Origin of the sequence: Janthinobacterium sp. SUN073 (assembly GCF_030397665.1) — a bacterium.
Taxonomy (GTDB): domain Bacteria; phylum Pseudomonadota; class Gammaproteobacteria; order Burkholderiales; family Burkholderiaceae_D; genus Janthinobacterium.
Genome location: NZ_JAPUBT010000005.1, coordinates 57,672 through 173,014, shown reverse-complemented (window position 1 = coordinate 173,014; position 115,343 = coordinate 57,672). Strand labels below are relative to the sequence as shown.

The 115,343-nt window shown below is 61.5% G+C and carries 98 protein-coding genes, 1 tRNA gene and 2 pseudogenes (2 of these 101 cut by a window edge); 57 read left to right on the top strand and 44 right to left on the bottom strand.

The features are described from left to right. The 12 genes from O0882_RS15785 to O0882_RS15730 all read left to right on the top strand — a co-directional run. A protein-coding gene (locus O0882_RS15785; protein WP_289949429.1) for a tape measure protein crosses the window boundary here: on the top strand, window positions 1–1,452 show its final stretch. The gene continues 3,129 nt to the left of window position 1, outside the view; only the last 1,452 of its 4,581 coding nucleotides appear in the window; its start codon lies off the left edge, out of view; it ends in the stop codon at window positions 1,450–1,452. Further along, entirely contained in the window at window positions 1,449–2,918 is a 1,470-nt protein-coding gene (locus O0882_RS15780; protein WP_289949427.1) for a hypothetical protein, read from the top strand. Before O0882_RS15785 ends, O0882_RS15780 begins: the two co-directional genes overlap by 4 nt. Continuing rightward, a complete protein-coding gene (locus tag O0882_RS15775) occupies window positions 2,915–4,474 on the top strand; it encodes a hypothetical protein (RefSeq protein ID WP_289949426.1) in 1,560 nt (519 codons plus the stop codon). The genes O0882_RS15780 and O0882_RS15775 overlap by 4 nt, the downstream gene beginning before the upstream one ends. Continuing rightward, entirely contained in the window at window positions 4,474–4,758 is a 285-nt protein-coding gene (locus tag O0882_RS15770; protein WP_289949424.1) for a hypothetical protein, read from the top strand. Before O0882_RS15775 ends, O0882_RS15770 begins: the two co-directional genes overlap by 1 nt. Continuing rightward, complete coding sequence (locus tag O0882_RS15765) at window positions 4,755–5,468, top strand: hypothetical protein (RefSeq protein ID WP_289949422.1); 714 nt, start codon at window positions 4,755–4,757, stop codon at window positions 5,466–5,468. The genes O0882_RS15770 and O0882_RS15765 overlap by 4 nt, the downstream gene beginning before the upstream one ends. Window positions 5,469–5,475: 7 nt before the next feature. Further along, window positions 5,476–6,306, top strand: coding sequence for a hypothetical protein (locus O0882_RS15760; RefSeq protein WP_289949420.1), 831 nt, complete (start codon window positions 5,476–5,478; stop codon window positions 6,304–6,306). Continuing rightward, window positions 6,306–8,156, top strand: a complete 1,851-nt coding sequence (locus O0882_RS15755; RefSeq protein ID WP_289949418.1) for a hypothetical protein — start codon at window positions 6,306–6,308, stop codon at window positions 8,154–8,156. The genes O0882_RS15760 and O0882_RS15755 overlap by 1 nt, the downstream gene beginning before the upstream one ends. A 65-nt stretch (window positions 8,157–8,221) precedes the next feature. After that, entirely contained in the window at window positions 8,222–8,650 is a 429-nt protein-coding gene (locus tag O0882_RS15750; protein ID WP_289949417.1) for a hypothetical protein, read from the top strand. Window positions 8,651–8,664: 14 nt separating this feature from the next. Next, on the top strand, window positions 8,665–9,162 hold the full coding sequence (locus tag O0882_RS15745) for a glycoside hydrolase family 19 protein (RefSeq protein ID WP_289949414.1): 498 nt from the start codon (window positions 8,665–8,667) through the stop codon (window positions 9,160–9,162). Next, the gene (locus tag O0882_RS15740; protein ID WP_289949412.1) at window positions 9,159–9,509 is read left to right on the top strand and encodes a hypothetical protein; all 351 of its coding nucleotides are present in this window, start codon (window positions 9,159–9,161) and stop codon (window positions 9,507–9,509) included. The genes O0882_RS15745 and O0882_RS15740 overlap by 4 nt, the downstream gene beginning before the upstream one ends. Then, complete coding sequence (locus tag O0882_RS15735) at window positions 9,506–9,829, top strand: hypothetical protein (RefSeq protein ID WP_289949411.1); 324 nt, start codon at window positions 9,506–9,508, stop codon at window positions 9,827–9,829. The genes O0882_RS15740 and O0882_RS15735 overlap by 4 nt, the downstream gene beginning before the upstream one ends. A gap of 736 nt (window positions 9,830–10,565) precedes the next feature. Beyond that, window positions 10,566–12,065, top strand: a complete 1,500-nt coding sequence (locus tag O0882_RS15730; RefSeq protein ID WP_289949408.1) for a nucleobase:cation symporter-2 family protein — start codon at window positions 10,566–10,568, stop codon at window positions 12,063–12,065. Window positions 12,066–12,107: 42 nt separating this feature from the next. On the opposite strand, the gene O0882_RS15725 is transcribed toward O0882_RS15730, so the two are convergent. The 5 genes and pseudogenes from O0882_RS15725 to O0882_RS15705 all read right to left on the bottom strand — a co-directional run bounded on the left by O0882_RS15725 (window position 12,108) and on the right by O0882_RS15705 (window position 20,479). Further along, window positions 12,108–17,150: a diguanylate cyclase gene (locus tag O0882_RS15725; RefSeq protein ID WP_289949406.1), complete on the bottom strand. Its 5,043-nt coding sequence runs from the start codon at window positions 17,148–17,150 to the stop codon at window positions 12,108–12,110. 186 nt (window positions 17,151–17,336) lie between these two features. Further along, window positions 17,337–17,744, bottom strand: coding sequence for a hypothetical protein (locus O0882_RS15720; RefSeq protein WP_289949405.1), 408 nt, complete (start codon window positions 17,742–17,744; stop codon window positions 17,337–17,339). A 319-nt stretch (window positions 17,745–18,063) separates the two neighbouring features. Further along, window positions 18,064–18,360: a hypothetical protein gene (locus O0882_RS15715; RefSeq protein WP_289949403.1), complete on the bottom strand. Its 297-nt coding sequence runs from the start codon at window positions 18,358–18,360 to the stop codon at window positions 18,064–18,066. Window positions 18,361–18,460: 100 nt separating this feature from the next. Further along, window positions 18,461–18,628 (bottom strand): annotated as a pseudogene (locus tag O0882_RS15710) (phospholipase domain-containing protein); the annotation flags it as partial. A 345-nt stretch (window positions 18,629–18,973) separates the two neighbouring features. Then, window positions 18,974–20,479 (bottom strand): glycosyltransferase family 39 protein, encoded by a 1,506-nt coding sequence (locus O0882_RS15705; protein WP_289949400.1) that lies wholly within the window; start codon window positions 20,477–20,479, stop codon window positions 18,974–18,976. Window positions 20,480–21,082: 603 nt separating this feature from the next. Between O0882_RS15705 and O0882_RS15700 the strand changes: the two genes are divergently transcribed. Next, window positions 21,083–21,496, top strand: coding sequence for a hypothetical protein (locus tag O0882_RS15700; protein ID WP_289949398.1), 414 nt, complete (start codon window positions 21,083–21,085; stop codon window positions 21,494–21,496). 504 nt (window positions 21,497–22,000) lie between these two features. On the opposite strand, the gene O0882_RS15695 is transcribed toward O0882_RS15700, so the two are convergent. From O0882_RS15695 to O0882_RS15645, 13 genes and pseudogenes are all read right to left on the bottom strand, one after another. Beyond that, window positions 22,001–22,339, bottom strand: coding sequence for a DUF6572 domain-containing protein (locus O0882_RS15695; protein WP_289949396.1), 339 nt, complete (start codon window positions 22,337–22,339; stop codon window positions 22,001–22,003). Between the two features lie 711 nt (window positions 22,340–23,050). Beyond that, window positions 23,051–24,250 (bottom strand): alpha/beta hydrolase-fold protein, encoded by a 1,200-nt coding sequence (locus tag O0882_RS15690; RefSeq protein WP_289949395.1) that lies wholly within the window; start codon window positions 24,248–24,250, stop codon window positions 23,051–23,053. A 165-nt stretch (window positions 24,251–24,415) separates the two neighbouring features. Further along, the gene (locus O0882_RS15685; protein ID WP_289949393.1) at window positions 24,416–24,901 is read right to left on the bottom strand and encodes a MarR family transcriptional regulator; all 486 of its coding nucleotides are present in this window, start codon (window positions 24,899–24,901) and stop codon (window positions 24,416–24,418) included. Beyond that, entirely contained in the window at window positions 24,894–26,225 is a 1,332-nt protein-coding gene (locus O0882_RS15680; protein ID WP_289949392.1) for a S41 family peptidase, read from the bottom strand. The genes O0882_RS15685 and O0882_RS15680 overlap by 8 nt, the downstream gene beginning before the upstream one ends. A 597-nt stretch (window positions 26,226–26,822) precedes the next feature. Further along, entirely contained in the window at window positions 26,823–27,272 is a 450-nt protein-coding gene (locus O0882_RS15675) for a GNAT family N-acetyltransferase (RefSeq protein WP_289949388.1), read from the bottom strand. After that, window positions 27,262–27,483 (bottom strand): hypothetical protein, encoded by a 222-nt coding sequence (locus O0882_RS15670; protein WP_289949386.1) that lies wholly within the window; start codon window positions 27,481–27,483, stop codon window positions 27,262–27,264. The genes O0882_RS15675 and O0882_RS15670 overlap by 11 nt, the downstream gene beginning before the upstream one ends. A gap of 5 nt (window positions 27,484–27,488) precedes the next feature. After that, window positions 27,489–28,088, bottom strand: a complete 600-nt coding sequence (locus O0882_RS29120) for a DNA-primase RepB domain-containing protein (protein ID WP_354670275.1) — start codon at window positions 28,086–28,088, stop codon at window positions 27,489–27,491. After that, window positions 28,085–28,435: a hypothetical protein gene (locus tag O0882_RS29115; RefSeq protein ID WP_354670274.1), complete on the bottom strand. Its 351-nt coding sequence runs from the start codon at window positions 28,433–28,435 to the stop codon at window positions 28,085–28,087. Before O0882_RS29115 ends, O0882_RS29120 begins: the two co-directional genes overlap by 4 nt. A 172-nt stretch (window positions 28,436–28,607) precedes the next feature. Next, window positions 28,608–29,327: pseudogene (locus tag O0882_RS29110) on the bottom strand (relaxase/mobilization nuclease domain-containing protein); the annotation flags it as partial. Beyond that, window positions 29,317–29,709, bottom strand: coding sequence for a plasmid mobilization relaxosome protein MobC (mobC, locus tag O0882_RS15660; RefSeq protein WP_289949382.1), 393 nt, complete (start codon window positions 29,707–29,709; stop codon window positions 29,317–29,319). The pseudogene O0882_RS29110 and the gene mobC, both read right to left, overlap by 11 nt. Before the next feature lie 295 nt (window positions 29,710–30,004). Continuing rightward, a complete protein-coding gene (locus tag O0882_RS15655) occupies window positions 30,005–31,213 on the bottom strand; it encodes an integrase arm-type DNA-binding domain-containing protein (RefSeq protein WP_289949380.1) in 1,209 nt (402 codons plus the stop codon). Window positions 31,214–31,386: 173 nt separating this feature from the next. Beyond that, window positions 31,387–31,473 (bottom strand) — tRNA-Leu (locus O0882_RS15650). A gap of 102 nt (window positions 31,474–31,575) precedes the next feature. Further along, window positions 31,576–33,858 carry a TonB-dependent receptor gene (locus O0882_RS15645; protein ID WP_289949837.1) on the bottom strand — a complete coding sequence of 761 codons (2,283 nt, stop codon included), beginning with the start codon at window positions 33,856–33,858 and terminating at the stop codon, window positions 31,576–31,578. A gap of 496 nt (window positions 33,859–34,354) precedes the next feature. Between O0882_RS15645 and O0882_RS15640 the strand changes: the two genes are divergently transcribed. Further along, complete coding sequence (locus tag O0882_RS15640; protein WP_289949378.1) at window positions 34,355–35,725, top strand: HD domain-containing protein; 1,371 nt, start codon at window positions 34,355–34,357, stop codon at window positions 35,723–35,725. Between the two features lie 32 nt (window positions 35,726–35,757). On the opposite strand, the gene O0882_RS15635 is transcribed toward O0882_RS15640, so the two are convergent. From O0882_RS15635 to O0882_RS15620, 4 genes are all read right to left on the bottom strand, one after another. Further along, entirely contained in the window at window positions 35,758–37,488 is a 1,731-nt protein-coding gene (locus O0882_RS15635) for a methyl-accepting chemotaxis protein (protein WP_289949376.1), read from the bottom strand. A 344-nt stretch (window positions 37,489–37,832) separates the two neighbouring features. Continuing rightward, a complete protein-coding gene (locus O0882_RS15630; RefSeq protein ID WP_099763360.1) occupies window positions 37,833–38,045 on the bottom strand; it encodes a hypothetical protein in 213 nt (70 codons plus the stop codon). Window positions 38,046–38,123: 78 nt separating this feature from the next. Next, window positions 38,124–38,627 (bottom strand): DUF2939 domain-containing protein, encoded by a 504-nt coding sequence (locus O0882_RS15625; protein WP_289949372.1) that lies wholly within the window; start codon window positions 38,625–38,627, stop codon window positions 38,124–38,126. A 125-nt stretch (window positions 38,628–38,752) separates the two neighbouring features. Then, a complete protein-coding gene (locus tag O0882_RS15620; protein ID WP_289949371.1) occupies window positions 38,753–39,199 on the bottom strand; it encodes a DUF2939 domain-containing protein in 447 nt (148 codons plus the stop codon). A gap of 112 nt (window positions 39,200–39,311) precedes the next feature. Here O0882_RS15620 and O0882_RS15615 point away from each other — a divergent pair, with 112 nt between their 5' ends. Together O0882_RS15615 and O0882_RS15610 are read left to right on the top strand one after the other, a co-directional pair. After that, the gene (locus tag O0882_RS15615) at window positions 39,312–40,151 is read left to right on the top strand and encodes a hypothetical protein (RefSeq protein WP_289949370.1); all 840 of its coding nucleotides are present in this window, start codon (window positions 39,312–39,314) and stop codon (window positions 40,149–40,151) included. A 15-nt stretch (window positions 40,152–40,166) separates the two neighbouring features. Then, on the top strand, window positions 40,167–42,386 hold the full coding sequence (locus tag O0882_RS15610) for a penicillin acylase family protein (RefSeq protein ID WP_289949369.1): 2,220 nt from the start codon (window positions 40,167–40,169) through the stop codon (window positions 42,384–42,386). A 12-nt stretch (window positions 42,387–42,398) separates the two neighbouring features. On the opposite strand, the gene O0882_RS15605 is transcribed toward O0882_RS15610, so the two are convergent. Both O0882_RS15605 and O0882_RS15600 read right to left on the bottom strand, forming a co-directional pair. Further along, a complete protein-coding gene (locus O0882_RS15605; protein WP_289949368.1) occupies window positions 42,399–43,580 on the bottom strand; it encodes a PLP-dependent aspartate aminotransferase family protein in 1,182 nt (393 codons plus the stop codon). Beyond that, complete coding sequence (locus tag O0882_RS15600; protein ID WP_289949835.1) at window positions 43,577–44,956, bottom strand: cystathionine beta-synthase; 1,380 nt, start codon at window positions 44,954–44,956, stop codon at window positions 43,577–43,579. Before O0882_RS15600 ends, O0882_RS15605 begins: the two co-directional genes overlap by 4 nt. A 301-nt stretch (window positions 44,957–45,257) precedes the next feature. On the opposite strand from O0882_RS15600, the gene O0882_RS15595 reads away from it, so the two are divergent. Then, window positions 45,258–45,806, top strand: a complete 549-nt coding sequence (locus O0882_RS15595; protein ID WP_034755172.1) for a thymidine kinase — start codon at window positions 45,258–45,260, stop codon at window positions 45,804–45,806. A 210-nt stretch (window positions 45,807–46,016) separates the two neighbouring features. Beyond that, window positions 46,017–47,813 carry a CHC2 zinc finger domain-containing protein gene (locus tag O0882_RS15590; RefSeq protein WP_289949367.1) on the top strand — a complete coding sequence of 599 codons (1,797 nt, stop codon included), beginning with the start codon at window positions 46,017–46,019 and terminating at the stop codon, window positions 47,811–47,813. Between the two features lie 4 nt (window positions 47,814–47,817). Here O0882_RS15590 and O0882_RS15585 read toward each other — a convergent pair whose 3' ends face one another. Both O0882_RS15585 and O0882_RS15580 read right to left on the bottom strand, forming a co-directional pair. Next, entirely contained in the window at window positions 47,818–48,090 is a 273-nt protein-coding gene (locus tag O0882_RS15585) for a DUF2007 domain-containing protein (RefSeq protein WP_289949365.1), read from the bottom strand. Window positions 48,091–48,141: 51 nt separating this feature from the next. After that, the gene (locus tag O0882_RS15580) at window positions 48,142–50,112 is read right to left on the bottom strand and encodes a Cache 3/Cache 2 fusion domain-containing protein (protein WP_289949363.1); all 1,971 of its coding nucleotides are present in this window, start codon (window positions 50,110–50,112) and stop codon (window positions 48,142–48,144) included. A gap of 520 nt (window positions 50,113–50,632) precedes the next feature. On the opposite strand from O0882_RS15580, the gene O0882_RS15575 reads away from it, so the two are divergent. Next, entirely contained in the window at window positions 50,633–52,900 is a 2,268-nt protein-coding gene (locus tag O0882_RS15575) for a carboxy terminal-processing peptidase (protein ID WP_289949362.1), read from the top strand. A gap of 199 nt (window positions 52,901–53,099) precedes the next feature. Here the strand turns inward: O0882_RS15575 and O0882_RS15570 are convergent, their stop codons facing one another. Continuing rightward, window positions 53,100–54,026 carry a LysR family transcriptional regulator gene (locus O0882_RS15570; RefSeq protein ID WP_289949360.1) on the bottom strand — a complete coding sequence of 309 codons (927 nt, stop codon included), beginning with the start codon at window positions 54,024–54,026 and terminating at the stop codon, window positions 53,100–53,102. A gap of 114 nt (window positions 54,027–54,140) precedes the next feature. Here O0882_RS15570 and O0882_RS15565 point away from each other — a divergent pair, with 114 nt between their 5' ends. Further along, a complete protein-coding gene (locus O0882_RS15565) occupies window positions 54,141–55,355 on the top strand; it encodes an MFS transporter (RefSeq protein WP_289949359.1) in 1,215 nt (404 codons plus the stop codon). A 163-nt stretch (window positions 55,356–55,518) separates the two neighbouring features. Here O0882_RS15565 and O0882_RS15560 read toward each other — a convergent pair whose 3' ends face one another. After that, entirely contained in the window at window positions 55,519–56,172 is a 654-nt protein-coding gene (locus O0882_RS15560; RefSeq protein ID WP_289949834.1) for a pentapeptide repeat-containing protein, read from the bottom strand. 340 nt (window positions 56,173–56,512) lie between these two features. On the opposite strand from O0882_RS15560, the gene alaC reads away from it, so the two are divergent. The 10 genes from alaC to O0882_RS15510 all read left to right on the top strand — a co-directional run bounded on the left by alaC (window position 56,513) and on the right by O0882_RS15510 (window position 68,949). Continuing rightward, window positions 56,513–57,730 carry an alanine transaminase gene (alaC, locus tag O0882_RS15555; protein WP_289949358.1) on the top strand — a complete coding sequence of 406 codons (1,218 nt, stop codon included), beginning with the start codon at window positions 56,513–56,515 and terminating at the stop codon, window positions 57,728–57,730. Between the two features lie 264 nt (window positions 57,731–57,994). Then, window positions 57,995–58,897, top strand: coding sequence for an HNH endonuclease (locus O0882_RS15550; RefSeq protein ID WP_289949357.1), 903 nt, complete (start codon window positions 57,995–57,997; stop codon window positions 58,895–58,897). Window positions 58,898–59,284: 387 nt separating this feature from the next. Then, window positions 59,285–61,573 carry a 5-methyltetrahydropteroyltriglutamate--homocysteine S-methyltransferase gene (metE, locus tag O0882_RS15545; protein WP_289949355.1) on the top strand — a complete coding sequence of 763 codons (2,289 nt, stop codon included), beginning with the start codon at window positions 59,285–59,287 and terminating at the stop codon, window positions 61,571–61,573. Between the two features lie 212 nt (window positions 61,574–61,785). Next, entirely contained in the window at window positions 61,786–62,280 is a 495-nt protein-coding gene (locus tag O0882_RS15540; RefSeq protein ID WP_289949353.1) for a hypothetical protein, read from the top strand. A gap of 244 nt (window positions 62,281–62,524) precedes the next feature. After that, the gene (locus O0882_RS15535) at window positions 62,525–64,114 is read left to right on the top strand and encodes a TrkA C-terminal domain-containing protein (protein WP_071076735.1); all 1,590 of its coding nucleotides are present in this window, start codon (window positions 62,525–62,527) and stop codon (window positions 64,112–64,114) included. A gap of 369 nt (window positions 64,115–64,483) precedes the next feature. Further along, on the top strand, window positions 64,484–65,281 hold the full coding sequence (locus O0882_RS15530; RefSeq protein WP_289949351.1) for an ankyrin repeat domain-containing protein: 798 nt from the start codon (window positions 64,484–64,486) through the stop codon (window positions 65,279–65,281). Window positions 65,282–65,663: 382 nt separating this feature from the next. Next, complete coding sequence (locus O0882_RS15525) at window positions 65,664–66,854, top strand: acyl-CoA dehydrogenase family protein (RefSeq protein WP_289949349.1); 1,191 nt, start codon at window positions 65,664–65,666, stop codon at window positions 66,852–66,854. A 16-nt stretch (window positions 66,855–66,870) separates the two neighbouring features. Further along, window positions 66,871–68,016, top strand: coding sequence for an acyl-CoA dehydrogenase family protein (locus O0882_RS15520; protein ID WP_289949348.1), 1,146 nt, complete (start codon window positions 66,871–66,873; stop codon window positions 68,014–68,016). Further along, window positions 68,013–68,501 (top strand): MaoC family dehydratase, encoded by a 489-nt coding sequence (locus tag O0882_RS15515; protein WP_289949346.1) that lies wholly within the window; start codon window positions 68,013–68,015, stop codon window positions 68,499–68,501. Before O0882_RS15520 ends, O0882_RS15515 begins: the two co-directional genes overlap by 4 nt. Beyond that, entirely contained in the window at window positions 68,494–68,949 is a 456-nt protein-coding gene (locus tag O0882_RS15510; protein ID WP_289949344.1) for a MaoC family dehydratase, read from the top strand. The genes O0882_RS15515 and O0882_RS15510 overlap by 8 nt, the downstream gene beginning before the upstream one ends. Here O0882_RS15510 and O0882_RS15505 read toward each other — a convergent pair whose 3' ends face one another. The 3 genes from O0882_RS15505 to O0882_RS15495 all read right to left on the bottom strand — a co-directional run bounded on the left by O0882_RS15505 (window position 68,950) and on the right by O0882_RS15495 (window position 74,969). Then, window positions 68,950–69,873 carry a diguanylate cyclase gene (locus O0882_RS15505; protein ID WP_289949342.1) on the bottom strand — a complete coding sequence of 308 codons (924 nt, stop codon included), beginning with the start codon at window positions 69,871–69,873 and terminating at the stop codon, window positions 68,950–68,952. After that, a complete protein-coding gene (locus O0882_RS15500; RefSeq protein WP_289949340.1) occupies window positions 69,870–74,372 on the bottom strand; it encodes a PAS domain-containing protein in 4,503 nt (1,500 codons plus the stop codon). Before O0882_RS15500 ends, O0882_RS15505 begins: the two co-directional genes overlap by 4 nt. 231 nt (window positions 74,373–74,603) lie before the next feature. Next, window positions 74,604–74,969: a NirD/YgiW/YdeI family stress tolerance protein gene (locus tag O0882_RS15495; RefSeq protein ID WP_219136549.1), complete on the bottom strand. Its 366-nt coding sequence runs from the start codon at window positions 74,967–74,969 to the stop codon at window positions 74,604–74,606. A gap of 282 nt (window positions 74,970–75,251) precedes the next feature. Between O0882_RS15495 and O0882_RS15490 the strand changes: the two genes are divergently transcribed. From O0882_RS15490 to O0882_RS15400, 19 genes are all read left to right on the top strand, one after another. Next, entirely contained in the window at window positions 75,252–76,955 is a 1,704-nt protein-coding gene (locus tag O0882_RS15490; protein WP_099763383.1) for a GspE/PulE family protein, read from the top strand. 1 nt (window position 76,956) lies between these two features. Further along, on the top strand, window positions 76,957–78,189 hold the full coding sequence (locus O0882_RS15485) for a type II secretion system F family protein (RefSeq protein WP_289949336.1): 1,233 nt from the start codon (window positions 76,957–76,959) through the stop codon (window positions 78,187–78,189). A gap of 26 nt (window positions 78,190–78,215) precedes the next feature. Next, window positions 78,216–78,740 carry a type II secretion system protein gene (locus O0882_RS15480; protein WP_289949334.1) on the top strand — a complete coding sequence of 175 codons (525 nt, stop codon included), beginning with the start codon at window positions 78,216–78,218 and terminating at the stop codon, window positions 78,738–78,740. 58 nt (window positions 78,741–78,798) lie between these two features. Continuing rightward, window positions 78,799–79,278, top strand: a complete 480-nt coding sequence (locus tag O0882_RS15475; RefSeq protein WP_289949332.1) for a type II secretion system protein — start codon at window positions 78,799–78,801, stop codon at window positions 79,276–79,278. Between the two features lie 120 nt (window positions 79,279–79,398). Beyond that, window positions 79,399–79,977, top strand: a complete 579-nt coding sequence (locus tag O0882_RS15470) for a prepilin-type N-terminal cleavage/methylation domain-containing protein (protein ID WP_289949330.1) — start codon at window positions 79,399–79,401, stop codon at window positions 79,975–79,977. Continuing rightward, entirely contained in the window at window positions 79,964–80,593 is a 630-nt protein-coding gene (locus O0882_RS15465; protein ID WP_289949328.1) for a hypothetical protein, read from the top strand. Before O0882_RS15470 ends, O0882_RS15465 begins: the two co-directional genes overlap by 14 nt. Next, window positions 80,590–81,477 (top strand): prepilin-type N-terminal cleavage/methylation domain-containing protein, encoded by an 888-nt coding sequence (locus O0882_RS15460; RefSeq protein ID WP_289949327.1) that lies wholly within the window; start codon window positions 80,590–80,592, stop codon window positions 81,475–81,477. The genes O0882_RS15465 and O0882_RS15460 overlap by 4 nt, the downstream gene beginning before the upstream one ends. Next, entirely contained in the window at window positions 81,474–81,923 is a 450-nt protein-coding gene (locus O0882_RS15455; RefSeq protein ID WP_289949325.1) for an agglutinin biogenesis protein MshP, read from the top strand. Before O0882_RS15460 ends, O0882_RS15455 begins: the two co-directional genes overlap by 4 nt. Before the next feature lie 23 nt (window positions 81,924–81,946). Beyond that, window positions 81,947–85,666, top strand: coding sequence for a LamG domain-containing protein (locus tag O0882_RS15450; RefSeq protein WP_289949322.1), 3,720 nt, complete (start codon window positions 81,947–81,949; stop codon window positions 85,664–85,666). Window positions 85,667–85,834: 168 nt separating this feature from the next. Next, window positions 85,835–86,779, top strand: coding sequence for an agglutinin biogenesis protein MshI (locus O0882_RS15445; RefSeq protein WP_289949320.1), 945 nt, complete (start codon window positions 85,835–85,837; stop codon window positions 86,777–86,779). After that, window positions 86,776–87,477 (top strand): MSHA biogenesis protein MshA, encoded by a 702-nt coding sequence (locus O0882_RS15440; protein WP_289949317.1) that lies wholly within the window; start codon window positions 86,776–86,778, stop codon window positions 87,475–87,477. The genes O0882_RS15445 and O0882_RS15440 overlap by 4 nt, the downstream gene beginning before the upstream one ends. Beyond that, a complete protein-coding gene (locus O0882_RS15435; protein ID WP_289949316.1) occupies window positions 87,474–88,196 on the top strand; it encodes a hypothetical protein in 723 nt (240 codons plus the stop codon). Before O0882_RS15440 ends, O0882_RS15435 begins: the two co-directional genes overlap by 4 nt. Continuing rightward, on the top strand, window positions 88,181–88,579 hold the full coding sequence (locus tag O0882_RS15430) for an MSHA biogenesis protein MshK (RefSeq protein WP_289949315.1): 399 nt from the start codon (window positions 88,181–88,183) through the stop codon (window positions 88,577–88,579). The genes O0882_RS15435 and O0882_RS15430 overlap by 16 nt, the downstream gene beginning before the upstream one ends. A 13-nt stretch (window positions 88,580–88,592) precedes the next feature. Next, window positions 88,593–90,371, top strand: a complete 1,779-nt coding sequence (gene mshL, locus O0882_RS15425) for a pilus (MSHA type) biogenesis protein MshL (RefSeq protein WP_289949832.1) — start codon at window positions 88,593–88,595, stop codon at window positions 90,369–90,371. Continuing rightward, window positions 90,372–91,277, top strand: coding sequence for an AAA family ATPase (locus O0882_RS15420; protein ID WP_289949314.1), 906 nt, complete (start codon window positions 90,372–90,374; stop codon window positions 91,275–91,277). 17 nt (window positions 91,278–91,294) lie between these two features. Next, complete coding sequence (locus O0882_RS15415) at window positions 91,295–92,380, top strand: tetratricopeptide repeat protein (RefSeq protein WP_289949313.1); 1,086 nt, start codon at window positions 91,295–91,297, stop codon at window positions 92,378–92,380. A gap of 26 nt (window positions 92,381–92,406) precedes the next feature. Then, entirely contained in the window at window positions 92,407–93,309 is a 903-nt protein-coding gene (locus O0882_RS15410; RefSeq protein WP_289949311.1) for an alpha/beta hydrolase-fold protein, read from the top strand. 142 nt (window positions 93,310–93,451) lie between these two features. Next, a complete protein-coding gene (locus O0882_RS15405) occupies window positions 93,452–94,552 on the top strand; it encodes an AAA family ATPase (RefSeq protein ID WP_289949309.1) in 1,101 nt (366 codons plus the stop codon). Then, entirely contained in the window at window positions 94,549–95,199 is a 651-nt protein-coding gene (locus O0882_RS15400) for a DUF4276 family protein (RefSeq protein WP_289949308.1), read from the top strand. The genes O0882_RS15405 and O0882_RS15400 overlap by 4 nt, the downstream gene beginning before the upstream one ends. A 50-nt stretch (window positions 95,200–95,249) precedes the next feature. Here O0882_RS15400 and O0882_RS15395 read toward each other — a convergent pair whose 3' ends face one another. From O0882_RS15395 to O0882_RS15385, 3 genes are all read right to left on the bottom strand, one after another. After that, window positions 95,250–96,353 carry an HD domain-containing phosphohydrolase gene (locus O0882_RS15395; RefSeq protein ID WP_289949305.1) on the bottom strand — a complete coding sequence of 368 codons (1,104 nt, stop codon included), beginning with the start codon at window positions 96,351–96,353 and terminating at the stop codon, window positions 95,250–95,252. A gap of 47 nt (window positions 96,354–96,400) precedes the next feature. Next, a complete protein-coding gene (locus O0882_RS15390; protein ID WP_289949303.1) occupies window positions 96,401–97,579 on the bottom strand; it encodes a pyridoxal phosphate-dependent aminotransferase in 1,179 nt (392 codons plus the stop codon). Window positions 97,580–97,662: 83 nt separating this feature from the next. Continuing rightward, window positions 97,663–98,097, bottom strand: a complete 435-nt coding sequence (locus O0882_RS15385) for a putative toxin-antitoxin system toxin component, PIN family (protein WP_289949301.1) — start codon at window positions 98,095–98,097, stop codon at window positions 97,663–97,665. 30 nt (window positions 98,098–98,127) lie between these two features. Between O0882_RS15385 and yaaA the strand changes: the two genes are divergently transcribed. Beyond that, the gene (yaaA, locus tag O0882_RS15380) at window positions 98,128–98,898 is read left to right on the top strand and encodes a peroxide stress protein YaaA (RefSeq protein ID WP_289949299.1); all 771 of its coding nucleotides are present in this window, start codon (window positions 98,128–98,130) and stop codon (window positions 98,896–98,898) included. A 123-nt stretch (window positions 98,899–99,021) separates the two neighbouring features. On the opposite strand, the gene O0882_RS15375 is transcribed toward yaaA, so the two are convergent. Then, window positions 99,022–99,825, bottom strand: coding sequence for an outer membrane protein assembly factor BamD (locus O0882_RS15375; RefSeq protein WP_289949295.1), 804 nt, complete (start codon window positions 99,823–99,825; stop codon window positions 99,022–99,024). Window positions 99,826–99,914: 89 nt separating this feature from the next. Between O0882_RS15375 and O0882_RS15370 the strand changes: the two genes are divergently transcribed. Both O0882_RS15370 and pgeF read left to right on the top strand, forming a co-directional pair. Then, window positions 99,915–100,940: an RluA family pseudouridine synthase gene (locus tag O0882_RS15370; protein WP_071076764.1), complete on the top strand. Its 1,026-nt coding sequence runs from the start codon at window positions 99,915–99,917 to the stop codon at window positions 100,938–100,940. Beyond that, the gene (pgeF, locus tag O0882_RS15365; protein ID WP_289949292.1) at window positions 100,940–101,725 is read left to right on the top strand and encodes a peptidoglycan editing factor PgeF; all 786 of its coding nucleotides are present in this window, start codon (window positions 100,940–100,942) and stop codon (window positions 101,723–101,725) included. The genes O0882_RS15370 and pgeF overlap by 1 nt, the downstream gene beginning before the upstream one ends. 16 nt (window positions 101,726–101,741) lie before the next feature. Here the strand turns inward: pgeF and O0882_RS15360 are convergent, their stop codons facing one another. Beyond that, window positions 101,742–101,975 carry a hypothetical protein gene (locus tag O0882_RS15360; protein WP_232730639.1) on the bottom strand — a complete coding sequence of 78 codons (234 nt, stop codon included), beginning with the start codon at window positions 101,973–101,975 and terminating at the stop codon, window positions 101,742–101,744. A gap of 105 nt (window positions 101,976–102,080) precedes the next feature. Between O0882_RS15360 and phaC the strand changes: the two genes are divergently transcribed. Next, entirely contained in the window at window positions 102,081–103,796 is a 1,716-nt protein-coding gene (gene phaC / locus O0882_RS15355; protein WP_289949288.1) for a class I poly(R)-hydroxyalkanoic acid synthase, read from the top strand. Window positions 103,797–104,021: 225 nt separating this feature from the next. Further along, window positions 104,022–104,585, top strand: coding sequence for a polyhydroxyalkanoate synthesis repressor PhaR (phaR, locus tag O0882_RS15350; protein ID WP_071076767.1), 564 nt, complete (start codon window positions 104,022–104,024; stop codon window positions 104,583–104,585). 91 nt (window positions 104,586–104,676) lie between these two features. On the opposite strand, the gene O0882_RS15345 is transcribed toward phaR, so the two are convergent. Continuing rightward, window positions 104,677–106,272: a hypothetical protein gene (locus tag O0882_RS15345; RefSeq protein WP_289949285.1), complete on the bottom strand. Its 1,596-nt coding sequence runs from the start codon at window positions 106,270–106,272 to the stop codon at window positions 104,677–104,679. A 310-nt stretch (window positions 106,273–106,582) separates the two neighbouring features. On the opposite strand from O0882_RS15345, the gene rimO reads away from it, so the two are divergent. Continuing rightward, window positions 106,583–107,938 carry a 30S ribosomal protein S12 methylthiotransferase RimO gene (gene rimO / locus O0882_RS15340; RefSeq protein WP_289949831.1) on the top strand — a complete coding sequence of 452 codons (1,356 nt, stop codon included), beginning with the start codon at window positions 106,583–106,585 and terminating at the stop codon, window positions 107,936–107,938. A gap of 96 nt (window positions 107,939–108,034) precedes the next feature. Beyond that, complete coding sequence (locus O0882_RS15335; protein WP_289949283.1) at window positions 108,035–109,201, top strand: cystathionine beta-lyase; 1,167 nt, start codon at window positions 108,035–108,037, stop codon at window positions 109,199–109,201. A 36-nt stretch (window positions 109,202–109,237) separates the two neighbouring features. On the opposite strand, the gene O0882_RS15330 is transcribed toward O0882_RS15335, so the two are convergent. Beyond that, window positions 109,238–109,600 carry a hypothetical protein gene (locus O0882_RS15330; protein ID WP_289949281.1) on the bottom strand — a complete coding sequence of 121 codons (363 nt, stop codon included), beginning with the start codon at window positions 109,598–109,600 and terminating at the stop codon, window positions 109,238–109,240. A gap of 92 nt (window positions 109,601–109,692) precedes the next feature. Between O0882_RS15330 and O0882_RS15325 the strand changes: the two genes are divergently transcribed. Then, complete coding sequence (locus tag O0882_RS15325) at window positions 109,693–111,558, top strand: serine hydrolase domain-containing protein (RefSeq protein ID WP_289949278.1); 1,866 nt, start codon at window positions 109,693–109,695, stop codon at window positions 111,556–111,558. A 4-nt stretch (window positions 111,559–111,562) separates the two neighbouring features. On the opposite strand, the gene O0882_RS15320 is transcribed toward O0882_RS15325, so the two are convergent. The 6 genes from O0882_RS15320 to mfd all read right to left on the bottom strand — a co-directional run. Next, window positions 111,563–111,829, bottom strand: coding sequence for a hypothetical protein (locus O0882_RS15320; RefSeq protein ID WP_289949276.1), 267 nt, complete (start codon window positions 111,827–111,829; stop codon window positions 111,563–111,565). After that, a complete protein-coding gene (locus O0882_RS15315) occupies window positions 111,826–112,680 on the bottom strand; it encodes a DUF692 family multinuclear iron-containing protein (protein WP_289949274.1) in 855 nt (284 codons plus the stop codon). Before O0882_RS15315 ends, O0882_RS15320 begins: the two co-directional genes overlap by 4 nt. Next, window positions 112,670–113,572: a TIGR04222 domain-containing membrane protein gene (locus tag O0882_RS15310; protein WP_289949272.1), complete on the bottom strand. Its 903-nt coding sequence runs from the start codon at window positions 113,570–113,572 to the stop codon at window positions 112,670–112,672. Before O0882_RS15310 ends, O0882_RS15315 begins: the two co-directional genes overlap by 11 nt. After that, entirely contained in the window at window positions 113,569–114,297 is a 729-nt protein-coding gene (locus tag O0882_RS15305; RefSeq protein ID WP_289949270.1) for a nucleotidyltransferase domain-containing protein, read from the bottom strand. Before O0882_RS15305 ends, O0882_RS15310 begins: the two co-directional genes overlap by 4 nt. 98 nt (window positions 114,298–114,395) lie before the next feature. Further along, on the bottom strand, window positions 114,396–115,238 hold the full coding sequence (gene serB / locus O0882_RS15300) for a phosphoserine phosphatase SerB (RefSeq protein ID WP_289949829.1): 843 nt from the start codon (window positions 115,236–115,238) through the stop codon (window positions 114,396–114,398). 55 nt (window positions 115,239–115,293) lie between these two features. Further along, window positions 115,294–115,343: the final stretch of a transcription-repair coupling factor gene (gene mfd, locus O0882_RS15295; protein ID WP_289949268.1), read on the bottom strand. Its footprint extends 3,394 nt past the window's final position; 50 of the gene's 3,444 nt are visible here — the last part of the coding sequence; its start codon lies off the right edge, out of view — the gene reads right to left on this strand; its stop codon occupies window positions 115,294–115,296.

Here is a 115,343-nt window from a genome sequence, read left to right as displayed (position 1 = left end):
GCAAAGGAACTGGTGCCATCGCTGTCGCAACTGAGCATGAAAGGTGAATCGGCGAGCGCTGCGCTGCAGCGCCTGGCAGGCCACTACGCTGTTGTCGATGCCGTGCTGGCTACCATGGGCAGCACCTCGCAGCAGGTATTCGGCGCCGTTGGCGTGGCGTCCCTGGCGGCACGCGAGCAGTTGGTCAAGGCCGCTGGCGGGGTGGAAGCACTGGGTAATCGGACTGCATTCTTTGCCGAAAACTACCTGACCGAAGCCGAGCGCCTAGCGCCCGTGCAAAAACACGTGACGGAACAGATGGCGGCCCTGGGCTATGCCAGCGTGACGACACGCGCGCAGTTCAAGGACACGGTATTGCAACTGGTTAATTCCGGGGCTTTGGCCACCAAGACGGGCGCCGAGCAATATGCGGGTCTGATGGCATTGGCCGATGCGTTTGCGAAGACGCATGCGGCGACGGAAGACCTGAGCAAATTGGAGCAGGGTATTGCCCACGAGCGCAAGGGCATCCAGGAAAAGCTAGACCAGATGACGATGACTTCGGCGCAATTGCGTGCCAGGGAGCGTACTGCGGTCGATGCCACTAACCTGGCCCTGTACGACCAGTTGCAGGCGCGGCAGGATATTGCCAGTGCCTATGCAACGGAGTCTTCTGCCCTCAAGTCCACCATCGACCACCTGAAGTCGTTTGGCGACGGCATCCGCTCGTTCAAGGATTCCCTGTTGCTGGGCAGCCTGTCGACCTTGACGCCGATGCAGAAGATGGTCGAGGCGCAACGTCAGTATGAAGATACGCTAGCCAAGGCGAAGACGGGCGATGCGGCGGCGCAGTCGGCGCTGACAGGTACTGCCACGGCGTATCTGACGGCCAGTCAGGTCGTGAACGCTGCAAGCGCGAGCTATGCCGCCGATGCGGCCAGGGTCCAGTCCGAGCTGGCGGCACTGGCGGCGATCACGGGCACACAGTTGAACGATGCGCAGAAGCAGCTGACGGCACTCGATACGCAAGTGGGGCAGTTGATAAACCTGAACAAGACGGCGGTTGGTATCGAGCAGGCGGTCGATGCGCTGGGTGCTGCGTTGCGGGCAGGCGGGCAGACTGATGTCACGGGTGGCATGCGCTTTGCGCCTGCTGCCGGCATGTCTGTGGCCGCCTCTTTCGGAGAAGCAGTGGTGGAAGCGCCGGCCGTCTTCGACCCCGTGCGCTATTCGTCGGCAGCGAACGTCGGCTCCGACGTACTGGTGGCCGAAATCCGCGGCCTGCGCGAAGACAACCAGGCCATGCGCGTGGAACTGGAAGGCTTGCGTGCCGACCAGCGGGCGCAAACGGGGGCCACCATCCAGGCCACCTTTGAATCGAACGCCAACGCCGCCAGGACGGTGGTCGATGGCGTGGACAAATCGTCCAGGGCATCCGCCTGGGCCAACTCAGTGAAAGGAGAATACGCATGACCGCTGCCCAATTTCAGGAGTGGCTGCAAAGCCCGTCGGCCATCCGCATGGTGCTGATCGAGGCGCAAGTGAATGTGGCCGGCAGCGAAGTGACGCGGTACATCGCTTCGCGGCCCTACGTTACCGGACCGGCTGAGGTGCCGGCGAATACCGGCTACCAGCCGCTGGCCAAGGGCGGCCTGGCCTTCACGGAACAGGTCAGCCTGTCCGGCGAGGCGGGGCTGTCGGGCGGCGATATTGAACTCGATAACGCCGATGGCGTTCTGGATGGTTGGTTGGGCGATGTATGGATGAACCGGCCGATCAAAGCCTGGGCAGGCGATCCCTCCTGGCCGCGCGCCGACTTCCAGCTGGTCTTCGACGGCATCATTGCCGACGTGGCCAGTGCGGGGCGCGAGTCGGTCAACCTGGTGCTGCGCGACAAGCTGCAGCGCTTGAATACACCCATCACCGAGGTCAAGCTGGGGGGGACGACGCCGAACAAGGACGCCATCCTACCGATACCGTTCGGCGAATGCCACAACGTCACGCCGCTGCTGACCAACCCGGCCACCTTGGAGTACGGTTTTCTCGGCGCGGTGGAATCGACGTTCGAAGTGCGCACGAACGGCAAGCCGATTGCCGTGGCCTTGAATGACCAAGCGGGCCGCTTCAACCTGACGACTGACCCGTTTTCCACCACGATCACGGCCAGCGTGCAGGGCGACAAGGGTGGTGGCTATGCGCCGCGCATCGCGCCGCTGGTGCAGCGCATCGCCACGGCGTACGGCAAGGCCGCCGACCGCTTCACGCTGGCCGACCTGGACCTGGCCAATCTGGCCGCCTTCGATGCGGCCCACCCGCAACTGGTGGGCCTGTACGTTGCGGACCGGACGAACCAGGCGCAAGCCATCCAGCAACTGGCGGCCAGCGTGGGCGCCCAGGCGCTGATGTCGCGCACCGGCCAGCTGCGCCTGGTGCAGATCGCGTTGCCTGCCGCCGGCGTGCCGGTGGCGGTCGGTCCGGAGCAGATGCGCGAACGCTCGCTGCGTCCCGCGCAGCGCCTGCCGGTAACGGCCGCCGTGAAGATCGGCTTCGACCGGAACTGGACGCTGCAGGCTGGCCTGACGACCAGCATTTCGCCTGCGCATGCGGATTTGTACGCCACGGAATGGCTGACGGAAACGGTGGTCGACGCGGCGGTGCGCACGCGTTACCGCCTGTCCGACGACCCGGTGCAGATCGATACGTGCCTGAAGACGCGGGCCGATGCCCGCGTGGAAGCGCAGAGGCGCCTGGCCTTGAGCAAGGTGCCGCGCACCATTTACGAATTTGATGGAGAACCCGAGATGATGATGCTGGAACTGGGGCAGCCCGTAACCCTGCGCGCTGAACGCTTTGGCTTGCAGGATGGCGTGCCGGGCGTGGTGGTACTGCTGTCGCGCTTCTGGCTGACGGGCAGAGTGACGGTGGGGGTGCTGGCATGAGCGCGATTATCGGGGAGCGCGATAAGCTGCTGCAGGCGACGGCGGAGCGTTTCAGCACGACGGCAGATGGCAAGGCGATCCTGATGTCCGCCAGCACGCCCGTCTTTCGCGTCAATAGCGCGGGTGCCGGCGCACCCGGCTCGATCGCCATCACCGCCAAGCCGGTCAATGTGGTGGGCGATATCGTCTTTTCCGTATCCGCCGGTACGGCGTTGCGGGTCAACGGCAACGTGGCCACCATCGATTTTGCCGGCATGACTACCGATACGGCCCTGGTGCAGGCACGCATCCGTGAATTCGGCGTCGATTACCTAGCCAATTACATGGTCAGCAAGGTCTTCGACGGCGCCGCCGGCGAGACGGGCCTGGCGGGATTGAACACGGGCCAGGCCTTCGCCTACAAGCGCGCGGCTGCGGCGCCTGATGATTCGCCGGGCGACGTAATTTTTACCTTTGCCACGGCCAGCATCACGACGCCGGCCGGTAACGACCTGGTGAATGGCTGGTCAAAGAATGTCCCGGCAGGCTCGGCGCCCTTGTACGTGCGTGTGGCCGCTGCCAGCTCACGCAATGCCACGGATAATATTGTCGCCAATGAGTGGGCGGGGGCAGTGCAGCTGGCCAAGGACGGCACCGATGGCTTGAACGTGGCGCCCGTGCGCATCTACCAGCGCGGCGCGACCAATATCGCACCTGCGCTGCCGACGGCCACGTGCACGTTCACCTTTGCCACGGGCGGGCTGACGGGCCTGAACAACGGCTGGTCGGCCCAGGTGCCGGCAACGGGCGGCGCCTATCTGTTCACCTCGGGCGCCACGGCCGCGTCGCGCGGCGCCACCGATGACATTCCGGCCAGTGAATGGTCGGCCGCTGCGCGCCTGGCGGCCGATGGCGCCACCGGCCAGCGCGGTACGGTGACGGTGACGGCACCCGGCCATTCGACCTGGTCGGATGTATCGGCCGTGTATGAGTTGGGCCACGCCGGCTACGGTGCGCCGATCAACCGCGACGTGGTGACCTTGTACGACACCATGCATGCGGTGACGAAGTTCTATGTTGATGGCGCCTGGGTGGTGCTGGGCACGGTGTTGAATGGCAATCTGCTGGTTGACGGGACGGTTGCGGCGAAGGCGCTGGCCGTGGATAAGCTGTCGGCCATCACTGCTGATCTCGGCAAAGTTACTGCCGGCGATATTTACAGCGCGACTATTCATGGCGGCGCAGGATATCCGACAGGCACGTACGGCTGGCCGTCAAATGATGGCAATGGGTTTCATCTGAGCCAGGGCGGCCTGCTGATGGGAAATTACCATCTTGGAAAATATGCTCGCTTTGACCCGGATGGAGATATCGACACGCCTCAATTCACCAGCTTGCAGGGAATTGCAACGTTTTCTGGCACTCTTTCTGGAGCAAGGGGTTCTTTTACCCTGATTCGTAGCCCAGCGCGGCTCGCATCAGGCAGCGCAGCCGGCTATGACTTGACTGGCACCGGCCTGTACTTTTATGACGGCGTGCATGAACAGCCCTACATCGAGCTGGGGGAATATCTCTGATGGCCAGCGGCTTAAAAATTCGGCGTGCTGGCGTGGTCGTGTTCGATTCGTGGTTGGCGGCCGGCGGTGTCTGCATGGGCATTTTTTCAATTCCGCTTGAGGGCTGGACGATTACGTTTCCAGGCGCAGGGATTGGCCGCACGCCAATAGTGATCTATGGCGATTCGTTTCAGGTTTCCCCCTATACCTACGATGAGGATCTGGGCTACCCCCGATTTGTTTTTCGTGGCGGCGTCTCGTGGCCGACCGATTGGCGACCCAGCGTGGGAATCTATTTGAAATGACGAAACAACTCAAAATTCGCAACCAGCACGGCGAACTGGTCATCGACAGCAATACCTATGGCACGCACTGCATTGGCCGCGCGACGTTCGTTTCTCTACAGCAGCCGTACAGTTCTGGCGGCGGCATGGTATCTGGCTTCTCCACGTATCAGTTCAGCGGCTTCCGCGGAATCCTTTGGGTGATCGATCTGCCTGTCGACCGGCGTGTGGGCGTCATCAAAACCAGCTATGTAAACGGTGTTCACACGCTAACCGTATATTGCGGCGCGAACGCCGATGAGAACGGTGGTTTTGACCAGCAGGAACCAGTCACTATCTGGGCGTTTGCCACCATCACGGAAAAAGTGGCGGCACGTGGCCTGTTGTTGAGGCATAGCGTCACCAACGCAGTGACGCACGATTTCGGCACGCCCACCCTGACGTTCCCTCTGGCGCTGGGTGGACTGGAGAATAGTGTGGTGGTCAGTTCAGTGGGGCGCCCGGTAGCACTTGGCGCCAGCCCGTTTTACGAAATGAACTATGTGGGGACCGGCGGGCAATACACCATGACTGCATCCCGGCGATTTTTAGTACGCAGGTCGAACGGAGTAATTGCGTACGCCCCAGCGCTCATGCTGCGCTCAGGCCTGATGAGCGGCACCTTGCCGCCCGATACCGTGTATTCCGAACCAAGTCCATTTTTTGTTCTCGACGGCACCAATTTGCCATAGGATCTACATGTCAAATCTCCGCATCATCTACGACAACGCCGCCGACCGCGCGGCGCTCGCCGCATCCAGTCAGGCCGGTACGCTGGGCCCGGCCAACCTGCAGCGCGAACGCAAGTCAGCGGTGCTGCGCTCCGTCGGTACGGCGCTGGCGATCACGGCCACCTGGCCCACGCCCGAGATCATCGGCGGCGTGGCGCTGCCATTTTGCAACCTGACGCCCATGGCGACGATCCGCGTGCGCGGCTACGTCGAGCCAGGCGACGCCGCGCCTGATTTCGATACGGGCGTTGTACCAGCATGCGAATACGCGGCGCTGGGCATGTGGGACTGGGGCGCGCTGCCGCTGGGCGTAAACGCCTTCAGCTACGGCGGCGGCACGTATGCGCGCTGCTGGCTCCAGATGCGTAGCGTCAAAAAGCTGGTGATTGACCTGGCCGACCCGGACAACCCGGCAGGCTACATCGAGGCGGCGCGCCTGGTGACCGGCCCTTACTGGAGTCCTGAGCAAAACGCCTCGTATGGCGCTGGCGTCACGTCGGTCGACACCAGCATGCAGTATCGCAACGGCGCCGGCGGGCAAACCGTCGGACGCGGTGCGCTGTATCGCAAGCTGTCGCTCGCATTGGATCACATGACGCCGCTGGACCGGGCCGAGCTGTGGCGCATTGTGCGCGGCAACGGCCTGTCTCGCCCGCTGCTGATCAGCCTGTATCCAGAGAGCGACGACGGCGAACTTGAGCAGGCGCACCAGGTGTACGGCCGCATCGCCAGCAATTCCGCCATCACCACCCCGTATTACCAGGCATATGCCACCAACATCGAAATCGAGGAAATGTAATGGGCGACTTTTTTTACTATGGCCAGAAAGATATGATCCGGCGCCTGAATGAACTGGCCGGGCGCGGCGCCGTGGTGGCGTCGTATATGCCAGCCGTGGGGCGGTCGCCGCTTGGCGGGCCGAATGGCTACATGAATCCGGCGTGGCTTGACCCAAGCCTGACTATCTACACCGACACGCCTTTAGCAGTAAAAGCTGTTGGTAAATTTGGATATACATTTTTGCATGGGGGACAAGCCCAACTTCTTTATAAAATAGCAACATTGCCACAGCAAAATCAAGGCTCTTACGCCTCTCTGCGCATCGATGCGTTGCTTGGTGGATGGATCGCGGACTCACTTACGACAATGACCGTAAATATGGGGAATCGTGGCGCTTTCTCCGTAGATTGGTCTGCTAGCGTAGGCACACCCACCGATGTTAGATTCGTTGTTTTCCAAGAAGCAGATGGTAGTCATTCTGTGTACCTGATGTTCACTAACTCAGTGTTTGCCCAAGCGTCGTTCAACTTGCAAGGTATGGGCTGTCAATCTTATGCTTCCCCTGTCGCTGCTAATTCTGTAAGCGGGACTGCGGTATGGGACAGTGGGGCGAACCCTGGCGATAGTACTTATAAGGCGCCCCGATCTGTCGGTATGTCACCGAGCACACCACAAGGTACAAGCTTTAATTCCGTCGTGCATGTGCGCCCCAAAGATGGAAATAGTTCTGCCATCTCTTTTCTTGGGAGTGGGACAGCACAAAATACTTTGACTCCAGGCCAAGAAAACGAGGTATTGCGGCTTGGTATTGGCGGTATTAATAGTCTTGCACATCCGGGTGGTTTTGGTTTTATGGCTACCTCTGGGACGGGTTCACTGTTTAAAGAGGGCTTTGGTTTAACTCTTCGAGCATACGATAAAGGCTCTAACGCGTGGACTGGCAGTTTGTTACGCATTAACGGCAGTGGTATGGTGTTTACCCCGTGGCTTAAAGCAGGCACTACTGATACAAACCTCAGGCATGACATTCGCAAAGCAGGTGTACAGGCAACAGAGATTTTTCAAGTTGGGCGCGAAGGCTCCGCTGCTCCCTGCTTTGGAGTTAATGGCTCCGATGGCCTTGGCGGATGGAATACCGCTGCCTCAGTACTGTACGTTGGCAAAAATGGCACAACTTTACGCAGTATTGGTGTTCCCGGCACGGTCAATACAATGGGCAACGATTATGCCGAATACATTTTCAAAAGCCTGCGCTGCGGCGTTGTCGCCGCCGGCCAAATAATTGGCATCACCGCGGATAACCAGATCACCGACAAGTGGGTCGATGCCGTCATGTTCTCGATCAAATCGACCGCGCCCTCATTTGTCGGTGGCGATTCCTGGGCCAACGATATAGGGTCGCGCCCATCGCCCCAGGCAGGGCCAGCGCCGACGCTGCCCCTGCGCCGCGAAGACGTGGTCACGCAACAGCCAGTTCCCGGCACCAACCCGCCCGAATTCGAGGACGTGGTAACCGAACCCGGCGACACCGATGACGAGTGGGCAGAAAAGCAGGCCGCCTACACTACCGCGCTGGCCGCCCACAACATCGCCGTGCAGCAGGACGCCGAGGCCATGGCCGCCTTCGACGCGGCGCTGGAAGTCGAGCGCCAGAAGGTTGACCGCATCGCCATCGCCGGCCGTGTGCCGGTCAACGTGCTGGGTGCCCAGCCAGGCGACTACATCGTGCCGGTGCAGGACGGCGCCGGCATCAAGGGCATTGCCGTGCACGAGGATGACCTTGATATGAAGCTGTACCTGCGCGCGGTCGGCCGCGTGATTTCGATTGAACCGGACGGCCGGGCCTATGTGATGGTCAAGGTCGTGTAGAAAACAGCATTCCCCACAAACCCGCTTCGGCGGGTTTTTTCATTTCCACCACATGAAAGGCAACCATGGCCCTCGAAACCACCGCCGCTGGCGGCGCACTGATCAAACTGTTTGGCATGCCGGTGCTGGCCGGCGCCGCCGCCACGTCGCTGGGCTTCATGTTCATGTGGCCGCAATCCACGAAGGAGGCATTCATCCGTTTTTGTTCCAGCATTATCATTTCCACCTTTCTCGGTCCCGTACTCGTGGCCGCCGTGCTGTCGTGGTGGCCCAGCCTGTTTGACAGCGCGAAGACCGTGGCTGGCCTGTATGGCGGCGATCCGGCCACGGGTTTTTTGTTCATCGCCGCGCCACTGATGGTGGCGGCCGGCTTGCCCGCCTGGTGGGTGCTAGGCGCCTGCGTGCGCTGGTTCGACAAGCGGCGCGGCAAGGATATTGGTGAACTGGCAGCCGATGCGGCCGCTGCCGTCAAGGATGTGCGGGGCATGCTGTGACAGGCGCGCAATTGATGCAGATCATGCCGTTGGCCGGCCGCCGCACTACGCTGTTCCTGGCGCCACTGAATGCGGCGATGGCTGAGTTCGGCATCGATACACCGCTGCGCCAGGCGGCGTTCCTGGCGCAGGTGGGCCACGAATCGGGACAGTTGCGCCATGTGCGCGAGCTGGCCAGCGGCGCTGCCTATGAAGGACGCGCCGACTTGGGCAATGTGGTCGCCGGCGATGGCGTGCGTTTCAAAGGACGCGGCTTGCTGCAGGTGACAGGGCGCGCCAATTATGCGGCATGCGGTGTGGCGCTGGGTCTGGACTTGCTGGCGGCGCCGCAGTTGCTGGAACAGGCGGCTGTCGCTTGCCGCTCGGCGGGCTGGTTCTGGCAATCGCGCGGCTTGAACCGCTGGGCCGATGCGGGCGACCAGGAAAGGGTGACGCGCCGCATTAACGGTGGCGTGAATGGCCTGGCCGAGCGCCTGGCCCTGTACCAGGTGGCGCGCAAGGTGCTGGCATGAAGCCGCCGTTGAGCATCCTGGCCATGCTGCTGTTGCTGGGTGCGGCCGTGTTTTGCGCCCAGCGCTGGGGACGCGAAGCTGGCCGGGCCAGCTGTGCGGCACAAGAGCTGGAGGTGCAAGGCGTATTGCGGCGCCAGAACCAGGCGCTGAATGCGCTGCGGGAAGAGGGCGTACGACGCTCGGCGCGGGCCGGGCAGGCTCTGGCCACAGCGCAGGTCGGGCAGGCTGAGGCACAGGCGGCAGCGGCGCGCATCCTGGCATTGCAACCCGCAGGCGATGCGTGCCGCGCGGCCGAGGCGCTGATCGCCCGTGAAACGGCAGGAAGCGCCGCTGGCGGGGCGCCATGAGCACGACAATGACGAGTGCGCCGGCGCCGCTGCGGGTCTGGGTCTGCTTGCGGGCTTGCTCACTGACCTGTTCACTGACCTGCCTGCTGGTTTGTCTGCTGGGGGGCTGCGCGGCAGGCGGATCCAGGCTGGAAGCCACGGCGGAAAGGCTGCCCATTGCCGTGCCCTGTATCGCCGTTCGCCCTGCGGCGCCACTCTTGCCAGCCGTGCCGCAGCACGGCATTTTTGCGCAAGTACAAGCCTTGCTGGCGCGCGAGCAATTGCGTACGGCCTATGTGCGGCAGCTGGAAGCGCTGATGGATGGCTGTGCCGGCAGCTAAGAGCCTATCCCAGTAGGGAGCGTCTTCTGCTGGCAGCGCATCAGGAGCGCGGACAAGGCGTGAGGAGGACGCGTGGCGAGCCACGCAACGACGATCAACGCAGTCCCCGCTTCTGAGGGGCGCCAGCAGGGGATGTATTCATCTACTGAGATAGGCTCTAAGTAACCCCCAATAAATTATTGTGATTTCTGACTTCCATAACCGGCGCTCTGCGGTGTTGCCCGCTGCTAGCAGTGCTCGCACTGCGTCGCAGCGGGCGCCTTGCAGAGCATCCGGTTCTGTTCGTCATAAATTCACAATAATTTCCTGAGGATTACTTAGCGCAGAGCGCTGCATAGCGACCGCCTTGTTGGCGGCCAGTGTACAGTTGGCTTGCGGCTGGCTTGTGCCGCGCATGCTCCCTTGGCCGCGAGCGCCCGGTGGCGTTTCCTCATGCCCGGTCCTGAAGTCGCTTCCCATGCTGCCTTCTGGTGCGGCCGCGTGGTGGTGCGCCAGAAAACAGTGCGCCGCAGCGTGTCGGGCGCCCGATTTTAATGAACGCGATGGTAGTTCGGCACAATTCCTGTATACAATCGTCGCTGGCACGAAGCGTGCATGGCATACCTTGGTCATCCCATCCAAGGAGCTTCGCATGCCTCATCCACCGCCAGTGTGTTCCTGTCGTCCCGTTTCTCTCTTGCTTTTCCCTTTCACCTGCACCCATCCGGGCCGCGGTAACCCAGGAAATGGAGCGTAAATGGCCTCTCCCCGCTTGAAATCCATCCACCGCAGCGCTCCGGGCAGCACGCCTGCCGCGCCATCGCCCGTCGATGAAATCCTGCCAGCCGGCAAACTGTTCACCCTGGGTTTGCAGCATGTGCTCGTCATGTATGCGGGTGCCATCGCCGTGCCGCTGATCGTCGGCCGTGCCCTCAAGCTGCCGCCCGAGCAGGTGGCGGCATTGATCAGTGCCGACCTGTTCTGCTGCGGCCTGGTGACCCTGATCCAGTCCCTGGGGATAGGCAAGTACTTCGGCATTCGCCTGCCCGTGATGATGGGCGTGACCTTTGCCGCCGTCAGTCCCATGCTGGCCATGGCGAACAACCCGGCCCTGGGCATCAGCGGCATCTTTGGCGCCGTGATCGGCGCCGGCGTGGTTTCCATGCTGATCGCGCCCTTCATCAGCCGCCTGCTGGCCCTGTTTCCGCCCGTGGTCACCGGCAGCATCATCGCCGTGATCGGCGTGTCGCTGATGCGCGTGGGCGTGAACTGGGCCATGGGCGGGCCGCCCGCCATGGCGCAAATTGCCGATCCCGCCTTCCTCAAGATGGCCGCTGCCGCCACGGCGGCCGGCTTGCCTGCGCCGCTTGGCCCCGTGCCGCTGATCGCCAATCCCGGCTACGGCGCGCTGGATAACATGGGCATCGCTTTCTTCGTGCTGGCCGTCATCTTGCTGGTGGCCAAGTATGGCCGGGGATTCCTGTCGAATATCGCGGTATTGATTGGCATCATCGCCGGCACGGCCTTGTCGTTTGCCTTGGGCAAGGCCGATTTTGCCAAGGTGGCCAGCGCCAAGGCCTTTGCCATCGTCACGCCGTTCCAGTTCGGCATGCCGACCTTCGACGTGGTCGCCATCGTGACCATGAGCCTGGTGATGATCGTCGTCATGATCGAATCGCTGGGCATGTTTTTGGCGCTGGGCGAAATGACGGACAAGCGCATCACGCAGGCCGACATCAGCCGCGGCTTGCGCGTCGATGGCCTGGGCACCCTGATCGGCGGCATCTTCAATACCTTCCCATACACCTCGTTCTCGCAAAACGTGGGCCTGGTGGGGGTGACGGGCGTGCGCAGCCGCTGGGTCTGCGTAGCGGCCGGCATCATCCTGCTGGTCATGGGCGTGATCCCGAAGATCGCGCAAACGGCCGAGTCCGTGCCGGCGTTCGTGCTGGGCGGGGCAGGGCTGGTGATGTTCGGCATGGTGGCCGCCACCGGCATCCGCATCCTGGCCGGCGTCGACTACAAGAGCAACCGCAACAACCTGTTCATCGTGGCCCTGGCTATCGGCTTCGGCATGCTGCCGCTGGTGGCGGAACAGTACGCGCAGCACATGCCGAAGGCCCTGTCGCCGTTGCTGCACAGCGGCATCTTGCTGGCCGCGATCGTTGCCGTGCTGCTCAATCTGTTCTTCAACGGCCTGGCTTCAAGCGAAAAAGCGAGGGAGCAGGCGCGCGAAAATAGTCACGGCAGCGATTGAGGCGCCGCCGGCGCTGTGAACGCGGCGCGCAGCGCATGCTGGTCAGCCAGGCGGCAGCACCCTGAGCACCACGCAATTGCGTCCCGCATCCTTGGCGTGGTATAGCGCGGCGTCGGCCAGGCGCAACAGGGCGTCGGGATCGGCGGCGCCCGGTGGCGACTGGACCGCGATGCCGACGCTGATCGTCACCTGTGCTGTATCCGCACTCGCATGGGGGATGGCCAGCTCTTCGATGGCACGCCGCAGCGCGTCGCCGATCTGGCGCGCCTCGTCCGCGCCCGTGTTCGGCAGCACGATCGAAAACTCTTCGCCGCCATAGCGCGCCGTCAGGTCGCCCGCGCGCCGCATGCCGGCCGCCAGCGCATGCGCGACCCGGACCAGGCATGCGTCGCCGGCCTGGTGGCCGTGACGGTCGTTGAAGCGCTTGAAGTAATCGACATCGAGCATGATGACGGCAAGCGGCTGGCCGACGCGCGTGGCACGCGCACATTCGGCACGCAACACGTCGTCGAAATGACGCCGGTTCGACAGCCCCGTCAGGCCGTCGGTGATGGACAGGGTTGCCAGCTTGCGGTTGGCGTCTTCCAGCTGTTCCGTGCGTTCGGCAACGCGCCGCTCCAGGCTGTCGTGCAGCCTGGCGCTGGAGATCGAGATCATCGCCTGTACACCGAGCATGCGCAGGAACGCGACGCGTTCTTCCGTGAACGAGGCTTCTGCCAGCCGGTTCTCGAAGTACAGGATGCCGCCGATCTGGCCGCCGTGCCGTATCGGCAGGCACATGACGGCACGCGGCAGGTGCAACTGCACGTACGGGTCGGCGGCGAAGCGCGAGACGCCCGTGATGCTGTCTTCGATCACCTCGGCGCCAGTGCGAATGACGTAGCGCAGCAGCGACAGCGGGAACTGCGGGTCGCTGGCGGCGTTCAGGTCGAGCCGCCGCGCTTGCAGGACGGTGATGCCATCGCCATCGATGTTGGCCTCCAGCTGGTAGCTGCCTTCGGATAGCAGCAGCAGGCGCGCCACTTGCCCGCCAGCGTTTTCGCATACGATGGAAATGAGGCGTGTCAGCACGTTGCGCAGGCCCACTTCGTTCGACAGGATCTGTGCCGCTTTCAGCAGCGACACCAGGTCGAGCGCGGAACTGCCGTGCGTGTGGGAGACCGAATGCCGCTGTGTGCTGCGGCCATCCATCCTTGACAGCAGCGCAGCGTGACGCGCCCGCAGTTGCGTCACCTTGCCCTCCGCACCCCACTGGCCGTAGTGTGCGATGGCGTCCTGGATGAAGACGCCGGCCACGCGCGCGTGGCCCTGCTCGGACCAGCATTCGCCGCACAGCTCATTGCCCAGCGCTTGCACATTGACGTAGCCTGCCAGGCCGGCGGCGTCGATCGCCTGCCGGTAATGGCGCGTGGCCAGCTGCAGATCTTCCCGGTAGCGTGCCATCTCGGCCATCACCAGCAGATGTTTGGCCGCGCTATTGTCCGAGCCTTGCCTGGCCCACTCGGTGAGGCTCGCCTGCAGTGCGTCGATCAGGCTCAGCACAGCGCCCGCATCGGGTCGCGCCGGGTCGCGCCGCAAGGCGCGCAGCCATATCAGCGCGACGTAGAAGCTCGACTCGGCAACCTTGGCCTGGCCGCGCATGATCTGGGTGACGATGCCGAGCTGGCCGGCCAGCAGCTCGGCGTCGGCGCCGTCGAACAGGTAGGCGTTGCGGATCTTGCCTTGCAAATAGTAGGCGCGGTACAGCTGCGAATCGCCATACTGTTCGAGGAAACGCGCCTCGCTGAAGGTCGCATCATCGTAGCTGTCGTGACGGGGTAGCAGGCCCATCAGGCATTTGATCGGCTGGACCGCGGCGGCGACGCAGCAATCGGCCATCGCCTGCTGGCCGTTGGCGCGCATCAGCGCCAGGTCGTGCTCGATGTCTTGCATCAGGTGCGGCAGATAGTCGCCGAGGATCATCCGCTCGGTGGCGCGCACGGCTGCCACCACGCCGACCTGCACGAAATCGGCGATTTCCAGTGCCCAGCCAAAGGCTTCTTCGTACAGGGCATCGGAGCTGCGCAGGGGCTGCGTCCAGTGGCTGATGAGCGCACCGAACATCAGGCCCGTGAGTGTGCGCGTCTGCAGATTGGCACGCCGCCTGGCCAGCGCCATCGCCATCGCGCCGAAGTCGTAGCCGCGCGCCACGTCGCCGCCGTACAGCGCCAGCATCATCGCGTAGCCGACATAGGCGACGGCGCTGAAATCGCTATTCCCCCGTTGCATGGACAGCCGCGTCATCGACACCACCATCAGCGCGCTGAGATCCTGCTGGCCGGCGTAATAGCTGGCCATCCACAGGCCCTGCATCATCTGCATCGCGGCCACCGCGTCCGGCGCGCACATTTCGCCGGCCGCCAGCAAGGTGTCGGGCGCCCGCGCACCATGCAGGCGTCCGATATTGGCAAGGATGTCGCCGAAGCGCGCCTTCATGTGCGCGACATCGTGCGGAATGGCGATGTTCAACTGCGCCAGGCCTTCGCGCTGCACGGCGATGGCGTCGAGCAGGCGGCCCTGCAATTGATACTGGTGCGCCTGGATGGCAATGCAGCGTACCTGCAGCAGCGGGCGCAAGGTGCGGGCGCGCAGCAGCGGATAGATCGCCTCGGCGGCATCGAACTGCCCGCACAGGTAAGCCGCTTCGGCCGCGCCCAGCTGCAGGTCGAGCCAGAGGTCGGCGTGGATGCTACATGCCTCTGCGGGCAGCAGGCCCAGACCAATTCGCATGTGCTCCAGCGTGGCCTGGAACGCGGCCGAGCGCCGTGCCTTGCCGCCGGCCTGCAGATTGAGCGCCGCCAGCTGCACGCGCTCATCTGCATCGTCGAGCAGCGCACGGCCGGCGTTGAGCTGTTCGACGATCTCGAACAGTGTCTCGTCCTGCTGCTCCGGCGTGGCATGCCGCAGCAGCAGGCGGCCGATGCGAAGATGGTTGGCCGCGCGGGTAGCGGCGTCGGCGACCAGGTAGGCTGCCTGCTGCACCCGGTCGTGCAGGAAGCGGTAATGGACGCCGCTGTGGCCGGAGCGGGTATCGCCATTGACGTATTTATAGCGTTCGTCGAGCGGCTGGACCAGTCCTGCATGCAGCGCCGGCCACAAGGTTTGCTGCGTGTGCCGGGGCGAGCGGTCCACTGCCAGTGCAAGCGTGTCGAGCGTGAAGCGGTTGCCGCTGGAGGCGGCCAGTTGCAGCAGGTGCTGCGTTGCCGTGGGCAGGCGGTGGATTTTCTCCAGCAGCACATCGACCACGTTGTCGGTATATTTGACCTGTTGTATCGCGCGCAGGTCCCAGTCCCAGCAATCGCCTGCGGCCCGGTAGCGCAGATGGCCCGTCTCATTGAGCGAAGCGAGGAACTGGTTGAGGAAAAATGGATTGCCGGCCGTCTTGTTGTAGCAAATGCGGGTCAGTGGCGCGCAGTCAGGTGCCGCCATGCGCACGGTAGCCGCTACCATTTGCGCAACCTGCGGCTCGCTCAGGGGGCTCAATAACAGCGTGGACAGGCGCACCTCGCGTGCGAGCAGCTTGTCGCGCAGCGCGATGAGGGGGTGCGCGGCGCTCACTTCGTTGTCGCGGTACGCGCCGATGAACAGCAGGCAGCACTTGTCGCAGGAGAGCATGAGCAGCTCGATCATCCGCAGCGTGGCCGCATCGGCCCATTGCAGGTCGTCCAGGAACAGCACCAGCGGATGCCCGGCGCAGGCGAAGACTTCGACGAAGCGGGGGAACAGGCGGTCCAGGCGCAGCTGGGCCTGTGCCGGCGCCGACGCGGGCAAGGCGTCGGTGGGGCCGACGATCAACGCCAGTTGGGGAATCAGTTCGACCAGCACGCCCATGCCATCGCCCAGGGCGCCGTGCAGTTTTCCGGACCACTGCCGCAGCGTTTCCTCGGGCTGGCCCAGCAGTTGGCGCACCAGCCCCTGGAAGGCCTGGATCAGCGAGGCATAGGGTACGTCGCGCTGGAGCTGGTCAAACTTGCCGGACAGGAAACAGCCGCGCTGGGCGACGATCGGTTTCTGCACTTCGTTGACGACCGCCGACTTGCCGATGCCTGAATGGCCGGCCAGCAGCAGCATCTCGCAGCGACCCGCGGCACTGCGTTCAAACGCCGCCAGCAGGATGGCGATGGCATCCTCTCGTCCATGCAGCGTCTGCGGCACCAGGAAGCGGCCATTGTGGTCGGACAGCTTGAGCGCCTGCGCCGGCTTGTCCGCGCGGCATGCTTCGAGGTCGCTGCGCAGGCCTTGCAAGCTCTGATAGCGCTGATCGGCATTTTTTTCCAGCAGCCGCTGGATGATCGGCAGCAGCTGGCCAGGCAAGTTGGCGAGTGCCGGGTGCGACCAGTCGGGACTGCGGGCAATGTGGCAATGCACGAGTTCCATCGCGTCGCCTGCCTCGAATGGCGCCTGGCCGGTCAGCAGTTCGTACATGGTGGCGCCGAGCGCATAGAAATCGGCGCGCCAGTCGACCCGTCGATTCATGCGCCCCGTCTGTTCCGGCGCCATGTAACGCAAGGTGCCTTCCAGGGCCTGGAGATTGACAATGCCATGGCTTTCGTATGGCAGTTCACAGGCGATGCCGAAATCGGTCAGCTGCAGCAGACGCCGATCGGCGTTCCACACCAGATTGGAGGGATTGATGTCCTTGTGGATCACGCCATGACGATGGACCTCTTCCAGCGCCGCGCACAGTTGCAGCGCGATGTCGAAAAAATCGTCCAGCGCCAACGCAGGCTGCGCCGGCGTCCTGCGCGCCGCCAGCTGCGTGCGCAACACCTGGTCGAGCGCCTGGCCGCCGCTATCTTCCTGCAGCATCGTCCAGCACCCGCCGTGCAACTGCAGCGCCAGCGGATGCACTACGCCAGGATGGCGGCAGCGGCGCGCGATCGCATACTCGCGCTTGAATTGCGCCAGTTGCTGAAAGGAAGGAAACTGCTGATTGGGCTTCTTGACGATCAGCGCAGTGCCATCAGCGGCCCTGGCGCGATACACCCGCGAGCGGTCACCGCTGTGCAGCTGTTTGATGATCTCATGGTCGAAAAGGGAGCTCATGGGCTGGGCTAGCGGTACACAGACGGTTGCGGGAGCCTTGAGGCGCACATTTCGAAGTCTTACTTCGTTGCAAGTATTATATCAGCAGGAAGTCGCGGCGAAGCGAGAGGAGCGAAGGTTGGTGTTGCAAAAATGTCGGCGATGCCGGGAGCATGCGTGCTTTGGTTCGCTGTGGCCGCACGCGGCCTACTGGTAAATAGTCAGGTATTTCGCGGGAATGTCGAGCGGGTGGAGCATGCCCGCTAAAGCCAGGTCAATCAACAGGGCGACCACCAGGCCGACTCCCGCCGGAATGCCCATGGCGAGCCTGCGCACCATGGGCGAGCGCGTTTTGACTTGCCAATATGCGGCACAGCCCAGGTGCATGAATAGGGCATGCACTGCGAGGAAATAATACGGCGCAAAGAATAAGGCATATGGCATCCGTACAAAACCGGCTGCGGCATAGTAAAAATTGGTGTCGAGCTTGAGTGCGGTGCGGCCAAACAGGACCGCACTGACATGAAAAAGCAGGAACAGGGCCAGGTAGATCCCTGAGCCGGCCTGCAGCCACGCCACGAACCCGGAGCGTTCTTTCCATCTCCGCAGCGCCATCCATATTCCGCTGCCACATTGAAACAGCACGCACGCCAACAGCACCGATCCGCTGTTGCCGCCAGCCACCGGTGAAAGGGCGGGCCCGGTGACGCGATCGTTTCTGGTCCGCGCACGCAGCTATGCAATGGGATGGAGCCGAAGTAGGGCTGATTGCCGCCGCGCGTGCAAACGTCTGCACACCCATTCGCTGACTTTGCGGCGGCTCAGTTTTGCGCGTGCTGTATGCGCATACTGTATTCATGAAGCATGTCATGCAAGTTTGGGTATCCAGGCTGCTGCGGCTGACGCCAAGTTTCTTGTGAAATAGCTAGCGCAGCTACAAGCTGCGAACAAAAGCGCTCAATGAAGATTTCCAGCTGGCGGAGTTGATTTTTTCAAAGTAAAGCTTCGATAATTTTGGCTTTTCTTCAACATACAAGATATCGGACAGCTGCTCTGTTCTTCGACCGAGAAAGTCAAACAAATAAAAAGTCAGTACAGTATTTTTGTGTGTCCTGCGATTGATTATTTCCCAAGTTATCTGGTCGTCATTCGCTTGAAAAACATCGCTGCTGTTAATTTTTGGCAATAACTCCCAACCTGCCTGTTCTAGAGCTTCTTTCAATTCAATCATGCGTGTCTTGCTCACTATAAAGCCTCTCATAATTATGTAGGTGGTATGGTGCCGCCATGCTCGCTCTCCCTGTCATCTGGCTGGCTTTGCTGCTTACCTACAGGCGGTACGAACCCCCATCGAACACCAGGACCCAGCTGCCCTCCAGCGTTTTTCCGGCCTCTACGACATAGCGCCGCGGGATACGGTCCAGATGCAACTCGTCATACACGTGAAACACCGCGCCAGCCTGGTTGACACTGTCGTTGGCAAATACCAGTGTCACTTTTTTGTGCCGGCGTCGGCGAGAGCCGTTACATGTCAGAGTTCCCGAGGGGCTGACAATCGGACAAAAGCTTAACAGTTCGTGCTTCAAATTAGGGCGAATTTCACGCCCCCATTTCTATAAAAACTGAGGTCGTGTCCAAATGTCAGACCTAGGCCCTGCTGCGCAGCTACCTGAAAATCTATAACCACAACATTCTCCAGCGCGCCTTGGAAAATGCAACACCGATTCAGGCGGTGAAAAAATGGCAGGGGAATAAGCCGGATTTATTCATTAAACGCATCTGTAACCAGGCGGGTCTTGATAGATATGCTTTGTTATGAGCCGAAAAACGTACTGTGTGTACAGTCACTGCGGTAAAAGGTAGGCGACACCGAAATGATGGAACCGTTTCCCTTTCACAGTCAACGCGGGCTGAACAATTGCATCTGGAAATCTGGCGGCAAGATACTGAGGCAGCGCGCTGCCTTCCTCTTGCATGTTCCACACGATGACAGCCCCTGCTTGTTTGAGGTCATTAAGTTTTACCCAAGGGCTTACATGGAGATCGGCATGAGAGAATACGACAGATGGCCGGTCTTTTGCATAAAATGCGACATTTCCAGCATTCCAGGTATTCCCAATCACATATTTCAATGGTCGCTCCGTCATTGTGTACCACCTGTTATTGATAGCGCTACCAAAACTTTCGCCGGGAAAATTGACGGCCTGTTCATTTCCGGTAATGTCAGTTCCATAAATTTTCTCAACAATAAAGAAAGAAGAAGGAAATATCAGTAGTACAATCCAAGAACGGATGAAGTGACGAAAACGTTTTTGCGTCAAGATGGGCTGAAAAAGAAGAACGATAAAAATCCCCGTAAAAAACCACAGCGGTGCACCCCACATGGCCCTCAATGGACGTTGTGCTAGCAAAGATAGCAACAAGGAAAAAATAGCGGGTCCTAGAGCTAAAACAGCAATATAGCAAAAGTCAAAGTCGTGCCATCGCGCCCTTAGCCAAACACGAGATGACCGCCATCGCCACAAAAATGATGCCACTACCAGCATGGGTAAGAGTGCTAAAAACTGCGCGCCGATGAATGAAAAGTACTCTTTTATAAAAGTAAATGCATGTGGAATTTCAGGCGCTCTATCCCCGACATATTTTATCGAAATGAAATCGCTTTTAATGATCCAGTATAAATGTGGAAGAAATACCAGTGTGGATGTCAGCATAAGCAACCACGGTCCTTTTGAGTGCAGGCGCCGCCGCGAGGCTGGATGAGCAACAACAAATAGCGCGATGGGTATGATATATGCACCCATGGAATAGCGCGACAATAAACCTAAGCCGGAAACCAATCCTGCAAGAATCCAGTGCCTCAGCTTATCATCCTGGATCGCCTTATGTAGCAACCAACCAAATAGGGCGGAAAATGGCATTTGTAACACGATGTCATTCAATTCCAAAACCGGAAGATTGATATAATAAATGCCTTCCAACAGCAAAGCACCGACCAATGCCTGCATTTCAGTGGCAACCCGCCGCCCCAACTGCCACACGGCAAAGAAAACTGTAACAACGCACAATTGTCCAGCAAGATAGCTTATCCATAGCCCTCTATTTGACCAAGATGTGAGAGTTTGTATGACCCACGGAAATAATGGTGGATCTTTCTCATAGCCAAGTTGCCACTCTTTCCCCCAGGCTAAACCCTCGGCCATGTCGAGTGCAATATTGCTTTGAAATAACAATGGCAATATCATCCAGATGATCACATGTATCAGAACGGCAATTGAGAAAATTTTCTTTAGTGTGGAGGGACTGGTTTCGTGCAGTGATTCCGACGTGGTGATGGCTTCTAATTTCATGTTCTCTATATTTTTCAGGTACTGTCCAGCGCGTCATTAATGCATCACGCCTATCGGCAACTGTCATGGCTTGCATGAGGGGGGCGCATGCGCTGGCGAGAAATGCGTCAGCGATTGACTTTAGCGATGCAACATGGAGAATCTATGGAGTTTGGATGAATAGTTCTTGAAGCCGCCCCATTTAGGTAGCAGATTCAGTACTGAAAAATGATCCAGCCGGTGGCCAAGTACAGGATGAAGCTGCGCAAGCAGGCCATTCATCAAGGCGCATGTGGCTTCGGCATGATCGTGGCATCTCGCGCGTCGGACCTGGCTACACCAGCATGTAGGTCCGCAATTCGGCATTTGGAGTTCTAATTAGTCTTGGGGCGATGGATTTGACGATGACGAAATACACCATTGAGTAGAAAGAGCACACGCTCAGCCAGATGAACGCGCCGTAAACAAGCCTGTGGCCGAAGTGGCACAGCTCACCGGTGTGCCGGAATCCACGCTGTGCGCAAGCAGGCGCGCGAGCAAGGCCGCGCGGTGCCCGGCGATTGACAAAACTCCGAGCAATGGTGTTCCGCCGACAAGTTCGCGGGGGCGCTGGAGACTGTCCCTTTGAACGAGGCTGAATTGGTGTCCTACTGCCGTCGCAAGGGATTGCTGGTGGAACAGCTGGAACGTTGGCGCAGTGAAGTCCACACGGCCTTGTCGGCTGGACTGAACCGAACTGTTGGCCAGTTTGATATCTTTGATTTTCTGGCCGCCAATGCCCACTTCGCCGATGGCGTTGAGGCGCAACCTTTCCCCGCGCTCGCCGCGCTTGTGGATGGAGACTTCTTCCAGATACCGCTCGAATGCGTCGCCGCAGCTTTTCCCGACGATGATGCCACTGTCGGCGCCGCGCCGGATTTCGGTTTCGCGTTCCGACGCCCAGGCCACAGCCTCGGCCTTGGTGCTGAATGTTTTAGATTCGCGTGTGCCTCGGATGGCGATTTATGCCCGCCAGGCGCCAACCCGCTTCCTGAATGAAGCCATGCGTTCCTCTCGTTGCGGCACAATCATGGCGTAAATCTGGCGTAATCGCTACGGGTTTTTGTCGGCTTTAATCTGGATTAAGGCAAATGCCGGGACGTAAAAAAATCCACTGACCCGTTGATTATATTGGGGTTAATGGCTTTTTTGATGTTTCCAAATTCTGTGCGCTGAGTGCGGAGCCGGGGATCGAAAACTGCTATGAGAATTCAGCGAATATCCAAAAATACCATCATAAATACCATCATTGGAGAAAAAGTTCTTCGTTACCATTCCATTCGGAGCGGTTGCTGGTGACTTCAGACAAGTAGTCTAGTACAAAAAACGTCAAATGTTAGTGGTCACGATGAAGTTTTTTGACTTTGTATTTTCGTCCCAGCAAGCATCGGCAGCGAGGGAACGCTTTCTTGAAAAGCATGGCCGAAAATTGCTGCGATTTTTTTGAGGCGGCGGCCTTTCTATTGCGGTGTCCGCTTACGCCCCAAAGCGGACGTTTGGCATCTAGGCCAAAGTACCGGCGTAGAGCGTATTCCACCGCAACGAAATCGCCAGTTCCTCGGATACAACCTTGGCCTTGTACAGAAAGTCTAATGCAGTGGTCGGTAACGGATAACGGCTAACAAGGTCAATACAAAGGGACTTGCCTGCTGAAGAAGGATACGTGTCGTAAATTTGGCCACTCTCGACAAATCCAAAGTAAGAGTTGAGTTTGCCTTGCAGCGCGAGCAAATGACTACGTTCATCGGACCAATCCCACGAGTCGATAATCGACAGTACAACGTAGTCCGATTCCGTTTCAATACCAACAGCGTCCACTGCATTTAAATTCTCAAGCCCCATGCTTCCTACTTTCTTTTTTAAACACGTCATAGCCTATATATACGCCTATATCTACGTCCGCAACTGGCCGGTTCCGGTCATTGCCATCCGCCTCCAATTAAGCCTGGATAGCGTGGTTTATTTAGCGGAAGTAATTGCCGAAAATATACTTGTTAGCTTGCGCGCTGCCACTCTCCAAGTTCTTCGGGTATCCCTAGTGTCGAAAGATCGATGCCTGATGAGTGACTGAGCGTATGGCCTCCAGCAAGGTCTTCGGCTGCCTGTTCAGGGGCGTGGTAGCTGCCAAGGCTTTCGTCGCCGAAGACAGCATGAAACCTGTGTTTTCCCGAGTCGTAGATAATTCGTGCCGTCCCTCTCTGCGTTCTAAAGCTATAGATAGTTCGCATATGCACTCCCTATTCTGGTGATCGAATGTGAGATGTCGCTGACCACTAAGCGAATATCTCGTGCTCATGCATTTTATCCATATAGTAGCGCAGAAATCTCACTAAAAATTGCCATTGGAGTAAGTATGGTCGCACTTGATACTTCTATTTGAAGCAATGTGTGTGAGATAAATTGGCCACTGGGAATCACAACTATTTGCGTTCCTGTTGTTTGCCCTAAGCGTACTCGCCCAACTGCCTTTGATCGTCCGCTGCTGGCCGAAGTCGGCCACGTTACTCTGCCAACCCCAGGTCAACGTTGTTGGGGTCATGCCGCCTTAAACGATTATTTCCCGCTCAGCAGCGCGCCGAGCTTGTCCCGAGTTTCCTTCATGTCACCCAGGCTCAGCCCTTTCCTGAAGCTTTCAACGGCTTTTGGCTTGTCGCCCATGGCGGAATATAGATCGCCCAGGCAATCGTAGGTATTGGGATCGTTCGGATAGTATTGCTCCAGCTGCTGGAAAAAGTAGGCGGCTCGCTCATATTGTTTGCGATTCAAGAAGGCATATCCGTTCTTGACCAGCTCAGCACTGTTCGGTTGGATGCGATAGCCCATCTTTTTCGCCAGCGCCTGATAATGCGCGGTGTGGCGCTGTACCACGTCAAAGCCGGGATTGTCTACCTGGCTTCTATAGAATTTCAAGCGGTAGTTATCGAAAATGAATCGCAAGGCATCATACTCCGCCTGTAGCGTCAGGGAACTGTGTGAATCGTACGGATAATACTGTTGCCCCAGGCGCAAAGCCGTACCTTTGTGTTTGGCAAAATCATCGATCAGTTCGAGATTGGCCCGAATCAGCTCGGTGTCGCTGCTTTTATCCTTGCGCACCTGCTGGAGACTGGGTTTGGTTTCCAGATGATTGGCCATGGCAATGAATAGGGTCTTGCCTTCGTAGGACGGCTGGCCCAGCACGTTTTTTGCCTCTTTGACAACATTATGTTTGTTCCACCAGAGCGCGCCTTCCAGCGAGATATAGCTGTTAAACAGCTGCGGACGATGCACCAGAGTATGCACCACAGTCAAACCGCCCACGGAATGCCCAACAAATGTGCGATACGGTGCACTACGGAACTTCGCGTCAATATGGGGGATCAGCTCTTTCTCTATATAGTCGAGAAATTGCTCCCCCTTGCCTTCGGAGTCCGGAAATTCCATATCCTTGCCGAAGGTAAGCTCCGCCAGCCTGTCGTCCTGCAGGATGCCAACGACAATCATCTTGGGCATCAGGTTTTCGCCGCTCAGGTGTTCGATCACCGCTACCAGTGCTTGAAATTGATCCTTCCCATCCAGCACATAAATCACCGGATAACGTTCGGCGCCATCGGCCTTGTAGCCTTCGGGTAGATGAACCCATATCGTGCGCTCGGCCTTCAGGATGGCGGAGGGAATCGTTTGGGTAAAACCGATCGTCAAAGGACGAGGTTCTTGTGTGTTGCCGGTACAGGAAAAGAACAGTAGTGCAATGGACAGCAGTATTTTCTTCATCGGGTTCCACGGGATTGGATAGAAAGGATGTTCGCGCGGCAACCAATTGAAGCAAATAAACATGAAGCGCAAAGATTTACTAAGTTTGCCTTATTTGCACTAGTCTTGCAATGTGTCTTGCGCTCGCCAATGTCGGCTTCTGGCCGCAAGTGGACACCGTCTCCGTTAGACCGGGGAACTTATGCGTTTGTCCAGCGGCCTCTCGTTGAGCGCATCTGCAGCCCGATCCACGAATTGCCTAACGTCCCCCACCTCGGCAAACAACCCGGCATAGGCCGCCCGAATCAGCACCGTGCACTGCTCGAATTTCGCAAGCTGCGACAAGCCTTCATCCGTGGGCATAAATATCCGTCGCCGGGCATCATTGTCATCGTTCCGATACCGTATGAGGCCCAGACGGAGCAGTTTTGGTATCTTTTGCATGACCAGCTGGTGCGAATGTCCGAGTTCGCGCGCCAGATCCGAGGCGGAGGCCGTGCCGAGCGTTGCCAGAACAGTCATCAGCGAACACGAACGAACCGGGATGACGATCCCCATCGTATCGAAGACAGTCTTGGATTGCTCAGCGATCAGGACGCTCAGCCGTTCAACAGCGCGGCCGAGATACACGGCGTCATCGATCGCGGCCGGGTGATGTGTCTCTTTAGTCAAGGCGCTTGTACCTCTGGATGCTGCCGTCCTTGTTCACGCGTTCCAGCGCCGTCACTTTTCCGCCGGAAACATACAAGCGGTATCGAAAATCTGACACGCCTTCCACCGCGAATAGGTCGGGACTGATCGGCTCAAGCGCGACCCGAAACCGATCGCGCCAGATATAGTAGAGCGTGCCATTGTCCAGGATGATCTGGCGGCCTTCATATTTTCCGGCGGCTTTCGTCAACATCCTGGCATCGACGTGCGGGCGCTCGATAGCTGCCGTCAAGCTCGGGAGCAGCCAGGCAAGTTCGGTTCGCCTGGTGTCATCGGTCTTCGCCAGATTTTCAAGCGCCAGCTTGTGCGCCAGAGGAAGCGCGCGAATAGAGGGGCTTGGGATGTCAGGTTGCACGCCGGCACCTTCGAAATCGCCATGGTCCACGGGATCCCGGATCTGGCCGATCGGCACTTGCACGAAAAAATCGTCGTTGAGCGGCTTACGTGCAACCGGATGTGCCCCACCGGCTGTCCGCTCCCCGATCAGTGTCGCTCGCCCGAGCTTTTTCATCGCATAGGAAAACCATTCTGCGGAAGAAAACGACGTGGAGCCGGTCAGGATATAGACCGGCTTGTCCACCATGCGCTTGCCCGGCAGGCCCGGCAGCACCCATTGCCCGCGCTGGATACGCTTGCCATCCTCATTGTAATCGTAGTCGAAGAGCAGCTGGTCTTTCTCGCTGGAGAAGAAATAGCTCGCTAGAAATTGCGCCATTTCCAGATGTCCGCCATTGTTATAGCGTAAATCGATGATAACGGCATCCGTATTGCCGACGAAGCGCATAACGGACGCCGCCGTATCATAGGCAAGTTCCGGATCGGCAAAATAGCTGAATCGTATATAACCGATATTTCCCTTCAGGCGAGCGACCTCATCGAAACCGAAATTGATCTCCTCCAACTTGCTCAATTCTTCTTTTCGTATCTTGGCCTTGAGCGCCGGGTTGGCCTTCGCCTTGAATTCCGCGATCCATTGGGGGTCGGCACCCACCAGGAAATGCAGGTCGCCACTGACTTTGATGAGATCGTCGGTCAGCTTGCTCGCAAACTCTGCCTTCGTGGTCGCCGAGTCATAATCTCCCTTTTTCAGACGTTCCTGGAGCACTGGCGCAATTTTTCGTGCGATGTCCGGAAACGCGTAGTTCGTATTCAAGGTGCTGTCGAGGGAGGCGATGATCGCGTCCTTTTCGTCTCGTGAGATGCCTGGTACCTCGGCAAAAGCACCCGATGCGCAAATTATGGACAGCGCCGACAGCGTTTGAAGTAGACATGAGTGATAGCGCATTCTAATGTTTCCCTCGGTGAGGTTTGATCGTACAATATATTGCGCAATATGTTGTAGAAAAAATTTAGATAACATCGATTATGGGAACAAACAACATCAGCTTCCGTCCAATACAGCCCGCCGTGAAGGGATAAGATGAGTGAGCTAAGCGCGACCACGACCGCGACCGGCTGCCAACCGCCGCGATACACGACTACTATTCAAGGTTCGCCCGGGAAGGCTACGTGTTCGTCAAGGTCTGCTTTTGGCCGGCTGCCGTCGTTGGCGGACGCAGCCCCAAAGCAGCCGTTCACATTTGGTGTATCCATTCCACTTGACCGTCAAGAAGTGTGACCCAAACTCGTACATCTGGAGGATCGACAACTGCCACCGTGGGGTCCGTTACTGCTGGAACGACGTAAATCGCCTCCCACCTGCTCGGCTCTTTGCTGCCAATCCGGCCAGGAAGGATGTACTCAATGGCATTTGACGACAAATATTTCTCAGCAATCCTGAGACACAGGTCTTCGGTCATCGCGTTCCTTGGAAATTATCGAATGGCCGCTCCTGGCCGGCTGCTGTCGTTGGCAGGTTCCACCCCAAAGCGGCTATTGCAAGCTATACCAAGATTTTAACGAAACGCAGGCGTTTTTCTTGGTAGCCGTTACGCTCATAAAACAGATGCGCTCGGGTACGAGCACTGCTGCTGGACAATTCAAGCTGTGAACAACCATGCTGCAACGCAAACCCTTCCGCAGCAATTAATAAGCTTGCTCCGACGCCTGAACTCCTGCGTTCGTCGTCCACTACCAACGCGGATAGTAGAGCCCAGGTGCCTCGAACATGTAACGGCTTTATGGTATGCACTACCGCAACTCCGACAACATTTCTGCCATCCTGCGCTACAAATACCTCGCCCGACGAACTTTGACGTAGTTCATGTAAGTATCTTTCGACTTGCTCGACTTCGTTTGCATATCCTAGTTGTGCCAATAGCTCGACAATACGTTCCAGGTCGTCGGTTGCAGCTTTACGAATGTTCATTTTGGGTATAGGTTCAAACAGCATTTTTCAAGAATTGTACTTCCTCCTCTGGCCGCTTACCGTCGTTACTAATTGAATCAGCCACCGGCAGGCGCCCCCAAGAATAGCAAATAGCCGAAAAGAAAACCACACGCATTATCACGCCCGAGAAAATGGCTTTCCCATGCGCCAAACGTTCGCCGCCATGCCGAAATGCAATTTGGAAAGCTGCTGCTGAGGGCACCAGCACCGGCATGCCGATTATCTGGCGCGCCCGCTTGAGCGTTTCCGGGCTGCGCCCTGCGGCACGGCCAGCCTGGGCGGTAGCGGTTGGGCCGGTAGGTGTTCCATGCGCTCCAGGCAGGGCGCTGCGGCGGTTGCCACTGTTCCGCTCGATGCCTGCAGCAGCGCATAGCGTGCCGCTTGTCCTTCGGCCATGCCCGGCGCGTGGCAGGTCAATCCGGCCAGCGCGCCAAATTCGGCGACCGTGATGGCGCTGCCGCTGCGGCAAAGGTCGTCCGCCAGGCGGGATGCCGCCTGGCCGCGCAAGGCGTCGGCGACTGGCTGCCTGGACAGTTTGATCCAGGCCTGGAAGCGGCCGCGCCGCACCTCCACCACGGCGGCGCTCTGCCAGCCGCGCGCGTCCAGGCGCTGCAAGTCTGCCTCTTGCAGGCCGTCGAGCAGCAGCAGGCCATGCGGGCCTGCGGGCCGCAGGGTGACGTCGTAGCCGCGCGCATTCATGCGCTTGAGCCAGGCCAGGCTGCGCAGCAGTTCCGGCCCGCTCCACTGCCGCATCTCTTCTTTGCCGTCCCTTGCCTGCACCAGTCTGACGATGAACTGCGCGCAGCCCAGTGCCGTCATTTGCCCGCGCACGGCTTCCAGGCTGCGGTCGCGGGCCGGATCAGCGCGGCCAGCTGCTGCGCGTCCAGCACGTTCTGCAGCCTGGGGGCAGGTGCCAGACAGAGCCACAATGCGCTGGCGAGCAGCCCCGTCATCATGCCCACCAGCGTGGCCAGCAGGTACTGGCGCTGCGACCGCGTACGGCTGCTGCAGTCGATTGCCTGGGCGCTCTCGCGCGCCGCCTGTTCCGCGCTGCGCCAGGCGCTCGTCGCCGCCTCGATCTGGCGCCGGAACTGTTCCCCCTGGCGCGTGCCGTCGAGGCCCAGCTGCTGCATGGTCTGGCGCGTCTCGTCCGTCAGGGCCGCCATCGCCTGCGCCAGCGGCTCCAGGGTCGCCGCCAGCTCCTCGGCGCTGGCCAGCTTCGCCTGGTGCAGCTGCGCCATGTTGCACGCCAGCGCGTCCAGTTGCGCCGTGTTCTCGGCAGTGGCCAACTGCCGCAAGGTCTCGCTCTTTGTCATAGTGGACTCCTCGTTTCGCCAATCCCATGGGACTGTATCCGCGTCCCAGGTCGCTGCCCTTCATCAGCACGCCATCGAGGCGGTGGGACAGGCCCGCCAGGGTGCTGTCATGGCGCTGCGTCACCGGCACCAGGGCCACGCCCGCCGCTGCCAGGTGCTGCATGAAAGCGGTGAAACTGGCGCAGCCGGTAATGGCGGCGTCGCACAGCTGCTGCAGCCGTTGCCGCGTCGAGGCGATGCCGGTGCGCAGGCCTGCCTCGATCTCGCCCCGGCTCGCCGCGCGGCGCGGCGCCTCGACGGAGGGGCGCAGCTGCTGCAGGCCGAAGTCGCGTTCGACGGCGCGCATGATGCTTTCCTGGCGCCGGTAGTCGTGGCTGTCGCTGGTCACGCCGCCATCGCAGCGGACGCGGTTGACCAGCAGGTGCACGTGCTCATGCCGGGTGTCGGCATGGCGCGTCAGCAGGTACTGGTTGTCGTCCAGGCCCATGCCCGCCAGATAGCGGCCCGCGATCTGCGTCCACTGGGCATCGGACAGCTGCTCTCCCGGCGCGGCCGACAGCGATACGTGCAGCACCGCCTTGCCCAGGCCTGGGCGCAGCTTGCGCACGGCGCCGAATTCCTGCGCCAGTTCGCGCGGCGTGCGGCCGGTCATGTTGGTGTCGATCACGCGCGCCTGCTCCTTGCCCAGGTCATACGCCAGCACGCCGCGAAAGCCGCGTCCCTTGATGGCCTTAGCGATCATCGTCCTGCTCCTTCACGCCCAGCAGTGCCAGCCGCAGGCGGCGCGTTTCCGCGATCAGCCGCTGCAGCGGGGCGTCGGCCACGGCGACGCGGCCGCCCTCGTTGGCGAGATGGGTCAACTGATTCAGGTTGGACGCCAGGCGGGCCAGTTCCACGTAGTGTTCGCGGTTGATGGCGGCGACGGGCGGCGCGGGCAAGGCGCGCGCCAGCGCTGCGGCGCGCAGCCATTGCGCGGGACGCATCTGCATGCGGGCGGCGCGTTCCAGCAGCGCCGCATGTTCGGCGGCCGAGACGCGCACGCCGATGGTGGCGCCGCGCACGGCGGCCGGGTCGCCTTTCGGGCGGCCGCCTTGTCGCTTGCGTGGCGTGGTCTTTGCGTGCATCGATGCTCCTGGCGTGGTGGGCGAGCGCAGCGAGGATGGCCCCGCAGGGCAAGCCGGTTTGAGCGAAGCGAAAACATGGCTTGCTCCTCGCCAGCCCACGCGCCCGCGGCTTCCCGGTCCTTAATGTAGGCGCGTGCCCGCCGCTTTCCTTACGCGATATCAAACAGCGCGGGCGCTGTCGCGAAACAGGACGAAGGCGGATGCGGGTGGACGGGCGCCTTGTCGCCCATCGTGGCGCGGCACCTGTTCCGGCCAGCGCCGCCGCTGGTTTTCTTTCTCCAGGCGGGCGTCGCCGTCAGGCTGGCGGCGTGGCGACGCCGTCGCGCAGGGCGTCGAGATAGTCGGCCCAGCGCTGCATCATGGCGCGGCGCGCAGGCAGGTGCGCCGTGCGGTTGTAGGCGCGCCCGTTCGGGTCGATGACGCTGTGCGCCAGCTGGTGCTCGATCAGGTCCACACGCTCTTGCAGCACTTCGTCGAGGATGGTGCGGGCCATGGCGCGGAAACCATGGCCGGTCATGACTTCCTTGGCATAGCCGAGGGAACGCAGCGCCGCATTGATGGTGTTTTCGCTCATGCAGCGCTGGCCGCCGCGCAGGCCGGGAAACACGTAGCGGCCTTCGCCGGTGACAGGCTGCAGCGCGCGCAGGATCGCCACGGCCTGTGTCGGCAGCGGCACCAGGTGTTCGAGCTGCATTTTCATTTTCCTGGCCGGGATGCGCCACTCGGCGGCATCGAGATGGATTTCGCTCCATTCGGCGGCGCGCAGTTCGCCGGGACGCACGAACAGCATGGGCGCCAGTTTCAGCGCCGCCACCGCCGTGACGTGGCCATGGTAGCCGTGGATGGCGCGCAGCAGCGGCGCGACATCGCCCGGTTCCGTCAGTGCCGGATAGTGCGTTCTCGGCACCGGCGTCAATGCGCCTTTCAGGTCCGCCGTGACGTCGCGCTCGACGAGATCCATCGCCACGCCGAAGCGCAGCACCTGGCCGCACAGCTGCTTGATGCGGTGCGCCGAATCGATCGCGCCGCGCGCCTCGACGCGCTGCACCACGCGCAGCACGTCGCGCGGGCGGATGGTGTTGAGCGGCATCTTGCCCAGATACGGGATGACGTCGCCTTCGAGCCAGTTGCCGACTTTCTTTTGCGTGCTGGCGCTGCCGTTGCGCTGGATGGTGAGCAGCCACTGGCGCGCCAGCTTGTCGAAGGTATTCAAGGCGGCGCTGCGCTGCTCGGCCTTCTGCGCGCGCTTGACGGCGTTCGGGTCGATCCCTTCGGCCAGCGCCTTGCGCGCGTCTTCGGCCTTGCGCCGCGCCTGGGTCAGGCTCACGCGGGGGTAGACGCCCAGGGCCAAGGTCTTTTGCTTGCCAGCATGGCGGTAATTCATGCGCCAGTACTTGCCCGTACGGGTGACCAGCAGGTACATGCCGTACAGGTCGGGATACTTGTCGCCGCTGGGCGTGCCCTGGTAGACGGCATGGCGGATAAACAGATCGGACAGTGGCATGGCGCACTCCCTGATGGTATTTTTTTAGAGAAAATCCTAAATCCAGCAAAAAGTACCAACAAAGTTCATCACTTTTAATGTACGCCTATGGACGCGAATGGACAACAAAAAACCCGCTCTCCTATGACGGAGGCGGGTTTTTGGACGTTCTTGGATTTTTACGGCTGAGTTCTTGGTGCCCGGAGCCGGAATCGAACCGGCACGCCCTTACAGGCGGGAGATTTTAAGTCTCCAGTGTCTACCAGTTTCACCATCCGGGCAGCGCGGCGAGATTCTAGCACAGGTGATGCGCATCACGCCATCTTGTGCCTGAGCCAGGCTGTCCGGTTTGCGCCGGACAGCCTGGTTTTATCTACCCGCCATCAGAAAGTCGCCTTGAACTGCACCCCATACGTGCGCGGCTCGTTGACGATGCCGGTCAGGTTGTTGAATTCGATGGCGCCCAGTGCCTGGACCTGGTTGGTGATGTTGCGGCCGTACGCCGAGAGTTCGTAGCGGTCCCATTTGTAGCCGACGCGCAAGCCGCCTTCGAGCAATTCCTTGGCCTTGTATTCCTTCGCTTCGTACAGGAAGAAGTTGTAGCTGGTGCGGTAGGCCCAGTCCGTGTAGGCGTAGAACTCGCCATTGGCGAGGGGGATGCTGTATTTCAAGGTGAAGTTGGTTTGCCATTCGGGCGCGCGCGGCAGCGGGTTGCCGTCGATGTAGGCCGTGCCCACGAAGGGGCCGACGGGGTCGGTGACGGTGCAGCCGCTGGCCGGGGTGTTCTGGGCGTTGCCGCAGCTTTGCACGTACAGTTTTTTGTCCTGGATTTCCGTGTGGTTGTAGCTGCCGCCCAGGGTCATGCTGAGCGAGTCGCTGAGATTCGCCTGGAAGTCCAGCTCCACGCCCTGGCCGGTGGCCTTCTCGGCATTGAGCAGGCGGTTCATGTTGACCACGCCGCTGCCGGCTGTCAGTTGTTTGTCTTTCACGCGGTACTGGAACACGGCCAGGCTCAGGCGGGCGCGCTTGTCGAACAGGTCTTGCTTGATGCCTGCTTCCACTGACAGCACTTTTTCCGCGCCGGCCTGCGAGGGGCGGTCCGCCAGGCCGTTCAGGCGGCCCTGCATCGATGGTGCGCGGTAGCCGGTGGCGATGCGCGCATAGGCGTTCGTTTCCGGCGTCAGCACATAGGTGCCGCTCAGGTCCCAGCTGACGTTGTGCGAGGTGTCATGCAGGTTGAACGGGCCGGCCGTGGTCGCTTCCACGCGCTTGGCCGAGAAATCCTTCTTGTCGCTCGTGTAGCGCAGGCCGGCGCGCAGTTTCAGGGCGTCCGAGACCGTGTAGTTGAGCGAGCCGAAGGCCGCGTACGACTTCGAGCTCTGGTTTTGCGTGGCGTAGGCGCTGTTTTGCGGATTGCCGGGTGCCAGGCTGTCAAAGCTGATGCTGTCGATCTGGATATCTTCCTTGAAGTAGAACAGGCCGCCTATCCATTGCAGCGGGCCCTTTGCGCTCGATTCGGCGCGGAATTCCTGTGAAATCTGCTTGTGGTTGGGAATCACGTCGGCCGTTTCCACGACGAAGGGGATGAAGCCGGGGCCCATCGGCGGCGCGTACACGGCGCCATAGCCGCCGTCGACGTCGGCGCGGCTGAAGAAATCGAGTTTTTCGTAGCCGGTGATGGAATGCAGGGTGATGCCAGGCAAGTCCCATTTCAGGCGCATGCTGCCACCCTTGGTTTTCAGGTGCTGGCGGTTGATGCCATCGGTAGGGTAGGAGCCATAATCGAAATTGTCGACCAGGTCGTTGGTGCCCTGTTTCAGGATGTTGGCGCGAAACAGCGTCGCCGTGCCATCGAGGTTGCGCGCGTGCACATTGAACAGGGCGGTGAAGTCGCGTGTGGGCTTGACCAGCACTTGCAGGCGGGCGGCGCTGTCTTCATAGCCTTCGAAGTCGCGCGTGCCGGTGGGACGCGGGTTATGCACGCGGTCGCCGCGGCGCTGCGTCTGGCCGGAAAAGCGCAGGGCCACGGTGTCGCTGACGGGCACGTTGAAGGCGCCTTCCAGGTTCTTCATGCCATCCTTGCCGAAGCCGCCGCTCAGGTAGCCTTCCGTCTTGAAAACGGGCTTGGCGGAATCGAACTTGATCACGCCGGCCGGCGAGTTGCGTCCGAACAAGGTGCCTTGCGGGCCGCGCAGCACCTCGACCTGGTCCACGTCAAACACGGGAAAACCTTTCAGCATGGCGTTTTCCTGCACCACGTCGTCCATCACCAGGCCCACTGGCTGCGAGGCGTTCAGGTCGAAGTCGGTGTTGCCCAGGCCGCGAATGTAGAAGCGGGGAAAGGTGCGGCCGTAATCCGATTCGACCGAGACGCTGGGCGAGCGGCTGTTGAGGAAGCGGATATCGGCGCCGCCGGCCGTCAGGGTGTCGAGCTTGTCGCCTTTCAAGGTGGCGATGGACATGGGCACGTCCTTGATGTTTTCCGCGCGCCGCTGGGCCGTCACGATCACCGTTTCCAGCTGGCCAGGGCCGGCCTGTGCCGCTGGTGCGGCCGGCGCCGGGACGCTGTCCTGCGCCATTGCCTGCAGGGGAAAGGCGGCGGTGATCGCCAGGGCAATCAGGGTGTGGCGGATGGTGCTGGCGTGTGTGCTGGCATGCGGTGTCATCATGAAACGGCTCCTGTCGGTCAATGTTGTTCGTAAGGTCCAGGCAGGCGCAAGTCCGCTAGACGAAAAATCATGCTAGCACGGAAAGTTTTGGTATTCATGCCATTTTCCAGGCAAGACTATTTATATGCGTTTCGACTCAATACGTGAATAAAATCGTATTTGTCGTCAATATCTGGCGGGTGCATAGTGGGGTGCCGACAGGCTTGTGCCAGCGCAAAGGACGGCTTGGCCACCGAAATTTTTCCCTGCGCCAGCGCAAACATGCCGACGCCCTGGCGTGTATACGGCCGGTGTGCAGTGCGGAAAATACGACAGTTCCCCTTTTTCTTTGTGCCATGCGATGTTGTTGTGTTGCCACATCATGGGATGGCATCTTGCCTGCCAACTGCTGGGCGCGGCGCATGCACAAACAATGATGTCGCCACAAGGTAGTTACAGGCAAGATCTCGCGTAGAATATAATTTATTGCAAATTAGAAACTTATATTTCTACCATGTTAATGCTATCCGCAAGTGCGCCGCCCGTTGACGGCATCCGGCTTTCCGAACTGATCGCCGCCCTGAGCCAGGCCCTGGACATCACGGAGGGACAGCCAGAAGGCCATTGCATTCGCTGTTGCTGGATCGGCATGCACGTGGGACGCGAACTGGGCATGGCGGATGAAGACCTGTGGAATCTGTATTACACGCTGCTCCTCAAGGACCTGGGCTGCAGCAGCAATGCAGCGCGCATCTGCGAGCTCTACCTGACGGACGATCTGGCTTTCAAACAAGGCTTCAAGACGGTGGGCGACAGCCTGCCGCAAGTACTCAAATTCGTCCTCAAGCACACGGGACTGAAGGCGGGCCTGGCCGAGCGCTTCCGCGCCGTGATGACGATCTTGCGCGACGGCGCGCACATCGCGCAGGAGCTGATCGCCACGCGCTGCCAGCGCGGCGCCAACATTGCGCGCCTGCTGCGCTTTCCGGAATCCGTGGCACAGGGCATCTACAGCCTCGACGAACACTACAATGGCCAGGGCAAGCCCGACAAACTGGCAGGGCAGGCGATTCCCCTGTTTTCGCGCATTGCCCTGCTGGCACAGGTGATCGACGTGTTTCATACGGCCGATGGGGCGCGCGCCGCCCATGCCGAGGTGCGCCAGCGCGCGGGCAGCTGGTTTGACCCGCAACTGGTGCTGGCGTTCGAACGGGTGGCGCAGTCGGCCGCCTTCTGGTCGATGTTGCGGTCGCAGGACATTACGGCCGCCGTGGCGGCGCTGGAGCCGGCCAACCGTTGCGTGCCGGTGGACGAGGATTATCTCGACGACATCGCTGCCGCGTTCGGTCAGGTGGTCGATTCGAAAAGCCCGTACACGAGCGGGCACAGCGCTCGGGTAGCCTTGTATGCGGACATGATCGCCGAAACCTTGGGCGTGACGCCGGAGCGGCGTCGCTGGCTCAAGCGGGGTGCTTTGCTGCATGACGTCGGGAAACTTGGCGTCAGCAATAGCGTGCTGGACAAGGCCGGCAAACTCGATGCGGATGAGTGGCTGGCCGTGCAGCAGCACGCACACTATACGGAAACGATTTTGTCACGCATTGATGCGTTTGCCGAACTGGCTGTCGTGGCAGCTGCGCACCATGAGCGGCTCGATGGCAAGGGCTATCCGCGCGGCTTGACGGCCGACGACATCAGCCTGGAAACGCGCATCATCACCACGGCAGATATTTTCGACGCCATCACGGCCGACCGGCCATATCGGGGGCCAATTCCCATTCCGAAAGCGCTCGAGATCATGGCCGAGACCGTGGGCACAGCCATCGACGCGCAGTGTTTTGCCGCCTTGAAAGTGGCGCTGGCCGGCTTGCCCGATCTCGCGTAGCCGCAGAACGGGTGCCTGACGGCGTGATCTGCTTAAAACTCTTCCCAATCGCCGGCCGTCACGGCTTCCACTTGCGCCGCACGGGGTTTTGCCGGCGTGGCCTGGCGCTTGACGGTGCTGCTGGCCGCCGTCGGTACCAGGCGCAGCGGCTTGTGACTGGCGCGTGCAGGTGCCGTCGTGCGTGCGGGGGCCGCCACATGGCTGTCATGCGTCTTGAAGATGCTCACGGTTTGCACCAGGTGGCTGGCCTGGTCGCGCAGCGATTCGGCGGCCGCCGCCGCTTCTTCCACCAGCGACGCGTTTTGTTGCGTGACGCTATCCATCTGGCTCACCGCCTGATTGATCTGCTCGATACCGGCGGACTGTTCCTGGCTGGCCATCGTGATTTCAGCGATGATGTTGCTGACGCGGGCGACGCTGGCGACCACCTCGGACATCGTCGTGCCCGCCTGCGCCGCCAGCCTGGAGCCCGCATCGACACGGCTGACGGAATCGTCGATCAGCGCCTTGATTTCCTTGGCCGCGCTGGCGCTGCGCTGGGCCAGGCCGCGCACTTCGGTCGCCACGACGGCGAAGCCGCGGCCCTGTTCGCCGGCCCGCGCCGCTTCCACGGCGGCATTCAGGGCCAGGATATTGGTCTGGAAGGCGATGCCGTCGATGACGCTGATGATGTCGACAATCTTGCGCGACGATTCGCTGATCAGGTCCATCGTGCCCATCACTTGCCCCACCACGGCGCCGCCCTTGCTGGCGACGTCCGATGCGGTCGTGGCCAGCACATTGGCTTCGCGGGCATTGTCCGCATTCTTGCGCACGGTGCTGGTGAGCTCTTCCATCGAGGAAGCGGTTTCTTCCAGTGAACTGGCTTGTTGTTCCGTGCGCATGGAAAGATCGTTATTACCGGTGGAAATCTCCGCGGCGGCAAGGGACACCGTGTCGGAATCCTGGCGGACGGATGAGACTACCGAGGTCAGCGACACTTGCATGCGTTGCAGCGCCGACAGCACGCTGGCCGTATCGTTCGCTGCGACGCTGAGTTTTCCTGTCAGGTCGCCGCTGGCGAGCAAGCTGACGGCGTCGCACAGCTGGCGCGGTTCGGCGCCCAGCGCCTTGAGCAAGTGACGCGTGATGAGCCAGCCCGCCAGGGCCGCCAGCACGATGGACAGCAAGCTGGTGCCGATGAGGATATTCCGGTTGCTGATATAGCGTTCGTTATCTTCCTGCAGGATGATGGCGGAGCGCTGGTCCGTCAGTGCGAAATATTCATTGCTGGCGGCAACGAGGGCGGCCAGCAGCGGACGGCATTCCTCGTTCATCTTGACGATGGCTTGCTCGTTTTTCTTTTGCAGCGCCAGGTCCACGATGGCCAGCGCCACGGGAGCATAGCGTTTTTCGATGCTGTCGATCTTGTTGATGATGACGCGCACCTCGTCCGATACACCGGGCTTCTGTGCCAGCTCCAGCAGGCGCTGCATGTTCTTGACGACATCGGCGTGCGCCTGCAAGACGTGTTGGCGTTCGGTTTCCAGGTCTTCCGGCTTGGTGACGAGCACCAGGTTCCTGGCCGCCACGGCACGCATGTCGATCGCGTCACGCACGCGGTGCGCCGTATTGGCGCGCGCCATGATGCCGTTGACATACTGCTCAAAGCCCGTGTTAAAGGTAGAAAAACTCCGCACGGACAGGATCGAGATGCCGATGAGGAAAAAGACCAGCAGGCCAAAAGCCAGAGTGAGCTGGGTGCGTACGGTGAATTTATCCATGATGTCTCTCCCAAGATACGTGATAAAGATTAGAAAGGGTGCTTGCGCGGAACGGGTGGCAGGCGCTTGCCTGGCAGCGTGTCGCGCCCTACGCAGGGCTTCTCTATCCAGAACACGGATTCGTGGTGTGAGGATCGTGCTATGTAAAAACCGATTTCAATAATAAAATTCGGTATTTGTTTTATTTGTTGAAATCATTGTGGCACACAAATTTTCGTAAATCAATCAGATTTTGCGTGCCAAAAAACAACTATCTAGCATGGATGGCCAATGCCGGGGGCACTGGCCGGCGAGACGGTCAAGCGGCCAAGGGCTTGAAGGTCGTTGGCCCTGGCGGTCCGTGATCAGATGGGAAACGCGCCCGCGCCCGATACATTCAGGCAGGCGACCTTGTCGCTGGAAAAATACTTGATTTGTCCCAGACCGATGGCGTAGCAGCCATCGCTGAGCGGGGAAATGGGGCCGGTGAGTTTTTCGCCGCTGACCAGGGTCACCACCCAGGGCGTGGTGGCCGGTTTGCCCGCGTGGGCCAGGGCGTGTTGTACCAGGTCTGACATGCTGCCTCCGTTGGAAATCAAAACCCGATGATAGCAGTGTCGAACAGCTGCTGTATGCCGATACGCCGGGCCCGCGCCTTACGCGTCGGCCAGCAGATTCTTGGGCAGCGCCACCGACACCAGTTTCCAGCGCCACAGGCCGTCGCGCGTCAGGGTCAGCTCGCCGATATGGCTTTTGCTGTGGGCGCGCTGCACCACGACCTTATCCCAGGATATGTAGCGCAGCTTGTAGTCGGGTTTGGCATTGCGCTTGCGGCCGCTGATGTCGCTGACCTTGGCGATCGGCTTTTCGTAGCGGTCATTGAGCTTCATCAAGGCGACGATGCCTTCAGGCATCAGCATGGTATCGAGCAAGGGATCGATGACGTCGGCGCTGATGTCGTCGGCCACCTCCGGCGCCGAGAACAGGGCATGCAGTTGCTGCCCCAGGCTGCCGCGCAGCTGTGCCAGGTCGATTTGCGCAGCCAGGGCCTGGGTATCCTCGTCCATGGTTGCCGCGCGGATCTTGTTCATGGTGAAATACGGGCTGCCATAGAAGGCGCCGGCCAGCGCGACCAGTGCCACTAGAGCGAGAAGCAACATTCTTTTCATCGTGCAATCTCTCGGATGCCTGGCGACCCGGTGCGCCTGAAGTGTTGGCATTCTACATAATATTTCCCAAAATCAATATGACGGTTTAGGTAAGTGTTGTTTTAGATCAAGTTTCGTCAGAGTAATTCCGGCGGCAAGGTAATATCCGTCAGTTTCCAATCCCAGATGCCATGCCGGCGCAGCAAAAACTGGCTGGCGGCGGGGCCGGCGCCGCTGCGCCGCAGCACCACTTCGTTCCACGAGCGGTACGCCATGCCGAAGTCATGGCGCTTGCCATCCGCCCCTTGCTTGCCGTGCAGGATCAGTACCGTGATGCCGGGAGGCGAGACGATGGTGTCGAGCATTTCCTTGAAGTCCTCCTCGTTCGCCGTTTCGCCGGCCACCCGCAACTGGCGCGCCACGCTGGCGCGCACGGCGGGCAAGTCCGCCTGCTGCGCGAGGTTTTCCAGGCGCACGGATTTCGCCGCGATGCTGATGCGGTACATGGCGATGTAGGGGCTGACCCAGGTGAAGCCGATGGCGGCGACGCTAAAAATGATCGCGGTGGCGTACTTTCTTTTCATGGTCCGTGTTTTTGTATGAGCTGTGCCGCCGTGATTTTACCCGGCCAGGGGCGGTGGATGGTGTAGCATTCGTGCCGGCGCGGACCATCGCGCCGCATTATTGAGGACAACCATGAATATCACTATCAATCAGGTGCTGCAGTCGTATATCGACCCGCTCACCGCCAGCGAGTACGCGGCGCTTGAGCGCAGCCTGCTGGCCGAAGGCTGCCGCGACGCGCTGGTGCTGTGGAACGACGTGCTGATCGACGGGCATAACCGCTACGCCATCTGCCGCCAGCACGGCATCGAATTCAAGACCATCCAGAACACCAGCTTTACCTCGCTCGACGACGTCATGCTGTGGATGATCGACAATCACCTGGCGCGCCGCAGCGTATCGGACTTCCAGCGCGGCGTGCTGGCCTTGCGCAAGAAAGAAATCGTCGCCGCGCGCAGCCCTGCGCCCGTCAGCGCGGCTGATGCGCCGGACGGCGAAAACGCGCCGAAACCCCCCATGAGCACGCGCGAAGAGGTGGCCAAGGCGGCGCGCCTGAGCAGCAACCAGATCAGCCAGATCGAAAAAATCCAGAAGGCGGCGTCGCCGGAGCTGGTGGAAGCGGTCCGCTCGGGCACGATCTCGATCAATGCGGCGGCCACCGTGGCGTCCCTGCCGCCGGAAGAGCAGGTGGCAGCCGTCGCCGGCGGTAAAAAACTGCTGCGCCAGGCGGCCAAGGAAATCCGCGAACAGCGCGCCGCCACGCGCACGCCGCGCGAGCCGAAAGCGCCTCACGTGTCGCAGGATACGCCGGAAACGGGCAACGAACCATGGGCCGAGAATGCAGCCCAGGCACCGTCCGAAACGGAACGCTTGCGCGGCGAGATCGCCAGCCTGAAACAGAAGGTGGCGCAGTTGCAGGCGGAAAATGTGGAACTCAATCAGCGCATTGCCGCCCTGATCGACGCATCCTGACTATTGGAGTAGTGCATGCCAGCTCGCCGTGCCCTGTTCGCCGCCATCGTCTGCGGCGCCGTTGCCGCTCCCCCGGTGCTGGCGGCGCCCGCCGTATCTGTCACGGACATGGCCCGCTGGCAGGCGCAGGCCGCCAACGTCAGCATCGCGCGCGACACCTGGGGCATTCCCCATGTGACGGGCAAGAGCGATGCGGATGCCGTCTTTGGCTTGATGTATGCGCAAGCCGAGGATGATTTTCCCCGCGTGGAATTGAACTACATCAATGCCATGGGGCGGCTGGCGGAGGTGGAGGGCGAACGGGAACTGTACCGCGACCTGCGCATGAAGCTTTTCATTAATCCGCTTGAGCTGCAGGCGCAGTACGGCGCCAGCCCGCCGTGGCTGCGCAAATTGATGGACGCCTTTGCCGATGGTCTCAATTTTTACCTGGCCACGCACCCGCAGGTGAAACCAAAGCTGATCGCGCATTTTGAGCCGTGGATGGCCTTGAGTTTCAGCGAGGGCAGCATCGGCGGTGATATCGAGTCCGTCAACCTGGCGCAGCTCGAAGCGTTTTATGGGCAGCAAGCCATGCCAGCCGCCGTGGCGCTGGCCAGCATCGATGCCGGGTTGGCGTCCGGCTTGGACCCCGAACCGAGCGGTTCGAACGGCTTCGCCATTGCGCCCGCCATCACGAAAAATGGCCATGCGCTCTTGATGATCAACCCGCACACCTCGTTCTACTTCCGTCCCGAAGTGCAGGTCACCAGCGGCGAAGGATTGAACGCATACGGCGCCGTTACCTGGGGCCAGTTCTTCGTCTACCAGGGTTTCAACGAGCGCCTGGGCTGGATGCATACTTCGGGCGGCGGCGACGTCATCGATGAATACCTGGAAAGCATCGTCGACCGTGATGGTGTATGGTTCTACCGCTATGACGGCGCGCTGCGCCCCTTGAAAACCGTGCCGATTACCGTGCCATATAAACTGGCGAGTGGCGCCATGGGCTCGAAAACCATCATCGTCTACTACAGCCACCATGGTCCCATCGTGCGCGCACAGGATGGGCGCTGGGTGGCCGTGCGCCTGATGCACTCGCCCATGAAGGCGCTCATGCAATCGTACACGCGCACCAAGGCGCGCGACTATGCGGCCTTCTACAAGACGATGGAACTGCGCACGAATTCGTCGAACAATACGGTATATGCGGATGCGGACGGCAATATCGCCTATTTTCACGGCAATTTCATCCCCGTGCGCGATCCGCGCTTCAACTGGAAGCAGCCCGTCGACGGCAGCGACCCGGCCACGGAATGGCAAGGGTTGCACACGGTGGCGCAAACCATCACCCTGTTCAATCCGAAGAATGGCTGGATACAGAATACGAACAACTGGCCGTATTCGGCGGCAGGCGCGAACAGCTCGCGCCAGCAGGACTATCCGGCCTATATGTCCGTGTATGGCGAGAACGCGCGTGGCCTGCATGCCGTCAAGGTCTTCCAGAATAAAACGGCTTTCACGCTCGACAGCCTGATCGCCGCGTCCTACGACAGCGAACTGACGGCCTTTGAAACCTTGCTGCCGCCGCTGTTCGCGGCCTGGGACGCGCTGCCGGCCGGCGATGCACACAAGCTGGCGCTGGCCGACAAGGTGGCCTTGTTGCGGTCCTGGAACTGGCGCTATGCGCTCGACTCCACAGCGACCTCGCTGGCCGTGTTCTGGGGCCAGGAACTGGCCGAACTGGTTGGAAAGCAGGCACGCGAGCAGGGCGTGCCGGTGGTCGACTTCATGGCGACGGAGGAGGTCACGGCGCAGCAGCGCCTGGCCGCGCTGGCGACGGCGGCGAATAAACTGCAGCGCGATTTCGGCCACTGGCAAACGCCGTGGGGCGAAATCAACCGCTACCAGCGCCTGACGGGCGACATCGTGCAGCCGTTCGACGATGCGCAGCCCAGCTTGCCCGTGCCTTATGCGTCGGGCAACTGGGGCGCGCTGGCCGCGTATGGCCAGAGCGGCAAGAGCACCACGAAACGCATCTATGGCGAGCGTGGCAACAGCTTTGTGGCGGCGGTGGAATTCGGCCCGCGCATCAGGGCGAAAAGCATCCTCGCCGGCGGCCAGAGCGGCGATCCGCAGTCGCCGCACTTCCGGGACCAGGCGGCCATGTATGCGCGCGGGGAATTCAAGGAGGTGCTGTTTTATCCCGAGCAGGTGGAACAGCACCTGGAGCGCAGGTACCACCCCGGAAAATAGCAGCCGAGCGTATCAAATCGCATCAAGCGCCGTGCGCAGGTCATGGCGCAAATCCTCGATATCCTCGATGCCCACCGACAGGCGGATCAAGCCGTCGCCGATGCCCAGCTTGGCCCGCTGTTCGGGCGGGATGCTGGCGTGCGTCATCAGGGCAGGGTGCTCGATCAGGCTTTCCACGCCGCCCAGGCTTTCGGCCAGGGCGAACACCTCGCAGCGCTCCAGGAAGCGGCGCGCGCCGGCCAGGTCCGTATCGAGGTCGATCGAGATGATGCCGCCGAAGCCATCCATCTGGCGCTGCGCCAGCGCGTGTTGCGGGTGCGAGGCCAGGCCCGGATAAAACACGGTTTTCACGTCCTTTTGCTGTTCCAGCCACTGCGCCAGGGCCAGCGCGCTTTCGCAATGGCGCTGCATGCGGATGGCCAGCGTCTTGATGCCGCGTAAGGCCAAAAAGCTGTCGAACGGCCCGGCAATCGCGCCCACCGAGTTTTGCAAGAAGCCCAGCTGCTCGCGCCATTCGGCCTGGCGTGCTTCCGCGCCGACGATGGCGATGCCGCCGATGATGTCCGAGTGGCCGTTCAGATACTTGGTGGTCGAGTGGACGACGATATCGAAGCCGTGCTCCAGGGGGCGCTGCACCAGCGGGCTGGCAAAGGTATTGTCGGCCACGGCGATGATGCCCCGTGCGCGGCAGATGTCGGCGATCGCGCGCAGGTCGGCCAGTTTCAGCATCGGGTTGGTGGGTGTTTCCACCCACACCATCTTCGTTTCCGGGCGCAGCGCGGCCAGCAGGTTTTCCGGATTGGTCAAATCGACATACGTGAATTCGTGGCCGGCCGAGCGGCGGCGCACGCGCTCAAATAAACGATAGGTACCGCCGTACATGTCGTCGCCGGCGACGATGTGGCTGCCCGCATCGAGCAATTCCAGCACGGACGAGATGGCGGCCAGGCCCGAGGCGAACGCGAAGGCCGCGCTGCCGCCTTCCAGGTCGGCCACGCAGCGCTCCAGCGCCCAGCGCGTGGGATTGTGCGAGCGGCCGTAATCGAGGCCCTTGTGCACGCCGGGACTCTCTTGCACGAAGGTGGAGGTGGCGTAAATGGGCGGCATGATGGCGCCCGTCGACGGGTCGGGCGACTGGCCGGCGTGGATGACCCTCGTGGCGAGGTGGCTCTTGCGGGTGGTTTCTTGGCTCAAGATAGTGTCCTGCGTAAGTGGTTGAGAAGGTCGAAGCGGGTGATCAGGCCATAGAAGGCGTCAGCGTCCGCGACGACGGCCGTCAAGCCCCGGTCCAGGGTGGCGCGCAGGGCGGGTAAACCGCTTGATGGCGCCAGGGTTTCGATCTGCGTCGTCATGGTGGCGCCCACCAGGCCGGCGAAATGGGCGGCGTCGCCGGAAACGTGCAGCAGCAAGTCCGATTCATCGAGGATGCCGACCAGCTGGCCGTTATCGATGACGGGCAGCTGCGCCAGGTCGCTGGCACGCATGCGGTTGAAGGCGGTGAGCAGGGTGTCGCCCGGCGCCACGCTGACGACGTCGCCCTCGTCGTAGCGGCGTCCGATCAGGTCGCGCAAGTCGCCCGAGAGCGCCCGCTGCAACAGACCCTGGTCGCGCATCCAGCCGTCGTTGTAGACTTTGGATAAATAACGCGTCCCCGTGTCGCACACGAACGTGACGACGCGCTTCGGCGTGGTCTGTTCGCGGCAGTATTTGAGCGCGGCGGCCAGCAGGGTGCCGGTCGACGAGCCCCCTAAAATGCCTTCGGCGCGCAGCAGGGCGCGCGCGGAATCAAAACTTTCCTGGTCCGTGATGGTGTAGGCTTTAGTGACGCTGTCCATGTCGGCGATAGCCGGAATAAAATCTTCGCCGATGCCTTCGACGGCCCACGAGCCGCTCGTGTCCGACACTTTGCCCGTATCGATGTATTCGGTGAGAATGGAGCCTTGCGGGTCGGCCAGCACGAATTCCAGCTTCGGCTGCGCCTTGCGGAAGTAGCGCGTCAGGCCCGTCAGGGTGCCGGACGAGCCGACGCCGACGACGATGGCGTCCACGTCATGCCCGCTTTGCTCCCAGATTTCGGGCGCCGTCGTCGTTTCGTGGGCCAGGGGATTGGCGGGATTGTTGAACTGGTCGGCGAAGAAGGCGCCCGGCAGGTCGCGCGCCAGGCGTGCCGCGTAATCCTGGTAGTACTCGGGATGGCCCTTGCCCACGTCCGAGCGCGTGGTGTGCACTTCCGCGCCCAGGGCTTTCAGGTGCAGCACTTTTTCCGTCGACATCTTGTCGGGCACGACTAAAATCACGCGGTAGCCCTTGATGCGGCCCACCAGGGCCAGGCCGATGCCGGTATTGCCGGCCGTCGCCTCGACGATGGTGCCGCCCGGCTGCAGGCGGCCGTCCGCTTCGGCCGCTTCGATGATGGACAGGCCGATGCGGTCCTTGATGGAACCGCCGGGATTTTGCGATTCCAGTTTCAGGAACAGCTGGCACAGGCCCGTGTCGAGCCTGGTGACTTCGACCAGTGGAGTATTGCCGATCAGCGTGTATAGCGCTGGCGGCTGGGATGGGGATGGCATTCGATCATTCATGGTGGCTCCTGTCAGAGAAACAGCCGCTCAGGATTGTGTCCCGAGCAGCCTTCCGTGCCGCGCAGTGTAGGCGGGTGGACGAGTGCGGCGAACGAATGTTTATATGCTTGCATATGCGCCCTGCGCATATAGTCGGCAAGGTGCGCGATGCGAGTATGCGCCGTTTTTTGTCCCCTTGCCGCGCCAAAGGCAGGACTATTAAGCTGCCGCAAGTCCTTCATTGCGATTTATAATCACGCCTCGAAAAGATACTAAATAGTATTGAAATTACTCAGACAGGCAGGCGGCAGTGGCAAAACTTTATTTCCGGTATTCCGCGATGAACGCGGGCAAGTCGACGGCCTTGTTGCAAGTCGCGCACAACTATGAAGAGCAGGGCCAGCAGGTGCGCCTGTACACGGCCGCCATCGACAGCCGCTACGGCGTAGGCCGGGTCACCTCGCGCTTGGGCCCGCAGCGCCAGGTCGATATCTTCCATGCCGACACGAATTTCCTCGACGATATTCCCCAGGTCGCCTGTTTGCTGGTCGATGAGGCGCAATTTCTCAGCACTGCCCAGGTGCAGCAACTGCACCAGCTGGCGCAAGTGAAGGGCGTGCCCGTCATCTGTTACGGCTTGCGCACGGATTTCAAGGGCGAACCGTTCCCCGGCTCGGCCTACCTGCTGGCGCTGGCCGACGATATCGAAGAGTTGAAGAATATTTGTACTTGCGGCAAGAAGGCCACGATGAACATCCGCGTGGATGAACAGGGCCGCCGCATCAAGGAAGGTGAGCAGATCAGTATTGGCGGTAACGAGAGCTACCGCCAGGCCTGCGGGCGCTGTTTCTATTCCTGATTCTATTTCGCCACTGCCCTCTTGCAGGCGGAAATAATGCTAATTACCCTGGCGGCATCGGTGCCAGATGCCTTGCCATCTATCAGGGTATCCCGCAGCTTGGCGATCATCGGCGTTACTCGCTACAGTTTTCCCAAGGGATGTAAGAACTTGTTTGATATTTCAATGTCAAAGTGCCTGTGATCTGGAGCATACGTATTTCAATTTCCCATGATTCCAAAAGTTTACATTGAAAAATTGCTGGCAGCAGCTGATATTGTCGGGATCATTGGTGCGGAGGTCAAGCTGACCAGAACGGGATCCAATTATCATGGCATATGTCCCTTTCATGGCACAGATCATCCTGAAGATGGCGGGGTTCGTCCAAAGAGTTTTAAGGTTTCGCGCGAGAAGAACACCTATCATTGCTTTGTCTGCAATGCGCATGGCTCAGTGATCAATTTTTTTATTCAGCATCGGGGCATTGGCTTTCCTGTCGCAGTGGAGATGCTTGCGGCGTTAGTGGGAGCAGAACCACCTCCTTGCGCAGCGGATCAGGCTGTTATGAAAGCGAAGCGCGAAGCTGTGGCTGAATCGCTGCAGATTGCACTTGATTATTACCAAAGATCGCTGCGTACTTCCCCTGAGGCAATCGCCATGCTTAAAAAAGCTGGAATATCAGGTAAAACCGCTGCGCGGTTCAAAATTGGTTTTGCCCCGGATGGCTGGCAAAACCTTGAAGGGGTGTTCAAAGACCGGTATGAAGAATGCTGCACGGCGGCCGGCCTTGCCGTCGTCAGTAAACACGGCGGAAAAGTGTATGACCGTCTGCGTAACCGGGTGATTTTCCCCACCATGAACGCGCGGGATATTGTGCTAGGTCTGGCTGGACTGGCATTGGCATTTCAGGTGCCAGAGTATTTGCGAACCACAAGCCCGAACAAGAGCAGTAAAAAAGGTGTAAAGGAAAAGTCAGGCACGCTGCATCTGCATGAGGCCAAGGAGAGCATGTTCGGACTCAGCCAAGCGAACAGCAGCATGCATGCCAAGAGGTTTGTGGTTCTTGTGCAAGACTGCATGGATGTGCTGCGTCTGCATGAAGGTGGTATTCAGAATGTTGTGTCATCAGCTGAGGCTGGCAAGCTTAAGCCTGAAAATATAGCACGTCTCTTCCGGCGCACGCCTTGTATTGTTTGTTGCTTCCCTAGCACAAAACGTGGTGCCAATATGGCGTGGAATACGATGAAGATAGTCCTGCCAATGTTGACGGATGCAGTTCAGGTACGTTTTGCTATCCTGCCAGATGAGCAAAGCCCAGGGGACTTGTTGCAAATGGAGGATGGTCGCGAATTGTTCCAGCTGATGCTGAATTCTGCCTTGCCGCTATCGGAATTTTTTCTGCAGGGACTTGCCTCAAAATATCGACTGGATGATCTTGAAGGGAAGGCCAAGCTGTTAAGTGACGCTGATGCGCTTTTAGCGACAATGAGCGCGCCAAAGACGAAGGCACTCCTTGATGAAGCAGTGCGCGAACTTGTCGCTGATCAACTCGAATTGCTGGATTCTGTTGATGAGCATGATCAGTGGCTGAAGAGTGTGATTGCTGCGGCCGGGACAGAGGTGTTGATCGTTTCACCATGGATCACCAATGCGGGCATAAGACGATTTGATCTTTGCGGAATTATCGCCGCAGCGGTAGCACGGGGTGTCCGGATTAGAGTATTTACCGACATCGAATTCAGCCGGGAACGTCGGCGTCTTTATGCATCGGGAGAACGTTCCGATGATGGTGCGGAAGCAGCACTTTTGGCCGCTGGCGCACAACTTCATTTCGTCAATCGTATTCACGGTAAAATCGTTGTTGTTGATACCACAGCGTTATGCATAGGCTCTTTCAACTGGCTCAGCGCAGCCAAGGCTGGTCCTTATCAACGACACGAAGTTTCTGTGGTACACAGAAAAGGCAATATCGCTTTGAGAAAGACCAAGCTGCTGGCCACCATGCAATCACGAGCTTCAGATAGTTAGCCTCTTACTCCACTGCCGGCACTCCCACGTCCGCATCATCCGCCAGCGCCAGATCGCCCCGCTCGAAGGCGGCGAGGATTTCATTGGCGCGCGCCACATCGTGCTCGCGCACCATGACGCGGGCGCCGCCGATGGCGGCCGCCAGCAGCATGTCGGCCTGCATGTGCTGGTCGTCCGTCAGCAGCACATCGATGCCGGCCGCTGCCAGGCAGCCGCGGATGACGTGCGCGTCCGTGGGGATCATCAGCCGGGCTATTAAAACGTAGTCGTCGTGCATGCTCTCTCCTGGCAAGGTGGATTCGTCCCCATCTTAGCACCCCGCATGACCTTACAGCTTGAACACGCCTACCACCTGGTTCAGCTCCTGCGCCTGCTCCTGCAGGGCGTCGGCGGCCGCGGCCGCTTCTTCCACCAGGGCCGCGTTCTGCTGGGTTACCTGGTCCATCTGGGCGATGGCCTGGTTGACTTGCTCGATGCCGCTGCGCTGCTCGTCGCTGGCCTGGGCGATTTCGGCCATGATGGTGCTCACTTGCCGCACACTGGCCACCACCGTGTCCATGGTGGCGCTGGCCTGGCTCACTTGCGCGTGGCCCAGATCCACCGTGCCGGCGGACGCCTGGATCAGATCCTTGATGTCTTTCGCGGCGGCCGTCGAGCGCTGCGCCAGGGTGCGCACCTCGGTGGCGACGACGGCGAAGCCCCGTCCCTGTTCGCCGGCCCTGGCCGCTTCCACGGCCGCGTTCAATGCCAGTATGTTGGTCTGGAAGGCGATGCCGTCGATGACGCCGATGATGTCGGCGATCTTGTTTGAGGAGCTGCGGATGGCGTCCATGGTGCTGGCCACTTGCGCCACGGCCGCGCCGCCTTCGGCTGCCAGGGTCGACGAATCGCGCGCCAGCCGGCTTGCCTGCTGCGCGTGATCGACGTTCTGGCGCACGGTGGAACTGAGTTCTTCCATCGAGGCAGCCGTTTCTTCCAGCGAACTGGCTTGCTGTTCCGTGCGGCTCGACAAATCCAGGTTGCCGCTGGCGATTTCACCGGACGCCGTGGCGATCTGCCCGGCGCTGCCGCGCACATTGCCGACCACTTGCGACAGGTTGTCGCTGATGCGGTTCATGGCGCGCAGCAGGCGGCCGATTTCGTCCAGGCTGGTCGTGTCGAGGTGTACCGTCAGGTCGCCGGCGGCGATTTGCGCGGCGGCCGTTTCTGCGGCGGCCAGCGGGCGCGAGACGAGGGTGCGCACCAGCCAGTACAACAGCAGGGCGAAGATGAGCAGGGCGATGAAGCCGGAAATGGCCAGCTGGTTGCGCAGCTGGCGCGCCTCCAGGGTGATCTCGTCCGTGAACGTGCCGCCCGCGATGATCCATTGCCAATCCTTGAATTGACGGTAAAACAGCTGTTTTTCGCGCGCGCTGGCACTCGTTTCGCCCGGCGCCGTCCAGGTGTAGCGCATGGCGCCGTCTTTTTGCGCCAGCATTTCCTGGATGAACAGGCGGCCGTCGCTGGCCTTGAACTCGAGCGCGCTCTTGCCTTCGCTGTTCGGATGCAGCACCAGGTGGCCATAATTGGCGCCGGGCGCCGTGTCGACGATATAGACGTAGCCCGTCTGGCCGATCTTGACCTGGCGAATCTTCTCTTTCAGCATGGCCAGATTCTTGCTGATATCGAGGCCGATGAACAGCACGCCCACCACCTTGCCGCCCGCATCGCGCACGGGGTCGTATTGGGTGATGTATTGTTTGCCAAACAAGGTGGCCATGCCAACGAAGCGCTGGCCCGCGCGCAGCGGTGCATAGCTCGGGTGGTTATGGTCGAGCTGGGTACCGACGGCCCGTTCGCCATCCTGCTTTTTCAGCGAGGTGCTGATGCGCACGAATTCATCGCCATTGGCGGCAAAGATGGTGGCGATCACGCCCGTCTGCGCCGTGTAGCGGTCGACCAGGGCCGTGTCGAGGTTGAGCACTTTGCCGCCGTTGGCCAGGGCCGGCGTGGCCTTGCCGGCCACAGCCACCATGGCGCCCGTGTCGACCGTGAACGGGCCGGGAAATTCGGCCGCGAACAGGCGCGCGAAGCTGGCCGCCTCGTTGACCATGGCCGTATGGAATACTTGCGTGGTCGTCATGACGCTATTGAGCTCGCTGGTGACGGCCGCTTCGGCGCGCTGTTCCAGTGCGGTCGAGGTGCGGATACCGATCAAGGTTGTCAGGCTGGCGAGGATCAGGCTGACGAGGGCAAACGTGAAGACGGTAATCTTGCCGCCGACACTCCAATGGCGGGGGGAGAAGGAAATTGTAGGCATAGTGTGAGTCTGGCAAAGGGTAATCAGCTCGGCCATTCCTGGTCATGACATGACACGCGGGGAGGGGATCTGGTGGGGGATGCGCTTGAAGCGGAGGCGTGCCCGCTTGGGAGCTGCGCGCGTGTAAGCAAAATTTCAGGGCGCGATGATAGCATGTCGCTTGCCTTTTGTTACTAAGTGTTTCCCGCAGGAATCATTTTTTCGCGTAAAAACATCATCCGCATCAAGGATTGCGAAAGCGGCCTATTGACTTTTTTGATTTCAATGGAACATGTTGATCTTCGTCGCTGGCGGGGGATGCGATTTTTGTCACGAATGTTTCACTTTGTAATGAATGAGACGCGGCCTTTAATCCGCGTTTAAGCTTCCAGGAAGAAACTGATCTTCCATGGGAGACTGCCTGGCCGTATCCTGTAGAATAATATGCAGACCAGTCGTGTATTCCCCTTACTGTCTTGCTGGCTGGCGCATGCATAGCTGCGCCGCCTGGAATTGATTCAACTAATTTTCGGAGAAGCCGATGAAGAAGCAAATGATGCTGGTCACCCTGGTGCTTGCCCTGTCAGCCCACGCTGGCGCAGCCCAGACGGACAAGAGCGCCGCTCCTCCGCTCACCATGAAGCCGCTGGCCCAGCAAACGCAGGCCGCCTTGTGGGCATCGCGCGTCCTGACGCGCGTCCATTACAAGGCCATGCCGCTCGACGATGCCATGTCGGAGAAAATCTTCGACCGCTATTTCAAGTCCCTGGACGCGGAAAAACTGTTTTTCGTGCAGGCCGACATCGACCGTTTCGCCCCGCTGCGCACCAGGCTCGATGACGCCATCATCAATGAAGATCTGACGGCGCCGTTTGCCATCTACAACCTGTACCAGCAGCGTTTCGATGAGCGCATGGCGTATGCGCGTGAATTACTCAAAACCAAGTTCGACTTTGCCGCCGACGAGAGCTACCAGCTCGACCGCGAGAAGGCTGCCTGGCCGAAGAACGACGAAGAAGTGCGCGACCTGTGGCGCAAGCGTGTCAAGAACGACTGGCTGCGCCTGAAACTGGCGGGCAAGGAAGACAAGGCCATCCGCGAAACGCTGGACAAGCGCTATGAGGGCTACACGACCCGTTCGCGCAAGCTCAACAGCGAAGACGTGTTCCAGATCTTCATGAACGCCTATGCCATGTCGATCGAACCACATACCAATTACCTGGGCCCGCGCGCCTCGGACAACTTCGATATCGCCATGCGTTTGTCGCTCGAAGGCATCGGCGCCGTGCTGCAGACGCGCGATGAATACACAGTGGTGCGCGAAGTCGTGCCGGGCAGCCCGGCCGGCTTGTCGGGCAAGCTGAAAGTGGGCGACCGTATCGTCGGCGTGGGGCAGGGCGAAAGCGGCCCCATCACCGAAGTGCTGGGCATGCGCATCGACGACGTGGTGCAATTGATCCGCGGCGCCAAGGATTCCGTGGTGCGCCTCGACATCCTGCCGGCCGACGCCGGCCCGGACGCCAAGCACGTGGTCTTGCCGCTGGTGCGCAAGAAAATCAGCATGGAAGAGCAGGCGGCGAAGAAATCGGTCATCGAAGTGCGCGAGAACGGCGTCAAGCGCCGCATCGGCGTCATTTCGCTGCCGACCTTCTACCAGGATTTCGAAGCGCGCCGCCGCGGCGACAAGGACTTTAAAAGCGCCACGCGCGACGTCAGCCGCTTGCTGGCCGAGTTGAAGAAGGACAAGGTCGACAACGTCTTGATCGACTTGCGCAACAACGGCGGCGGTTCGCTGAACGAAGCCGTCGAACTGACGGGCTTGTTCATCGACAAGGGACCGGTCGTGATGCAGCGCAATGCCGAAGGCAAGGTCGATGTGGAAAGCGATACGAATGCGGGCCTGGCCTGGGACGGCCCGATGGGCGTGCTGATCAACCGCGGCTCCGCATCGGCCTCCGAGATTTTCGCCGCCGCCGTGCAGGACTATGGCCGTGGCGTCATCATCGGCGAAGGCAGCTTCGGCAAGGGTACCGTGCAAACCCTGTTCAACCTCGACCGTTTCGGCGGCAGCGAGAAAGCCCGCTTCGGCGAGCTGAAAATGACCATCGCGCAATTTTTCCGCATCAATGGCGGCACCACGCAATTGCGCGGCGTCACCCCCGACATCAAGCTGCCGGCCATGTCGGACACGGAAAACTTTGGCGAATCGAGCTATGACAATGCCTTGCCATGGGTGGCCATCAAGCCGGCGCCCTACATACCGACGGGCGACCTGAAGGAAATCGTGCCGCTGCTGGACAAGAAGCATGAAGCGCGCGTGGCCAAGGACAAGGATTTCCAGTACTTGCTCGATGACATAGCCCTGGTCGTCAAGCAGCGCAAGGAAAATCAGATTTCGCTCAATGAAACCGTGCGCCGCAAGGAGCGCGATGCCCAGGAAGCGCGCGCCAAGGCGCGTGAAAAACGCCTGATCGCGCAAATTTCGAATCCTGCCGACGACCTGGTGGTGATTCCCGATCCGAAAGACGTGCTGAAGGGCGCGAAAGCGGCCAGCAAGACGGCCAAGCAGATCGCCGCCGTGAAGGGCGCCTTGCGCACCGACGACGGCTTGCAGGGCGACGAGCGGGCCCTGAGCGCCGAACTGGACGCCGAAACGGCCGCCAAGAGTGCCAAGGACGTGCTGCTGAACGAAGCGGCGCGCATCCTGGCCGACGAAGTGGCGCTGATCAAGGCCGATACCCGCATGGCGTCGAAGGTCTTGCCGTATGGCGCGGACATCAAGGCGACGCCGGTGACGGCAGCGAAGTAACGCTTGTTGTGACGTGAAAAACCGGTTCCTTGCGGAGCCGGTTTTTTTTCGTCCCGATCAGTTATCTGTCTGGCGTATTTCTATTATTCCGACAATCAATTGGATTGATATGCCGCGATGCAGCATAATGCACTTGTCTCCTCTATTCTCCTCCAAGAAAATAGATTCAGCCCGCTCTCGTAGCGGGCTTTTTTTTGTCTCAGATTTTGTGCGTTGGGAGTTGCACGTCGGGCTGGGCGGCCAGCAGGGCCGTGAGCCAGCCGGCAAACGCCTGCACCTTGGGTGTGGCCAGCCGGCCTTGCGGCGTCAGCAGCGACATGGGCATGGGCGTCGGCGGGTGATCGGTCAGCACGGCGACCAGCGCGCCGCTATCGAGGTGTTCGCGCACCTGATACACGGCCGCCTGCGCCAGTCCCAGCCCTTGCAAAGCGCAATCGACGCTGGCGTCGGCATCGTTGACGGCGATGGGGCCGGCCATTTGCACGCGCAGCACTTCCTTGCCTTGTTGAAAATCCCAGTCGAAAGCGCGTCCCGTGCGGCCCGAGTAATGCATGATGCCACGGTGCGTGGCCAGGTCCGCCAGGGTGTGCGGCGTGCCGTGCCGCGCCAGGTAAGCAGGGGACGCGCAGGTGACGAAGCGCATCAGGCCGACCTGTTTGCCGATGAAGGCGGAATCTTGCAAAGTGCCCACGCGCAAGGCGCAATCGATGCCTTCCTGCGTCAGGTCGACCAGACGGTCCGTCAGGCTCAGCTGCAATTGCACGTCCGGCCAGGCGGCGTGGAATTGCGCGATATGCGGCACGACCAGCCTGCGGCCTACCGTATTGGGCAAGTTGATGCGCAACAAGCCGCGCGGTTTTGTCGCGTCGGGGCCACGGAAGGCCAGCTCCGCCGTGTCGACGGCCTTCAGGATGTCGATGCAGTGGCGAAAGTACTCGGCCCCTTCCGGCGTCAGGGACAGGCGGCGTGTGGTTCGCTGCAGCAATTGCGTGCCCAGGTAGGCTTCCAGCTTTTGCAGGGTGGCCGTCAGCGCGGCGCGCGGCAAATTCAAGGTCTCGGCCGCCTTGGAAAAGCTGTTGGCTTCGACGATGCGCACGAAGGTCTGCATGGCCTTGATCTTGTCCATAGGATAGCTTCCATTGTTCATTTTATGTGAAAAGTGTAGGTGGATTATGCGCTAATTATCTTTACCCCGGTTTTGCCTAGAATGGCAACATCTCTACCGAACCGAGGAAACAACATGAACAAGGCCTCATCTTCCACTTCCCACGATATTTCACCCGGCATGGTGCTGCTGCTGGCCGTCGCTTCCGGCCTGATCGTGGCCAATCTGTATTACGCGCAAACCCTCGTCGGGCCCATCAGCGCCTCGACGGGCCTGTCGGCCAAGGCGGCCGGGCTGATCGTCACGCTGACGCAAGTCGGCTACACGCTGGGCCTGCTGTTTGTCGTGCCCTTGGGCGACTTGCTGGAAAACCGCCGCCTGATCATCACGGCCCTGCTGGTGACGGCCACCGCCCTGGTGGTCGCGGCCATGAGCACGGGCGCCATCGTGTTCCTCGCTGCCGCGCTGGCCATCGGCCTCGGTTCCGTGGCGGCGCAAGTGATCGTGCCGTTTGCCGCCCACCTGTCGCAGGAAGCGACGCGGGGCCAGACGGTGGGCAAGGTGGTCAGCGGTTTGTTGCTGGGCATCATGCTGGCCCGTCCCGTGGCGTCATTGGTGGCCGCGCACGCCAGCTGGCACGTGGTGTTTGGCGGTGCCGCCGTGCTGATGCTGCTGCTGGCGCTGGTGCTGCGCCGCGCCTTGCCCGTGCGCCAGCCCGTGTCGAACATGAAATATCCTGCCCTGATGGCCTCGCTGTGGCACTTGCTGCTGGGTACACCCGTGCTGCGCCGCCGCGCCGCCTATCACGCGGGCCTGTTTGGCGCCTTCAGCCTGTTCTGGACCGTCACGCCGCTGGTGCTGGCCAGCCCCGCGTTCGGCCTGTCGCAAACGGGCATCGCCATCTTTGCCCTGGTGGGCATGGCCGGCGCCGTTGCCTCGCCCATCGCCGGCCGCCTGGCCGATGCGGGCCACACTTTGCCGGCCACGGCCGCCGCGCTGGCGCTGGGCATCGTCGCGTTTGCCTTGCCGATGTTCGCGCCAACATCGAAGCACTTGGCGCTGGGCTTGCTGGTGGTCGCTTCCATCGTGCTCGACATGGGCGTGGCGGCGAATCTGGTACTGGGCCAGCGCGCCATCTTCAGCCTGGGCGCGGAAGTGCGGGGTCGCCTGAATGGCCTGTATTTCGCGCTGTTCTTTGCCGGCGGTGCGGCCGGTTCGGCCATCGGTGCCTGGGTGTATGCCAGCTACGGCTGGCCAGCGACCTTGCTGACTGGCATGGCGTTTCCGGGTCTGGCCCTGCTGGTGTGGCTGGCAGAATTTTTACCGCTGGCCACGCGCCGCCCGGCTTGAAACCCTGATGCCGTCTCATTATCACTGGCAGGAATTTCTATCATCATGAATATAAAGTGGCGTGATATGCCGCGATGCCGCAAGATGCACTTGTCTCCTCTATCTCCTCCAAGGAAATAGATTCAGCCCGCTCCCGCAGCGGGCTTTTTTTTGCCTGTTCAGATTAAATCACCACCAGATCGAGCGCGCGCATGAAGTTGGCTGCCTGCGCATGCGTGATGACGGCGCCTTTCAGCAGCGCCGCTTCGCTCAGTTTGAAACCGTCGATATCGGCGCCGCGCAAGTCCGCGCCCTGGAACTTCGCCAGCTTGATGGTGGCGTTGCGCAAGCTGCCCCCTTCGAAGACGGCGTCGCGGAAGTCGCAGCCGGCCAGGTAGGCATCGGAAAAGTCCAGCTGTTTCAAGATGGCTTTGCGGAAAGAAAAGCCGCGCAAGTCGGCGCCCACCAGCAGGCTGTCTTCGAAGCTGAGGCCCAGGTGGGCCACTTCCTCGAACGAGGCGCCCGTCAGCTTGCAGCCGCGGTAGGTGACCGAGGCCAGCTTGGCGCGCCGCCACTTCGTGTTGTTCAGGTCGCAGCCTTCGAACGTGGCGTCGACGGCGTCGACGGATTCGAAATCGGCGCTGCCGGCGCGGCAGCGGCGCCAGGTGCTGCGTGCCAGCTTGCTGGCAAACAAGTTCGTTTCGGCAAAGGTGCAGCGTTCAAACGTGCAGCCCTGCAAGTCGAGGCGCGACAAGTCTTCGCCGTCGAAGGCGCACTCGATGAAGTGGTGCACTGCTTGCGCCAGTTGCCGCTCGATGCCGGCGCGGTCCAGGGTCATGCTGCTTGCCGCGGTGTCGTGTGTTGCCATCCGTCTCATTCCTAAAATAAAAAGCAGGGGAGGGATGGCGCGGCGGAAAACATGCACGAACCAGAACACCTCCCCGGCTGGTGGTCCAGCCAAAGGTCAGCGCCGTGGGTCCGCGTGGGCGGGAGCATGCCGGACGGTGCCGGGCACTTACCGGGTTACCAACCGGTGCGCTCATTTTCGATCAGCGCGTATTGTAGCGCGTCCGAATCGCCCTTGCCAGTTTGCGCAAGCTCGGGTTAGTATCGTTGCAGGCGCATGCATTGCGCCAACGTCGCTCGGACGGATCCGGGCGCTTACGTAAAGAGATATCATGACCGACAGCCAAGCTCCGCGCAGCTTTTCGCGCATCAATCGCCTTCCCCCCTACGTTTTCAATATCACCGCCGAGCTCAAGATGGCCGCGCGCCGCCGTGGCGAGGACATCATCGACATGTCGATGGGCAATCCCGATGGCGCCACGCCGGCCCACATCGTGGACAAGCTGGTCGAGACGGTGAAACGCCCCGACACGCACGGCTATTCCGCCTCCAAGGGCATTCCGCGGCTGCGCCGCGCGATTGCCCACTGGTACAAGAAACGCTACGAGGTCGACATCGACCCGGACAGCGAAGCCATCGTCACCATCGGCTCGAAAGAGGGCCTGGCGCACCTGATGCTTGCGACGCTGGACCGTGGCGACACGGTGCTGGTGCCGAATCCCAGCTACCCCATCCACATCTGGGGCGCCGTGATCGCGGGCGCCGATATCCGTTCCGTGCGCATGGGGCCGGGCGTGGATTTCTTTGCCGAACTGGAACGGGCCATCCGCGAAAGCTACCCGAAGCCGAAGATGATGGTGCTGGGTTTTCCGTCCAACCCCACGGCGCAATGCGTGGAACTGGAGTTTTTCGAGCGCGTCGTCGCGCTGGCGAAGCAGCACAATATTCTGGTGGTGCATGACCTGGCGTATGCCGACATCACCTTCGATGGCTGGAAGGCGCCGTCCATCATGCAGGTGCCCGGCGCGCGCGACGTGGCCGTCGAGTTCTTCACCATGTCGAAAAGCTACAACATGGCGGGCTGGCGCATCGGTTTCATGGTGGGTAACGCGGAACTGGTGTCGGCCCTGGCGCGCATCAAGAGCTATCACGACTACGGCAGTTTTACGCCCGTGCAAGTGGCGGCCATTGCCGCGCTGGAAGGCGATCAGAGCTGCGTGACGGAAATCTGCGCCCAGTACCAGCGCCGCCGTGACGTGCTGGTGAAAGGCTTGCATGAAGCGGGCTGGATGGTGGAAAAGCCGAAGGCGTCGATGTACATCTGGGCGCATATCCCTGAGGCTTACCGCCATCTGGGTTCGCTGGAGTTTGCCAAGCTGCTGTTGCAAAAAGCCAAGGTCAGCGTCTCGCCCGGCATCGGTTTCGGCGAATACGGCGACGAATACGTGCGCTTCGCTCTGATCGAAAACGAGGCCCGCGTACGGCAGGCGTTGCGGGGCATTAAGAATATGTTGCGTTCCGGCGACGCAAAGACGGCAGCGACAGCATAGAAGTTGCCGTATGGAATGAACTGTTGCCCCTAATATCACTGCCGCATATTTCTGACATCACGAATATAAAGTGGTTTTATATGCTGCAACGCGGCATCATTCACCTGTCTCCTCTATCTTCCTCCAAGGAAATAGATTCAGCCCGCTCCCGCAGCGGGCTTTTTTTTGCCTGGAAATTCATATTTGTTGTCTGAAAAGTATTTTGTGGACCTTGAATGGCAATGCATGTTTCAATGCGCGGCTATCCTCCTACGAAAGTCCGACATGGCACATGAAAATCTCAGCAAAGGACATCAAAAAGTTCCTGAGGCGGACACGTTTTTCATCAATAGCGATGCAACGTCAAATAATGAGTTCAGTTTTCATAACGAATGGTTAGTCAGGGGCGTTGCAGTGACAAGTGGCGGCCCCGAGTTCCTGGAAAAAATCAAGCGGCCCAAGCGCGGTGACACCCTGCTGTTATGGGTAAACAAGATCGGTATTGTTGCTGCTGGCACGGTGCTCGATGACGCGCCAGTCATTGTGTATCGCGGCGGGGGAGTGGTCAGTCCGAATGAACCAGAAGAGTATCACCGCACGGTGCGCTGGTATGCGGATCTGCGCAGTACGCCTGTTTCCTCGGCCGAAGTCGTCGTTTTTCACGGCACCAATCCGCGACAAGCTTTCGGGGCCTTGAACAAAGGGAAGGAAGCCATCCTCGCATTGATCGCCAGCAGGGTGGAGCAAAATGATATCCATGATTTGCTTTCGAGGGGGAAGGGGCGATCAACGGAGATAGAAATACTGTGCCAGGCCCGGCTCGGCCAAGGCAGGTATCGGGACGAATTGCTCGCATTGTGGGACAGGAAATGTGCTGTAACGGGTTGCGATCTTGAGCCAGTTTTGCGTGCATCGCATGCCTTGTCCTGGCAAGGGGCTACTGATCAGCAGCGCCTTGATCCCCATAACGGCTTGCCGCTGATCGCGACCCTGGATGCCTTGTTCGATCGGGGCTTGATCAGCTTTGCAGACGATGGCGCCATGCTGTGCTCCCCCTCGCTGCTGGGGCGGCATCGTGAACTGATCGGATTACCTGCTCCGTTGCGCATCGTTTTGATGGAAGAACAGAAATATTATCTACGCATGCATCGGCAACGCTTTGCGTTTTGTTCGCCGCCCCAGGATTGAATGGTGGCCGCAACTGCCGTTGATGTCGCTGCCTGTTTCGCAACTTGTACGAGATATGGATAATTCATATCTCCACTATCACAACATGTCATTGGATTGATAGGCTGCAATGCGGCATCATGCATTTGTCTCCTCTATATTCCTCCAAGAAAATAGATTCAGCCCGCTCCCGCAGCGGGCTTTTTTTTTGCCCGTCGCCGTCACACAGTGCAGGTGCTCGATGCTGTCGTCCGTCTTGTGCGGGTCGGGCGTGACCCGCGCAAGACGGCCAGATGCATTCGAGCATGATTTCACATGAGCTGCATTCATGGATATATAAAATATTATCATTATTTTTAATGGATGGAACCTTCTATGATGTGTGCATACTTCATAAGGAGCACCGTCATGACCGTCACGACACATAATCTGGGCTACCCGCGCATCGGCGCCAAACGCGAATTGAAATTCGCCCTGGAAGATTACTGGAAGGGCCAAAGCAGCCTGGACGCGCTGGAAGGCCAGGGCGCGGAGTTGCGCCAGCGCCACTGGCAAGAGCAGAGCGCGCTGGACCTGGCGCCCGTGGGCGACTTTTCCTTCTACGACCAGGTGCTGGATCTGAGCTTTACACTGGGTAACTTGCCGCAGCGCGTGCGTGGCCTGGAAGGCGCGGCGCTCGATAACTATTTTCGTGTGGCGCGTGGCCGCTCGGCCAGCGACAGCGATTGCAGCTGCGTCCATGCCGGTGAAATGACGAAATGGTTCGACACCAATTATCACTACATCGTGCCGGAATTTGCGGCCGACACGCAATTCAAGCTCGACAGCAGCCGCCTGTTGCAACAACTGGCGCAAGCGCGCCAGCTCGGGGTGAAAGCCAAGCCCGTGCTGATCGGCCCCGTCACCTATTTGTGGCTGGGCAAGGCCAAGGATGATTCCGACAAACTGGCGCTGCTGCAAGGCTTGCTGCCCGTCTACGTGCAACTATTGCAGGAACTGGCCGCGCAAGGCGTGGAGTGGGTGCAGATCGATGAACCGATCCTCGTCACGGAACTGGGCAGCGACTGGCAGCAAGCGCTGCTCATGGCCTACGCGGCCTTGAGCAAGGTCCATCACGTCAAACTGCTGCTGGCCACGTATTTTGGCAAGCTGCAAGACAATTTAACGCTGGCGTGCAAGCTGCCGGTGCAAGGCTTGCACCTCGACGCCGTGAATGCCCGCGATGAAGTGGAGCAAGTCATCGCGCAGTTGCCCGCTACCAGCGTCTTGTCGCTGGGTGTGGTGAATGGCCGCAATATCTGGAAGACGGACTTGAATGACGTGCTGGCATGGCTGGAACCCGTGCATGCCAGCCTGCAAGCGCGCCTGTGGATCGCGCCGTCGTGCTCGCTGCTGCACGTGCCCGTCGACCTGGCCAGCGAACAAAAGCTCGACGCCGATATCCAGTCCTGGCTGGCCTTTGCCCGTCAAAAGCTTGATGAAGTACACACCATTGCCGGCGCCCTGAACCATGGCCGCGCCTCCGTGCAGGCGGCGCTCGATGCCAATCATGCGGCCGTGCAAGCGCGCCGCCAGTCGCCGCGCGTGCACAATCCGGAAGTGAAAGCGGCCGTGGCCCGCATCGACACCAGCCTGGGCCAGCGCGTGAGCGGCTATGCCGAGCGTGCCGTCAAGCAAGCTGCGCTGCTGCAACTGCCGCTGTACCCGACGACGAGCATCGGCTCCTTCCCGCAGACGGCGGAAATCCGCCAGGCACGCAGCCAGTTCCGCAGCGGCCAGCTGGACGCAGCCAGCTACAAAAAACTGATGCAGGCGCAAATCGCCCATTGCGTCAGGGAGCAGGAAACCCTGGGCCTGGACGTCTTCGTGCACGGCGAAGCGGAACGCAATGACATGGTGGAATATTTCGGCGAGCAGCTCGATGGCTACGCCTTCAGCCAGTTCGGCTGGGTGCAATCGTATGGTTCGCGCTGCGTGAAGCCGCCCATCCTGTTCGGCGACATCAGCCGCCCCCGCTCCATGACGGTCGAGTGGAGCATCTACGCCCAGTCGCTGACGGACAAGCCGATGAAAGGCATGCTGACGGGCCCTGTCACCATCCTGAACTGGTCCTTCGTGCGCGACGACCAGCCCCGCGCCGTATCGTGCTACCAGTTGGCGCTGGCCATCCGCGCCGAAGTGCTGGACCTGGAACAGGCCGGCATCCGCGTGATCCAGATCGACGAGGCGGCGCTGCGCGAAGGCTTGCCACTACGCAAGTCGCAATGGGCCGAATACCTGCGCTGGGCCGTGGAATCGTTCCGCATCACGGCCAATGGTGTGGCCGACGAAACGCAAATCCACACGCACATGTGCTATTCGGAATTCAACGACATCATCGCGCAGATCGCCGACATGGATGCGGACGTCATCACGATCGAAACCTCGCGTTCCGACATGGAATTGCTCGACGCCTTCGATGATTTTAACTATCCGAACGACATCGGCCCCGGCGTCTACGACATTCACTCGCCCAATATTCCGAGCCAGGAACAGATGGTGAAACTGATGCGCAAGGCGGCCGAGCGCATTCCCGCACACCGCCTGTGGGTCAACCCCGATTGCGGCTTGAAGACGCGTGGCTGGAAAGAGGTCATTCCCGCGCTGGCGAACATGGTGGCGGCGGCAAAAACCTTGCGCGGCGACAACGTGGCCTGAGGCTGGCCGGAGGGAGAGGGCAGATATAGGGAATAACTATTTCTATCATCACAACATGCAATTGGATAATGATGCTGCGATGCGGCATAATTCATTTGTCTCCTCTACTTCCTCCAAGGAAATAGATTCAGCCCGCTCCCGCAGCGGGCTTTTTTTTTGTTTCATCGCTTAAGATACCCTTGCTTGACCATATACATAAAGGAGGCAAGTTGATGATTTCTTTGTTGCGCGCCGTGGGCATGCTTGCGCTGATGGCGCTCGGCGCCTGCTCGGCGGAAAAATACCCGTTCGACCGCCATTTGGCCCAGTTGCGTCCGGACACGGTCACAGCGCTGCCCGATATGGGGTGGCCAGCCGGCACGCTGCTGTGTCCGATGGGTCTTTATCAGAGCGAGTTGAGCGACTTGGCGCCTCATGCAGATCGCGTTAACTTGTTCCTGAAGCAAAAGCATTTTCTCGGGGAGGAAGGCCGTTGGTCGCTCATCGTCGTCAAGCCGCTGCCGCAGGGAGACGCCGGTATCGAGCAGCTGTTTTTCAAGCGTGCAGATTATGACGTGATCAATGATCCGCAACGCATCGCGCGCGATGTGCAGACAGTGCCAGCGGGGTTTGCGCCGCAGGATTGCGTAACCGTAGAGCAAGCCCGCGTGCTGGTGACGCGTGAACCAGGATCGCATCGAAAACTCATTATTTTCGGAACGGTCTGACGAGATATTGATAAAGCATATTTCTATCATCACAATATACAATTAGACTTATATGCTGCAACGCGGCATCATTGCACCTGTCTCCTCTACTTCCTCACAGGAATTAGATTCAGCCCGCTCCCGTAGCGGGCTTTTTTTTGCCCGTTTTTGACCGCATTAACGTGCGCACGCTTGCTTGTCATCCTCGCCATCGTGTTGCTTTTGTGCATGCTAAACTGGGCTTTCTCCAGATCAAGGTTGTTTGATGCTTCAATTATTTCGCCACACGCTGGAGTCGACGCCGATCCTCGCCCTGTTTCTCGTCATCGGCGCCGGTTATGCGCTGGGGCGCATCAGCGTGTTCGGCTTTTCGCTGGGCGTGGGTGGCGTGCTGTTCGCCGGGCTGGCGCTGGGCGCATTTGCTCCCGGGGCCGTACCGCCGCCGATGGTCGGCTCCATCGGCTTGCTGTTGTTTCTGTATGGCATAGGCGTGCAGTATGGCGTGCAGTTTTTCGCCGGCTTGCGCGGCGCGGGGCAGAAACACAATCTGATCGCCTTTGCCGCCGTCATGGGCGGCCTGGCCGTGTCCGTCTGGGGCGGGCAGTGGATCGATATCTCGCTGCGCATGGCCAGCGGCGTGTTTGCCGGCGCCATGACCAGCACGGCGGCCCTGCAGGCGGCGCTGGAAGCGTCGCACGGCAATGGCGATGCGGCCGTCGGCTATGCCGTCGCGTATCCGTTCGGCGTCGTCGGCCCCATGCTGGGCCTGTACCTGGCCGGGCGCATATTAAAACCCGTGCTGACGCCGCCGCCGGCGCCCATCGTCGTGTCGGAAATTACCATCGATGAAGCGAAATTGGCGGGCGCCGCCCTGTCCGAACTGGCCGATGGCCCGCTGGCGGGCGTGCAAGTGATCGGCGTGCGCCAGGGCCACCAGAACCGCTTGCCCGATCCGGGCCTGGTGCTCGGCGTGGGTGACGCCTTGATGGTGTCGGGCACGGTGGCGGGCGTGGAAGCGGCGCGCACGGCGCTGGGCCATCTGGACCCGGGCCGCCTGATGAAGGACCGCAGCGCGTTCGACGGCACGGAAGTGTTCGTGTCGGACGCGGAAATCGTCGGCGTGCCCTTGGGCGAGCTGAACCTGGCAAAAGACTTCCCGCTGCAGATCGCTTTCATACGCCGCGGCGACGCCATGATTTTGCCGCACCCGTTCCTGACCTTGGAATTCGGCGACAGGGTGATGGCTATTGCGCCAGCGAAACATGCGGCCGACGTGCGCAAGCTGTTCGGCAATTCCATCACGGCCACGGCCGAGTTCAGCTATGTCTCGCTGGGCATGGGCATGGTGCTGGGTGTGCTGCTGGGCCTGGTGCCGATACCGTTGCCGTGGATAGGTTCGTTCAGCCTGGGCCTGGCCGGCGGGCCGCTGGTGATGGCGCTGATTCTGGGCCGCCTCGGTAGAGTGGGCAAGATCAGCTGGCGCTTGCCGCTGTCGGCCAACCTGGTCATGCGCAACTATGGCTTGACGATTTTCCTCGCCTCCGTCGGCATGGCGTCCGGTTTACCCTTCGTGCAGCAGGTGGGCGCCGATGGCTTGCCCATGCTGGTGCTCGGTGCCGTGACGGTGCTGGTGGTGGTCGCGCTGGTTGTGATTTTGGGCAAGATTTTCCTGCGCCTGCCGTTTCCTGAATTGCTGGGCATTGCGGCCGGCGCCACGGGCAACCCGGCCGTACTGGTATTTGCCAACCGCCTGGCCAAGTCGGACCGCCCGAACCTGGGCTACGCCATGATTTTCCCCAGCATGACCATCGTCAAGATCGTTGCCGTGCAGGTGTTGCTGCATTTGTATGGGTGATTTCCTGCATGGGTGGGTCTGCCAAATACGCCACACTGTTATTCTTACTTTCCTTGAGAGCGCTTCCAAAACAGTTGCGCTTCTCGACCACAACTTCCATCCTGGAGTCTTATAAAGAACGGTTCCTGGTTTTGCGCAGTTCAGATAACTTCGGATTCGGCCAACTTGGGATCTGTTTATCGTGTGACTGCAAGTGACGCCCCGGTTCATATGGAAGCGGTAAATTGACACTGCCATGCTTGCGGTGGACACGCGCACGGGCATTACGTAAAATGCAATAATTCCCTGTGCAATGATTTACTGATGCAGTCATTTTGGCAGTGGTAATGATTCGCCGTGCGGATGTCAATTAAAGGAAAAATAAAATATATGAATGTCTTGAATATAAAGTCAGTTTTCGTCGTGCTGCTGTCGTGCTTGGCAATGTTTGTCTCGTCTACCGTTTATGCAGGCGACTCACTTGATAATGACCTCAATGAGGCGGCATACAAGGGCGACACCAAAGAAGTGGTACGACTGCTGCAGCAAGGGGCGCACGTTGATGCGGCCAATAAGTACGGGGCACGCGCCATTGATTTCGCAGCCATGCGCGGCTATACAGAGATGGCCAGGATATTAATCGATGCTGGAGCCAATATCGAGCAAAAAAGTGGGAAGTACGAAAATACTGTCCTCATGCATGCTGTTGAAAAGAAAGGCAGCCTGGAGATTTTGCAGATGCTGATTGCGGCTTCTGCCAATGTGAATGTTACTGACAAGGCTGGCAAGACAGCATTATTTGGAGCCTGTTATAGTGGAAATGCGGAAGCGGCCAAGCTGTTGTTGGCAGCCGGGGCGAAAGTTGACCATGCAGATAACAATGGCATACAGCCTATCCATTTTGCTGTTGATAAGGGATATGAGCGTAGCCATACCTTGCAACACGAAGAGGTTGTTAAAGTATTGCTGGATGCTGGCGCAAAGATCGATGCCCAGGATAAGAATGGCTGGCAACCCATCCACTATGCTGCGGACGGAGTAAATGTCCCGCTCGTGAAATTCCTGATTGAATCCGGTGCGGATATTAACGCTCCGTCCATCGACGGTTTGACCCCATTGCAAGTCGCTAAAAGGCGCGACGTGTGGGGACGTGTTTATCGGGCCATGGATGAATTACGTGTGAAATAGAAATGCGTATGCTGTTCCCGCCACCCATGAAGAAAGAAGAATCGGCTTGGCGGTCGGCGTGATACCGTTGAGTTTTTAATGTTGCCGCCAGGGCGGTGCATCGATGGATAGGCTGGCATGGCGCTGGATGGCTCCTTCGGAGCAAATCCAATGACGCCGGCGTGGGAATAAATTGCCAGCCGCAGCCGCTGGCCATCTCTTTCCAGCTTACACCGATTCCCGCCCATTCCAGCTATTTCTCCCTCATGGCGCCAGCCCATGCAAAACCCCTGGCGCCGCTCCCAATCTGTTGTACAATCCTTGAGAACGGTCGTGCTTTTTTGTGCGCTGAGCTTCCTTGCGTGCAGTCATCACGGCAACCGATAAGAACAAGGAGACAGACATGGACCTGCATTACACGGCCGAGGAGACGGCTTTCCGCGACACGGTGCGCGCCTTCCTCGACACCCATCTGCCGGCGGACTTGCAGCGCAAGGTGCGCCAGCATCTGCGCCTGAAGCGTGATGATTATGTGCGTTGGCACAAGATTGTCGCGCAGCAAGGCTGGGCCGCGCCGGCCTGGCCCGTCGAACATGGCGGCACGGGCTGGACGTCCGTGCAGCGCCACATATGGGAAGACGAGTGCGCGCGCGCCGCCACGCCGCCCATCCTGCCATTCGGCGTCAATATGGTGGCGCCCGTCATCATGGCCTTCGCCAACGCCGAGCAAAAAGCATACTATCTGCCGCGCATCCTCAATTGCGACGACTGGTGGTGCCAGGGCTATTCGGAGCCGGGCGCCGGTTCCGACCTCGCCTCGCTGAAAACCACGGCCGAGCGCGACGGCGACCATTACATCGTGAATGGCCAGAAAACCTGGACCACGCTGGGCCAGCACGCCGACATGATCTTTTGCCTGGTGCGCACGGATAGCACGGTGCGCAAGCAGGAAGGCATCAGTTTTTTGCTGATCGACATGAAAACGCCGGGCATCACCGTGCGCCCCATCATCATGCTCGATGAAGAACATGAAGTGAACGAAGTCTTCTTTGACAACGTGCGCGTGCCCGTCAGCAATCTGGTGGGCCAGGAAAACAAGGGCTGGACCTACGCAAAATACCTGCTGGGGCATGAGCGCACGGGCATCGCCGCCGTTGGCCGCTCCAAGCGCGAGCTGACTTTCCTCAAGCAACTGGCCATGCAGCAAACCAAGCGCGGCGCGCCGCTGCTGCACGATCCCGCCTTTGCCGCCAAGGTCGCTACCCTGGAAATCGAATTGATGGCGCTGGAAATGACGGTCTTGCGCGTCATCAGCGATGAAGGCAAGGGGCCGGGACCGCAAGCCTCGATGCTGAAGGTGCGCGGCTCGGAGCTGCAGCAGCAGTTGACGGAACTGATGGTGGAAGCCATCGGCCCGCAAGCCTTGCCCTTCGACCCGGCATTTCTCGACGGCAGCGCGCCGCACAGCGGAGGCGGCGACGACCTGGCCGCGCCGCTGGCTGCGTACTACTTCAATTACCGCAAGACATCGATCTATGGCGGCTCGAATGAAATCCAGAAAAATATCATCACGCAGATGATCCTGGGCCTGTAAGCCAGAAGGAGACGACATGGACTTCCATTTTAATCAGGAACAGCAGCAATTTGCCGACGCGCTCAGGCGCTGGGTCGACAAGGATTACCCATTTGAAACGCGCAAGCAGATCGTCCACTCGGCCACGGGCACGTCCGATGCCGCCTGGGCCACCCTGGCCGAGCTGGGCATGACGGCCTTGCCGCTGCCAGCCGGCGTGGGCGGTTTCGACGGCACGGCCGTCGACATGCTGCTGGTGATGCAGGAACTGGGCCGCGGCCTGGTGGTCGAACCGTATTTCGCCACCGTGCTGGGCGCGCGTTTCCTCACGTTGGCGGGCGGTCACGACGCCGTGCTGGAGCAGGTCGCCAGTGGCAGCCTGAAGCTGGCCTGCGCGCTGGGCGAACGCCAGTCGCGCCACGATATGCACGATATCGCCACCACGGCCAGCGCCAGCGGTGACGGTTTCGTGCTCGATGGCGAGAAAACCGTCGTCATTCATGGCGCGCAGGCGGGTGCGTTGATCGTCTCGGCGCGCAGCAGTGGCAGCCAGGATGAGACGAATGGCATTTCGCTGTTCCTCGTGCCTTTTGACGCGCCCGGCGTTTCCGTGCGCGATTACCGCAGCATCGACGGCCAGCGCGCCGCCACCGTGACTCTGGTGCAAGTGGTGCTGGGCCAGGACGCGCTGATCGGCCAGGCCGGGCTGGGCTGGGCCGTGCTCGATGCAGCGCTCGACTATGGCGCCGCCCTGTTGTGCGCGGAAGCCGTGGGCGCCATGGACGCCATCTTTGCCGCCACGCTCGAGTATTTAAAAACGCGCCAGCAGTTCGGCGCGCCGATCGGCAAATTCCAGGCCTTGCAGCACCGCATGGCCGACATGTTCATCCACCTGGAGCAGGCCCGCTCGATGGCCATGCTGGCCGCCGCCAAGGTCGACAGCGAGGATGCGTCCGAGCGGCGCCGCACGGTCTCCGCCGCCAAGGCGCGCGTGGGACTGGCCGCCACCTTTGTCGGGCAGCAAGCCGTGCAATTGCATGGCGGCATGGGCGTGACGGATGAATTGCCCGCCGCCCACCATTTCAAGCGCCTCTCCATGATCGCCCTGACCCTGGGCGACGTGGAGCACCATATCGAGCGCTTTATCGCCCAGCCGGGCTTTTTGCCGACGGAGACCGCATGACCGCATTGACGGAAATTAAACCCAAGCATTGGTATTTCGAAGATTTTACGCAGGGACTGGAAATCGACCTGGGCCAGCGCCACGTGACGGAGGCGGAAATCATCGCCTTCGCCACGGATTTCGACCCGCAGCCGTTTCACGTCGACCATGCGGCCGCCGAAAAGACCATCTTCAAGGGCGTCATCGCCAGCGGCTGGCACACCTGCGGCATGATGATGCGCCTGGTGGTGGACAATCTGCTCAAGCACTCGTCCAGCATGGGCTCGCCCGGCCTGGACAGCATCCGCTGGCTCAAACCCGTGCGCGCGGGCGATACCCTGCACCTGGCCTACCAGGTCAAGGAAGTGCGGCCATCCACATCGAAGCCGGACCGCGGCATCGTCATTTCCGTGTGGAGCGTGCGCAACCAGCATGGCGAGGTGGTGACCACCGTCGAAGGCATGGGCATGTTCGGCCGCCGTCCGGCAGGAGAAAAGCATGCGTGATATCGCCGGCATTGCCGGTTTTCAGGCATTGGCGGGGCAGCACGTGGCCGTCTCCGACTGGCTCACCATCACCCAGCAGCGCATCGACACCTTCGCCGACGCCACGGACGACCATCAGTGGATTCATGTGGATGCCGAGCGTTGCGCGCGCGAGTCGCCCTACGGCTGCACCGTGGCGCACGGCTTCCTGACGTTATCGTTGTTGCCCGCCATGCTTGCGGGTGCGCTGCACATGGCCGGCATCCGCATGGCCATCAACTACGGCCTGAACAAGGTGCGCTTTCCCGCACCCGTGCCCGTCGGCAGCCGCTTGCGCGCGCGGCTCGACATTCTTGCCGTCGACGACGTGCCGGAAGGGGCGCAAGTGAACTGGGGCGTGACCATGGAGCGGGAAGGCGACACGAAACCTGTGTGCGTGGCGGAGTTTCTGATGCGCTGCTATCCGTAATTACTCCCCCTCCGCCGCGCAATACCTGTCCCGTCCCGTATGCTTGGCGCGGTACAGCAGGGCGTCGGCGGCGCGGATCAGGGCGCTGGGGTCCATGCCTTCGGTGGGCATGACGCTGGCCATGCCCAGGCTGACGGTGACGTGCGGGCCGACGCTGGACCTGGCGTGGGCAATTTCCAGGGCGCGCACTTCCTCGAGGATGCGCTGGGCCACCACTTCGGCGCCGTCGCGCGTTTCCTGCGGCAACAGGATGATGAATTCCTCGCCGCCGTAGCGCGCCAGCAGGTCGGGCGGGCGCACGGCGCAGCGGCGCAGGGCGGCGCTCACCTGCTGCAGGCACAGGTCGCCCGCCTGGTGGCCATACGTATCGTTGTAATCCTTGAAATGGTCGATATCGGCCATGATGATGGCCATCGGCACGCCGTCGCGCGCGCAGCGCCGCCATTCGCTGTCCATGGCTTCGTTGAAGCTGCGCCGGTTGGCCACGCCCGTCAGCGAGTCCGTCAGCGTCAGTTCGCGCATGGCGTCGGCTTGCCGCTTGATGGTCAGCTGGCTGCGCACGCGGGCCCGCACGACGGCCGCGTTGAACGGTTTCGTGATGAAATCGACGGCGCCCGCTTCCAGCGCCCGCGTCTCGTCTTCGGGCTGGTTCAGGGCCGTGACGAAAATGACGGGAATGGCGCAGAGGAGGGCCGATTCGCGTAAGGCGCTGCACACGGCATAGCCATCCATGCCGGGCATGACGGCGTCGAGCAGGATCAGGTCCGGCAATTGATTCTGTGCGATTTCCAGCGCCTTCACACCGCTCAGGGCGAACAGCACCTCGTGTTCCTCGCGCAGCAGCTGGTGCAGGATCTGGATGTTTTCCATGGCGTCATCGACGATGAGGATGCGCCCGTTCATGGCAAGGTTGGTCCAGCTCACTTGTTTTCCTCTCGTTTCAGCTGATCGAGCACGAGTTTTTCCGCTTCGGAAAAATTCAAGGTCTCGATCGCGTTTGCCATCGCCAGCGCCGCTTCCCGGTCTGACTGTTGCAGGGCGGGGTGCAGGGCGTGGAAGTGCGCCAGCGCCTTCAGGTTATTGTTGCGGATCAAGACAAGCAGTTCGGCCAGGCCGGCGTGCACGTCGAGCGGCGCGCTGCCGGACGCGGCAGCTGGCGGCTGGCCGCGCCGCAGGGGCGAGGGCAGGGCGCGCGTCGCTTTGATGACTTCGCTCATCGCCCGTTCCAGCTGTCCCAGCAAGGCGGCCGTGGCGTGCGATTGCCCCGTTTTCAACGCCTTTTCCGTCTCGGCGGCCAGGCGGGCGACGTGCGTGGCGCCCAGGTTGGCCGCCACGCCGCAGACGCGGTGCAGCAACTGCGCCGCCTGCTGCGTCTGGCCAGCGGCCAGCAGGCGCCGCGTTTCCTCGACGGCGTCGCCTTGCGAATTCTCAAAGCGCTTGAGCAGGGCCAGGAAGGCGCCGTAGTCGCCGCCGAAGCGCTGCAGCGCTGCCGCCAGGTCGATGCCGGCCACCGTGGCCGGTACCTCCCGCATGGGCACGACGGCATGGCCGGCCGGGACGGCGCTGGTGCCGCCGCTGCCGCTCCCGCCCAGGGGCGCCGGCACCAGCCGGGTCAGGGTCTCGATCATGTCGTCGACATCGATGGGCTTGGCCACGTGCGCATTCATGCCGCTGGCGATGGCGCGCAGGCGGTCCTCGTGCATGGCATTGGCCGTCATGGCGATGATGGGCAAGTCCGGCAAGCCCAGCGCGCGGATGGCCAGCGTCGCGTCATAGCCATTCATGACGGGCATCTGCAAATCCATCAGCACCACGTCCCAGGCGTGCGGCGTGCTGGTGAGCAAGTCGACGGCCAGCTGGCCGTTGGCGGCCATGGCCACGCGCGCGCCCGAGTGCAGCAAGATGTACTGCGCCACTTCCTGGTTGATTTCATTGTCTTCCACCAGCAGCACGCGCATGCCTTCCAGCAAGCCCGACAGGGGCGTGGACACGGGCAGCGCGGATGGCGCGCTGCGGCCATTGCGTCCATCCCGCACGGCAGTCACGGCCGCCAGCAGGCGCGCCGGGGTGGCCGGTTTCGAAACGATGCCGGCCAGCATCAGGCTGTCGGCCAGGCGTTCGAGGTTTTCGCTGTCCTGGTCGGCCACCAGCATGATCACGGGTGGTAGCGCCAGGTATTCGTCGGTGCGCGCCTCGGTGAGCATGGAAATGCCATCCATGCCGGGCATGGCCGCGTCGAGCAGCACAAGATCTGCCGGCGGCAAGCCGTCCAGGCCGCTGGCGCTGGCGCGCAGCAGCGCCAGGCCGGCTGCGCCGCTGTCGGCGCTGCGGCTGTGCCAGCCCTGCGCCGCGCACCAGTCTGTCAGCATGGCGCGCACGCTGGCATTGTCGTCGATGATCAGCAGCGACAGGGCCTTGGGCGTATTCTTGCCGGGCGGCTCGGGCGGTGGCGCCACCTTATCGAAGCGACAACTGAAACGGAAGTCGGAACCTTCGCCCAGCGCGCTTGTCACGCTGAGTTTGCCCCCCATCAATTCCACCATGCGCCGGCAGATGGCCAGCCCCAGTCCCGTGCCGCCGTATTTGCGGCTGGTGCCGCTGTCGCCCTGGGAAAACGCGTCGAAGATGCGTTCCTGTTCGGCCGCGGCTATGCCGATGCCAGTGTCGCGCACGGAAAACTCCAGCGTGGCGCTGGCCGCATCCTCGGCCACCATGGTGATGGCCAGCACCACTTCGCCATGCGCGGTGAATTTGACGGCGTTGCCCACCAGGTTGAGGAGGATCTGTTCCACGCGCAGGGCGTCGCCGATCAGTTCGTCCGGCACGCCGGGGGCGAGCACAAATACGGGCTCCACGCCGCGCGCCCAGGCGCTGTTGGCCAGCAGCACGCTGACGCTGCCCAGCAGGCGATCGAGCTGGAAGCGGCGCTGTTCCAGCACCATCTGTCCCGCCTCGATCTTGGAAAAGTCCAGCACGTCGTTGACGATATTGAGCAGCGATTGCGTGGCCATCTGGATCTTGCCGACATAGCTGCGCTCGCGCCGTTCCAGCGGCGACTCTTCCAGCAGGCGCGCCAGGCCGATGATGGCGTTCATCGGCGTGCGGATTTCATGGCTCATGTTGGCGACGAACTCGCTTTTCGCGATACTGGCCGCCTCGGCCTTGTCGCGCGCGCGCACCATTTGCTCGTTGAGTTCATGCAGGCGCAATTCCGTGCGCTTGAGTTCAGAGACGTCTGAGGCCAGCACGAAGAAGCCGCGCACGCCGCCGCTGTCGTCGACATCGGGAATGTAGTTGGTCCACGTATGGCACACCTGGCCCGTGGGATCGAGCAGGTCGCGCTCGAAGCTTTGCGGCCGGCCCGCCAGCACGCCTTCGACATGGGGCGCATACACGTCGAACAGTTCCTGCCCCAGCAATTCGCGCATGTGGATGCCGGCCAGCTCGGCGCTGCTGCGGCCAAACCATTCGTTATAGAAATTATTTGCGAAGCGGCAACGCAGATCGGCACCCCAGTACGACACCATGCCGGGCAGGTTGTCGGTGACGGTGCGGATGAAGCGCTCGTTCTGTTCCAGGCGTAAGGTGGTGGCGTGCAGCACCTCGGTGGCACGCTTGCGATCCGTGATATCGATCGAGACCCCCAGTACGTGGCTGGCGCGCCCCGCATCGTCGCGCAAGACCACCTTGCGCGTGGTGAAGTAGCGCGTGGTGCCGTCGGCCGTATTGATCGCTTCCTGTTCGATTTCCACCATCTGCCCCGTGGCCAGCAGCTTGCGGTCGGCGCTGACGAAGGCGGCCGCCTGCTGCGGCGGGAAGAAGTCGTGGTCCGTCTTGCCCAGTAATTGCTCGCGTGAGCGTCCCAGGGTCAGTTCCGCGTGGCGGTTGACCATTTCAAAGCTCAGCTTGTCGGCGCGCTTGACGAAGACCATGGCCGGAATGTTTTCGATGATGGTGCCGAACAGGTGTTTCGAGCGGCGGAATTCCGCTTCGCTGCGCTTGCGCTCGCTAATATCCAGCCACAGGCCCGACACGCCCAGCAATTGCCGCTCAGGACCGAAAATCGGGTGATACGAGACGATCCAGTGGCTCAGCTGTTCGCGCTGCTGCCCGCTGTGGCCGCTCAACTCCATGTCGACGATGGGCATGCCCGTCTCCAGCACCTGGCGCACGCAGCGCTCCACGTCCGCGCGCACGGCGTCGTCGAATAGCATGGCGCCCACGGGACGGCCCAGATGCTGCGTCGCGCTGGCGCCGTGGATGGCGGCCAGGTAATGGTTGATCATGACGATGCGCAAGTCCAGGCCCACGAACAGCATGCCGATGGGTGCCGTCGCGTACACGGTTTCCAGCAGGCGCGTGGATTTTTCCAGGGCCAGCGTGCGTTCGGCCACCAGGCTCTCGAGCTGCGTGCGGTGGCGCCGCAGGTCGCGTTCCAGCGCGCCCAGGGCGGCGGCCATGTCGGCCGATTCGCGGTCCGCGTGCTTGTTCGAGAGCAAGGGTTTGCCCTGCGCCAGCGCCTGGATCTGCAACGTGAGTTCCTGCAGGGTGCTGGCCAGGCGTCCGCCCACGCGCCAGGCCAGGGCAAAGCCGGCGCCCAGCAGCAGGGCCAGGATGACGGAACCCGTGACTACCGAGCCCAGCAGCGCTTCGGCCACCGTGCTGCTGCGCATGGTGACGGCCACCGTCCAGCTGTCGTCGGGAGCGCGGCGAAAGCCCGTGTAGACGTCCAGGTCTTCCAGCGTGGCATGGCGCAGCACGCCTTCGCGCGCCTGGCGTATCTGTTCCAGCAGGGGCGCCACGCTGCGCTGGCCCACGTAGCGCTGCGGCGCCAGGGTGCGCGCCACGTTGATGCCGTCGGCATTGATGATGGCCGCACCCAGGTAGGCCGGCAGGTGCAGTTCGCGCAACAGCAAGGGCAGGTAGTCGGGCGGGTACAGGGCCGTCAATACATGGGCGGCACCCTGGGCACGCGGCAAGGGCAGGTTCAGCGCCAGGCGCGGCACCTCGTCCGGCGCCAGGAGCAGGCTGGTCAGCCGCGGCTTGCCGTACTCGCGCGTGCGTTCCATGCTGGCGGCCCATTTTTGCGGCAAGGGGGGCGGCACCAGGTTGGCGGGCAGGGCAGTATTGACCAACTGACGTCCCCTGGCATCGGAGATGATGAAGGCGCTGACGGCCAGGCCTGGCTGCAACAGGCTGTCGGTCAGGGCGCGCAGGGCGCCGATGTCGTCCGTTTGCAGGGCGGGTGAGGCGGCGAGGATGCGCGCGGCCATCTGGGCGCCGTTCAGGTCGCGTTCGACGGCGGCGGCGACTGCCCGCGCCGCCTGCGCCGTTTCGCTGACGACATGCTCGCGTTCGCGCGTGTAGCTTTGCGCCACGAGCAGCAGAAACACGAGCGCCGTCGGCATGACCCAGGCGAGCACCAGCCATGAAATTCTTGAGCGTATCGAAGGCAAATCTTGCACCCGGAAGGCTCCCAGAATGGATGAGTCGACAGGCAGGCTCACGCTGGCGCTGGCTGACCTTGAATGAAAAGATGCTAGACGAAATTGATTGCTCTGACAAGCCTAGTTTCTTGAATGGAAAAGCTTGTGCAAGGTATACAGAAGAGGGGTGATGCCCATCCCGCCGTGGCGGCGGGATGGCAAGGACGCTTACGGGACGACGGTCAGCACGTCGACATCGATTTCCGGGCTTTCCATGAAGTCTTTTTCCACTTCGCCACGGATTTCCACCTGGGTTTTGGCGTCGATCTTGCGGTTCATGAAGACCTTGTCGTCGATGTCCACGCGGATTTCCGCCGTGCCATCGGAGAAGGTGTATTTTTCCTTGCCCACTTTACGCAGCAAATGGCCGCGCAGCACGACGGCCTGGTCGTCGACGGGATTTTTCAGGATGGCGGCCACGCTGCTGGGCGCGGTAGGGCCGGCCGTCGGTCCGACGTATTGGGCTTGTGCGCTGCCGGCCAGCAAGGCGCTGGCGGCGGCCAGGGAGACGATGAGTTTGCGGTGCAATGACATGGTATTCCTTTGATAGTGACGGCCTTGTCAGAAAAACACGGCGGTGCGGAGAATGATAGCACCGGTATTGCCGCAGGGTTCGTTCGCCCGCACGCCGCCCGTGCTCGCCGAAAGGGATTGCCATGCGCGCACGCGGGCGGCAAGTGTTTCCTTGTGGTGTGTTGAAATGCGCGAAAATCAAGCCACAGAATGTATTTTCTTTAAGAAACAACAGGTTCTGGAATAAAATACCCCCGCACGCCGCTGGCGTGCATCGTCTGAAGCATCTGTCGAGGAGCAAGCATGGCAAGGCCAGAGAAAGTCCGGCTCGGTGAAATTTTGGTGCAGCAGAAATTGCTGACGGAAGAACAGTTGGGCCAGGCCTTGACGGAACAGAAGCGCTCGGGGCGCAAGCTGGGCCGCGTTTTTGTCGAGCACGGCTTTGTCACGGAAGAGCAAATTTCGGGCGCCCTGGCGCGCCAGCTCGACATTCCCTACATCAACCTGAAGTTTTTCAACATCAATCCCGAACTGGTGCGCCTGTTGCCGGAAACCCAGGCGCGGCGCTTTCGCGCGCTGGTGCTGGAAGACCGGCGCGAGGGATTGCTGGTCGGCATGTCCGATCCCACCGACCTGTTCGCGTACGATGAAATCTCGCGCCTGGTCAAGCGCCACATCGAGCTCGCTGTCGTCAATGAAACGGAAGTGCTGGCCGCCATCGACCGCATCTACCGCCGCACGGAGGATATTTCCACCCTGACGCGCGAGCTGGAGCAGGACCTGGGCGACGTCTCCGTCGACTTTGGCGCGCTGGCCGCCAATCCGGGCCTGGAAGAGGCGCCCATCGTCAAGCTGCTGCAATCGGTGTTCGAGGATGCCACGCAGGTGCGCGCCTCGGACATCCACATCGAACCGCAGGAAGGCCGGCTGCAGATCCGTTTCCGCATCGACGGCGTGCTGCACCTGCAGACGGAAGCGGACAGCAAGATCGCCAGTTCGCTGGCGCTGCGGCTAAAACTGATGTCGGACCTGGATATTTCCGAGAAACGCTTGCCGCAGGATGGCCGTTTCGCCATCCGCGTGAAAAACCAGCGCATCGATGTGCGTATCTCCACCATGCCGACGCAGTACGGCGAATCGGTGGTGATGCGGCTGTTGAACCAGGGCGGCACGACCTTGCGCCTGGACGCCATCGGCATGCCGCCCCAGCTGGTGGAACGCTTCCGCGCCATCGTCAACCGCCCCAACGGCCTGGTGCTGGTGACGGGGCCGACGGGTAGCGGCAAGACGACGACCTTGTACTGCGCCCTGGCCGAACTCAATTCCGTGGAAAAAAAGCTCATCACGGTGGAAGACCCGGTCGAGTACCGCTTGTCCGGTATTAACCAAGTGCAAGTGAACGAGAAGATCGAGCTGAGCTTTGCCCGCGTGCTGCGCTCGGCTCTGCGGCAAGATCCCGATATCGTGCTCGTCGGCGAGATGCGCGACCAGGAAACGGCGCAAATCGGCTTGCGCGCCGCCATGACGGGTCACCTGGTGCTGTCGACCCTGCATACCAACGACGCCATCAGCACGCCGCTGCGCCTGATGGACATGGGCGTGCCGCGCTACATGGTGGGCAGCTCGCTGCAAGCCGTGCTGGCGCAGCGCCTGGTGCGCGTGATCTGTGAAAGCTGCAGCACGCCCTACGTGCCCACGCCGAACGAATACGAGTGGCTGCGCCTGGAACTGGGCGAGCTGGTCGAGCGCAACCAGTATTTCCACGGCAAGGGCTGCTCGCATTGCAATGGCATGGGTTACCGGGGCCGCACGGGCGTGTACGAATTGCTGGAAATCACGCGCGCCGTGGCCGATGCCGCCAACCATGCCGATCCGTCCCACTTCATGAAGGTGGCGACGGCGCAAATGGCGGGCGACACCCTGCGCCGCCACGCCGTGCAACTGGTGGTACAGGGCCGCACGACGGTGATGGAAGCGATGCGCATCAGCAACCAGAGCGAGGATTGAGGTGCCATTTTTCTCCTACAAGGCGCGTAATGCCAGCGGCGAGCTGCTGACCGGCGTGATGGAAGGCGCCGACAGCGGCGCCGTGGCCGACCAGTTGTTTTCCACCGGCGCGACGCCGGTGGAAATCCTGGTAACCAAAAAAGCCGCCACCACCGGCGCCGATATCGGCTGGTGGCAAAAACTGACGGAGAAAAAAGTCAGTTCGATGGACGTGCAGTTGTTCAGCCGCCAGCTGTACACCCTGCTCAAGGCGGGCGTGCCCATCATGCGCGGCCTGGCCGGCCTGCAGGAGTCCGCCATCAGCCCCGCGTTCGGGCGCATCATCAAGGATGTGCGCGAATCGCTCGACGCGGGCCGCGAACTGTCGGCCGCCATGGCGCGCCACCCCACCGTGTTTACGCCGTTTTACCTGTCGATGGTGCGCGTGGGCGAAATGACGGGGCGCCTCGATGAAGTCTTCCTGCGATTGTTCGACCACCTGGAGTTCGACCGCGACATGCGCGCGCGCGTGAAGTCGGCCACGCGCTACCCCAGTTTCGTGATCGTGGCCATGCTCGTCGCCATGGTCATCGTCAATATGTTCGTGATTCCCCAGTTCGTGACAGTGTTCGCCAGCTTCAATGCCGAACTGCCCTTGATGACGCGCATCCTGATCGGCACGTCGGCCTTCATAGTGGCGTATTGGCCTTTGCTGCTGGTACTGACTATTGCCGCGATAGCCGCTTTCCGGGCCTGGTTACGCACCGTGCCTGGCCGCTACACATGGGATCGTTACAAGTTGAAATTTCCTATCGCCGGCAAGATCATCCTGAAAGGCACGATGGCGCGCTTCGCGCGCAGCTTCGCCCTGTCCAGCACCAGCGGCGTGCCCATCGTGCAGGCGCTGACGGTGGTGTCGCAGACGGTGGATAACGCCTATCTGTGCGCCCGCGTCGAGCAGATGCGCGACGGCGTCGAACGCGGCGACAGCATCCTGCGCACTTCGGTGGCGGCGGGCGTCTTCACGCCAGTGGTGCTGCAAATGATCGCCGTCGGTGAAGAGTCCGGTTCGCTGGATGAGCTGATGGATGAAATCGCCCAGATGTACGAGCGCGAAGTCGATTACGAATTGAAGACCTTGTCCGCGCAGATCGAACCCATCCTGATCGCCTTTCTTGGCGCCATGGTGCTGGTGCTGGCGCTGGGCATCTTCCTGCCCGTGTGGGACCTGGGCAAGGTGGCCCTGCATAAATGAAGCCGCGTATTTCGCCAAAAAACAACATGTTGGCTGGCAAGGCCAGGCAGCGCGGCTTTACCTTGTTTGAATTGGCCGTCGCCGTGTCCGTCATCGCCGTGCTGACGGTCGTGCTGCTGGGCCGGCTGGAGGTGGTCCAGCAGGAAGCGGAACGGGTCGCCGTGCGGCAAACGCTGCTGGCGCTGCGCGCGGGCCTGCGCATGCAGGTGCTGGAAATGTATGCGTCCGACCGGCAAAACCAGGTGCTGGCGCTGGCGGGGCAAAACCCTATCGATTGGCTGGCTGAAAAACCGGCCAATTATCTGGGCGTATATAGCAGCGCGCCGGAGATGGAAAAAATTCCCCAAAGCCATTGGTTTTTTGATAGAAGTAATGCAGAATTGATATATATATTAAATCGAGGCAACAGTTTCGCTGCCAGGCATTCCGAGTTGCTTCGATTCAAGGTAAGCTTGCGGCAAGCATCCGCTACCCGGGGCCAGTCCTCAAGCCCGGTTGATGCGCCTGAGGTGGCGCTGATACAGTTGGGCGAGGCGGGCGGGTTGAGATAGTTTTTTATTCTGTGGGCAAATTTTGCCAGCATTGTTTTTTGATTTTTTGGAGATCAGCATGAAACTGCAGTCAATTCGTCGTTTTCAACAAGGTGCTCAAGCGGGCTTTACGCTGATCGAGTTAGTCGTCGTCATCGTCATCCTGGGCATACTGGCGGCCACCGCGATTCCCCGTTTTATCAATTTGTCGGCGGATGCCCGTCTGGCGAAAATCAATGGCGCCCGCGCCTCGGTGCAGGCAGGCGCTGCGCTGGCCCATGCGCGATGGATGGTCGATGGTGCGGTCGCCAGTGCTGCATCGGTGGCGATGGACGGCGCCACTATTACCCTGACGAACGGCTATCCTGATTCGACCAGCATCCAGGTAGCGGCCGGCATCACGGCACCGGATTTCAGTATAACGGGCACGCCACCTGGACCGATAACGATCGCCGCCGACGCTGGTCATGCCACCTGCTCGTTTATTTATACCGCTTCCGCCGCTGCCAATGCCGCGCCGACGATAACCCCTGCGCCTGTCCTTGCCAGTTGCCAGTGACGTGAGCCCCGCATGCGGCGACAATCCGCGCCGCATGCAATCCGCCTGGCTCGCCAGGCGTTTTTTATTCTTCCTGACATGTTTCAGCCAGCATGCCGCTCATTGCCACAGGTGTTCACGATGCTGTCTCCAGCAGGTTTGATGTTTGCCGGACCGGCCAGCCGTGGGCGCCAGCAGCGGGGCTTCACCCTGGTCGAGCTGATCGTCGTGCTGATCGTGGGCGGCCTGCTGGCGGCCGTCGCCATGCCGCGTTTCTTCCAGCAAGACAGTTTTGATGCGCGCAGCTTTGCCGATCAAAACGTGAGCATGCTGCGCTATGCGCAAAAACTGGCGATCGCGCAAAACCGTCCCGTCTTCGTGCAGCTCAACGGCACCCGCATTGCCCTGTGTTTCAATACTGCCTGCGACGCGCCCAACCGCGTCTTGCCGCCTGCGGGTGGCAACAGCGGCCGCACAGCCACCCTGGCCGCCTGCGCGAATGCCACGGCCTGGCTGTGCGAAGCGGCGCCCAACAAGATCAGCTATAGCGTGCCGCTGGAAGCGGCCGCCTTTTACTTCAATGCCCTGGGCCGTCCTTACAAGTCCACTGACACCGAACCCGTGTCGACCTTTCCCGCGCGCGTCAGCATCGGCATCAGCGGCGGCGGCATCCCGCGTACTATCGTGGTCGAAGGGGAGACGGGCTATGTCCATTACTAGGGACGCCGCCATGGCGGCGCGCGGGACGGGGCAGCGGGGCGTGACCCTGATCGAGCTGATCATCTTCATCGTGGTGGTCAGCATCGCCGTGGTGGGCCTGCTGCAAATTTTCGCCCGCACCACGGCCAGCAGCGCCGATCCGCAATTGCGCAAGCAGGCGCTGGCCATCGCGGAAGCCATGCTCGATGAGATCGAAGGGGCACGGTTTACGTTTTGCGATCCGGTCGCCGATCCGGCCGCCGATATGGCGACGAATGCCGCACCGTTCGACAGCGCCACCAATCCCACCGGCTGCAATACGCCGCAAAATGTCAGCGCGACGGTACCCGCCTCGGGGCGGCCGTATTACAACGTCAGCGACTATGTGCGGTCCTTCAATGCTCCCGTGGTCTATGCCGTCGACGCGGCTGGAAACAGCTTTCCTGCTGGCTATGCGGTGAGCGTGGCCATCAGCCCCGACGCGGGACTGGGGCCGGCCGGCGCCATGCCGCCTTCGGACGCCACACCGATCAACATGAATGTCTTGCGCATCACGGTCACGGTGACTTATGCCACGAATCAACAGCTCGTGCTGGCCGGCTACCGCACGCGCTACGCAGGCAATGCCGTCCCATGATGATTTCTTTACGCCCCCGGCAGCGCGGTTTTACCTTGATCGAACTGATCGTGGTGATCGTCATCACGGCCATCGTCGCCGGCATGGTGACGCTGTTCATTCGTGCCCCCGTGCAAAGTTACCTGGATGTAGCCGCCCGCGCCGAGCTGGCGGACTCGGCTGATTTGGCGACACGCCGCATCGCGCGCGACGTGCGCCTGGCGCTGCCCAACAGCGTGCGCGTGACGAGCAATAGCAGCGGCAGTTTTCTGGAGCTGCTGCTGACCAAGACGGGTGGGCGCTATCTGTCGGAAGACGACCCGAACACGATACCGGGCAATGTACTGGCCTTCGATCCCCTCACGCCGGGCAACCTGAATGTATTTACCATCGTCGGCGCCGCGCCGTCCGGCGTGCAGACCATCGTTCCCGGCGACTTTATCGTTGTCAACAATCTGGGCGCTCAGCCTCCTGTGGACGCCTATAATTGCAGCGGGCAGTGCAACCGCGCCCAGGTCGCTTCCATCAGCGGCAGCAACGTCACGCTGGTCAACAACCCCTTTGTCGCGCAAACGCCGTCCATGCCTTCCCTCAGCTATCGTTTCCAGGTGGTCAGTACGGTCGTGACCTATCATTGCGCGCCGAATGCGAACGGCACGGGCACGCTGACGCGTTATGCCGGTTATGTGATCCAGGCGGACCAGCCGGTGAGCACAGCGGCGCTGAGCGGCGCGCCGTCCGCGGCGCTGATGGCCATGCAGGTCGCCGACTGTGACTTTTCCTTCGATACCCTGCCCAACCTGCAGCGCGGCCTGGTCAGTGTCAGCCTGACCCTGGGCGCGCCCGGCGGCAACGCAGGCCAGATCAGGCTGGTGCAACAGGCACAGGTCAATAATTCGCCATGAGACTATCCCTATCCTCCATGCCGCAGCGGTGCCGGCCATGCCGTCCGGCACGCGGTTTCAGCATCGTCACCGCCATTTTTCTGCTGGTGGTGCTGTCCGCGCTGGGTGTGGCGCTGCTCTCCATTTCCACCATGCAGCATGCCGAGTCGGCGCTGGACGTGCAGGGCGCGCGTGCCTACCAGGCGGCCCGCGCTGGCATGGAGTGGGGCGTGTACCAGCAGCGCGTCAACGGCAGTTGCTTCGCCAGCAGCGATTTTGCCTTGCCCGCGAATGGCGGCCTGAACGGTTTCAGGGTCACCGTGCGCTGCACGCAGGCGGCAGGCGCATTGCCCCGTTTCCAGGTGATTGCCACCGCCTGCAACCAGCCTGTGGGTGGCGTTTGCGCCACTGCCAATGCCACCAATAATCCCGATTATGTGCAGCGCGTCGTGCAGGCGGAGTTTTAAGCGCGGCCAACCAAAGGAACAATATGCAGGCACTCATCGCCGTATGGATAGCCGTTGTGGCCCTGCTTGCTTGCGCGCCGGTCCAGGCGGCAACCTACGCCAACACCAGTTTTGCCTACAGCTGGATCGATGCCAGCAATCATGCCAAGCTCGGCTATAACACCTCGCCCTACCGATTCAACGGTTCCGCCGGCTGCGGTACCTCGCCGCCCATCCTCGACGATACGCTCAGCGATGCCTTGCCCATCGGTTTCAGTTTCATGTATTCGGGCGTGGCCTTCACCACCTTGCGCGTGATGACGAATGGCCGGGTGCAGTTCAATAACAATGTCACCTGCGGCTACGGCAGCCCGGTGCAGACGCTGCCGTATCCGGACAGCAGCCTGAACTACACCATGCGCATCTATGGCAACGACCTTGATCCCACCTCGAAACTGGAACTGCCCACCTACAGTACCGCCTGCGCCAGCCGCCTTACTTGTTACGTCAGCTACGCCACCATCGGCACGGCGCCGTACCGCAGCTTCGTGGTGACCTGGAATAATGTGCCGGAATGGACCACGGGCACCACTACCACTGGCTCTTACAGCCTGCAATTGATCTTGCAGGAAAACGGCGAATTCATCTACCAGTACGGCACGGCAGTGGCGGGACCTTCGGCCAAGCTGGGACAGATCGGCTGGCAAGCCGACAGCAACGATTACGACACGCCGCAAACCGGTTTTCCGGTCACCAATTCGGCGATCAAGTTTTACATTCCCCGCCCCGTGGTCGAGTACCGCATGGAGCAGCCCAGCTGGAACAATACACCCGGGCAGGTGTCAGATACCAGCGGCAACGGGCGCGACGGCACGGTGCTGGGTGGCGCGCAGACGATCGCTGCCGGCCGCGTCTGCCGCGCCGCCAGTTTCCCCCTCAATACCAGCGCCGCCGCCATCGATGCGGTCGACAGCGGGCTGTCGGTGCCCGGCACCATGGGCGGCGCCGGCACCATCACGTTCTGGTACAAGGCCAACACGGCCTGGTCCGGCAGTGGCGCGCGCGATGCGCAATTGCTCGACGCCACGCAGATGAACAACGAGTGGTTTTTTCTCGTGCGGCGCAGCACGGGCGCCCTGCGCTTCGTCGTCACGGACAGCCTGGGTAACGTGCGCGTGGTGGAAACGGCTGCCAATAGCGTGCCCGCCGGGACCTGGAAGCATATCGCAGTGAGCTGGAGCTTCAACGCGCTGGCGGCAGCCAATAGCGACCGCCTGCGCATCTACGTCGATGGCGTGCTGCAAAAGGAGTCGGCGTTTACCACCGCGGCGGTGGTCTCGCCGCGCATCGGCAGCCTGTTCATTGGCGACAACCGCAGCGCGGTGACGGGGCAGAACGGCAGCGGCAATTCCACCGATGGCGCCATCGACGAATTGCGTGCCTATAATTACGAGGGCGGCCTGGCGCTGGTGCAGCGCGACCAGAACCTGAGCCAGGCGGGCTGCCTGAACCATTATGCGGTGACGAATACGGGCACGGGCCTGACGTGCCAGCAAAGCACGGTCACGGTCACGGCGCATGACGTCAATCACAACAATATCGTGATGCCGAACAACACCACGCAAATCCTGCTGAGTACCTCGAACGGCATCGGCGACTGGGCCCTGATCGCGGGCTATGGCGTGCTGTCGAATGGCACGCTGAACGACGGCGTGGCGACCTATCTGTTCAACGGCGAGTACCAGGCCGTGTTTGGCCTGAGCAGCGGCACGGCAGCCACCGTCAGCGTGAATGTGACGGACGGGCAGTTCACGGAGCAGGAAGACCAGTCGCTGGTGATCAAGGCGTGCGCCGTGGCGCGCTTCAACGCCTGCGAGGCGACGTCGCCCCGTTGCGTGCCCAGCACCAGCAGCCTGACCTATGCGCGCCTGAATACCAAGCTGGCCGATACGGCTTTCAAGCTCGACCTGGTCAAGCTGAAGACCGATGCCAGCCTGGAAACGACGTTCGCTGGCGCGGCCACGGTGGATTTGCTGGTCAATACCACCACCGGCGTCACGCTGGGGGCGAATAACTGTCCGCTCACCCAGACGGCGGTCATTCCGCTGGGCCTGGTGGCGTTTACGGGCGGCTATTCGAGCGCGAATGTGAGCATCCCGGCCACCGCCATCAGCGCCGTGGCGCCGAAGTACAGCGCCTATCGCGATGTGCGTGTGCGCGTCACTTGCACCGCGGCCGTGTGCGGCACGGCCAATGTTGGTTGTTCGACCGATAATTTCGCGGTGCGTCCACAGCAGTTCACGCTCAGTTCCACCATGAGCAACAGCGCCCTGAGCGGCACGCCCAGCCTGGCGGCGGGTGCCCCGTTTACCCTTGGCGCTGCCGCGGCGGCCGGCTATGACGGCACGCCGCTGGTCGACAATTCCGTGGCCGGCCAGAAAATCACCGGCTTTCTCAGTGTCACCGACTACACCGACCGCCTCGCGTCGGCCTCGAATGCCAGCCCGTTTCCGCTGGGGCAGGCGGTGCTGGCCAGCGGCCTGGCCAGCAACAGCGGCGTGACGTACGGCGATGTCGGCACCTTCCGCATGCTGCCCGAGGCGGTGCTCGACAATGCTTACACCAGCGTCGACCAGCCTGGCGACTGCGTGATCGGCAGCAGCAGCAATACGGCCGTGAGTGGCAAGTTTGGCTGCAATATCGCCAACCAGGCGCAAAGCCCGGCACCCGTCTTTGGCCGCTTTTTCCCTGACCACTACGCGCTCACGGGCGCGCTGACGGCCGCCTGCGGCGGCTTTACCTACATGGGCCAGCGCGAACTGGGCGTCGTGCTGGGCGCGACGGCATTGAGCAAGGGCAACCAGATTCTGGCGCGCTATGGCAGCGCCTACCCCGGACTCGCCAGCGTCAGCGTGGGCGCGGGCAATGCCGGCGCGGCACTATCCATCGGCCGCCTGGCGCCAGCCTTGCCCGCCTTTGCCTGGAACCAGGGGCGCAGCGGGCGTTCCTACACGACCGATGGTGGCGCGTATGCCGCCGGCAGCACGCAAGTCGTGGTGGCAGGCAGCGGTGGCCTGTCGGCGGGCGAACTGATCAAGTTTGGCGGCGACGCCGCCATCTACACGGTGCAGGCAGGCACTGCCGGCGCGGGCAGCATCACGCTCGCCGCGCCTGGCCTGCAGCAGGCGATTCCCAGCGGCGCGACTGGCATCACGGTACTGCACAGCTTTGACCGGCTGGCCAGCGGCCAGGATGGCCCGTACGACGATTTTTCGCTGGTGGTGGGCATCAGCGACAGCGACGGCGCGCTCATTTCCAGCGTGAATGGCCTGGCGGTCGCGCCCGCCGCCAGCGTCGCCATCGGCGATACCCGGCTGCGTCATGGCCGCCTGCGCATCAACAATATGTATGGCTCGGAACAGCGTGCGTTGCTGGTGCCCCTGCTCGCGCAATACTGGAACGGCAGCGCGTATGCCGCCAATACGCTGGACAATTGCACGGCCCTGTTGCGCAAGAATTTCGGCTTAAAGGATTATCTCAACCTGACGGATGCGCAGTTGCCAGCCGCGAGCACCTTGCCGCTCGACAGTGGCTTGCTGCAGCAGGGCGGCGGCAGCGTGCTGATGGCCAAACCCGCCGCACCCGTGACGAAAAAAGGTACGCTCACGCTACAGTCGCTGATACCGTACCTGCCGGGACAGGCGCGCGAAACCATAGGCGCATTCAAGAGCGAGCCCGTGTTCTTCATGCGCGAAATATATTGAAGGGGCGGTGATTTTCCGGCGCGTCGTGACAATCGTGGTGTTTTCCTGAAAATATGTTGTCAATTATTTCTTTTTTAGCCTGTTCATACCTGCTATGAATTAAAATTGATTCAATGCATCATTCGGACGGCACCGCTGTCGTCGCATTTCATTCTCTGGATCGGTGGCATGGGTTTATTCGCAAAAGCAAAAAAACACGAAGGTTGGCTGGCGACATCATTTTCGGCGGAAGGTGTGTGCGCTGCCGTGGTCAAGCGGCGCGCGGACGACAAGCCGCTGGTGCAGGCGGCGGCCATGTATCCCGGACGCAAGCCGCTGGCGGCGGCGACCCTGGAAAAAATGCATCGCGATCTGCATGCCCAGTCTTATCGCAACACCACTTTGCTCGGTGCGGGCGAGTACCAGATACTGACGCTCGATGCGCCGAACGTGCCGCCGGAAGAGCTCAAGACCGCCGTGCGCTGGCGCCTGAAGGACATGCTCGACTTTCCGGCGGCGGACGCCACCGTCGACGTCATCGATATTCCCGCCGACAAGAACGGGCCGGGACGCGCGCAATCGCTGCTCGCCGTCGCGGCGCGCAACAATGCCGTGGCCCAGCGCCAGGCGCTGTATGGCGAATGCAAGATCGCCCTGTCGGTCATCGATATCCCGGAAATGGCCCAGCGCAATATCGCGGGCTTGATGGAAACGCAGGGCCGCGGCCTGGCCATGTTGTCTTTCGATGGCGAAGGGGGGCTGTTGACCGTGACGTTCGATGGCGAGCTGTATCTGGCGCGCCGCATCGACGTGACCGTGGCGCAGCTTGCCGATACCAGCGACACGCAGCGGCAGCAGTATTACGACAGGATCACGCTGGAATTGCAGCGTTCCTTTGACCATTTCGACCGTCAATTCCATTTCATTTCCGTTGCCAGGCTGGTCCTGGCGCCGACCGGCAGCGACGGTCTGCATGCTTACCTGGCGGATAATTTGTACATGCCGGTCGAGGCGCTCGATCTGACGGCCCTGTTTGATTTTTCCAAGGTGCCGGACCTGTTGACCGCTGTCGGCCAGGCGCGCTTTTTCCTGGCCCTGGGTGCGGCCCTGCGGCAGGAGGAGACCCCAGCGTGAGCCAGCAAATCAATCTGTTCAACCCTGCGTTTGAAAAACGCAAGCAGGCGCTGTCGGCGCTGGGCTTGCTGCAGGGCCTGGGGCTGCTCCTTGCCGCCAGTGCCGCGGTGGTCTGGTTCGGTGCGCGCCAGGTGGCCGCGCTGGAGCGGACGGCGGCCGACGCCAAGGTCGTGCTCGATGCACGCGAGGCGCGGCGGGCGGAGGTGTTCGCGCGGTTTCCCGTGCCCGGCAAGGACCCGCTGATCGCGGGTGCGCTGGGCCAGGCAGAGGCTGACCGCAGCGCCTTGCTGGAAGCCGGGCAAATTCTGCAGGGCGGCGAACTGGGCAATACACACGGCTATGCCGATTATTTCCGCGCCTTCGCGCGCGCCAGGGTCAATGGCTTGTGGCTGACGGGAGCGAGCATCGCCGGCGCCGGCAAGGAGATCGGGATCGGCTTGCAAGGGCGCGTCGTGCAGCCGGACTTGCTGCCTCAGTACATCAGCGCCCTGTCCAGGGAATCGGCGTTACAGGGCAAAGCGTTCGCGCGCCTGGACATGGCCACCGCGCAGCTTCCTGCCCAGGCCGCCGTGTCAGCGCCGGCATTGCCGGGCGCCGCGCCGGCCGCTGCCGTGGCAGCACCGGCGCCGCGCTTTATTGAATTCAGTTTGCAATCGTCGGCGGTACCCGCCAGCGGCGCAGGGGCGGTCAAGCAATGAAACAGCAATGGCAACAATTTGCGCTGAAATTTGATGCGCTCAGCGTACGGGAACGTGTCATGGTCTTTGGCGCCAGTGCCGCGCTGCTGATTTTCATGGTGGTGTATCTGGTCGTCAATCCGCAGTTGGCCAAGCGCAAGGCGCTGGCCGACACGATTGCCCAGCGGCAGCAGGCCGTCGCGGCCATCGATGCCGAGATGGCGCAAAGGATGGCCGCGCATGCGGGCGACCCCAACCAGCAGGACCGCGTCCGGCTCGAACGGATCAGGCAGGAAGTCCAGCAGATGCGGCAGGCCCTGCAATCGACGCAAAATGGCCTGGTGGCGCCCGAGCGTATCGTGCCGATGCTGCAGCAATTGCTGAAACAGCAGGCCAACTTGCGCCTGGTGTCGTTGGCCACCTTGCCATCCGGCGCCATGGGGCAGGGCGGCCATGTCGCCAGCAAGGCGGCGGCGTCCGCATCTGCCGCCGCGCCTGCCGGGCAGTCGCCAGCGGATGCCGAGCCAGCGAAGGCGCCGGCCGTGCTATACCGTCATGGCGTGGAAATCGTATTGCGTGGGAATTATCTGGATATGGTGAATTATATGGATGCCGTGGAGGCCATGCCGTCCCATGTGTTCTGGGGCAAGCTCAATATGCAAGTCGAGCAGTACCCGAATGCCACGCTGAGCCTGACCTTGTACACGCTCAGCCTGGACGAGAAATGGATCGCGCTGTGATGCGCGCCCGTCGTTGCGTGTTCCTTGCGGGCGCGCTGCTGGCCTTGGCGCCGGGGGTGTTTGCCCAGGCGCTGGTCGATCCCACGCGGCCGCCCGATGCGGCGCCTGTCCTGGGTAGTGCGGCCTCTGCCGGTGCGGCGCGGCCGCAGCTGCAATCGGTGCTGGTTTCCAATCGGCCTGGCGGGCGGCGCCTGGCCGTGATCGATGGCCGCAGCGTGCGCGCGGGTGACAGGGTGGGCGGCGCAGTCGTCGTCAGCATAGGCGATGCGAGCGTGGTGCTGCGGCGCGGCAAGACCCTGGAAACGCTGCGGCTGACTCCGCAGACGGTCGACGCAAATGATGCAATGCATGTACGAAGGAAACAGGTTCATGTCACCCAATAAACACAAGGCGGGAATGCGGAAGATATTTGAAATAAGCAAGCGGGCGAGCGTCCTGGGACTTGCTGCGGGTTTGTGCGCCTGCAACGTCGCGCCGGTGAAGCGCGACACCTACAATGCGATCAAGGAGCAGGTGGCAGGCGCAGTGGCCACCACCAGCCCGGCGGCGCAGTCGGCAGCGGTGGAAAATGCGCTGCTGCCGCCGGCGTCCGCGCTGGCCGCGCAGTTGCCCAAGGCGCGCGGCGTGCTGGACGAGCGTTTCAATGTCGCGTTCAACAACGTCCCGGCGCGCCAGTTCTTTCACTCGCTCGTCAACGGCACGCGCTACAACATGCTCGTGCATCCGGATGTGCAGGGCAACATTTCCGCCAACCTGAAAGATGTGACGCTGTTCGAGGCGCTCGACGCCGTGCGCGAGATGTATGGCTATGATTACAAGGTCGATGGCACGCGCATTGCGATTCGGCCCCTCACCATGCAAACCCGCATGTTCCAGGTCAATTACCTGACGGGCAACCGCAAGGGCACGTCGAATTTGCGCGTGTCCTCGACGTCGGTGTCGTCTGCCGGCACCAGCAACAGCGGCCAGAGCGGGGGCAGCAACGGCCAGCAGTCGCAGCCGCAGCAGCCAGGCCAGCCCGGCAGCCAGGTGCAGCAAGATAGTTCCAACCTGAGCACCACGTCGGACAGTAATTTCTGGGCAGAATTGAAAGAATCGCTGGGCGCCATCATCGGCGGCACGGGCGATGGCCGCAAGGTGGTGATCAGCCCGCAATCGGGCGTCGTCGTGGTGCGCGGCATGCCCGACGAATTGCGCGCCGTCGACCTGTACCTGAAGGCGACGCAGCTGTCGGTGGACCGCCAGGTGATCCTGGAAGCGAAGATCCTCGAAGTGGAACTGAACGATAATTTCCAGACCGGCATCAACTGGGCCTCGTTTGCCTCCATCAAGAGCGGCCACACGAACCGCATCTCGACGGGCTTCATCCAGCCGGGCGGCACCCTGGCGCCGCTGCCGTTCAACGGCGGTCAGCCACCGAACATGACGAATGGCAACGGCCTGACGGCCAGCAGCGGTTTTGGCTTGAGCTCGGCGGCCACGGCGGCCGGTTCGATGTTCGGCCTGGCCTTCCAGACCGCCAACTTCGCCGCCATGATTACCTTCCTGGAATCGCAAGGCGCCGTGCACGTGCTGTCGAGCCCGCGCATCGCCACCATGAACAATCAGAAGGCCGTGCTGAAGATAGGCACGGACGAATTCTTCGTCACCGGCGTGAGCACCACCGTGACGTCGACCGGTACCACGGGCGGTACCACCTCCAGCCCGAACGTCACCCTGCAGCCATTCTTTTCCGGGGTGGTGCTGGACGTGACGCCGCAGATCGATGACCAGGGCAATATCATCCTGCACGTGCATCCGTCCGTCAGTCAGGTCACCACCGTCAGCAAGGAAATCGACCTGGGCAGTGCCGGTTCACTGAAATTGCCGCTGGCCGCCTCCAGCACCTCGGAAATGGACAGCATGGTGCGCAGCCAGGATGGACGCATCGTCGCCATCGGCGGCCTGATGCGCCAGGCCACCACCTCGGACCGCTCGCAAGTGCCGGGCGCGGGCGATATTCCCGTACTGGGCGCCTTGTTCCGCAACACGGGGCAAGTGATCCAGAAGCGCGAACTGGTGGTGCTGATCAAGCCGACCATCGTCGAGGGCGCCAACAGCTGGAACGAGGACTTGCTCGATTCGGGCAAGCGCATCGAGGCGCTCGACCCACGCCGCCCATCGGAGCGGCGCTAAATGTACCAGGCCCATTTCGGCTTGCGCGAGGCGCCGTTCGGCCTCACGCCCGATACCAGTTTCTTCTTCAACGGCCCGCAGTCGCAAAAGGCGCTCAACACCTTGCTGGTGGCGGCGCGCAATGGCGAGGGTTTCATCAAGATCACTGGCGAAGTGGGTACCGGCAAAACCTTTTTGTGCCGCAAGTTCATGCAATCGCTGGGGCCGGATTTCGTCACGGCCTACATCCCGAATCCGAACTTGCCGCCCCGTTCGCTGATCCTGGCGCTGGCGGACGATCTCGACGTATTGCTGGAGAAAGATGCTGATCAGCATCAGCTGCTCAAGTCGCTCAACTTGCGCCTGCTCAACCTGGCGGCGCAGGGCAGGCGCGTGCTGCTGTGTCTGGATGAAGCGCAGGCGATTCCCGTCGACAGCCTGGAAGCCTTGCGCCTGCTGACGAACCTGGAAACGGAAAAGCGCAAGCTGTTGCAAATTGTGCTGTTCGGCCAGCCCGAACTGGACGTCAAGCTTGCCCTGCCGGAAATCCGCCAGCTGACGCAGCGCATCACCTTTCACTATCACCTGGGACCCTTGTCGCGCGACGACGTGGATTTTTATGTGGCGCACCGCCTGCGCGTGGCCGGTTTCGATGGCGCGCGCCTGTTCAGTCATGGCGGCGTGAGCAAGCTGTACAAGGCTTCCGGCGGTATCCCGCGCCTGATCAACATCATGGCGCACAAGGCGCTGATGGTGGCGTACGGCGAAGGCCGGCAGCAAGTCAGCGGACGCCACGTGGCGCTGGCCGCCAGCGATACCCTGGCCAGCAAGCCGCGCCGCTTCTGGCAACGGCCATGGCCGTGGCTGGCCGGCACCGGCGTGCTGGCCGCCGCCTGCGGCGTGAGCTGGACCTTATTGAACCGATGACGAAGATGAGCCTGTAGATGAGCCTGATTAACAAGATGTTGCAAGACCTCGATGCGCGCGGCACCCCCGATGGGCGCGGCGACGCGGCAGGCATCCGCTCCGTGCCCGAACGCGAGCGGGGCGTCTCGCGCGCGCTGGTCTTCGGCGGCGCGGCCGGCCTGACGGCGGCCGCCATCGCCCTGGGCTGGGTTTACCTGAAGCGCCCGGCCGTGCCGCCCGTGCTGGTCAGCGTGGCCAACACGCCGCTGCCGGTGGCTGCACCGCTACCCGTGCCGCTACCCATGCCGGTGTCTGCGCCTGTGTCTGCGCCAGTTGCCGCGCCGGCGCTGGTCTCCACGGCGCCGGTGGCACCCGAGCCGGTGTTGCAGGCCAGGGAGGCGGTCGCGCCAGCCAAGCTGCGCGCCGCCGAAATGCGCCGCATCACGCAACAACCCGCCAGGCCTGCCCCTGCGCCCGTCGTAAAGACGGCCGTGCCCGCCGCCAGCGAGCGCATCCTTGACGGAAAACAAGTCACGCCGCAGCAGCGCGTGGAGAATGACTACCGGCGCGCGCTGGGCCAGTTGCAGGATGGCCGCGTCTCGGAAGCGCTGGCCGGCTTGCAGCAGACCCTGCAGCTGGACCCGCGCCACCAGGGCGCGCGCGAAACCCTGGTGCGCCTGCTGCTCGAAGCGCAGCGCCCCGACGAGGCGGCGCGCCAATTGCAGCTGAGTCTGGCGCTGGACCCGAAACAGCCGGCGCAGGCGATGATGCTGGCCCGCTTGCAGCTGGACAAAGCCAACGGCGGCGCGGCGGCCCTCGATACCCTCACGCGCAGCCTGCCGTATGCCGCCGATAACGGCGAGTACCGCGCCTTCCTGGCCGGCGTGCTGCAGCGCGAACAGCGCTACCGCGAAGCGGCCGAGCACTACCAGCTGGCCCTGCAGACGGCGCCCGACAACAGCGTCTGGTGGATGGGCCTGGGCATCGCCTTGCAAGCGGACAACCACCCAGCCCAGGCGCGCCAGGCGTTCGAGCGGGCCAAGGGCTTGCAAACCCTGTCACCCCAGCTGCAGGCGTTTGTCGAGCGCAAGCTGGTGCAACTGACGGCGGCGGCTGCAAAATAGCAATTACCTCAATGAAAGAAGCCAGCTTGAAGCCTCATCGTTTCCTCCTAGCCCTTTGCGTTCTTGTTAACGGCGTCCATGCCGCGCCCGCCACCACGCCTGCCAGCTACGTTCTTGACAATACCGAAGTGCGCGACATCCGAGCGCAAGCCCTGAAGCGCGACTACCAGCTATATGTGGCCTTGCCCGATTCCTATCGGCAGGGAAATAAACGCTATCCGGTGCTGTTCGTCGTCGACGCCAATTACTCGTTCGCCATCGTGCGCAATATCGCGCAGCGCCTGAACAAGCATGCGGGGATGGAGGAAGTGGTGGTGGTGGGCCTATCGTACGCCAACGGCGATGGCGGGGTGTACAGCCGCCGCCGCGACTACACGCCCACCACGCCGCGCAAGCACGACTACCGCTCGGACATGCCGGGGCGGCCGCCGGCGTTCGGCGAAGCGAAGGCGTATGGCCAGTTCGTCTCGGGCGAGGTGTTTCCCTTCATCGCGCAGCATTACCGCGTAAACATGCAGCGCAAGGTGTTTATCGGCCACTCGTACGGCAGCCTGCTGGGCCTGCAATTTCTGCTGACGGAACCGCGCACCTTCGAGCATTACATCCTCGGCAGCCCGTCGCTGTGGTACGACGCTGGCATCATGTTCGACCGCGAGCAGGCGTATGCCGCCAGCCACAAGGATTTGCCCGCGTCCGTGTTCTTCGGCATCGGCGGCCTGGAAAAGCTGGCGCCAGGCAAGAAGCGTTCGCGCTTGGAAGAAGAGGCCGACATGCTGGCGGACTTGCGCGAGTTCGATGGAAAACTGACATCGCGCAAGTTCCCGAATTTGAAAACGCGCTTGCGCGTGTTCGAGGACGAGGACCATGCGAGCGTGTTTCCGTTTGTGCTGACGCACGGCTTGCGGGCCTACTTGAAGTCGGCGAAATGAACGCGGGGCATAGGTTTGCGCCCGCCCGCCGGATACCAGATAGTGTACGAAAAAAAGTGGAGCACTGAATCCTCTGGAGTACGTGCATCCTGTCTGCCAGTTTGCCTGTGAGGCTATACTGTCAAGATAATGGGGCATAAATATGATCAAACAAGTCAACGATACTGACCAGATTTCTCGCTTGGTACTACGCGGCTACAAATCCATCGCCGAATGTGATCTGGAGTTGGGCCGATTAAATGTGCTTATCGGTGCCAATGGTGCTGGCAAATCCAACTTTATCGGTTTTTTTCGGCTGATTAATCGCATTCTGGATCAGCAATTGCAGGTTGCTGTCGGCCAGGCTGGTGGGCCAGACGCAGTATTACACTTCGGACGCAAGAAAACCGAGGAGCTTCGGGCGGAGCTCTACTTCGGCAACAATGGTTATCGCTTCCGCCTGCGGCCTACTGCGGATAACAGGATGATGTTCTATCGCGAGGCACTCTGGTGGAACGTGCACGGTGAATGGCATCCTGCTTCGGGCCACTTTGAGACGCAGTACAGGGAAAAGGGGACGCATGGGCGTATCTGGGCGTATGTTGTGCCTGCGATGCTGAGCTGGCGTTTGTATCACTTTCACGATACCAGCAGCACGGCCCTGGTCAAGCAAATTCACAGCATCGGCGACAATGAGTATTTGCGCGACGATGCCCGTAATCTCGGGGCTTTTCTGCTGCGCTTGAAAACTCATCATGGGGAACATTATTTGCGCATCGTGAAGGCGATTCGCCTGGTCGCTCCCTTTTTCGGTGATTTTCTGCTGCGCCCCACGGTCGACAACAAAGAGAAGATACAGCTGGAATGGACGGAACAGGGACAGGATGAACCGTTTTCCGCCAGCGCACTGTCCGATGGCACACTACGCTTCATTTGCCTGGCGACCGTTTTGTTGCAGCCGGAGGAGTTCATGCCCAAGGCGGTGCTGATCGATGAGCCTGAGCTGGGCTTGCATCCATTTGCCATCAGCGTGCTCGCAGGCCTGATCAAGTCGGCGGCTCAAAGCCACCAATTGATCGTCTCGACACAATCTGTGGAATTGGTCAACGAATTTGATGTGGATGATTTGATCGTGGTCGACAAGCGCGGCGGATCATCGACGTTCAAGCGCCCCGACGGCGATACGCTCGCTGAATGGCTCAAGGACTACAGTCTGGGAGAACTGTGGAAGAAAAACCTGCTCGGTGGGAGGCCCGGACGATGAGCCGCGTTTACCTGCTGGTGGAAGGGCAGACCGAAGAAGCATTCGTCAACGAGTTGTTGGTGCCTCACTATGCAGGCATCGGCCTTTACCTGACGGCAGTCATCGTCAGCACCAGTCCTGGCCACAAAGGTGGCGTGGTCAGCTACGCGAAGATCAAGCCGCAAATAGAAAAACTTTGCAAACAGGATCCTGCGGCTTACGTCACCACGCTATTCGACCTGTATGCACTACCCAAAGACTTTCCAGGGAAAAGTAGCGCTATGTATCCTGCCGCTGCGAGTGGCGTACAAAAGGCCCGATTCCTCGAAATGCAATTGGCTGCGGATGTCAAGCTGCGCAATTTCATCCCCAACTTGCTTGTGCATGAGTTTGAAGCCTTGTTATTTGTGCATTTGGATGCTTTTCAGCAATGGACCGATGATGATGCCGTGCTGGAACCTTTACGTGCGGCGCGGCGTGCCGCAGCACCCGAGGACATTAACGATAGTCCGCAGACAGCGCCATCGAAGCGCATACTCGCGGCGATGAACGTTTACCAAAAGACTTTCCATGGGCCATTGATCGCCTGTGATATCGGCCTGCATGCCATACGGAAAGATTGCCCGCATTTCGACGCGTGGTTGCAGAAGATTGAAGGCTTGGCCTGAATGCCAGCTTGCAGCTTGAAAAAAACCCTTCGCGAGTTCTGCCAATCTTTTTACAACCTCGCTTCATCCCCCCACACATTGCGCATGCTGAAATGCACGCCCGCATCGTCTTCATGCAGCGAGGAGACGATGGCGAACTGGCTGTCGCCCGTGTCGCGCGGCGTCATCTGCGCCACCTGGGCGGCGGCCAGCGGCGCGCCCAGTGGGTCGCTGAGCGGGTGCACGTGGGCGGCGCCCCGTTGCGTGACGACGCCCAGTTCGCCGCTGCGCAGGCGCACTAATGTGCCGGGCGGATACTTGCCCAGCAGCTTGACGAACTGTTCGCCCAGCAAGGGGTCGATGGGCAGGTTCTGGTCGAGGAAGATGTGTTGCAACGCCTGGTCGGGCACGATGGAGCGCCGGTAGTTGCGCGCCGAGACGCGGGCGCAATAGCGGTCGGCCAGGCCGATCAATTTCGCGTTTTGCAGGATTTCATCGGCCGTGCGCCCCTGCGGGTAGCCGCTGCCGTCGTCGTTTTCATGGTGCAAGAGCACGCAGCTGAGCCATTCCTCGTCGTCGACGCCCGCGCAGCGCAGCAGTTCCGTGCTTTCCTGCGGATGCAGACGCACGATGCGCATTTCTTCGTCATTCAGGGGGCCGCGCCGGTCCTGGAAGCTGTCGTGGTGGCGCAGCATGCCCACGTTCATCGTCAGCGCGGCGGCGCCGATCAGTAATAGTTCATCGTGGGACTTGTGCATGCTTTGCCCTACCAGCATGGCCAGCAGTGCCGTTTCGATGCAGTGGCGCACGGCGTAGGTAGCGGCGATCTGGTTGAGCAGGATGCTGGCCAGCGCGATGTCGGCATCGTGTTCGAGCGCGCGCAGCAGGTCGCGGGCGATGTCGCGCACGTCGCGCTCGGCATTGCTTTCGCTGCGCAAGTCCAGCAGCAGGCGTTCCAGGCGTTGCGCCGTTTGATTGAGCAAGCGCAAGACGGACGGCTGCTCTGGCGTACCCGCGTACAGACCCAGTTGCAGCAAGCGGCCCAGCTGCGCGCCGTCCGTGATGATCTGCCCCTTGCGCAGTTGTGGGCCGGCACTATGGTCAGCCAGAAACAGATCCCAGGGCAGGGGTTCGCCGGGAACCAGGTCGGCCGGGCCGATGCGACGCTGTACCATGCTGTCATCCTTTGCTCCGCCGTGGCGAAGCCATGCTCAGTGCTCGGTTATATGCTGCGCAGGCGCTCCAGCGCCAGGCGCAAGGTGTCATCCTGCTTGGCAAAGCAGAAACGCACGATGCCCGATTCCTTGCCCTGCGCATAAAACGCGGAGACGGGAATGGCGGCCACCTTGATTTCCGCCGTCAGCCATTCGGCGAACTGCGCTTCGGTCTCTTGTGAAATGGCATCGTAGCGCACGCACTGGAAATACGTGCCGTCGGCCGGCAGCAGAGTAAAGCGACTGCCCGCCAGGCCGTCGCGGAACAAATCGCGCTTGCGCTGGTAAAACGCGGGCAAGTCCAGGTAAGGCTGCGCGTCCGCCATATAGCCGGCGATGCCGTGTTGCATCGGGGTGTTGACGGTAAACACGTTGTACTGGTGCACCTTGCGAAATTCCGCCGTCAGGGCCGCGGGCGCCGCCACATAGCCCACTTTCCAGCCCGTCACATGATACGTCTTGCCAAAGCTGGAGACGATGAAGCTGCGCGCCGCCAGTTCCGCGTTGCGGCTCAGGGACGCGTGCGGCACGCCGTCGTACACCATGTGCTCGTAGACTTCATCGGAGAGTATCAGGATTTGCGTGCCGCGCACGATGTCGGCCAGCGCGGCCACGTCGGCAGGGCGCAAGATGGTGCCCGTCGGATTGTGCGGCGTATTGATGATGATCAAGCGCGTTTTTGAGCTGACGGCGGCGGCCAGCTTGTCCCACGGCACGCTGTAGCCCTGTTCACCCACCTCCATGGAGACCAGCACGGGCACGCCGCCAGCCAGCGCGATGGCGGGCAGATAGCTGTCGTAGGCCGGCTCGATGACGATGACTTCGTCGCCCGGATGCACGCAGCATAAAATGGCCGTGGTGAGCGCCTGCGTGGCGCCTGCCGTGACGGTGATTTCCGTGCCTGCATCATAGCTGTGGCCGTACAAGCTGGCGATCTTCGCGGCAATCGCCTCGCGCAAGGGGGCTGCGCCCGTCATCATCGGATACTGGTTGTGGCCGGCGCGCATGGCGTCGCTGACGAGATCGACCAGGGCCGGGTCGCAATCGAAGTCTGGAAAGCCCTGGCCCAGGTTGACGGCGCCATGCTGGGCCGCCAGGCTGGACATGCGGGTAAACACGGTGGTGCCCACGAGAGGCAAACGCGAGGTCAGGGAGGGAGTCAGATGGGGCAGGGACGGGCTGTTCATGAACGGTAGGATCGCGGTGCGCAAAGTGGAATCGTCTCCCATTCTAGCGCAGCGCGCCCCGTTGCGTATGGGGCTTTGGCGGCTCAGCCCGGCAATACCCAGCCTTCCGGCAACATGATCTTGAACATGCCGGCCTTGGCCGTCTTGCGGGCCAGTTTCAGCAGGGCCTTGTCCTTGGTGATGAGGATGTCGGCGTTGGCGTCGCGCGCCAGTTCGAGGAATTTCTGGTCATCCTTGTCCGTGCAGACGGGCAGGCGCACGCCGGAGACGGGCGGCGCCACGACCGTGATGTGGGCGTCGAAGCGGGCGGCGGCGACGGCGCGGCTGGCTTCGTCGAGCGGCAGATGCTTGTAATGCAACACGACCAGATATTCCGCGCGGCAATCTTCGCGCGTGATGGCGTGCACGGCGCCGCTTTCCATGGCCGCCAGCAAGCTCGCCCAGCGGGGGTCGTTGAAGACGAACAGGTCGAGGCATACGTTGGTGTCGAGGACGAGTTTTTGTGGAGCAGGTATCATGTCGGCAATTCTATTTTGTAGTGATAATTTATGTTGATCGTGCTTTCGCCCGCCAAGAGTCTCGACCTGGAGACGCCGCCAACGACCACGTTGCACAGCACCCCCGATTTTCTCGACCATTCCGCCCAGCTGATCGCCCGCATGCGCCAGTTCTCGCCGGCCGAAGTGGGTAGCCTGATGGGTATTTCCGACGCCTTGTCGGCCCTCAACGTGGCCCGCTACGCATCCTGGACCCCGCAGTTGACCGATGCGCACCAGGCCATCATGGCCTTCAATGGCGACGTGTACACGGGCTTCGGCGCGCGCAGCCTGCAGCCAGCACAGCTCGACTACGCCCAGTCGCGCGTGCGCATTTTATCCGGGCTGTACGGCTTGCTGCGCCCGCTGGACCTGATCCACCCGCACCGCCTGGAAATGGGCACGCGTTTGTCGACCACGCGCGGCAAGGATTTGTATGCGTTCTGGGGTGATACCATCACCAATGGCCTGAACCGCACAGCAAAAGAGCAGGGCGCGAAAGTGCTGGTCAATCTGGCTTCCGAAGAATATTTCAAATCCGTCAAGCCGCGCCAGCTGGACGTGCCCGTCATCGCGCCCGTGTTCGAGGACTGGAAGAACGGCAAATATAAAATCATCTCGTTCTACGCCAAGCGCGCGCGCGGCATGCTGGCCCGCTATGCGGCCGTCAACGCTATCCGCGATCCGCAGCAGCTGAAACAGTTTGACGTCGATGGCTACGGTTTCGTGCCGGAAGCGTCAAACGATACCAGCTGGGTCTTCCGGCGCAAGGTCGGCGAGTAGGCGAATGAATCAGTAAAGCACCCCAGCTGCAAAAGCTGGGGTCGTACCCTCAGGGTACGACCCCGGTCCTTGCTTTTGGGGTTGACGCAAGAAAAAACCGGAGCAAGCTCCGGTTTTTTCATTTTACTGCCAGAATTTCCACCACTTGCGTTCCTTGTTCACCCCTTCCGGGCTGAGGAATGCCGTGTTCGGGTAGTTCTTGGTCAGCACGCGCAAGGTGTCGTCGCGCAGGTCGGTCAAGCCCAGCTTGTCATACGAGCGGTACATGATGAACAGCGCTTCTTCGATGGCGGGCGAAGCGGCAAAGTCGCTGACCGTCGTTTGTGCGCGGTTGGCGGCGGCCAGGTAGGCGCCGCGGCGGTAGTAATACCGCGCTACGTGCACTTCGTATTTCGCCATGGCATCGATCAAATAGTTCATGCGGGCCAGCGAGTCGGGCGCATATTTACTATTTGGAAACTTGTCGACCAGTTGCTTGAAGGCTGCAAACGCTTCGCGCGTGGCTTTCGGGTCGCGCTCGGTCGGGTCTTGCTCGTACAGGAAGTTCAGGAAGCTGATCTGGTCGTTAAAGCTGATCAGGCCGCGCAAGTAGTACATATAGTCTACATTGGCGTGGTTCGGATGCAACTTGATGAAGCGTTCGACGGCAGCCAGTGCCTGCGCCTGGTCTCCCGCCTTATAATACGCGTAAGCGATCTCCATCTGCGCTTGCAGAGCATAGTTGCCGAAAGGATAGTTAGCCTCCAGCTTCTGGAACAGGCCGATTGCAGCTTCATAGTGCTGCCCGGTCATTTCTTCACGCGCCTCCGAGTATAATTTCGTAACGGACCAGTTTTTGGTCTCATCCACTTTTTCAGGCAACAAGCTGCAAGCGGACATGCCGAGCAGAACGACTGAAGCGACTACCAACGATAATTTTTTTTGCATGACGTTTTGCAAGAAGGTTTTAACCAAGATTTTACAATAGGCTGATTATAGCCGATGGGAATGCTGTGATATTAACTCCGAAGCCTAATTTGGCTGACTCCGCGTTTGACTCCCTTTCTGACCATGGCGCCGAAGATGCGTTTGACGGCGATTTTGCCGCCGACGACGCCTTCGAGATCATGGCCCCGATTACATTGGAACTGACGCCGGACGCCTGCGGCCACCGCCTCGATAAAGTCATCGCCCAGCTGGTGCCGCAATACTCGCGCAGCCGCTTGCAATTATGGCTGGAAGCCGGTTTCGTGACCGTCGATGGAAAAGTTGCCAAACGCAACATGACCGCCTATGGCGACGAGAAGATCGTCATTCTGCCGCAAAGCGCGCCGGAAGACGAGGCTTTTAAGCCGGAAGCGATGGAATTGAACATCGTGCACGAAGATGAGCATATCATCGTCATCAACAAACCGGCCGGACTGGTCGTGCATCCGGGCCCTGGCAACTGGTCGGGCACCTTGCTCAACGGCCTGCTGCATCACTGCCCACAACTGGCGGGCGTGCCGCGCGCCGGCATCGTACACCGCCTGGACAAGGATACGAGCGGCCTGATGGTGGTCGGCAAGACCCTCGCTTCGCAGACGGATTTGGTGCGCCAGTTGCAGGCGCGCACCGTCAAGCGTGAATACTTTGCGCTGGTGTGGGGCACGCCGAAAATGGCGGGCACCATCGATGCCTCCATCGCGCGCCACCCGCGCGACCGGGTCAAGATGGCAGTGTCTGAGAATTTCACCGCCAAGCCTGCCATCACGCACTATGAATTGATCGGCAGCGGCGAACTCGACCGCCGTCCCGTGAGCCTGATGCAGTGCCGCCTGGAAACAGGCCGCACGCACCAGATCCGCGTGCACATGCAGCACCTGGGCTTTGCGCTGGTCGGTGACTCCGTGTACGGCAAGCAGCACCTGGTGTCCGTCTTTTCGCGCCAGGCGCTGCAGGCGCGCCGCCTGGGCCTCGTGCATCCGGGCACCCTGGAAGCGTGCGAATGGATCGTGCCGCTGGCCGATGATTTCGCGCAACTGATCGCCACCGCCGGCATTCCCGAGCCGGAACAGGTCTGATGACGTCACCGTTGCCTTGCCTTACTCCCCATTGGCCCGGCCTGCCCGCGAACGTGGGCGCGCTGGCGACCGTGCGCGCGGGCGGCGTCAGTCAAGGGCCGTATGGTGACGGGCAGGGCGGCGGTGGCTTGAACCTGGGCACGCACGTGGGCGACGAGCCCGCGCACGTGGCGGTCAACCGCGCGCGGCTGGCGGCCATCTTGCCTGCCGAACCGGCCTGGCTGTCGCAAGTGCATGGCGTGGCCGTGGCGGACGCGGCCAGTCTGGACGGTTGCGTGCCCGATGCCGACGCCAGCATCGCCACACAGGCGGGCGCCGTGTGCGTGGTGATGACGGCCGATTGCCTGCCGGTGCTGTTCTGTTCGACGGACGGCCTGGTCGTCGGCGCGGCCCACGCGGGCTGGCGCGGCCTGGCCAACGGCGTCTTGCAGCGCACGGTGGCATCGATGCGGGCGCAGGGCGCGGGGGAGATCCTCGCCTGGCTGGGACCAGCCATTGGACCGCAGCAATTCGAAGTGGGGCAGGATGTGTTGCAAGCGTTTCGCGACGGCGCGCGCGACGATGCCGAGCGGCAAGTGCTATCGAATGCATTCGCCGCCATTGCCGGCAAGCCGGGCAAGTACCTGGCCGATATCTATGCGCTGGCGCGCACCATGCTGCTGCGCGATGGCGTGGCGCAAGTGGCGGGCGGGGAATATTGCACCGTCAGCGATGCGGCGCAGTTTTACTCGTACCGGCGCGATGGCGTCACGGGAAGACAGGCCAGCTTGATCTGGCGCAAATAATCTGCACGGCAGACACTTATGTGTCTGCCGTTTTTGTTTTATCGTCTGCTGAGGCGAGCGCGCGCGCGTTCAGTTCAGCGACGCGCTCAGCCTTGCGTTTGCGTCGCCGCGAGCCCGTCAGATAGAATAGGATGGACAGCGGGATGACGCAGTACAGCACGAAGGTCATTACCCCGGCGACGATGGACGGTTCCGTCAGCGCCATGAGGCCGACGACATAGATCCAGGCAACAGCGGTCATGAGCATCATGAGTAGTGGCAGTGAGTAAGAGTTTGCATGCAGGTGGCCCGGAAGTAGTTATTTATTAATTCTTGAATGGACTTACATACATCTATGAATATGCCCGATCCTCAAATGATGACCAAGGAATGGATGGCGCAGATCAGCAATCCTGAGCAGTGGAAGACGTGGTTCAACATGGTACCGCAGCCCCAGGGCAATCCGATTGCCGGCATTTTGCAGGATACGGGCGCCAGCATCAAGCCGGAAGCGATCGAGCAACTGAAAAATGCCTATGTGGCCAAGCTGACGGGCTTGTGGGCTGACTTTATGGCCGGCAAGGCGCCGGAGCTGAAAGACCGCCGCTTCGCCGCGCCCGCCTGGCACGCCAGTCCCCTGTCGGCCTTCAATGCGGCCGCCTATCTGCTGAACGCGGAGTTTCTCAGCGCCATGGCCGACGCCGTGGAAGCGACGCCGCACCAGAAGCAAAAGATTGCCTTTGCGGTGCAGCAAATCGTCGATGCCATGTCGCCCGCCAACTTTCTGGCCACCAACCCTGACGCCCAGCAAACCCTGATCGAGACCAAGGGCGAAAGCCTGGCCAAGGGCTTGAGCAATATGCTGACCGACATGCAGAAGGGCCGCATCTCGCAGTCCGACGAATCGGCCTTCGAAGTGGGCCGCAACGTGGCCACCACGCCGGGCGCGGTGGTGTTTGAAAACGCCCTGTTCCAGCTGATCCAGTACACGCCGACGACGGCCACGGTACACCAGCGTCCCCTGCTGATGGTGCCGCCGTGCATCAATAAATTCTATATTCTTGACTTGCAGCCGGAAAACTCGCTCGTGCGCTATGCGGTGGAGCAGGGTAATACCGTGTTTTTGATGTCCTGGCGTAATCCGGACCTGAGCATGCAGCACCTGACGTGGGACGATTACGTCGAGCAAGGCGTGATCGAAGCCATCCGTTTCGCGCAGGACATTTCCGGCCAGGACAAGCTCAATATGTTCGGTTTTTGCGTGGGCGGCACCATCGTCTCGACGGCGCTGGCCGTGCTCAAGGCGCGGGGCGAGAATCCGGCCGCCAGTCTGACCCTGCTGACCACCTTCCTCGATTTCTGCGACGCGGGCGCGCTCGACGTCTTCATCGACGAGCCGCAAGTGGCGCTGCGCGAGCAGAGCCTGGCCAAGGGCGGCCTGATGACGGGGCGCGACCTGGGCAGCACGTTTTCCAGCCTGCGACCGAACGACCTGGTGTGGAATTACGTGCAGTCGAACTATCTGAAGGGCAAGGAGCCGCCCGCGTTCGACTTGCTGTACTGGAATGGCGACGGCACGGGCTTGCCAGGCCCCATGTTTTGCTGGTATCTGCGCAACACTTACCTGGAAAACAGCCTGAAAGTGCCGGGCAAGCTGACGGTGGCCGGAGAACAGGTCGACCTGAGCAGCATTGACGCGCCCGCCTTCATCTATGGCTCGCGCGAAGACCATATCGTACCCTGGGGCGCGGCCTACGCCAGCACAGCCTTGCTGAATCCCAAGAAGCCGAAAGCCAACCGCTTTATCCTCGGGGCTTCAGGCCACATCGCCGGCGTGATCAATCCGGCGTCGAAGAAAAAGCGCAGTTACTGGAGCAATGACCAGCCGCGCACGGCGAAAGCCAAGCCCTTGACTGCCGAGCAGTGGATGGAAGGCGCGACCGAGCATGCGGGCAGCTGGTGGCCCGAATGGGCGGCCTTCCTGGCCGAACACGGCGGTACCCAGGTGAAGGCGCCAGGCAAACCGGGCAACAAACGCCACGCGGCAATCGAGCCGGCGCCGGGGCGATATGTTAAAGTCAGGGCAGATTAAGTCACAAAGCGTTTTTGCCTGACAAGGTCGGCGTAATCATCGGTCTTGTCAGGAATCTACTTTTAGTTGCGTTGCAATAAATGCGGGAATCTACTACCCTGATGTGCAATGGAGCCGTTTTCCACTCTATAATGGAAAAAGTAGGCAGGTGCGAAAGCGGACCCACGTTCGCTTTTTTTTCGGATTAACTCAGTATGCGCTGCGGCGCAATAAGTGGAACTTGTGATGAGTAGTGCAAAAAAAAGTATAGACCGCCTGATTAAAAAATATCCCAACCGCCGTCTGTACGACACGCAAACCAGTTCCTACATCACCTTGACGGACGTCAAGCAGCTGGTGTTGGACAATGAGGTGTTTACCGTCGTCGATGCCAAATCCAGTGAAGATTTGACGCGCAGCATCTTGCTGCAAATCATTTTGGAAGAGGAAGCGAACGGCGCGCCCATGTTTTCGAGCAGCGTGTTGTCGCAGATCATCCGCTACTATGGCCATGCCATGCAGGGCATGATGGGATCCTACCTGGAAAAGAACGTGCAAGCGTTCACCGATATCCAGCACAAATTCACGGGCACGTCGGCCGGCAGTTTCGAAGGCAAGCCATTCAGCCCGGAAATGTGGACCCAGTTCATGAATGTCCAGGGCCCGATGATGCAAGGCATGATGAACAACTACATCGACCAGAGCAAGAGCCTGTTCGTGCAGATGCAGGAACAGATGCAGAGCCAGAGCAAGAATCTGTTCGGCACGTTCCCGTTTGTGCCGCCAGTCCCACCGACCGACAAAAAGTAAGCCGCAGCCAATGCGGGCCACACAACGGCACAGGAACTCCTGTGCCGTTGTGCTTTGCGGGCGTCATCCCGCCGGCTGCCGATGCTGCATGTTATTGCTTCCGTTGTTGCAGCGTGGAGAGCAGGTCCTGGTTTGAATGCTCGAGCTTCCATGTCCTGGCATTGTCCATGGAGCTGTAAATGCTGACCTTACCCTTGAAATCTTCCTGGATATTGAGCGCCAGGCCGGACGGGAATATCAACGGGGCGTTGCGCAGTGTGTATGGGACATACGGCCCCCAGGTCTTGCCTTCGTCGCTGCTGACCAGCAGGGCGCCCTCGTTATACATGCCGGCTTCCATCAGCAGTTTGCCGTCATTGAGCGGCGCCACGGGCGACATCAGGACCTTGAAGGGCGACACGATAGGCGTCCAGTTCTGGCCGCGATCCCGTGAAACATAGGCGTCGGGAAAGCGTCCTCCCAGACCCGCCGCTACCAGAACGCTTTGCGTGCCATTGGCTTGATGGATAAACTGCGTCAAGCTTTTCTTGTGCGGACTAAAGCGTTCGGTCAACTTGCCCGTGCGGTAGTCGAGTTCGCCGATCAAGCCGCTTTCCAGCGCATAGCCGATCCGCTCCGCGTCTTGCCACGTCCACAATAAGCCCGGGCCATGCAGCCACGATCCGGGCAAGGTGGAACGGTACACGGATCGCCAGTCGCCACCGTCCAGCTGATTCGCATGGAAAATGTTCAATGCATCGCCCTTGCGATGCATCACGTACCAGCCATCCTTTGAGTTGCCACCGATGCGCAGCAGGTTGCCGGGCGGCAGGTTGCCTGTATCGACAGGAAGCAGCTTGTCGCTGTCACTCGCCTTGCGTAGCAGGGAGCCCGATTCGCCTACCGCGATCAACTCGGCATTGGGCAGGTCTACGGGAAAGACGCAAGACAGCGACTCCACCGAGGGCGCATTGATGATCTTCCATTTACCTTGTGTCGAGCGCAGCAGGACGGCGCCCATGCGGCTGGCGGCAGCTACCCGGCCATCGGGCATTTCGGTGGCGCACTCGGCCCCGGCCGGGTGGGCGCGGGCAAATTGCTCGACATCGTCCTGCGCGTGGTGTGGGGTGCTCCAGCCTGGGCTGGCAGCAGCGCCGAATAACTTGCTGTAGTCGGGGGCAAAGCGCTGGAGCAATTGCGCATTGGATAGCACCTGCGCGCTGCGACCGTATTGCACTCCGAAATCGCCGCGTGTCACAATCAGCCGGCCCAGATCCGCCGACTTGCCCGCTTCGATCTTGAAGCTTCCCACGATGCTCGAGTACACATGCAAGAGCTTGTTGGCCCGCGTGTCGATCAGTTCGACAAACTCATACTCGCCAGGCGGTAGTGCGCCAATGAACAGGGAAGTATCGCCTGCCATCGCGCTCTCGACCTTTTTCATCACCAGATTTGCGGAGACCAGCTTGAAATCACTGCGCTGCTCCCCCGCCACCACACGGCGTAACTTGATCATATTGAAACCGTAAATATCTTTGGTATTCGACGTGATGCTGACTACCACCGGGGTTTCTCCCGATTGTGCACTCGTTTTCAGTGGGTCAACCACCGACGTGTTGACGACGCAGCCGCTGAGTAGCAATACAGTCAAGCCGCAAGCCGCTACAGCCCGGTGCCGCGCTTTCAATTTGGAAAAGGACAAAGACATGGGATTCATTTAGTTTTTTAAAAAACAAAATTATATGTCATGCCATTAATTTCCTTAAGGCATTATTTTGACTTTCTTGATACCTGGAATGTGTGGCCGGACCTTGTTCGACCGCCGCCACGATGGCAGCGGCCGCAACAAAGCTGGGGTGGTAGCGTTGCAGATGCGCCAGCAAAAGAAGCCGGCGCTGACAGCAAGGGGCGGCTCGGGGTACAATAGCCGATTCGCCTCATCATTTTGCTAGCTGCCAACTATGTCTGAAATTCACCGTATTCCCGTTCCTTCCGCCAAGCCAGAGGCCATGCTGGCCATGCCAGGTGCGGCGCCGAAAGTGGGCTTTGTCTCGCTCGGCTGCCCGAAAGCGCTGGTCGACTCCGAACAAATCCTGACCCAACTGCGCGCCGAAGGCTACGAAACGGCGAAATCCTACGCTGGCGCCGATCTGGTGATCGTCAATACCTGCGGTTTTATCGATGCTGCCGTGCAAGAGTCGCTCGACGCCATCGGCGAAGCGCTGGCTGAAAACGGTAAAGTCATCGTGACCGGTTGCCTGGGCGCCAAGAAAGATGCTGCCGGCGACGACATCATCATGAAGGTGCACCCGAAAGTGCTGGCCGTTACCGGTCCGCACGCGCTGTCCGAAGTGATGGATTCCGTCCATTTTCATTTGCCGAAGCCGCATGCGCCCTTCCTCGACCTGGTGCCGCCGCAAGGCATCAAGCTGACGCCGAAGCATTATGCCTACCTGAAAATTTCCGAAGGCTGTAACCACCGTTGCAGTTTCTGCATCATTCCATCGATGCGCGGCGACCTGGTCTCGCGCCCGATCGGCGAACTGATGATCGAAGCGGAAAACCTGTTCAAGGCCGGCGTCAAGGAGTTGCTGGTTATTTCGCAAGATACCTCGGCGTATGGCGTGGACGTGAAATTCCGTTCCGGCTTCTGGAATGGCCGTCCCGTGAAGACGCACATGACGCAACTGACGGAAGCGCTGGGCGAACTGGCCAAGACCTACGGCGCCTGGGTGCGCTTGCACTATGTGTACCCGTACCCGCACGTGGACCAGATCATCCCGATGATGAGCGGCGGCCACATCCTGCCCTACCTCGACATTCCGATGCAGCATGCGCACCCTGACGTGCTCAAACGCATGAAGCGCCCGGCCAGCGGCGAGAAAAACCTCGACCGCATCCAGGCCTGGCGCGCCATCAACCCGGACCTGACCATCCGCTCGACCTTCATCGCCGGTTTCCCTGGTGAAACGGAAGCGGAATTCGAGTACTTGCTGGACTTCCTCAAGGAAGCGCAGATCGACCGTCTGGGCTGCTTCGCCTATTCGCCCGTCGAAGGCGCGACGGCCAATGCGATCGAAAATCCCGTGCCGGAAGAGCTGCGCGAAGAGCGCCGTGGCCGCGTGATGCTGCTGCAGGAAGAAATTTCCAAGAAACGCCTGCAAGCCAAGGTCGGCAAGACCGTGCGCGTGCTCATCGATGAAGTCACCCGCTCCGGCGGCGTGGGCCGCTCGTCCGCCGACGCGCCGGAAATCGATGGCGTCGTGTACGTAAAACCGCCGTTCGAGCCGCACCGCAAGCTGGCCGTGGGCCAGTTCTTTGATGTAAAAATTACTTCAGCGGACGCGCACGACCTGTGGGGCGCCGCCGAGTAAGCAGGTGTAACAGTCGTACGGCGTACGGGGCCGAAAGCCCTTACAATCAAGGCGGACCAGCAATTGCTGATCCGCTTTTTTTTATTTCCCGACGCCATGACCACAATCAAATCCCCCCAGACGGCGCTGATCCACAGCGATTACCAGGCGCCGCAAGGCTTTGCCGCCTTTCCCAACGCCATCCATCACGCATCGACCGTGCTGTTCAAGGACGTGGCGGCCATGCGCTCGGGCGACTGGAAAGAGAAGAACGCCTACACCTACGGCTTGCACGGCACGCCCACCACGTTCACCCTGGAAGCGCGGCTGGCCGAGATCGAAGGGGGCAAGTACTGCCTGCTGGCGCCGTCGGGCCTGGCGGCCATCGCCATGGCGGACTTTGCCCTGCTGAAAACGGGCGATGACGCTTTATTGCCGGAAAACATCTACAACCCGAACCGCGAACTGGGACGCTGGCTGGCGCAGGATTTCGGCATCACGGCCCGCTATTACGACCCGCTGATCGGCGCCGGCATCGCCGCCCTGATCCAGGAAAATACCAAGCTCATCTGGACGGAAGCGCCGGGTTCCGTGACCATGGAAGTGCCGGATTTGCCCGCCATCTGCGCGGCCGCCCATGCGCGCGGCGTGCTGGTGGCCCTGGACAACACCTGGTCGGCCGGCCTGGCCCTGCGCGGCTTTGAGCTGGGGGTGGACATCATCATGCAGGCGCTGACGAAATACCAGTCGGGCGGCTCGGACGTGCTGATGGGCGCGCTCATTACGCGCGAGCGGGCGCTGCACGAGCGCCTGGCGCTGGCGCACATGCGCCTCGGCATGGGCGTGGGCGCCGATGACGCCTACCTGGTGCTGCGCGGCTTGCCCACCATGAAGCTGCGCTTCGACGCGCACGATGCGGGCGCGCGCACGGTGGCCGCCTGGCTCAAGGGAAGAAGCGAGATCGCCACGGTGCTGCATCCGTCCTTCGCCGATTGTCCCGGTCACGCCATCTGGCAGCGCGATTTCACGGGCGCGGGCGGCCTGTTTTCCGTGCTGTTCGATGCCCGCTACACGGAGCAGCAGACGGACCGTTTCGTCGACGCCTTGCAGTTGTTCAAGATAGGCTACAGCTGGGGCGGCGCGAACAGCCTGGTGATGCCGTACCGCATCGCCGCCATGCGCAAGGGCTGGCAGTTGCCGGGCCAGCTGGTGCGCCTGAACGTGGGGCTGGAAGATCCGCAGGATCTGATCGCCGATATCGAACGGGCGTTCGCGGCGATGTAGGCAGCGGCAAGCCATTGGCTTGCCGCGAAGCACCTTTTACAGGGGGACGGGGGTGTTGTTGTTCAGGTCGAGGAAGCCGCGCAGCAAGCGGTAGGCTTTCCACAGCCAGGCCACGCCCCACACGACGAACGCCAGCGGAATGCCGATGATGGTCATCCATAGCACGGCGCCGACGACGATCCAGGCCACATACCACCAGAAGGAACGGATCATCCAGCTGTGATGGCTGTACACGAAGGTCCCGGCCGCCTCGTCCCGCTTCACATAATTGATGATGAGCGGAATGAAGGAAAACGCGCCCAGCGAAAACACGAAGCTGGCGCCATGTATCAGGTACAACCACCAGGCCAGGTTCTTGGTCTGCCGGAGTGGGGTATCCAAAATAATATCTTGTGACATGCAGGCTCCCGCTTGATTGTTTGCTCAGGTTTTTATTGTAACAAGCTCTGTTGAACGGGAGCGCAATCCATGGAAAAAGGCGAAATACATTGTTGAAAGCACATCCACATCCCACCTGGACCGCGCGCGCCGGGTCATGGCTGCGGCGCGCCGTGCCGGCCTTGCTGCTGTGCGCCACGGCGGCCCATGCCGCCGCGCCTGCGCTGGAGGCGGAGTTTGCCGCCGGCTTGAAGGAAGAGGGCCTGGCGGGCGCCGTCTGGAGCGAAGTCTTGCCCGATGGCACAGTCAAAGTCGGCGCGTCGGGCCAGCGCGATGCCGCCAAGCACCTACCCATGCAGGCGGACACGCGCGTGCAAGTGGGTTCCGTGGGCAAGGTGGCGCTGGCGCTGGGCGTCTTGCGCCTGGTCAGCGAAGACCGGCTCACACTCGACACGCCCGTGCAGCAGGTGCTGCCGGAACTGGCGCTGAACAACCCGTGGCAGACCAGCGACCCCGTGCGCATCCGCCACCTGCTGGCGCACACGTCCGGCCTCGACAATGTGCGCTTCTGGCAGGCGTTCAGCATGAATCCGGCGCCGCAGACGCCGCTGGCGGCCGCTTTTGACGGCGGACGCAATCTGCTGCGCGTGCGCGCGCGGCCCGGCAGCCGCTATGCGTATTCGAACATGGCTTATGGCTTGCTGGGCATGGTGATCGAGAAGGTGACGGGCCAGCCGTATGAGCGCTACCTCAATGCGCAGCTGCTGCAGCCGCTGGGCATGGCGGACAGCACGTTTACTTTCGTCACGCAGACGGGCGCGCGGGCTGATCCGCGCCTGGCCATGGGCCACTTCGAGCATGGCGTGGCGCAAGCGGCCGTGCCGCAGTACCTGCGTCCGGCCGCGCAATTTACCACCACCGCGGCCGACATGGGCAAGCTGGCGCAATTCCTGATGGGCGACGGCAAGCTGCAGGACCAGCGCTTCATCGACCCGGCGCTGATGGGCGCCTTGTCCGAACCGGCTGGCACGGATGCGGCGCAGGCGGGCCTGGCAACGGGGCACGGCCTGGCCCTTGCCGTGCGCGACCGCCACAATGTGGTGGGCGCCTGCCACCCTGGCACGGCCGTGGGTTTTCGCGCCATGCTGTGCATCTACCCGGAGCAGGACAGCGCCTTCTTCGTGGCCTTCAATACGGATGCGGAGGCAGCCGACTATGAACGCTTCAACCGCCTGCTGCTGCGCGACCTGGAGCTGCCGCTGCGCGCGCCAGCGCCGCAGGGCACGCCCGCGCCCACGGTGGAAAACTGGCAGGGCGTGTATGTGCCGTCACCCAGCCCCATGGCCAGCATGGCCTGGGTCGATGCCGTCTTCGGCTTTACGCGTCTGAAATGGGATGGCGAGTCGCTGTTCCTGATCCCGTTCCAGGGCGAGCCGAAGGAACTGGAACCGGTGGGCGGCTTGCTGTTCCGCGCCAGCGACCGCAGCACGCCATCGCACGTGCTGCTGCAGGAGGATGGCAAGCATATCCTCAGCGACGGCTTGCGCAGCTATGAGCGGGTATCGATGCTGCGCATGCTGGTCTTGTGGGGCAGCCTGGCGCTGGGCATGGCGGGCTTGCTGTATGTGCTGGTGGTGGGTGTCTGGCGCGCCGCGCTGCGCCGCCTGGCGCGGGGCGACCATCTGTTCGCGCCCCTGCTGTCGCAGCTGGCGCTGCTCTTGCCGCTGCCGTTTTTCTATTTTCAGTCTTACCTGCGCCTGGGCGATGTCACCGTGGCCAGCGTGCTGCTGGCGCTGGTCACGGGCGCATTGCCGCTGTCCATGGCGTTTGGCCTGGCGCGCTGCTGGCGCAGCCGTGGCACGGCAGCCGAGGCGGGTTCGTGGGTGAAATGGGATTGGATCGCCTTGCTGGCGGCGCTGCAATTGCTTCTGGTGCTGGCCTGGTGGGGCTTGCTGCCGCTGCGTCTGTGGCAGCTGTAGGCTGTCAGGTCCAGGCAGCCAGAAGCCGGCGCCACCAGCGCTGCGCCGGCGAGGCCCGGGGGCCATGTGCGGCGCGCCCGGCCCGTTTGCTGCGATAGCTGGCCGCCGCCATCTGCAGGCCGACGCGATCCATGGCCGCCATCGCCTCCGCTTCCTGCGGCGACAAGCCGTGCTGCAAGGCTTGCGCACGGGGTTCCAGCAGGAAGGCGGCACGCAGGGCCTCGTCCGTGTACAGCCTGGCCAGAAAGATCTCGAGTGCGGGAGAGCTCATGCGCTGCGCCCCGCGCGCAAGGCAGCGCGCGCCAGCTCCAGTTGGCCCAGCACATGCTCGAACGACGGGTAATTGCCGTCGCGTTCGACGATCACCGTCAAGGGTTGCGGTGCCAGGCGCGCCAGCTGGGTCAATAGCTCGAAGACGGCGGGCGGCACGTCGTGCAGATGGTCGTCCAGCAAGCGCTGGCCACCGCCCGGCGCGGCTATCCAGTGGCCGCCGCTCAGGTGCACGGCGCCGACCCGGTCCAGGGGCAGGCGCAGCAGCAATTGCTCCGGCGCCTCGCCAGCATTGACGGCATTCGCATACAGGTTGTGCAGGTCCAGCAGCAGCGGCACGTGCGCGCCGTGGATAATCTGCGTCAGCCATGCGGCTTCGTCCAGGGTGCTGGCGGGAGGCTGGACCAGGGTGGCGATGTTTTCCATCAGTGGCGCGCTGCCGACGATGCGCGTGGCCAGCGCGATATTGGCGATCGCGCCGGCGGCGCTGAGCGGTGTGCGCGGCGGCGCCGCCAGGTGGCCGATTTCCACGCCGCCGGCGCGCACGAAACTCAGGTGCTCTGACCACGACTCCGCCTGCACCGTCTTCATCAGGCGCGCCATCGCATGCAGGCGGCGCGGGTCGGCGGGAATCGTCGAGGCCAGCCCCATGCCGACGCCGTGCAGGCTCACCGGCACCTGGCGCGCCAGGCTGCACAGGGCGGCGATGCCGGCGCGCGGGGCGTGGTAATAATCGTCGGCGATCACTTCCAGCACATCGATGTGCGCCAGGTTGGACAGGATGCCGGCAGCCAGTTCGCCGCGCCAGCCCAGGCCGACGCGGTCGCGCGCGGTTTCCTGGCTAACTGCCACAGCCGCCGCCACCGCCGCAACCGCCACAGCCGCTGCCGCCGCCATCACCGCCGCCCGATGACGAGTCGCCCGTGCTGCCGGACGAGGAGTCGCTGCTGTGCCGGGGCACCGGGTACAGCTCGGCGACATACGCGTACACGGACAGGGGCAGGGCGCCGAGGCCGAAGATGGCGGCCAGCAGGGCCATGTCGGCGCTGCTGCTGCCTGCGTTCAGGCGCGACGAGCGCATGTTCAGGCGGCCAAACAGCATGCGCAGGTCGGTCAGCAGCCGCTGCGCGCTCCAGCTGATCGCCTGGGTGCGCAAGCCGCGCAGCATGAGCAGGAATACCGCCAGCAGCAGCGCCAGGAACAGCAGGTTGTAGTGCTGGCGGCTGATGGCGATGACGGCCTTGACGCCGGCCACCGTCAGCAGCAGCCAGTGCGCGGGCCAGGTGATGCGTTCGCGCCGGCGCAGCAGCGGCGGGCCGAGCAGCAATTCCTGCTGCGTCAAGCTGTCCTGGTAGGCGCGGCACGATGGCAGCATGTCCGCCTGCGCGGCCAGTTCCTTGCTGTGGCCCTGGCGGCCCAGGTACAGCCGTAGCACGTCGCGTTCGATGTCATGGCTGGCGAAGCGCAGGCTGTCGGCGTTGGCCGTTTCCAGCAGCGGGCCATCGGCGCGCAGCAAGCCGCGGTCGACCAGCACGATGGCGGCGATTTTCACGGCTTCGAGGGCGCCGCCGCGCAGGAAGGCGATGCGGTAAGGGTCATCGGCCAGCGACAGCTGGGCGTGCGGATTGCGCAATTCCTGGCGGATCAGCAGCTCGCGCGCGAGGTAGTACACGAGCAGGCCGAAGATCAGGTAGGCCAGCAGGAACCAGGGCCCGCTCCAGTCGAACGGATTGACGCCGTTCACCGCATGGTCTCCGCGTGTTCGCGCAAGCGTTCGGTAATGGCCATCAGGCTGGTGAAGGCGGGCAGGGCCTGCCCCGGCGCCAGGCGCGCCGTTTCGCGCGCTGCCGACATGGCTTGCAGGGCCGTGTGCAGGGCCGGCTCGCCCAGCTGGTCGACAAACGCTTCGAGCGCCTGCTTGCCGGACTGCGCGGACTTGCCCTCCAGCTGCGCCAGCGACGCGGCGGCCGAGCGCAGGGGGCCGGCCGCGTCGGCGATGGCCCCGGCCAGCTGTTCTTCGTTCAGGCTCAATAGCATATACCGTTCGCGCATGCGCACCTGCTGGTTCAGCAGCACTTGCCGCAGCCGGCGCAGTACGGCATCGCGGCTGGTGTGCAGGCTGGCGAAAGGATCAACGCCCAGCAGCACTCGATGGCGCGCGATGATGTCGGCGAACTTGACGGCGAAGGCGTCGGCGGCCTGCGGCAACTCGCTCTCGAGCAGGAACATCACCTGCAAATCGATGGCGGCGTGCGCCAGGCGCAAGGGCCCGCGCAGCGCATCGGCCGCTTGCGGCGTAAAGCGCTTGAGCAGCAACAGCAGGTTGACGTCGGAGGTGGCGCGCAACTGGCCGTCCGCGGCCGAGCCAAACAGCACGGCGGCGGCAAGGTCAGCACCGAAGGCCGTTTGCGCGGCGGCGACGAACACATCCAGGTGGCGTTGTATCTCTTCTGGCAGCGATGGCGGCATACGGTGTTCTTTCACGATGGGCAAGCTTGGTAGTCACAAGTTTGCAATATAGCAAACTTATGCCATCGTGCGCGCACCGTCCGCCAGATAGCGCCAAGTCAGGTCAATACGTTCAGCAAGCCATCGAGTCCCACGAAGTTCAGCGCCACATCGGCTTGCGAACGCACCACGGGCTTGGCGCGGAAGGCCACCGACAGGCCGGCGATGCCCATCATTTTCAAGTCGTTGGCGCCGTCGCCCATGACGATGGCTTGCGCTGGCTTAATGCCCATCTGCGCGCACACGCGCTCCACCGTGCGCTGCTTTTCCTCGGCGTCGACGATGCCGCCCAAAACCCGGCCCGTCAGCTTGCCGTCGACGATTTCCAGCTCATTCGCATGCGTGTAATCGAGGCCCAGGCGTTCCTTCAGGCGCTCGGTGAAGAAGGTGAAGCCGCCCGACACCAGCAGGGTTTTCAGGCCGGCCTTCTGCACGGCCGCCAGCATGGCTTCCGCGCCCGGCGACAGTTTTAAACGTTCGTCGTAGACGCGCTGCAGGGCCGACGCGTCCAGACCTTCGAGCAGGGCCACGCGCTGCTTCAGGCTGGCCGCAAAATCGAGCTCGCCGCGCATGGCCGCTTCCGTGATGGCCGCCACTTGCGGCTTGAGGCCCTGCATGTCGGCGATTTCATCGATGCACTCGATGGTGATCAGGGTCGAATCCATATCCATCGCCACGAGCTTGAATTCGCTGAGTTCGCGCTGGCCCATCATGTAGGTGGCGTCCAGCTGGGCCGCCTGGGCCGCCACTTCGATGGTGGGGCGCAGCGCGGGCGAATAGGCGATCTGCTCGCAGCGCACGGCGTTCGGCCCCAGGCGCGTGACGGACGTGGGCGCGGCCAGCGCGGCGATGCGATCGAGGCGGGCGCTGTCGCCGTCCAGGCCCTGCAGGATCAGGTTCATGGTGATGGAAGTCGTGTTGGTCATGGGGCTATCCTGCATAAATGGTCGAAATGGTCTACACCGTCAATTGCTTGATGGTGGTCTTGATCTGCGTCACGCGCGCGG

Excerpts from the sequence above, each read along its gene's own strand:
- O0882_RS15780 (WP_289949427.1), top strand. The coding sequence starts at position 1,449 with ATGACCGCTGCCCAATTTCAGGAGTGGCTGCAAAGCCCGTCGGCCATC.
- O0882_RS15775 (WP_289949426.1), top strand. The coding sequence starts at position 2,915 with ATGAGCGCGATTATCGGGGAGCGCGATAAGCTGCTGCAGGCGACGGCG.
- O0882_RS15770 (WP_289949424.1), top strand. The coding sequence starts at position 4,474 with ATGGCCAGCGGCTTAAAAATTCGGCGTGCTGGCGTGGTCGTGTTCGAT.
- O0882_RS15765 (WP_289949422.1), top strand. The coding sequence starts at position 4,755 with ATGACGAAACAACTCAAAATTCGCAACCAGCACGGCGAACTGGTCATC.
- O0882_RS15760 (WP_289949420.1), top strand. The coding sequence starts at position 5,476 with ATGTCAAATCTCCGCATCATCTACGACAACGCCGCCGACCGCGCGGCG.
- O0882_RS15755 (WP_289949418.1), top strand. The coding sequence starts at position 6,306 with ATGGGCGACTTTTTTTACTATGGCCAGAAAGATATGATCCGGCGCCTG.
- O0882_RS15750 (WP_289949417.1), top strand. The coding sequence starts at position 8,222 with ATGGCCCTCGAAACCACCGCCGCTGGCGGCGCACTGATCAAACTGTTT.
- O0882_RS15745 (WP_289949414.1), top strand. The coding sequence starts at position 8,665 with ATGCAGATCATGCCGTTGGCCGGCCGCCGCACTACGCTGTTCCTGGCG.
- O0882_RS15740 (WP_289949412.1), top strand. The coding sequence starts at position 9,159 with ATGAAGCCGCCGTTGAGCATCCTGGCCATGCTGCTGTTGCTGGGTGCG.
- O0882_RS15735 (WP_289949411.1), top strand. The coding sequence starts at position 9,506 with ATGAGCACGACAATGACGAGTGCGCCGGCGCCGCTGCGGGTCTGGGTC.
- O0882_RS15730 (WP_289949408.1), top strand. The coding sequence starts at position 10,566 with ATGGCCTCTCCCCGCTTGAAATCCATCCACCGCAGCGCTCCGGGCAGC.
- O0882_RS15725 (WP_289949406.1), bottom strand. The coding sequence starts at position 17,150 with ATGAGCTCCCTTTTCGACCATGAGATCATCAAACAGCTGCACAGCGGT.
- O0882_RS15720 (WP_289949405.1), bottom strand. The coding sequence starts at position 17,744 with ATGGCGCTGCGGAGATGGAAAGAACGCTCCGGGTTCGTGGCGTGGCTG.
- O0882_RS15715 (WP_289949403.1), bottom strand. The coding sequence starts at position 18,360 with ATGATTGAATTGAAAGAAGCTCTAGAACAGGCAGGTTGGGAGTTATTG.
- O0882_RS15705 (WP_289949400.1), bottom strand. The coding sequence starts at position 20,479 with ATGAAATTAGAAGCCATCACCACGTCGGAATCACTGCACGAAACCAGT.
- O0882_RS15695 (WP_289949396.1), bottom strand. The coding sequence starts at position 22,339 with ATGGGGCTTGAGAATTTAAATGCAGTGGACGCTGTTGGTATTGAAACG.
- O0882_RS15690 (WP_289949395.1), bottom strand. The coding sequence starts at position 24,250 with ATGAAGAAAATACTGCTGTCCATTGCACTACTGTTCTTTTCCTGTACC.
- O0882_RS15680 (WP_289949392.1), bottom strand. The coding sequence starts at position 26,225 with ATGCGCTATCACTCATGTCTACTTCAAACGCTGTCGGCGCTGTCCATA.
- O0882_RS15675 (WP_289949388.1), bottom strand. The coding sequence starts at position 27,272 with ATGCTGTTTGAACCTATACCCAAAATGAACATTCGTAAAGCTGCAACC.
- O0882_RS15670 (WP_289949386.1), bottom strand. The coding sequence starts at position 27,483 with ATGCCGGTGCTGGTGCCCTCAGCAGCAGCTTTCCAAATTGCATTTCGG.
- O0882_RS29120 (WP_354670275.1), bottom strand. The coding sequence starts at position 28,088 with ATGACGGCACTGGGCTGCGCGCAGTTCATCGTCAGACTGGTGCAGGCA.
- O0882_RS29115 (WP_354670274.1), bottom strand. The coding sequence starts at position 28,435 with ATGGCGGCCCTGACGGACGAGACGCGCCAGACCATGCAGCAGCTGGGC.
- mobC (WP_289949382.1), bottom strand. The coding sequence starts at position 29,709 with ATGCACGCAAAGACCACGCCACGCAAGCGACAAGGCGGCCGCCCGAAA.
- O0882_RS15655 (WP_289949380.1), bottom strand. The coding sequence starts at position 31,213 with ATGCCACTGTCCGATCTGTTTATCCGCCATGCCGTCTACCAGGGCACG.
- O0882_RS15645 (WP_289949837.1), bottom strand. The coding sequence starts at position 33,858 with ATGACACCGCATGCCAGCACACACGCCAGCACCATCCGCCACACCCTG.
- O0882_RS15640 (WP_289949378.1), top strand. The coding sequence starts at position 34,355 with ATGTTAATGCTATCCGCAAGTGCGCCGCCCGTTGACGGCATCCGGCTT.
- O0882_RS15635 (WP_289949376.1), bottom strand. The coding sequence starts at position 37,488 with ATGGATAAATTCACCGTACGCACCCAGCTCACTCTGGCTTTTGGCCTG.
- O0882_RS15630 (WP_099763360.1), bottom strand. The coding sequence starts at position 38,045 with ATGTCAGACCTGGTACAACACGCCCTGGCCCACGCGGGCAAACCGGCC.
- O0882_RS15625 (WP_289949372.1), bottom strand. The coding sequence starts at position 38,627 with ATGTTGCTTCTCGCTCTAGTGGCACTGGTCGCGCTGGCCGGCGCCTTC.
- O0882_RS15620 (WP_289949371.1), bottom strand. The coding sequence starts at position 39,199 with ATGAAAAGAAAGTACGCCACCGCGATCATTTTTAGCGTCGCCGCCATC.
- O0882_RS15615 (WP_289949370.1), top strand. The coding sequence starts at position 39,312 with ATGAATATCACTATCAATCAGGTGCTGCAGTCGTATATCGACCCGCTC.
- O0882_RS15610 (WP_289949369.1), top strand. The coding sequence starts at position 40,167 with ATGCCAGCTCGCCGTGCCCTGTTCGCCGCCATCGTCTGCGGCGCCGTT.
- O0882_RS15600 (WP_289949835.1), bottom strand. The coding sequence starts at position 44,956 with ATGCCATCCCCATCCCAGCCGCCAGCGCTATACACGCTGATCGGCAAT.
- O0882_RS15590 (WP_289949367.1), top strand. The coding sequence starts at position 46,017 with ATGATTCCAAAAGTTTACATTGAAAAATTGCTGGCAGCAGCTGATATT.
- O0882_RS15585 (WP_289949365.1), bottom strand. The coding sequence starts at position 48,090 with ATGCACGACGACTACGTTTTAATAGCCCGGCTGATGATCCCCACGGAC.
- O0882_RS15580 (WP_289949363.1), bottom strand. The coding sequence starts at position 50,112 with ATGCCTACAATTTCCTTCTCCCCCCGCCATTGGAGTGTCGGCGGCAAG.
- O0882_RS15575 (WP_289949362.1), top strand. The coding sequence starts at position 50,633 with ATGAAGAAGCAAATGATGCTGGTCACCCTGGTGCTTGCCCTGTCAGCC.
- O0882_RS15570 (WP_289949360.1), bottom strand. The coding sequence starts at position 54,026 with ATGGACAAGATCAAGGCCATGCAGACCTTCGTGCGCATCGTCGAAGCC.
- O0882_RS15565 (WP_289949359.1), top strand. The coding sequence starts at position 54,141 with ATGAACAAGGCCTCATCTTCCACTTCCCACGATATTTCACCCGGCATG.
- O0882_RS15560 (WP_289949834.1), bottom strand. The coding sequence starts at position 56,172 with ATGACCCTGGACCGCGCCGGCATCGAGCGGCAACTGGCGCAAGCAGTG.
- alaC (WP_289949358.1), top strand. The coding sequence starts at position 56,513 with ATGACCGACAGCCAAGCTCCGCGCAGCTTTTCGCGCATCAATCGCCTT.
- O0882_RS15550 (WP_289949357.1), top strand. The coding sequence starts at position 57,995 with ATGGCACATGAAAATCTCAGCAAAGGACATCAAAAAGTTCCTGAGGCG.
- metE (WP_289949355.1), top strand. The coding sequence starts at position 59,285 with ATGACCGTCACGACACATAATCTGGGCTACCCGCGCATCGGCGCCAAA.
- O0882_RS15540 (WP_289949353.1), top strand. The coding sequence starts at position 61,786 with ATGATTTCTTTGTTGCGCGCCGTGGGCATGCTTGCGCTGATGGCGCTC.
- O0882_RS15535 (WP_071076735.1), top strand. The coding sequence starts at position 62,525 with ATGCTTCAATTATTTCGCCACACGCTGGAGTCGACGCCGATCCTCGCC.
- O0882_RS15530 (WP_289949351.1), top strand. The coding sequence starts at position 64,484 with ATGAATGTCTTGAATATAAAGTCAGTTTTCGTCGTGCTGCTGTCGTGC.
- O0882_RS15525 (WP_289949349.1), top strand. The coding sequence starts at position 65,664 with ATGGACCTGCATTACACGGCCGAGGAGACGGCTTTCCGCGACACGGTG.
- O0882_RS15520 (WP_289949348.1), top strand. The coding sequence starts at position 66,871 with ATGGACTTCCATTTTAATCAGGAACAGCAGCAATTTGCCGACGCGCTC.
- O0882_RS15515 (WP_289949346.1), top strand. The coding sequence starts at position 68,013 with ATGACCGCATTGACGGAAATTAAACCCAAGCATTGGTATTTCGAAGAT.
- O0882_RS15510 (WP_289949344.1), top strand. The coding sequence starts at position 68,494 with ATGCGTGATATCGCCGGCATTGCCGGTTTTCAGGCATTGGCGGGGCAG.
- O0882_RS15495 (WP_219136549.1), bottom strand. The coding sequence starts at position 74,969 with ATGTCATTGCACCGCAAACTCATCGTCTCCCTGGCCGCCGCCAGCGCC.
- O0882_RS15490 (WP_099763383.1), top strand. The coding sequence starts at position 75,252 with ATGGCAAGGCCAGAGAAAGTCCGGCTCGGTGAAATTTTGGTGCAGCAG.
- O0882_RS15480 (WP_289949334.1), top strand. The coding sequence starts at position 78,216 with ATGTTGGCTGGCAAGGCCAGGCAGCGCGGCTTTACCTTGTTTGAATTG.
- O0882_RS15475 (WP_289949332.1), top strand. The coding sequence starts at position 78,799 with ATGAAACTGCAGTCAATTCGTCGTTTTCAACAAGGTGCTCAAGCGGGC.
- O0882_RS15470 (WP_289949330.1), top strand. The coding sequence starts at position 79,399 with ATGCTGTCTCCAGCAGGTTTGATGTTTGCCGGACCGGCCAGCCGTGGG.
- O0882_RS15465 (WP_289949328.1), top strand. The coding sequence starts at position 79,964 with ATGTCCATTACTAGGGACGCCGCCATGGCGGCGCGCGGGACGGGGCAG.
- O0882_RS15460 (WP_289949327.1), top strand. The coding sequence starts at position 80,590 with ATGATGATTTCTTTACGCCCCCGGCAGCGCGGTTTTACCTTGATCGAA.
- O0882_RS15455 (WP_289949325.1), top strand. The coding sequence starts at position 81,474 with ATGAGACTATCCCTATCCTCCATGCCGCAGCGGTGCCGGCCATGCCGT.
- O0882_RS15450 (WP_289949322.1), top strand. The coding sequence starts at position 81,947 with ATGCAGGCACTCATCGCCGTATGGATAGCCGTTGTGGCCCTGCTTGCT.
- O0882_RS15445 (WP_289949320.1), top strand. The coding sequence starts at position 85,835 with ATGGGTTTATTCGCAAAAGCAAAAAAACACGAAGGTTGGCTGGCGACA.
- O0882_RS15435 (WP_289949316.1), top strand. The coding sequence starts at position 87,474 with ATGAAACAGCAATGGCAACAATTTGCGCTGAAATTTGATGCGCTCAGC.
- O0882_RS15430 (WP_289949315.1), top strand. The coding sequence starts at position 88,181 with ATGGATCGCGCTGTGATGCGCGCCCGTCGTTGCGTGTTCCTTGCGGGC.
- mshL (WP_289949832.1), top strand. The coding sequence starts at position 88,593 with ATGCGGAAGATATTTGAAATAAGCAAGCGGGCGAGCGTCCTGGGACTT.
- O0882_RS15420 (WP_289949314.1), top strand. The coding sequence starts at position 90,372 with ATGTACCAGGCCCATTTCGGCTTGCGCGAGGCGCCGTTCGGCCTCACG.
- O0882_RS15415 (WP_289949313.1), top strand. The coding sequence starts at position 91,295 with ATGAGCCTGATTAACAAGATGTTGCAAGACCTCGATGCGCGCGGCACC.
- O0882_RS15405 (WP_289949309.1), top strand. The coding sequence starts at position 93,452 with ATGATCAAACAAGTCAACGATACTGACCAGATTTCTCGCTTGGTACTA.
- O0882_RS15400 (WP_289949308.1), top strand. The coding sequence starts at position 94,549 with ATGAGCCGCGTTTACCTGCTGGTGGAAGGGCAGACCGAAGAAGCATTC.
- O0882_RS15395 (WP_289949305.1), bottom strand. The coding sequence starts at position 96,353 with ATGGTACAGCGTCGCATCGGCCCGGCCGACCTGGTTCCCGGCGAACCC.
- O0882_RS15390 (WP_289949303.1), bottom strand. The coding sequence starts at position 97,579 with ATGAACAGCCCGTCCCTGCCCCATCTGACTCCCTCCCTGACCTCGCGT.
- O0882_RS15385 (WP_289949301.1), bottom strand. The coding sequence starts at position 98,097 with ATGATACCTGCTCCACAAAAACTCGTCCTCGACACCAACGTATGCCTC.
- yaaA (WP_289949299.1), top strand. The coding sequence starts at position 98,128 with ATGTTGATCGTGCTTTCGCCCGCCAAGAGTCTCGACCTGGAGACGCCG.
- O0882_RS15375 (WP_289949295.1), bottom strand. The coding sequence starts at position 99,825 with ATGCAAAAAAAATTATCGTTGGTAGTCGCTTCAGTCGTTCTGCTCGGC.
- pgeF (WP_289949292.1), top strand. The coding sequence starts at position 100,940 with ATGACGTCACCGTTGCCTTGCCTTACTCCCCATTGGCCCGGCCTGCCC.
- O0882_RS15360 (WP_232730639.1), bottom strand. The coding sequence starts at position 101,975 with ATGATGCTCATGACCGCTGTTGCCTGGATCTATGTCGTCGGCCTCATG.
- phaC (WP_289949288.1), top strand. The coding sequence starts at position 102,081 with ATGATGACCAAGGAATGGATGGCGCAGATCAGCAATCCTGAGCAGTGG.
- phaR (WP_071076767.1), top strand. The coding sequence starts at position 104,022 with ATGAGTAGTGCAAAAAAAAGTATAGACCGCCTGATTAAAAAATATCCC.
- O0882_RS15345 (WP_289949285.1), bottom strand. The coding sequence starts at position 106,272 with ATGTCTTTGTCCTTTTCCAAATTGAAAGCGCGGCACCGGGCTGTAGCG.
- rimO (WP_289949831.1), top strand. The coding sequence starts at position 106,583 with ATGCCAGGTGCGGCGCCGAAAGTGGGCTTTGTCTCGCTCGGCTGCCCG.
- O0882_RS15335 (WP_289949283.1), top strand. The coding sequence starts at position 108,035 with ATGACCACAATCAAATCCCCCCAGACGGCGCTGATCCACAGCGATTAC.
- O0882_RS15330 (WP_289949281.1), bottom strand. The coding sequence starts at position 109,600 with ATGTCACAAGATATTATTTTGGATACCCCACTCCGGCAGACCAAGAAC.
- O0882_RS15320 (WP_289949276.1), bottom strand. The coding sequence starts at position 111,829 with ATGAGCTCTCCCGCACTCGAGATCTTTCTGGCCAGGCTGTACACGGAC.
- O0882_RS15305 (WP_289949270.1), bottom strand. The coding sequence starts at position 114,297 with ATGCCGCCATCGCTGCCAGAAGAGATACAACGCCACCTGGATGTGTTC.
- serB (WP_289949829.1), bottom strand. The coding sequence starts at position 115,238 with ATGAACCTGATCCTGCAGGGCCTGGACGGCGACAGCGCCCGCCTCGAT.